Source organism: Janibacter indicus (genome assembly GCF_900176385.1).
GTDB lineage: Bacteria > Actinomycetota > Actinomycetes > Actinomycetales > Dermatophilaceae > Janibacter > Janibacter indicus.
Genome location: NZ_FWXN01000012.1, coordinates 54,970 through 149,620 on the forward strand (window position 1 = coordinate 54,970; position 94,651 = coordinate 149,620).

The 94,651-nt window shown below is 72.2% G+C and carries 95 protein-coding genes and 1 tRNA gene (1 of these 96 cut by a window edge); 35 read left to right on the forward strand and 61 right to left on the reverse strand.

The features are described 5' to 3' along the window. Both B9B60_RS14495 and ku read right to left on the reverse strand, forming a co-directional pair. Positions 1-25 carry the beginning of an Fpg/Nei family DNA glycosylase gene (locus B9B60_RS14495; protein WP_084452489.1) on the reverse strand. The gene continues 800 nt to the left of window position 1, outside the view, so 25 of the gene's 825 nt are visible here — the first part of the coding sequence; the start codon lies at positions 23-25; its stop codon lies off the left edge, out of view. A gap of 12 nt (positions 26-37) precedes the next feature. Beyond that, a complete protein-coding gene (gene ku / locus B9B60_RS14500) occupies positions 38-997 on the reverse strand; it encodes a non-homologous end joining protein Ku (RefSeq protein ID WP_084452491.1) in 960 nt (319 codons plus the stop codon). A gap of 82 nt (positions 998-1,079) precedes the next feature. Between ku and B9B60_RS14505 the strand changes: the two genes are divergently transcribed. Next, positions 1,080-1,973 (forward strand): hypothetical protein, encoded by an 894-nt coding sequence (locus B9B60_RS14505; protein WP_084452493.1) that lies wholly within the window; start codon positions 1,080-1,082, stop codon positions 1,971-1,973. Between the two features lie 62 nt (positions 1,974-2,035). Here B9B60_RS14505 and lhgO read toward each other — a convergent pair whose 3' ends face one another. From lhgO to B9B60_RS14530, 5 genes are read right to left on the reverse strand one after another with little or no spacing between them, the layout of a single operon-like run. Beyond that, entirely contained in the window at positions 2,036-3,247 is a 1,212-nt protein-coding gene (gene lhgO / locus B9B60_RS14510) for an L-2-hydroxyglutarate oxidase (protein ID WP_084452495.1), read from the reverse strand. Beyond that, entirely contained in the window at positions 3,244-4,374 is a 1,131-nt protein-coding gene (locus tag B9B60_RS14515; protein WP_200811242.1) for a CaiB/BaiF CoA transferase family protein, read from the reverse strand. Before B9B60_RS14515 ends, lhgO begins: the two co-directional genes overlap by 4 nt. Continuing rightward, positions 4,371-5,546 carry an acyl-CoA dehydrogenase family protein gene (locus tag B9B60_RS14520; RefSeq protein ID WP_084452497.1) on the reverse strand — a complete coding sequence of 392 codons (1,176 nt, stop codon included), beginning with the start codon at positions 5,544-5,546 and terminating at the stop codon, positions 4,371-4,373. Before B9B60_RS14520 ends, B9B60_RS14515 begins: the two co-directional genes overlap by 4 nt. Beyond that, complete coding sequence (locus B9B60_RS14525) at positions 5,543-6,532, reverse strand: TAXI family TRAP transporter solute-binding subunit (RefSeq protein ID WP_234993887.1); 990 nt, start codon at positions 6,530-6,532, stop codon at positions 5,543-5,545. The genes B9B60_RS14520 and B9B60_RS14525 overlap by 4 nt, the downstream gene beginning before the upstream one ends. Positions 6,533-6,582: 50 nt before the next feature. After that, positions 6,583-8,745 (reverse strand): TRAP transporter permease, encoded by a 2,163-nt coding sequence (locus tag B9B60_RS14530; RefSeq protein ID WP_084452498.1) that lies wholly within the window; start codon positions 8,743-8,745, stop codon positions 6,583-6,585. Between the two features lie 101 nt (positions 8,746-8,846). Here B9B60_RS14530 and B9B60_RS14535 point away from each other — a divergent pair, with 101 nt between their 5' ends. From B9B60_RS14535 to B9B60_RS14545, 3 genes are all read left to right on the forward strand, one after another. Beyond that, positions 8,847-9,506 (forward strand): response regulator transcription factor, encoded by a 660-nt coding sequence (locus B9B60_RS14535; protein ID WP_084452500.1) that lies wholly within the window; start codon positions 8,847-8,849, stop codon positions 9,504-9,506. 2 nt (positions 9,507-9,508) lie between these two features. Beyond that, positions 9,509-10,894 carry a HAMP domain-containing sensor histidine kinase gene (locus B9B60_RS14540; RefSeq protein ID WP_084452502.1) on the forward strand — a complete coding sequence of 462 codons (1,386 nt, stop codon included), beginning with the start codon at positions 9,509-9,511 and terminating at the stop codon, positions 10,892-10,894. A 93-nt stretch (positions 10,895-10,987) separates the two neighbouring features. Continuing rightward, positions 10,988-11,885, forward strand: a protein-coding gene (locus B9B60_RS14545) for an IS5 family transposase (RefSeq protein ID WP_200811243.1) whose coding sequence is annotated in 2 segments (ribosomal slippage) — positions 10,988-11,338 and positions 11,340-11,885 — 897 coding nt in all. Because the reading frame shifts where the segments join, the coding sequence is not laid out codon by codon here. Between the two features lie 40 nt (positions 11,886-11,925). Here B9B60_RS14545 and B9B60_RS14550 read toward each other — a convergent pair. Then, positions 11,926-12,258: a glyoxalase superfamily protein gene (locus tag B9B60_RS14550; protein WP_084452504.1), complete on the reverse strand. Its 333-nt coding sequence runs from the start codon at positions 12,256-12,258 to the stop codon at positions 11,926-11,928. Positions 12,259-12,389: 131 nt separating this feature from the next. Continuing rightward, complete coding sequence (locus tag B9B60_RS14555) at positions 12,390-13,349, reverse strand: TAXI family TRAP transporter solute-binding subunit (RefSeq protein WP_084452647.1); 960 nt, start codon at positions 13,347-13,349, stop codon at positions 12,390-12,392. Positions 13,350-13,392: 43 nt separating this feature from the next. On the opposite strand from B9B60_RS14555, the gene ligD (B9B60_RS14560) reads away from it, so the two are divergent. Both ligD (B9B60_RS14560) and ligD (B9B60_RS14565) read left to right on the forward strand, forming a co-directional pair. Continuing rightward, positions 13,393-14,328: a non-homologous end-joining DNA ligase gene (gene ligD, locus B9B60_RS14560; RefSeq protein WP_084452506.1), complete on the forward strand. Its 936-nt coding sequence runs from the start codon at positions 13,393-13,395 to the stop codon at positions 14,326-14,328. Next, positions 14,321-15,208 (forward strand): non-homologous end-joining DNA ligase, encoded by an 888-nt coding sequence (ligD, locus tag B9B60_RS14565; RefSeq protein ID WP_084452508.1) that lies wholly within the window; start codon positions 14,321-14,323, stop codon positions 15,206-15,208. The genes ligD (B9B60_RS14560) and ligD (B9B60_RS14565) overlap by 8 nt, the downstream gene beginning before the upstream one ends. Here the strand turns inward: ligD (B9B60_RS14565) and B9B60_RS14570 are convergent. The 15 genes from B9B60_RS14570 to B9B60_RS14635 all read right to left on the reverse strand — a co-directional run bounded on the left by B9B60_RS14570 (position 15,205) and on the right by B9B60_RS14635 (position 28,253). After that, positions 15,205-15,879: a GntR family transcriptional regulator gene (locus B9B60_RS14570; RefSeq protein ID WP_084452511.1), complete on the reverse strand. Its 675-nt coding sequence runs from the start codon at positions 15,877-15,879 to the stop codon at positions 15,205-15,207. The genes ligD (B9B60_RS14565) and B9B60_RS14570 overlap by 4 nt on opposite strands. 1 nt (position 15,880) lies before the next feature. Further along, positions 15,881-16,807, reverse strand: coding sequence for a dihydrodipicolinate synthase family protein (locus tag B9B60_RS14575; RefSeq protein ID WP_084452513.1), 927 nt, complete (start codon positions 16,805-16,807; stop codon positions 15,881-15,883). Between the two features lie 13 nt (positions 16,808-16,820). Further along, positions 16,821-17,609: an SDR family oxidoreductase gene (locus B9B60_RS14580; protein ID WP_072625439.1), complete on the reverse strand. Its 789-nt coding sequence runs from the start codon at positions 17,607-17,609 to the stop codon at positions 16,821-16,823. A gap of 23 nt (positions 17,610-17,632) precedes the next feature. Next, the gene (locus B9B60_RS14585) at positions 17,633-18,421 is read right to left on the reverse strand and encodes an NAD(P)-binding domain-containing protein (RefSeq protein WP_159451221.1); all 789 of its coding nucleotides are present in this window, start codon (positions 18,419-18,421) and stop codon (positions 17,633-17,635) included. A gap of 125 nt (positions 18,422-18,546) precedes the next feature. After that, entirely contained in the window at positions 18,547-19,140 is a 594-nt protein-coding gene (locus tag B9B60_RS16975; protein ID WP_143445601.1) for a (2Fe-2S)-binding protein, read from the reverse strand. 32 nt (positions 19,141-19,172) lie between these two features. After that, the gene (locus B9B60_RS14590; protein ID WP_084452517.1) at positions 19,173-19,502 is read right to left on the reverse strand and encodes a histone-like nucleoid-structuring protein Lsr2; all 330 of its coding nucleotides are present in this window, start codon (positions 19,500-19,502) and stop codon (positions 19,173-19,175) included. A 44-nt stretch (positions 19,503-19,546) separates the two neighbouring features. Continuing rightward, on the reverse strand, positions 19,547-19,756 hold the full coding sequence (locus B9B60_RS14595; RefSeq protein WP_084452519.1) for a hypothetical protein: 210 nt from the start codon (positions 19,754-19,756) through the stop codon (positions 19,547-19,549). A gap of 1 nt (position 19,757) precedes the next feature. Beyond that, a complete protein-coding gene (gene lysS / locus B9B60_RS14600; protein ID WP_143445612.1) occupies positions 19,758-21,209 on the reverse strand; it encodes a lysine--tRNA ligase in 1,452 nt (483 codons plus the stop codon). Positions 21,210-21,308: 99 nt separating this feature from the next. Next, positions 21,309-22,664 carry a DUF6297 family protein gene (locus B9B60_RS17230; RefSeq protein ID WP_084452522.1) on the reverse strand — a complete coding sequence of 452 codons (1,356 nt, stop codon included), beginning with the start codon at positions 22,662-22,664 and terminating at the stop codon, positions 21,309-21,311. Beyond that, entirely contained in the window at positions 22,657-23,280 is a 624-nt protein-coding gene (locus tag B9B60_RS14610) for an ABC transporter ATP-binding protein (RefSeq protein WP_084452524.1), read from the reverse strand. Before B9B60_RS14610 ends, B9B60_RS17230 begins: the two co-directional genes overlap by 8 nt. A gap of 1 nt (position 23,281) precedes the next feature. Further along, positions 23,282-24,166 carry a carboxylating nicotinate-nucleotide diphosphorylase gene (gene nadC, locus B9B60_RS14615; RefSeq protein ID WP_084452526.1) on the reverse strand — a complete coding sequence of 295 codons (885 nt, stop codon included), beginning with the start codon at positions 24,164-24,166 and terminating at the stop codon, positions 23,282-23,284. Continuing rightward, positions 24,163-25,905 (reverse strand): L-aspartate oxidase, encoded by a 1,743-nt coding sequence (locus tag B9B60_RS14620; protein ID WP_084452528.1) that lies wholly within the window; start codon positions 25,903-25,905, stop codon positions 24,163-24,165. Before B9B60_RS14620 ends, nadC begins: the two co-directional genes overlap by 4 nt. Positions 25,906-25,930: 25 nt before the next feature. Continuing rightward, complete coding sequence (panD, locus tag B9B60_RS14625; RefSeq protein ID WP_072625447.1) at positions 25,931-26,371, reverse strand: aspartate 1-decarboxylase; 441 nt, start codon at positions 26,369-26,371, stop codon at positions 25,931-25,933. A gap of 86 nt (positions 26,372-26,457) precedes the next feature. Next, positions 26,458-27,342 carry a pantoate--beta-alanine ligase gene (gene panC, locus B9B60_RS14630; protein WP_084452530.1) on the reverse strand — a complete coding sequence of 295 codons (885 nt, stop codon included), beginning with the start codon at positions 27,340-27,342 and terminating at the stop codon, positions 26,458-26,460. Further along, on the reverse strand, positions 27,339-28,253 hold the full coding sequence (locus B9B60_RS14635) for a Rossmann-like and DUF2520 domain-containing protein (RefSeq protein ID WP_084452532.1): 915 nt from the start codon (positions 28,251-28,253) through the stop codon (positions 27,339-27,341). Before B9B60_RS14635 ends, panC begins: the two co-directional genes overlap by 4 nt. Positions 28,254-28,310: 57 nt before the next feature. Here B9B60_RS14635 and B9B60_RS14640 point away from each other — a divergent pair, with 57 nt between their 5' ends. Continuing rightward, entirely contained in the window at positions 28,311-29,249 is a 939-nt protein-coding gene (locus B9B60_RS14640; RefSeq protein ID WP_143445602.1) for an SAM-dependent methyltransferase, read from the forward strand. Here B9B60_RS14640 and B9B60_RS14645 read toward each other — a convergent pair. Next, positions 29,202-30,476 (reverse strand): SGNH/GDSL hydrolase family protein, encoded by a 1,275-nt coding sequence (locus tag B9B60_RS14645; protein ID WP_143445603.1) that lies wholly within the window; start codon positions 30,474-30,476, stop codon positions 29,202-29,204. The genes B9B60_RS14640 and B9B60_RS14645 overlap by 48 nt on opposite strands. Positions 30,477-30,538: 62 nt before the next feature. On the opposite strand from B9B60_RS14645, the gene B9B60_RS14650 reads away from it, so the two are divergent. The 4 genes from B9B60_RS14650 to B9B60_RS14665 all read left to right on the forward strand — a co-directional run bounded on the left by B9B60_RS14650 (position 30,539) and on the right by B9B60_RS14665 (position 35,370). Next, positions 30,539-31,720, forward strand: coding sequence for an NADH-quinone oxidoreductase subunit D (locus B9B60_RS14650; protein WP_084452536.1), 1,182 nt, complete (start codon positions 30,539-30,541; stop codon positions 31,718-31,720). A gap of 156 nt (positions 31,721-31,876) precedes the next feature. Further along, on the forward strand, positions 31,877-32,785 hold the full coding sequence (locus tag B9B60_RS14655) for a DUF6801 domain-containing protein (protein WP_143445604.1): 909 nt from the start codon (positions 31,877-31,879) through the stop codon (positions 32,783-32,785). A 230-nt stretch (positions 32,786-33,015) separates the two neighbouring features. After that, on the forward strand, positions 33,016-34,422 hold the full coding sequence (locus B9B60_RS17235; RefSeq protein WP_159451222.1) for a hypothetical protein: 1,407 nt from the start codon (positions 33,016-33,018) through the stop codon (positions 34,420-34,422). A gap of 156 nt (positions 34,423-34,578) precedes the next feature. After that, entirely contained in the window at positions 34,579-35,370 is a 792-nt protein-coding gene (locus B9B60_RS14665) for a class F sortase (RefSeq protein WP_159451223.1), read from the forward strand. Here the strand turns inward: B9B60_RS14665 and B9B60_RS14670 are convergent. The 9 genes from B9B60_RS14670 to dacB all read right to left on the reverse strand — a co-directional run bounded on the left by B9B60_RS14670 (position 35,363) and on the right by dacB (position 44,657). After that, positions 35,363-35,836 carry a DUF3180 domain-containing protein gene (locus B9B60_RS14670; RefSeq protein WP_084452542.1) on the reverse strand — a complete coding sequence of 158 codons (474 nt, stop codon included), beginning with the start codon at positions 35,834-35,836 and terminating at the stop codon, positions 35,363-35,365. The two genes, B9B60_RS14665 and B9B60_RS14670, sit on opposite strands and share 8 nt — an antisense overlap. After that, positions 35,836-36,690 (reverse strand): 2-amino-4-hydroxy-6-hydroxymethyldihydropteridine diphosphokinase, encoded by an 855-nt coding sequence (folK, locus tag B9B60_RS14675; protein WP_084452544.1) that lies wholly within the window; start codon positions 36,688-36,690, stop codon positions 35,836-35,838. The genes B9B60_RS14670 and folK overlap by 1 nt, the downstream gene beginning before the upstream one ends. Further along, positions 36,687-37,631, reverse strand: a complete 945-nt coding sequence (gene folP, locus B9B60_RS14680; protein WP_234993888.1) for a dihydropteroate synthase — start codon at positions 37,629-37,631, stop codon at positions 36,687-36,689. The genes folK and folP overlap by 4 nt, the downstream gene beginning before the upstream one ends. After that, complete coding sequence (folE, locus tag B9B60_RS14685; RefSeq protein WP_084452546.1) at positions 37,628-38,203, reverse strand: GTP cyclohydrolase I FolE; 576 nt, start codon at positions 38,201-38,203, stop codon at positions 37,628-37,630. The genes folP and folE overlap by 4 nt, the downstream gene beginning before the upstream one ends. 3 nt (positions 38,204-38,206) lie before the next feature. Further along, positions 38,207-40,351, reverse strand: coding sequence for an ATP-dependent zinc metalloprotease FtsH (gene ftsH / locus B9B60_RS14690; RefSeq protein ID WP_072625459.1), 2,145 nt, complete (start codon positions 40,349-40,351; stop codon positions 38,207-38,209). 270 nt (positions 40,352-40,621) lie between these two features. Continuing rightward, positions 40,622-41,173: a hypoxanthine phosphoribosyltransferase gene (gene hpt / locus B9B60_RS14695; protein ID WP_084452548.1), complete on the reverse strand. Its 552-nt coding sequence runs from the start codon at positions 41,171-41,173 to the stop codon at positions 40,622-40,624. A 28-nt stretch (positions 41,174-41,201) separates the two neighbouring features. After that, positions 41,202-42,206, reverse strand: coding sequence for a tRNA lysidine(34) synthetase TilS (tilS, locus tag B9B60_RS14700; protein ID WP_084452550.1), 1,005 nt, complete (start codon positions 42,204-42,206; stop codon positions 41,202-41,204). Between the two features lies 1 nt (position 42,207). Next, a complete protein-coding gene (locus B9B60_RS14705; RefSeq protein ID WP_084452552.1) occupies positions 42,208-43,251 on the reverse strand; it encodes a zinc-dependent metalloprotease in 1,044 nt (347 codons plus the stop codon). A gap of 32 nt (positions 43,252-43,283) precedes the next feature. Beyond that, positions 43,284-44,657, reverse strand: a complete 1,374-nt coding sequence (gene dacB, locus B9B60_RS14710; RefSeq protein WP_143445607.1) for a D-alanyl-D-alanine carboxypeptidase/D-alanyl-D-alanine endopeptidase — start codon at positions 44,655-44,657, stop codon at positions 43,284-43,286. Between the two features lie 106 nt (positions 44,658-44,763). Between dacB and B9B60_RS14715 the strand changes: the two genes are divergently transcribed. Further along, the gene (locus tag B9B60_RS14715; protein ID WP_084452555.1) at positions 44,764-45,396 is read left to right on the forward strand and encodes an inorganic diphosphatase; all 633 of its coding nucleotides are present in this window, start codon (positions 44,764-44,766) and stop codon (positions 45,394-45,396) included. Here B9B60_RS14715 and B9B60_RS14720 read toward each other — a convergent pair. Beyond that, positions 45,380-45,829: an SRPBCC family protein gene (locus B9B60_RS14720; RefSeq protein WP_084452653.1), complete on the reverse strand. Its 450-nt coding sequence runs from the start codon at positions 45,827-45,829 to the stop codon at positions 45,380-45,382. The two genes, B9B60_RS14715 and B9B60_RS14720, sit on opposite strands and share 17 nt — an antisense overlap. Before the next feature lie 150 nt (positions 45,830-45,979). On the opposite strand from B9B60_RS14720, the gene B9B60_RS14725 reads away from it, so the two are divergent. From B9B60_RS14725 to B9B60_RS14735, 3 genes are all read left to right on the forward strand, one after another. Continuing rightward, a complete protein-coding gene (locus B9B60_RS14725) occupies positions 45,980-46,873 on the forward strand; it encodes an alpha/beta fold hydrolase (RefSeq protein WP_084452557.1) in 894 nt (297 codons plus the stop codon). After that, positions 46,873-47,292: a hypothetical protein gene (locus B9B60_RS14730; RefSeq protein ID WP_084452559.1), complete on the forward strand. Its 420-nt coding sequence runs from the start codon at positions 46,873-46,875 to the stop codon at positions 47,290-47,292. The genes B9B60_RS14725 and B9B60_RS14730 overlap by 1 nt, the downstream gene beginning before the upstream one ends. A gap of 80 nt (positions 47,293-47,372) precedes the next feature. After that, positions 47,373-47,449: transfer RNA gene (locus B9B60_RS14735), tRNA-Thr, on the forward strand. A 386-nt stretch (positions 47,450-47,835) separates the two neighbouring features. Here B9B60_RS14735 and B9B60_RS14740 read toward each other — a convergent pair. Continuing rightward, entirely contained in the window at positions 47,836-48,498 is a 663-nt protein-coding gene (locus B9B60_RS14740) for a lysophospholipid acyltransferase family protein (RefSeq protein WP_084452560.1), read from the reverse strand. A gap of 206 nt (positions 48,499-48,704) precedes the next feature. On the opposite strand from B9B60_RS14740, the gene B9B60_RS14745 reads away from it, so the two are divergent. Beyond that, entirely contained in the window at positions 48,705-50,144 is a 1,440-nt protein-coding gene (locus B9B60_RS14745; protein ID WP_084452562.1) for a peptidoglycan recognition protein family protein, read from the forward strand. Positions 50,145-50,147: 3 nt separating this feature from the next. Here B9B60_RS14745 and B9B60_RS14750 read toward each other — a convergent pair whose 3' ends face one another. From B9B60_RS14750 to tmk, 3 genes are read right to left on the reverse strand one after another with little or no spacing between them, the layout of a single operon-like run. After that, positions 50,148-51,677, reverse strand: a complete 1,530-nt coding sequence (locus tag B9B60_RS14750; protein WP_084452564.1) for an alpha/beta hydrolase — start codon at positions 51,675-51,677, stop codon at positions 50,148-50,150. A gap of 31 nt (positions 51,678-51,708) precedes the next feature. Further along, positions 51,709-52,878 (reverse strand): DNA polymerase III subunit delta', encoded by a 1,170-nt coding sequence (locus B9B60_RS14755; RefSeq protein WP_084452566.1) that lies wholly within the window; start codon positions 52,876-52,878, stop codon positions 51,709-51,711. Further along, the gene (tmk, locus tag B9B60_RS14760) at positions 52,875-53,492 is read right to left on the reverse strand and encodes a dTMP kinase (RefSeq protein WP_072625471.1); all 618 of its coding nucleotides are present in this window, start codon (positions 53,490-53,492) and stop codon (positions 52,875-52,877) included. Before tmk ends, B9B60_RS14755 begins: the two co-directional genes overlap by 4 nt. 166 nt (positions 53,493-53,658) lie before the next feature. Between tmk and B9B60_RS14765 the strand changes: the two genes are divergently transcribed. The 5 genes from B9B60_RS14765 to B9B60_RS14785 are packed head-to-tail and all read left to right on the forward strand — an operon-like array spanning position 53,659 to position 58,657. Then, positions 53,659-54,300: an ABC transporter permease gene (locus tag B9B60_RS14765; RefSeq protein ID WP_084452568.1), complete on the forward strand. Its 642-nt coding sequence runs from the start codon at positions 53,659-53,661 to the stop codon at positions 54,298-54,300. After that, on the forward strand, positions 54,300-55,499 hold the full coding sequence (locus tag B9B60_RS14770; RefSeq protein WP_084452570.1) for an ABC transporter ATP-binding protein: 1,200 nt from the start codon (positions 54,300-54,302) through the stop codon (positions 55,497-55,499). The genes B9B60_RS14765 and B9B60_RS14770 overlap by 1 nt, the downstream gene beginning before the upstream one ends. Next, the gene (locus tag B9B60_RS14775; protein WP_084452572.1) at positions 55,496-56,275 is read left to right on the forward strand and encodes an ABC transporter permease; all 780 of its coding nucleotides are present in this window, start codon (positions 55,496-55,498) and stop codon (positions 56,273-56,275) included. Before B9B60_RS14770 ends, B9B60_RS14775 begins: the two co-directional genes overlap by 4 nt. Further along, positions 56,272-57,279: a glycine betaine ABC transporter substrate-binding protein gene (locus tag B9B60_RS14780; protein WP_084452573.1), complete on the forward strand. Its 1,008-nt coding sequence runs from the start codon at positions 56,272-56,274 to the stop codon at positions 57,277-57,279. The genes B9B60_RS14775 and B9B60_RS14780 overlap by 4 nt, the downstream gene beginning before the upstream one ends. Positions 57,280-57,316: 37 nt before the next feature. Further along, a complete protein-coding gene (locus tag B9B60_RS14785; RefSeq protein ID WP_084452574.1) occupies positions 57,317-58,657 on the forward strand; it encodes a serine hydrolase domain-containing protein in 1,341 nt (446 codons plus the stop codon). Positions 58,658-58,805: 148 nt separating this feature from the next. Here B9B60_RS14785 and B9B60_RS14790 read toward each other — a convergent pair whose 3' ends face one another. From B9B60_RS14790 to topA, 3 genes are all read right to left on the reverse strand, one after another. Then, positions 58,806-60,374 (reverse strand): AMP-binding protein, encoded by a 1,569-nt coding sequence (locus tag B9B60_RS14790; RefSeq protein ID WP_084452576.1) that lies wholly within the window; start codon positions 60,372-60,374, stop codon positions 58,806-58,808. A 7-nt stretch (positions 60,375-60,381) separates the two neighbouring features. Then, a complete protein-coding gene (locus tag B9B60_RS14795) occupies positions 60,382-60,834 on the reverse strand; it encodes an SCP2 sterol-binding domain-containing protein (protein ID WP_084452578.1) in 453 nt (150 codons plus the stop codon). 86 nt (positions 60,835-60,920) lie between these two features. Next, positions 60,921-63,698: a type I DNA topoisomerase gene (gene topA / locus B9B60_RS14800; protein ID WP_084452580.1), complete on the reverse strand. Its 2,778-nt coding sequence runs from the start codon at positions 63,696-63,698 to the stop codon at positions 60,921-60,923. Between the two features lie 154 nt (positions 63,699-63,852). On the opposite strand from topA, the gene B9B60_RS14805 reads away from it, so the two are divergent. Both B9B60_RS14805 and B9B60_RS14810 read left to right on the forward strand, forming a co-directional pair. Then, positions 63,853-64,638 carry a dioxygenase family protein gene (locus B9B60_RS14805; RefSeq protein WP_084452582.1) on the forward strand — a complete coding sequence of 262 codons (786 nt, stop codon included), beginning with the start codon at positions 63,853-63,855 and terminating at the stop codon, positions 64,636-64,638. A gap of 102 nt (positions 64,639-64,740) precedes the next feature. Beyond that, positions 64,741-65,133, forward strand: a complete 393-nt coding sequence (locus tag B9B60_RS14810) for a DUF4878 domain-containing protein (protein ID WP_072625478.1) — start codon at positions 64,741-64,743, stop codon at positions 65,131-65,133. Between the two features lie 294 nt (positions 65,134-65,427). Here the strand turns inward: B9B60_RS14810 and B9B60_RS14815 are convergent, their stop codons facing one another. From B9B60_RS14815 to B9B60_RS14835, 5 genes are all read right to left on the reverse strand, one after another. Continuing rightward, on the reverse strand, positions 65,428-66,939 hold the full coding sequence (locus B9B60_RS14815; RefSeq protein WP_084452584.1) for a DUF7059 domain-containing protein: 1,512 nt from the start codon (positions 66,937-66,939) through the stop codon (positions 65,428-65,430). A 77-nt stretch (positions 66,940-67,016) separates the two neighbouring features. Further along, a complete protein-coding gene (locus B9B60_RS14820) occupies positions 67,017-69,359 on the reverse strand; it encodes a sodium-translocating pyrophosphatase (RefSeq protein WP_084452586.1) in 2,343 nt (780 codons plus the stop codon). A gap of 98 nt (positions 69,360-69,457) precedes the next feature. Next, positions 69,458-70,213 carry a hypothetical protein gene (locus B9B60_RS14825; RefSeq protein WP_143445608.1) on the reverse strand — a complete coding sequence of 252 codons (756 nt, stop codon included), beginning with the start codon at positions 70,211-70,213 and terminating at the stop codon, positions 69,458-69,460. Continuing rightward, positions 70,210-71,205, reverse strand: coding sequence for an NAD(P)-dependent oxidoreductase (locus B9B60_RS14830; RefSeq protein ID WP_159451224.1), 996 nt, complete (start codon positions 71,203-71,205; stop codon positions 70,210-70,212). Before B9B60_RS14830 ends, B9B60_RS14825 begins: the two co-directional genes overlap by 4 nt. Before the next feature lie 121 nt (positions 71,206-71,326). Continuing rightward, positions 71,327-71,680 (reverse strand): STAS domain-containing protein, encoded by a 354-nt coding sequence (locus tag B9B60_RS14835; RefSeq protein ID WP_084452592.1) that lies wholly within the window; start codon positions 71,678-71,680, stop codon positions 71,327-71,329. An 18-nt stretch (positions 71,681-71,698) separates the two neighbouring features. On the opposite strand from B9B60_RS14835, the gene B9B60_RS14840 reads away from it, so the two are divergent. The 3 genes from B9B60_RS14840 to B9B60_RS14850 are packed head-to-tail and all read left to right on the forward strand — an operon-like array spanning position 71,699 to position 74,987. Then, positions 71,699-74,020: a DEAD/DEAH box helicase gene (locus B9B60_RS14840; protein ID WP_084452594.1), complete on the forward strand. Its 2,322-nt coding sequence runs from the start codon at positions 71,699-71,701 to the stop codon at positions 74,018-74,020. A gap of 19 nt (positions 74,021-74,039) precedes the next feature. Then, positions 74,040-74,594 carry a hypothetical protein gene (locus B9B60_RS14845; RefSeq protein ID WP_084452596.1) on the forward strand — a complete coding sequence of 185 codons (555 nt, stop codon included), beginning with the start codon at positions 74,040-74,042 and terminating at the stop codon, positions 74,592-74,594. A 9-nt stretch (positions 74,595-74,603) separates the two neighbouring features. Next, a complete protein-coding gene (locus B9B60_RS14850) occupies positions 74,604-74,987 on the forward strand; it encodes a DUF1304 domain-containing protein (protein WP_072625485.1) in 384 nt (127 codons plus the stop codon). A gap of 50 nt (positions 74,988-75,037) precedes the next feature. Here B9B60_RS14850 and B9B60_RS14855 read toward each other — a convergent pair whose 3' ends face one another. Genes B9B60_RS14855 through B9B60_RS14865 form a run of 3 tightly spaced genes read right to left on the reverse strand, consistent with a single transcriptional unit; the run spans position 75,038 to position 75,948 of the window. Further along, positions 75,038-75,418 carry an Rv3654c family TadE-like protein gene (locus tag B9B60_RS14855; protein WP_084452598.1) on the reverse strand — a complete coding sequence of 127 codons (381 nt, stop codon included), beginning with the start codon at positions 75,416-75,418 and terminating at the stop codon, positions 75,038-75,040. After that, positions 75,405-75,737: a TadE family type IV pilus minor pilin gene (locus tag B9B60_RS14860; protein WP_084452600.1), complete on the reverse strand. Its 333-nt coding sequence runs from the start codon at positions 75,735-75,737 to the stop codon at positions 75,405-75,407. Before B9B60_RS14860 ends, B9B60_RS14855 begins: the two co-directional genes overlap by 14 nt. 19 nt (positions 75,738-75,756) lie before the next feature. Continuing rightward, on the reverse strand, positions 75,757-75,948 hold the full coding sequence (locus B9B60_RS14865; RefSeq protein WP_072625488.1) for a DUF4244 domain-containing protein: 192 nt from the start codon (positions 75,946-75,948) through the stop codon (positions 75,757-75,759). Positions 75,949-76,169: 221 nt separating this feature from the next. Here B9B60_RS14865 and B9B60_RS14870 point away from each other — a divergent pair, with 221 nt between their 5' ends. After that, entirely contained in the window at positions 76,170-76,724 is a 555-nt protein-coding gene (locus B9B60_RS14870; protein WP_143445609.1) for a hypothetical protein, read from the forward strand. Between the two features lie 7 nt (positions 76,725-76,731). On the opposite strand, the gene B9B60_RS14875 is transcribed toward B9B60_RS14870, so the two are convergent. The 5 genes from B9B60_RS14875 to B9B60_RS14895 form a co-directional block, all read right to left on the reverse strand. Further along, positions 76,732-77,286: a type II secretion system F family protein gene (locus B9B60_RS14875; RefSeq protein WP_084452602.1), complete on the reverse strand. Its 555-nt coding sequence runs from the start codon at positions 77,284-77,286 to the stop codon at positions 76,732-76,734. After that, complete coding sequence (locus tag B9B60_RS14880) at positions 77,283-77,984, reverse strand: type II secretion system F family protein (RefSeq protein ID WP_084452603.1); 702 nt, start codon at positions 77,982-77,984, stop codon at positions 77,283-77,285. The genes B9B60_RS14875 and B9B60_RS14880 overlap by 4 nt, the downstream gene beginning before the upstream one ends. After that, positions 77,981-79,018: a TadA family conjugal transfer-associated ATPase gene (locus B9B60_RS14885; protein WP_084452604.1), complete on the reverse strand. Its 1,038-nt coding sequence runs from the start codon at positions 79,016-79,018 to the stop codon at positions 77,981-77,983. The genes B9B60_RS14880 and B9B60_RS14885 overlap by 4 nt, the downstream gene beginning before the upstream one ends. Continuing rightward, positions 79,015-79,731, reverse strand: a complete 717-nt coding sequence (locus tag B9B60_RS14890; RefSeq protein WP_084452605.1) for a CpaE-like family protein — start codon at positions 79,729-79,731, stop codon at positions 79,015-79,017. Before B9B60_RS14890 ends, B9B60_RS14885 begins: the two co-directional genes overlap by 4 nt. Positions 79,732-80,005: 274 nt before the next feature. Beyond that, positions 80,006-80,863: a Fic family protein gene (locus B9B60_RS14895; protein WP_084452606.1), complete on the reverse strand. Its 858-nt coding sequence runs from the start codon at positions 80,861-80,863 to the stop codon at positions 80,006-80,008. 32 nt (positions 80,864-80,895) lie between these two features. Between B9B60_RS14895 and B9B60_RS14900 the strand changes: the two genes are divergently transcribed. From B9B60_RS14900 to B9B60_RS14925, 6 genes are all read left to right on the forward strand, one after another. Beyond that, entirely contained in the window at positions 80,896-82,095 is a 1,200-nt protein-coding gene (locus B9B60_RS14900; protein ID WP_084452607.1) for a sensor histidine kinase, read from the forward strand. 10 nt (positions 82,096-82,105) lie between these two features. Further along, positions 82,106-82,870: a LytR/AlgR family response regulator transcription factor gene (locus B9B60_RS14905; RefSeq protein WP_072626333.1), complete on the forward strand. Its 765-nt coding sequence runs from the start codon at positions 82,106-82,108 to the stop codon at positions 82,868-82,870. Beyond that, positions 82,867-83,238: a hypothetical protein gene (locus B9B60_RS14910; protein ID WP_084452609.1), complete on the forward strand. Its 372-nt coding sequence runs from the start codon at positions 82,867-82,869 to the stop codon at positions 83,236-83,238. Before B9B60_RS14905 ends, B9B60_RS14910 begins: the two co-directional genes overlap by 4 nt. Next, positions 83,235-84,749: a sodium/solute symporter gene (locus B9B60_RS14915; RefSeq protein ID WP_084452611.1), complete on the forward strand. Its 1,515-nt coding sequence runs from the start codon at positions 83,235-83,237 to the stop codon at positions 84,747-84,749. Before B9B60_RS14910 ends, B9B60_RS14915 begins: the two co-directional genes overlap by 4 nt. Positions 84,750-84,923: 174 nt before the next feature. Further along, positions 84,924-85,271, forward strand: a complete 348-nt coding sequence (locus B9B60_RS14920) for a DUF485 domain-containing protein (RefSeq protein ID WP_072625497.1) — start codon at positions 84,924-84,926, stop codon at positions 85,269-85,271. Then, on the forward strand, positions 85,268-86,878 hold the full coding sequence (locus B9B60_RS14925; RefSeq protein ID WP_084452613.1) for a solute symporter family protein: 1,611 nt from the start codon (positions 85,268-85,270) through the stop codon (positions 86,876-86,878). Before B9B60_RS14920 ends, B9B60_RS14925 begins: the two co-directional genes overlap by 4 nt. Before the next feature lie 68 nt (positions 86,879-86,946). Here B9B60_RS14925 and bioB read toward each other — a convergent pair whose 3' ends face one another. The 4 genes from bioB to B9B60_RS14945 are packed head-to-tail and all read right to left on the reverse strand — an operon-like array spanning position 86,947 to position 89,915. After that, positions 86,947-88,008 (reverse strand): biotin synthase BioB, encoded by a 1,062-nt coding sequence (gene bioB / locus B9B60_RS14930; RefSeq protein WP_084452615.1) that lies wholly within the window; start codon positions 88,006-88,008, stop codon positions 86,947-86,949. A 10-nt stretch (positions 88,009-88,018) separates the two neighbouring features. Continuing rightward, positions 88,019-88,639 carry a CbiQ family ECF transporter T component gene (locus tag B9B60_RS14935; RefSeq protein WP_084452616.1) on the reverse strand — a complete coding sequence of 207 codons (621 nt, stop codon included), beginning with the start codon at positions 88,637-88,639 and terminating at the stop codon, positions 88,019-88,021. Then, entirely contained in the window at positions 88,630-89,331 is a 702-nt protein-coding gene (locus B9B60_RS14940) for an energy-coupling factor ABC transporter ATP-binding protein (protein ID WP_084452619.1), read from the reverse strand. The genes B9B60_RS14935 and B9B60_RS14940 overlap by 10 nt, the downstream gene beginning before the upstream one ends. After that, complete coding sequence (locus B9B60_RS14945) at positions 89,331-89,915, reverse strand: biotin transporter BioY (protein WP_084452621.1); 585 nt, start codon at positions 89,913-89,915, stop codon at positions 89,331-89,333. Before B9B60_RS14945 ends, B9B60_RS14940 begins: the two co-directional genes overlap by 1 nt. 122 nt (positions 89,916-90,037) lie before the next feature. On the opposite strand from B9B60_RS14945, the gene B9B60_RS14950 reads away from it, so the two are divergent. Then, positions 90,038-90,619, forward strand: coding sequence for a TetR/AcrR family transcriptional regulator C-terminal domain-containing protein (locus B9B60_RS14950; protein WP_084452623.1), 582 nt, complete (start codon positions 90,038-90,040; stop codon positions 90,617-90,619). A 55-nt stretch (positions 90,620-90,674) separates the two neighbouring features. On the opposite strand, the gene B9B60_RS14955 is transcribed toward B9B60_RS14950, so the two are convergent. Together B9B60_RS14955 and B9B60_RS14960 are read right to left on the reverse strand one after the other, a co-directional pair. Further along, positions 90,675-91,094, reverse strand: a complete 420-nt coding sequence (locus tag B9B60_RS14955) for a hypothetical protein (RefSeq protein ID WP_084452625.1) — start codon at positions 91,092-91,094, stop codon at positions 90,675-90,677. 224 nt (positions 91,095-91,318) lie between these two features. Then, on the reverse strand, positions 91,319-92,245 hold the full coding sequence (locus tag B9B60_RS14960; protein WP_084452626.1) for a phenylalanine 4-monooxygenase: 927 nt from the start codon (positions 92,243-92,245) through the stop codon (positions 91,319-91,321). 280 nt (positions 92,246-92,525) lie between these two features. Between B9B60_RS14960 and acs the strand changes: the two genes are divergently transcribed. Further along, a complete protein-coding gene (acs, locus tag B9B60_RS14965) occupies positions 92,526-94,457 on the forward strand; it encodes an acetate--CoA ligase (protein WP_084452628.1) in 1,932 nt (643 codons plus the stop codon). The last annotated feature ends 194 nt before the right edge of the window (positions 94,458-94,651 follow it).

The window sequence follows — 94,651 nt, forward strand, 5'->3', positions numbered from 1 at the left end:
GGTGGAGGGTGTGGCCTTCGGGCATGACGAAGGGGGGTCAGCTCGCCTTCTTCTTCGCGGCCGTCTTCTTCGCAGCAGACTTCTTGGCCGTGGACTTCTTGGCCGTGGACTTCTTTGCGGCGGTCTTCTTCGTCGCCGCCTTCTTCGCGGGGGCCTTCGTGGCGGTCGACTTCTTCGCGGGGGTCTTCGTGGCCACCGGCGCCGACGTCGAGGAGCTCTCGCCCCGGGCGGTCTTGGCCTTCTCGACCGAGCGGGCGAGGGCAGCGAGCAGGTCGACGACCTCGCCGGACTCCTCCTCGTCGGCCGCGACCTGCTGGACCTCTCCCCCGTCGACCTTGGCCTTGACGAGAGCCTCGACGGCGAGCGCGTAGTCGTCCTCGAACTCGTCGGGGTCGTAGTCGCCGGCGAGTTCGTCGATGAGCATTCGCGCCATCGACATCTCCTTGTCCGACAGCTCCTGGTCCTCGACGCTCGCGAAGTCGGCCGCGCGGATCTCGTCGGGCCACAGCATCGTCTGCATGACGATGACCCCGTCGCGCACGCGCAGCACGGCCATCGTCATCCGGCTGCGGATCGAGACGGTGACGACCGCCATGCGCCCCTGCGCCTCGAGCGCCTCACGGAGCAGGACGTAGGGCTTGGTCGCGGTCTTGTCCGGCTCGAGGTAGTAGCTCTTGTCGAGGAGCATCGGGTCGATCTGGTCCTCGGGCACGAATTTTTCGACGCTGATCTCCTTGTTGCTGCGCGTCGGCAGGTCGGCCATGTCCTCGTCGGTGAGGATGATCATCTGACCGTCCTCGGTCTCGTAGCCCTTGGCGATGTCGTCGTAGGCGACCTCGTCGCCGTCGATGCTGCAGAAGCGCTTGTAGCGGATACGGCCACCGTCGGTGCGGTGCACCTGCCGGAACTGCACGTCGTGGTTTTCGGTCGCGGAGTACAGCCGGACCGGGACGTTGACCAGGCCGAAGGAGACGGCACCCTTCCAGATCGCGCGCATGCCGCCAGCCTACGCGGGTGACCCCCATAGGATCAGCCTCGTGGCCCAGGGGGGCACCTCGCCACCGGACGAAGGTCCGACCATGCCTCGTCGCGTCACCACCATCGCCTCGCTCGCCACCGCGGCCCTCGCCGGGGTCGCCCTGACCTCCGCCCCGGCCACGGCGGCACCCACCGCCACCACTGGAGTGCCCGGCGTGCCCTACAGCTGCCAGGCGAGCCTGCGCGCCTACAGCAGCACCGGCTCCCTCGCCTGGTACGAGTACTCCAAGGGGACCGCCAAGAGCCTGCGCGTCGGCAAGAACAGCCTCGGCTGGCAGCCGACCGCGGCCCAGCAGGTGGGCGCCGGCGGCGACCCGACGAGCTTCTTCAGCACCGAGGTCGCCACGTCCAAGGGCGGCAAGCTCATGCAGATCAAGCAGAACGGCAAGCTCAGCAACGGAGCATGGTCGGTGACCCAGTCCGCGACCACGCTGCGGTCCAGCGGCTGGACCGGTACCCGGGCCCTGGTCGCGAGCTACGGCGGGTACCTCTACCGCCTCCACGGCAGCACCCTCACCCGCTACAAGCAGGGCGCCTGGGTCGACGGCAAGCTGACCCTCTCCGGCGGGTCGCGTGTGGGCACCAACTGGGGCGGCGTGCGCTCCATGGTCTACGAGCGCACCGGTGTCGTCTCCGGTCGCACCATCGACGTCTTCCTCGCCAACGACACCTCGGGCCGGCTCGTCGAGTACCGGATCCCGCGCACCGAGCCCGCGAAGTGGACCCGCACGGTGCTGCGCTCCACCGGCTTCAAGAGCGTGCGTGCCCTGACGACCTCACCGTGCGGGAGCAGCGGCCGGGCGATCGGTGCGATCACCGACACCGACACGATGTACGTCTGGTACGACCCCAAGGTCTCCGACCTCAAGGGTGGGGACATCCGTGGAGGCTGGACCGGCAAGCGCGGCTTCTCGCGCGCCGCCTTCGGCCAGTGACCGACCGCACCTGATCGCCGCCCTCGCGCCACCCGGCGCGGGGGCGGCGTGCGTGCGCGGCCCTATGACGCGCGTCGGGCGAGCGCCTCCGCCACCACGTGCTCGGCGATCGCCAGCGCCGAGGTCGCCCCGGGCGAGGGCGCGTTGCGCACGAGCACGACCCGGTCGGTGCCGGTTATGACGAAGTCGTCGACGAGCCGACCGTCGGCACCCATCGCCTGGGCGCGCACCCCACGGGTGCCCCGCACCGCGCCGGAGGTGTCGAGCGCCGGCACGTACCTGCGGGCCTCGGCGACGAACTGCCGCCAGCTGAGCGCGGTGCGCGACTCCCGCACCGCGGCCGCGAGGTTGCCCGCGGCGAAGCGCCAGAAGCCGCTGAAGCCCACGACGTCGAGCACGTCGGCGGGCACCGGGAGGGTGCGCCGGTAGGACTCCCGCCCCAGCGACAGAAAGGCATTGGGCCCCAGCGTCAGCACCCCGTCGACGCGCGGCGTGACGTGCACACCGAGGAAGGGGTAGCGCGGGTCCGGCACCGGGTAGACCATGCCGCGCACGACGTCACGCTGTTCGCGCGGCAGGACGAAGTAGTCCCCGTAGAAGGGCACGATGCGCGGGGTTCGGTCCTCGCCGAGCAGACCCGCCAGGCGGTCGCTCTGCAGGCCGCCGCACACGACGACCAGGTCGTACTCGTTGCCGTCTCGTGCCCCCTTCGCCGTCGTCGTCACCCGCACGCCGGTGCCGGTGTCGGCCAGCCCGACGACCTCGTGGCCCAGGCGCAGCCGACCACCGGCGGCAGTGAGCTCGGCCGCGAGCGCCCGGGTGACGGCCGGGTAGTCGACGATCGCCGTCTGCGGCGAGTGCAGCGCGCGCACACCGGTGGCGGCCGGCTCGATCTCGCGCAGCCCGTCGGCGTCGACGAGGCGCGCGCCGGGCACGCCGTTGGCCACGGCGCGGGCGTGCAGGTCGTCGAGCCGGGCCGCCTGCACCGCGTCGAGGGCGACGACGACCTTGCCGCACTCGTCGTAGGCGATGTCGTGCCGCTGCACGAAGTCCTGCAGCAGACCCACCCCGCGCCGGCACAGCGTCGCCTTGAGGCTGCCCGGCTCGTAGTACAGACCCGCGTGGACGACCCCGCTGTTGTGCCCGGTCTGGTGGGCGGCGAGGTGCTCCTCCTTGTCGAGCAGGGTCACCTCGGCGTCGTGCTCGGTGGCCAGGTGCCGCGCGACGGCGGTGCCGATGATCCCGCCGCCGACGACGGCCGCGCGCAGGGTCACGACTCGCTCCGCGGGACGAAGGGGGGCGGCGCCGTCCGGTAGGCCGCAGGCGTGCGCGAGAGGCTGATCGGGTTGGCGATCGTCGCGACGGATCCGCCTGCGGCGGAAGGGACTTCGCGCACCGGGTCGAGGTCGAGCCGCCGGGCGAGGTCGAAGGCCTGACCGAGGTCGTTGATCGGCCCGCAGGGCACCCCCTGCGCCGAGAGCACGTCGAACCAGTGGTCCGCGCCGTGCCCGGCGAGGGCGTCCTCGAGCTCCGCCGCGAGCACCGCCCGGTGGGCCACCCGGTCGGCATTGCTCCCGAAGCGCGGGTCGTCGGCGAGCTCGGGCCGACCGACGGCCTGCGCGAGCAGACGGAAGAGCTTGTCGTTGGCCGCCGCGATCGCCACCGGGCGATCGGCCGTCGCGAGCACCTCGTAGGGCGCGATGCTCGGGTGCAGGTTGCCCATGGCCTGCGGCACCGCGCCGGTGACTGCGTGGGTCGAGGCCTGGTTGGACATCGCGGACAGGACCGACGACAGCAGGTTGACCTCGACCCGCTGCCCCTCCCCCGTGCGGTCACGGTGACGCAGCGCGGCGAGGACCCCGATCGTCGCGTGCAGGCCGGTGACGATGTCGACGAGGGCGACGCCGGACTTCATCGGACCCGAGTCCGCCGACCCGGTCACCGACATCAGCCCGCCGACCGCCTGGGCGACGAGGTCGTAGCCGGGCAGGTCTGCACCGGCACCGGAACCGAAGCCGGTCACCGAGCAGTAGACGAGCCCGGGGTGCCGGGCGGACAGCTCGTCGTAGCCGAGGCCGAGCCGCTCCATCGTGCCGCTGCGGAAGTTTTCCACGACGACATCACACCCGGTGACGAGCTCGAGCGCCACCTCGCGGTCCTGCGGCGACCGCAGGTCGAGCACCCGGGAGGTCTTGTTGCGGTTGACCGAGAGGAAGTACGTCGACTCCCCCTCGTCCGACCAGGGCGGCCCCCACGCCCTGGTCTCGTCACCGCCGTCCGGGCGCTCGACCTTGATCACCTCCGCCCCGAGGTCGGCCATGAGCATGGTCGCGTAGGGCGCCGCCAGCACGCGGCTGAAGTCGGCGATCCGCACGCCCTCGAGGGCACCGGGGGTGATCAACGGAAGGCGGCCTCTCCGGTCAGGGCCCGTCCGATGACGAGCTGGTGGACCTCGCTCGTGCCCTCGTAGGTGAGGACCGACTCGAGGTTGTTGGCGTGCCGCATGATCGGGTGCTCCAGCGTGATGCCGGCGGCGCCGAGGATCGTGCGGGACTCGCGGGCGATGGCGATGGCCTCGCGCACGTTGTTGAGCTTGCCGAGCGAGACCTGCTCGGGAGCGATCCTCCCTTCGTCCTTGAGCCGGGCGATCTGCAGGGCCAGCAGCATGCCCTTGCCGAGCTCCAGCGACATGTCCGCCAGCTTCGCCTGGGTCAGCTGGTAGGCCGCCAGCGGCTTGTCGAAGATCTCCCGCTCGCGCGAGTAGCGGATCGCCGTCTCGAGGCAGTCGCGGGCCGCACCGAGCGCACCGAAGACGATCCCGAAGCGCGCCTCGTTGAGGCACGAGAGCGGACCCGAGAGCCCAGCCACCTCCGGCAGCACCGCCTCCGCGGGCAGCCGCACGTCGTCGAGGACGAGCTCACTCGTCACCGACGCCCGCAGCGACACCTTGCGCTTGATCTCCGGGGCGGAGAACCCCGGCGTGTCCGTCGGCACGACGAACCCGCGGACCTTGTCCTCGGTCTGCGCCCACACGACGGCCACGTCGGCGACCGACCCGTTGGTGATCCACATCTTGCTGCCGTTGAGCACCCAGTCGTCGCCATCTCGGCGCGCGCGCGTGCGCATGCCCGCCGGGTTGGACCCGAAGTCCGGCTCGGTGAGCCCGAAGCAGCCGATCGCCTCACCGGCGGCCATCCGCGGCAGCCACTCCTGCTTCTGCTCCTCGCTGCCGTGCTTCCAGATGGCAAACATCGCGAGCGACCCCTGCACCGACACGAGCGAGCGCAGACCGGAGTCACCGGCCTCGAGCTCCATGCACGCCAGCCCGTAGGCCGTCGCGGAGGTCCCGGAGCAGCCGTATCCCTCCAGGTGCATCCCGAGGACACCGAGGCGGCCTAGCTCCGGCGCGAGCTCCCGGACGGGGAAGGAGCCCTGCTCGTACCAGTCGGCGATCCCCGGGCGGATCCGGTCATCCACGAAGCGCTTGACCGTGTCCCGGATCGCCCGGTCCTCCTCCCCGATCAGGTCGTCGGTCGCGAAGAGCCCGAGCGGGCTCTGGGCGGTGGTGCTCACTTGGCCTCCTCGAGGGCGCGCTCCGAGCCGTCGTGCAGCGGGACCGGGCCGGTCTCGGTCATCGTCTCGGCGTCGATCTCCTCGGCGGCCGGGTGCACCTGCACCAGGGCCTCCTTCTCGTCGATCATCAGGGTGGTGAGGGCGCAGGCGACGTTGTCCTCCATGTCCTCGCGCACGACGATGACGTTGGGGACGGAGATCGTCGGGACGTCCTCCGACAGGTCGTAGGTGTCGGCCGGGATCGAGGCCTCCTCGTAGACCTCGTTGACCTTCTGCATGTCCTTCAGCTGACCGGTGATGTCGATGAACTCGACGTCGTCACCCATCGAGGTGAAGAGGTCGGTGATGGCCGGCGTGGGCAGACCACCGGACCAGACGAGGCCGTCGATCGAGCCGTCCTTCATCCCGTCGACGGTCTTGGTCAGGTCGAGCCGCTGGCGCTTGACGTCCTTGAGGTCGAGGCCGGCGGTCTCGATGAGCCGGTTGGCGATGACCTCGGTGCCGGACTTCGGCGAGCCGGTCGAGATCGTCTTGCCCTTGAAGTCCTTGACGCTGTCGATGTCGGCGCCCTTGCGCACGACGACCTGGGTGTAGTTGTCGTAGACGCGGCCGAGGGTGCGGATGTCCTGCTTCTCGGTGAAGGAGCCGGTGCCGTTGACGGCGTCGGCGGCGGTGTCGGCGAGCGAGAAGCCGGCGTCGTAGTCACCGGCGACGACCTGCTGGATGTTCTGCACCGACGCGCCGGTCTCGGCGGACGAGGCCTGCAGGTCGGTCTTGTCGTTGACGAGCTTGGCCAGCCCGCCCCCGATGACGTAGTAGACGCCGGTGGAGTTGCCGGTCGCGATGTTGAGCCGGCCCTGGCCGGTCTCGCAGCTCTCGGCGTCAGCGCCGGAGTCGCCGCTGCGGTCCTGCTGGCCGCCGCAGGCGGACAGGGCGAGGGCGGCGGCCATGGTCAGTCCGGTGAGGGTGGTGGTACGGCGCATCATCGAGCCTTTCGTGGTGGTGGTGTGGCGGTGCCCGGACGGGCGAAGGGAGATCACGTTGCGGGGGTCGGGTGGGAGCCCCGGACCATCCGTCGCCGCACGAGGTGCAGCACGACGGCGACCGCGAAGACGGCATAGCCCAGGGCGATGGACGTGGGGACGAGGTAGAGCAGGAGGAAGGCCGCGGGTACGCACAGGGCGCGCTCGAGCAGGCTGGTCGGCCCGAACATCCAGCCGGTCGTCGCGACCGCGAGGGCCGCAACCGCGCTCCCGGCGACGAGGAAGGTCCACAGGATGTCGACGAGGCTGCCCTGCGACAGCAGGTGCGAGCCGCTGTCGGTGACGACGAAGGCCATCGGGGCGAGGAAGGCCGGCAGCGTGTACTTGCAGGCCTGGATCATCGTCGGGATGACCTTGCCCCCGGTGATCGCCGCCGAGGCGACCGCGGCGAGGGCGGTCGGCGGCGAGACCTCGGACAGGACGGCGTAGTAGAAGATGAACATCGCGACCGGAGCCGGCTCCACGCCGAGCGCGATCAGCGCAGGCCCGATGATCACCCAGCTGAGGATGAAGGACGCGGTGACCGGGACCGCGAGGCCCAGGATGAGGATCGCGATGGCGGAGAAGAGCGCCGACAGCACGATGAGCGAGGCGTCGTTGAAGGCGATCGCGTCGGCCGCCTGGACGAGGACGTCGGAGAGGATCTGGCCCAGTCCGGTCTTGGCGATCACCGAGGTGATGACGCCGGCCGCGGCGCAGACCGCGATGACCGGCAGCGCGGAGCGGATGCCCGAGCTCAGCGCGCCGTAGAGGCGCCTGCCGTAGTCCTTGAGCGAGTCCGACAGCTCGAGTCGCTCGAGGTCCACGTCGTGGTCGTCGAAGCCGCTCACGACCCGGCGCCGCGACAGGAGCGACTCGGCCAGGCCGAAGAGCGCAGCCACCGCCGTCGCGTAGACGACCGCCTTGAAGGGCGGGACGTCGATGGCGAGGAAGAAGACGATGACGCCGAGGCTGATGAAGTGGTAGCCGGACCGGGCGAGGAGGCGAAGGGGGTTGACGATCGCCAGCTCGACGCGGCTGGCCCCGAAGCGGCGGGCGTCGATCTCGACGGCGAAGAAGATGCCGAGGTAGTACAGCAGCGTCGGGACGATCGCCCAGATGAGCACCTCGACGTAGGAGACGCCCAGGTACTCGGCGATGATGAAGGCCGCGGCGCCCATCGTCGGCGGCGAGAGGATCGCGCCGATGCCGGCCGCAGCGAGCATGCCACCGGCGGCCTCCTTGGGGTAGCCGGCACGCTTGAGGATCGGCCAGGCGAAGGAACCGAGCGTCACCGCGGTCGCGGTGCCCGACCCGGAGACGGTGCCGAGCAGGAAGCCGGAGAGGGCGGTCGTGCGCCCCGGGGCGGAGGCGGACTTGCGGAAGAGCGAGAAGCTGAACTCGACGAAGAAGCGTCCGGCGCCCATCCGGTCGAGGACCGCGCCGTACATCGTGAAGAGCACGATGTACGTCGCCGCGACGTCGAGGGGGACGCCGAAGAATCCGGAGGCCTCGTTGAACAGGGCGTTGATGATCTGCTCGATGTTCAGGCCGAGGTGGCTGATCGACCAGCTGACCGGCAGGAACCCGCCGTAGTAGGCGTAGGCGAAGAAGACGAGGCAGACGACGGGCAGCACGAGGCCGGTCGTGCGGCGGGTGGCCTCGAGGACGAGGACCATGAGGATCATGCCGGCGACGATGTCCATCATCAGCAGCGAGCCCTGACGGTCGAGGAAGCCCTCGTAGCCGCCGAAGCCGAGGTCGCTCAGCGGGATCGGCAGGATCGGGTAGAGCCCGACGAGCATCGCCAGACCGGCGAGCACCCAGTCGAGGATCCCGGGGTTGTCCGTCGCGGCACGGCGACCGACGGTGTCGGTGCCGGGGTCGATGTCGGCGGCCCGCTCCCTTCGCCCGCGCATCCGGTAGGTGAGGAAGACGAGCGGCAGGGTCACCGCGAGGAAGATCACGAGGTAGTACTGGCTGCCCTGCTCGACGGGGTCGAAGACCTGCTTGAGCACGAAGAGCGCGACGAGGAAGCACCAGGCCCCCACCAAGAGCTCGAGGCGCGGCGAGAGGTGGCGCGAGGGCTTCTCCTCGTCGTAGTCGGCGACGATGTCGTCGACGTCGACGGGCTCGGGGGTGAGCTGCTGCTCACGGGCGACGCTGTCCGTTGGCATGCCGGGTAACGTAGGTGCGATTCAGGTCACACACAGCCGAGGCCCGGCGGACTTTACATACATCTGACCTTGGGCCCGGACCGAGCGCCGATCGAGGAGACATGCGAGTCCTGCTCGTCGAGGACGACGACCGGGTGGTGGCGGCACTCACCCCCGCCCTGCGCCGCGCGCACCTCACCGTGATCCGCGCGGGCACCGCGGCCGAGGCGGTCGAGGCCGCTCCCGGGGCCGACCTGGTCCTGCTCGACATGGGGCTGCCCGACCAGGACGGCCTGACCGTCTGCCGGCGCATCCGCGAGCGCGACGGGGTGCCGATCATCGCCGTCACCGCGCGCCGCGACGAGGCCTCCGTCGTCTCGGCACTGCGCGCCGGTGTCGACGACTACGTCACCAAGCCCTACCGGCTGGCCGAGCTCATGGCCCGCATCGACGCGGTGATGCGCCGCTCCGGTCACGGGGTGCCCGAGTCGATCGACCACGTCGCCGACGTGCGGCTCGACCTCGGCGCGCGCCGGGTGTGGGCGGGCGAGACCGAGGTGGCCCTGACGCGCAAGGAGTTCGACCTGTTGTCGACGCTCGTCGACGCCGACGGTGACGCGGTGAGCCGGGAGTCGCTCATGGAGTCGATCTGGGACACCTCCTGGGTCGGCGCCTCACGCACCCTCGACGTGCACGTGTCGGCGCTGCGCACCAAGCTCGGGCGGCCGCAGCTCATCGAGACCGTGCGGGGCATCGGCTACCGGATCAACCCCGGGGGATAGCCGTGCGTCGTCGGATACTCGTCATCGCGCTGCCGCTGCTGACGATGCTGCTGCTCGCGCTCATGGTGCCGCTGCTCGCCGCCTACGCGGCCGACCGCACGCAGGACCAGTTCGTGGGCCGTCTCGGGGACGTCGCGCGCTTCGCCGTGCTCGCCGAGGACGCGATCGAGACCGACGAGACGGCGACGCTGTCGAGCGAGCTGCGCCGCTACACCGAGGTCTACGGCGGGTCGGTGATCGTCGTCGACGCCAACCGCGAGCCGGTGCTCGTCGCGGGCGAGCGGGTCGACGGGGCTGCGGCCGAGGCGGCCGTGACCCGCGCCCTGACCGGAGCCACGACCGAGGCGCCCGACACGGCGTGGCCGTGGCGCCGCCACGACATGCTCGTCGGCTCGCCCGTCGGCCGGGACGCCCAGGTCCTCGGCGCGGTGGTCGTCGTCGCCCCGACCGACTCGGCCCGCGCCGACGTCGCCCTCCGGCTGGGGCTCATGGCGGCCGTGGCCCTCGCCACGCTCCTGCTCACGGCCTACGGCGTCATCCGGCCGCTCGTCGGCTGGGTGCTGCGCCCGGTGCACGCCCTCGACCGCACCGCGACCCGGCTGAGCTCGGGCGACATGACCGCCCGGGCCAGCGAGACCGGGCCGAGCGAGCTGCGTGACCTGGCCCGCTCCTTCAACGACATGGCCGACAGCGTCGAGGCCTCCCAGGCCCAGCAGCGCGAGCTCGTCGCCGACGCCGCGCACCAGCTCGGCAACCCCCTCACCGCGCTGCGCCTACGGGTCGAGAACCTCGCCTCCGACGGCGTCGACCACGACGACCTCGAGCCCGTGCTCGACGAGACCGACCGGCTGAGCGCCACCGTCGAGTCACTGCTCCACCTCAGCCAGGTCGGCGCGGTCCAGGCGCATCCCGAGCCGGTCGACGTCGCCGCCCTCGTGCGCCACCGCTGCCAGATGTGGGCCCCGGTCTTCGCCGACCTCGAGGTGAGCTCGCCCCCTTCGGTCATGGCCCTGGCGAGCGCCGAGGTCATCGACACGGCGATGGACGCGCTCCTGGACAATGCCGCCAAGTTCGCGCCCAGCTCCCCCGTCTCCGTCACCGTGGAGCGGGCACCCCATGACACCACCGGCGAAGGGGGCCCCGGCACCGTCCGCGTCCGCGTCGCCGACCGCGGTCCCGGCCTGCACCCCGACGACGTGGCCAAGGTCGGCGCGCGGTTCTTCCGCGGCCGCGCCCACCAGAACGTGCCGGGCACCGGTCTCGGCCTGGCCATCGTCCGCGCGCGTCTGGCCGACTGCGGTGGCGAGCTCGAGGTGGGCCCGGCCTCGTCACCCGGCGCGGACCCGACCGGCGGGCTCGCCGTGACGCTCGTCCTCCCGGCGGCGTAGGCCGGGCAGGGCCCGCCGAGAGCACGACCAGGGCCCTCGCCGACCTAGGGCGTGTCTCCCAAATCCGCAGTCTGCGTCGGCAAGGGTGATCGCATGTCGCGGTTGCAGACGCTCTCGGACGCCGAGTGGGACTTGATCGAGGACTTCATGCCGTCTTCGGACGGGCGGCGGGGTCGTCGGTTCTCGGATCACCGGTTGGTGGTCGAGGGGATCATCTACCGCTACCGGACCGGCGTTGCGTGGCGGGACCTGCCTGCGGAGTTCGGTCCGTGGCAGACGGTGTGGAAGCGGCACCGCCGCTTCGCAGGCGACGGGACCTGGGACAAGGTCCTGACGGCCTTGTTGACCAGGGCAGACACCATGGGCGTGATCGATTGGGATGTTGCGGTCGATTCGACCATCGCGCGTGCCCACCAGCACGCGACGAACACCAGGCGCCTCGCGGGGGGCTCCATCGAATTACATGATGCAGATGCCCGAGCCGGTCGATCATGCGATCGGGCGATCGCGTGGCGGTCTGTCGACGAAGGTCCATCAGCTGTGCGACGGCAAGGGACGTCCCATGGTCATCGCCGTCGGGCCGGGCCAAGGCAGCGACTCGAAGATGCTCCCGCACCTGCTCGCTGCGGTTCGGGTCCCGCGCGACGGGGTGGGGCGGCCTCGCACCACCCCTGACGCGGTGTTGGCAGACAAGGCGTACTCCTCGCGGGCTCACCGCACCCTGCTGCGCAGTCGAGGGATCACGGCTGTGATCGCTGAACCTCGGGACCAGCAGTCGAACCGGAAACGCCGTGGTTCGCGTGGTGGACGCCCGCCGCTGACCGATCCGGGCAGGTACGTCAAGCGGCACGTCATCGAGAACAGCTTCGAGCGGTTCAAGCAGTGGCGCGGCCTGGCGACCAGATACGACAAGCTCGCCTCGACCTACCGCGCCGCTGTCCTGCTGCGGGCGATCCTTCTATGGCTCCCCGCCCTCACCGAGCGGCCGTGACCACGGGCGTGGGTTCACGCTCATGCCGATGAGCGCGCACCTAGCCCGGAACAGTTGTCGCGACACGCACGCGGTTGCCATCGGGGTCACTAATTTCGCAGTCCCGCGCCCATGGCATGTCCTCGACGGCTGCGCCGAACTCGGCTGCAACTGCGTCGACATCGCTGACCCACAGATAGATCAGGCCTGGCCCCGACGCATCACCTTGGTGCTCCGAGAGGTAGATCTGGCACCCGTCCCGCTCGATCCCGACGAATCGGGGGAAGTCAGTCTCAAACTGGTGCCGGAAGCTCTCGACGAACCCCAGGCGCCGCCACCACGACAAAGCGTTGTCCGCGTCAGCTACAGGCAATATCGGTACGACGGTGGTCATGAGAGCAACGCTATCGAGCGACCCGTCTCCTGGCACTCATTTCGCCGCCCTGACGGCAAGGCGCGCAAGACCGCTCATGCCGCGAAGCGCGCGTCGTGAGCGAGACGTCGCATGGAATTGGGAGACACGCCCTAGTCGCGCTGCTCGCGGTAGTAGCGCAGCGCGCCGGGGTGCAGGGGCAGCGGCGAGGTGTAGATCGCCGTGCCGATGTTGGGTTGGCGCACTCCTCCGGCGAGCTCGTCGACGCGCGGCTGCTCCTCGAAGAGCACCCGGGTCAGGGCCTGGACGAGGTCGAGCTGAAGCGCACGGCGCACGAGCAGGTAGTTCTGCACGCTCACGGTGTCGACGGCGCGCTCCTGGCCGTAGGTCGACGCCGGGATCGACGATCGGGAGAACTCGCTGCCGTGGTCGCGCACGAGCCGTGGCACGAGGTGCCCGAGCGGCACGAGCCGGACCTCCATGCCCTGCGACAGGTGCAGCACCGCCGTGTTGGGCAGACCGCTGACGAAGAAGAAGGCGTCGAGGTCACCTGAGGCGAGCCCGTCCGCGGAGCGCTGCAGCGTCTCGGCCACCGACTCGACGTCGTCCGCGCCCAGCCCGGCCGCGCGCATGCACCGCCAGGCGATGCCCCGCGTGCCGGACCCGCTCGCGCCGAGGCTCACCCGCAGCCCGCGCAGGTCGGTCACCGCCCGCACCTGCGAGTCGGCCCGCGCGACGAGGTGGACGAAGCTGTCGTAGGCCCGCGCCAGGGCCCACAGGTCGACCGGTTCGCCCCAGGTGCCCCGCCCCCTTCGGGCGTCCGCCGCCGTGTCGGCGAGGCTGAAGCCGATGTCGCTCACCCCCTCCGACACCTCACGCACGTTGTCGACCGAGGCATTGGTCCCCCGAGTGCGCACCGTGATGCCGTCGAGCCGCTCCTGCCACACCTTCGCGAGGGCCTCGCCGTAGCGGTGGAAGACGCCGCCCGGGTTGCCGGTGGCGAGCGTCAGCTCGGTCGGCTCGAGGTCGTCGCCCGACCCTCGCCCGCACGCGCCGAGCAGCGGCACGCTCGCCGCCGCCAGGAGCGCGCGTCGCGTGGGCTGGATCGGCATGCGCGTCAGCATCCCATGCCCGTCGGTGCTGCAGGATGGACGCATGCGTCCGATGCTCGCCACCCTCGCCGAGGCCGTCCCGCCCGGCCCCGACTGGGTGCACGAGGTCAAGTGGGACGGCATGCGCGTGCTCGCCGACGTCCGCGGTGGGGGCCTGACGCTCACGAGCCGGTCGGGCCGCGACGTCACCGTCTCCTTCCCCGAGCTCGTCCCGCTCGCCGACCTCTACGACGACATGCTCCTCGACGGCGAGGTGGTCTCCCTCGTCGACGGACGGCCGAGCTTCGGCGCCCTCGCCGAGCGGATGCACGTCGGCGACGCCCGCCGCGCTGCCCGGGCCGCGGTCGCCCACCCGGTGACCTTCGTCGTCTTCGACGTCGTGCGACTGCTCGGCCAGGACCTCACCGGCCAGCGGTGGTCGGCCCGCCGAGCCCTCCTCGAGCAGCTCGAGCTCGACGGCCCGCGCGTGCAGGTCCCCCCCGTCCACGACGACGGCGAGGGGCTGCTCGCGGCCACCGCCGAGCAGGGGCTCGAGGGCATCGTGTCCAAGCGCCGCAGCTCGACCTATGCTCCCGGCCGCCGCTCCCCCGACTGGCTCAAGCTCCCCCACCGCGACGGCATCTCGGTCGTCGTCGGTGGGTGGCGTCCCGAGGTCGGCGGCTCACGTCTCGGCGCCGTGCTCGTCGGCCTGCCGGGCCCCGCGGGGTGGGAGTTCGTCGGGCGGGTCGGCTCCGGGCTCGCCGGCCGGGCCGGCGCCGGCCTGCTGGCACGGCTGCGGCCGCTCGAGGTGACGGGATCCCCCTTCGTCGGGGAGGTGCCGCGCGAGGACGCGACCGGCACGACCTGGGTGGAGCCACAGGTCGTCATCGACGTCGCGAGCCTGGGCCGCAGCTCCGGGGGCCGGCTGCGGCAGCCCTCCTTCCAGCGGGTGCGCACCGACCTGACCGCCACCGACCTGCAGGAGACGAGCGATGGCTGAGCCCCAGGGCACGGTGACCCGCGTCGAGGTCGGCGGTCGCACCCTGCGGCTGACCTCCCTCGACAAGGTCATGTACCCCGCGACCGAGACGACGAAGGGCGAGATCCTCAGCTACTACGCCCGAGCCGGTGAGACGGTGCTCGCGCACCTCGCCGGCCGCCCGGTGACCCGCGTGCGGTGGCCGCACGGGACGGGTGGGGAGAGCTTCTTCGAGAAGAACCTGCCCTCCGGCGCACCCAGCTGGCTGCCGCGGGTGCAGGTCCACGACGTCACCTACCCGCTCGTCGACGACCTCGCCCAGCTGACCTACCTCGTCAACCTCAACAGCATCGAGCTGCACGTGCCGCAGTGGCGCGTCGACGACGAGGGCACTCCGCGCAACCCCGATCGACTCGTCATCGACCTCGACCCCGGCAAGCCCGCCGGACTGCACGAGTGCGCCCGGGTTGCCCTGCTGCTGCGCGAGCGGCTCGGCGGGCTCGGGCTCGACCTGCACCCCGTGACGTCGGGGAGCAAGGGCATGCAGCTCTATGCCCGGCTCGGCGGTGACCTCACGAGCGACCAGGTGCGCGACCTGACCCAGCAGCTCGCCCAGGAGATGACCCGCAAGCACCCCGACCTCGTGCTGTGGAAGATGACCAAGACGCTGCGGCCGGGCAAGGTCTTCCTCGACTGGAGCCAGAATGTCGCGGCCAAGACGACGGTCTGCCCCTACTCGATGCGCGGGCGCGACGACCCGTGGGTCGCGGCGCCCCGCACCTGGGACGAGGTCGAGGCCGGCGCCGAGGACCCCGACGAGCTCGAGCAGCTCGACATCGAGCAGGTGCTCGACCGCCTCGACGAGCACGGTGACCTGCTCGCCCCGCTGCTCGAGCCCTAGGCCGAGCCGTCGGCCGAGCCGCCACGCGACACCGCGAAGCGCCGCGCCACGAAGCTCTCGTGCGCCAAGCCGATGTGCGCGGCCATGAGGTCCCCGGCCAGCTCGCCCTGCCCCTGCTCGATCGCCCGGGTGATGAGCCGGTGGAAGTCGACGCTGCGGGCGATGTCCTCGTCGTCGTAGTCGAAGAAGGTCCCCGGCGTCGGCGACGAGCTCGCCAGCCCCGTCGCGATGCGGTACTGCCGCGGCGACGCCGCTGCCGTGAGGACGAGCTCGTGGAAGTCACGGTTGTTGTGGTGCAGCTCGTCCCGCTGCCGCTCCCCCGGCGCCGCGGCGAGGGCCGCCATCTCGTCGACGAGCCGACCCAGCCGGCCGACCTGCTCGGCCGTGCGGTGGGTCGCCGCGCGCTGCGCCGCCCGTCGCTCGAGCAGCGTGCGCAGCTCGAAGACCTCGTCGACGTCGGCGCGGGTGAACTCCGCGACGAAGGCGCCCCGGCGCGCCCGCACCTCGACCAGCCCCTCGTCGGCCAGCCGCTGCAGGGCCGCACGCACCGGCGTGCGACTCACGCCGAGCGCCTGCGTCAGCGATTCCTCCGGCACGTGGCTGCCGGGCGCCCGCTCGCCGGAGAGGATCTGGGAGCGTAGCGTCTCGTAGACGTGGTCGCTGCGGGTCATCTCAGAGCGCCGCGCGGGCGTCGTGCCGGGCCAGCCGCTGGAGCAGGTGGTCGACCTCGGCGCGGGCCGTCGCCGACAGTCCCCGAGCCGGGGTGCGCTGCGCGTCGTGCGCGAGGATCCCGCGGCGCTGCAGCACGTGCTTGCGCACCGCCAGCCCGACCCCGGGCTGCTGCTCGTAGCGGATGAGTGGCAGGTGGGCGTCGAAGAGGTCGTGGGCCGCCTCGCGCTCTCCCGCCCGCGACATCCGCACGACGTCGACGAGCAGGTCGGGGAAGCAGTAGCCGGTCATCGCGCCGTCCGCGCCGCGCTCCATCTCGTAGTCGAGGAAGAGCCCGCCGTTGCCGGTGAGGATCGACAGCCGCGGCATCTCCCCCTTCGCCTCCAGCTCGCGCAGGGCGGTGATCTTGTCCAGCCCGGGCCAGTCCTCGTGCTTGAGCATGACGGCGCCCGGGGTGTCGCGGGCGATGCGCGCGATGACGCCCGGGGTCATCTGGACGTCGAAGGTCAGCGGGTAGTCCTGGACGACGAAGGGGACGTCCGTCCCGATGGCCTGCGCGGCCCCGGAGTAGTAGCCGACGACCTGGTCGTCGGTGCGCAGGGTGCGCGGCGGCGCGATCATCACGCCCGCGGCGCCGGCGTCCATGACGGCTGCGGTGAGCGAGCGCATCGCGGCAAAGCCGGGCGCGCTCACCCCGACGACGACCGGCACGTCGGTGCGGGCGATCACCCGTCGGGCGATGTCGAGGGCTTCGTCCTGGTCGAGCTTGGGCGCCTCGCCGAGCTGGCCGAGGACGGTCAGCCCGTCGACGCCGACCTCGCCGTAGAAGTCGACGAGCCGGTCGAGGCTGGTGACGTCGATGCTGCCGTCGGGCTCGAAGGGGGTCGGCGCGATGGCGTAGACGCCGCTGGTGCCGCGGGTGATGGTCATGAGGGGCTCCTGGTCAGATCGCGGGGACGAGGCCGCCGTCGACCCGCACGACCGAGCCGTTGACGTAGGCGGCGGGCTGGCTGGCGAGGAAGGCGACGGTCTGGCCGTACTCGTGCGGCTCGCCGTAGCGGCCGGCCGGGATGCTCGCGCGGCTGGCCGCGGCGACCTGCTCGGGCGTGCTGCCCTCGCGCTGCGCCTTGCTCTCGTCGAGGAAGGCGACGCGGTCGGTCGCGATCCGCCCGGGCACGACGACATTGGCGGTGATCCCCTCGCCGCCGACCTCACCGGCGAGGGTCTTGGACCACCCGACCAGGGTGCTGCGCAGCGCATTGGACAGGCCGAGCCCGGGGATCGGGGCGACGACGCCCGAGCTGGTCGAGGTGATGATCCGGCCCCACCTGCGCTCGCGCATGCCGGGCAGCACCCGGTCGGTGATCGCGATGACGGACAGGACCATCGAGCGGAAGTGCGACTCCCACACCTGCAGGTCGTGCCCGACGACGCCACCGGGCGGCGGGCCTCCGGTGTTGCCGACGAGGATGTCGATGCCGCCACCCGCGAGGGTCTCCGCCTCGCGGACGCGTGCGTCGACCGCGTCGACCTCGGCGAGGTCCCAGGCGAGCGCGTGCGCGGTGCCGCCCGCGGCGGTGATGTCGGCGGACGTCGCCTCGACCTTGGCGAGGGTGCGCCCCGCCGCGACGACGGTTACGCCCTCGGCGGCGAGGGCGTGGGCGATCGCGGCGCCGAGCCCGCTGCCGGCGCCGAGGACGAGCGCGGTCCGTCCGGTGATTCCGAGGTCCATGGGTGCTCCTGTCGGTGGTGGGGTCAGGTGGTGGCGACGGTCGCCGCGAACCGCGCCTCGACCGCGTCGACGAGCGCGGAGGGGCGCCCGAGCGCAGCGAGCTGCTGCCCGGCGCGGTGCACCTCGTGGCGTCGCCGCTCGGCGTGCAGCGGGTGGGTCCCGACGACCGCCTCGACGAAGGGGGTCAGCCCCCCACTGTCGATGTCGGCGAGGACGACGGGCAGCTGCTCGCGCACCCCGAGAGCCTCGGCGGCCGCCAGGCAGTCGACGCCGAGCGCCTCGATGCCCTTGGTGAGGATGCTGCGCAGCAGCTTGAGCGCCGCCGCGTCACCGGGGCCGGCCTCTGGCAGCACCTGCACGGGCGCACCGATCGCGGCGAGCTCGGCGGTGGCAGCCGCGGCGTCGGGCCCGGCGGCGAGCAGGGGGGTGGCGGCCCCACCCATGGCGATCGCGCCCATGATGACCACGTCCACATAGGTGCCGGCGCCGGCGAGGAGCGCCGCCGAGCGGCGCTTGTCGTCGGGCGAGGCGGTCGTCAGGTCGAGGACCTGCACGCCCTCCGGCAGCGACCCACACGCGTCGGCGAGGACCTCGTGCGCGATGTCGCCGGCGACGCACAGCCAGGCCGCGTCGACGTCGTGCAGCCAGGGGCCGGGGCCGGCGTGGACGCTCAGGTGGTGCTCGGCGGCCAGGTCGGCGAGCACGGCTCGTGGTGCCGGGTCGACGAGCACGAGGTCGGGCCCGCCGGCCTCGAGGAGGGCCCGGGCATAGGTCGTCCCGACCTCACCGCAGCCGACGATCGCGGTGCGCACAGCAGCCTCCAGAAATACATTCTTACGTGCACGAGCAGCGGCTAATCCGCGACGATGCTCGTCATTGGTGCAGAACAGTATCCGCGATCGTACTTCTTGGCCACGGCCGTCCGAACCGCGGCAGGTCAGCGCAGCCGCGGGCACCCGGCGCAGGGCACGCAGCCGGGCAGCGAGTAGATCAGGCAGCACGAGCGCCGGTCGGGCGGCGGGTCTCCGGCGACCTTGGCCAGAGCGATCCGCCACATGTCCTCGACCATGCCGAGGCGCTGCCGACTGCTCATCCGTGTGGGCGTCGGCAGCTCGGTCGCGATCCGACCGGCGGTCGCGACATAGCCCTCACGGGCCTGTGCGAGGCGCTCGGCGGGATCGTCGACGCGACGGTGGTCGCCGGGGCGCACCTGCACCGCGACCGGGTAGAGATAGGTCGGGTCGAGACCGATCGACCAGAGCCTGGCCTCCGCCGTCAGGACGAAGGGGGTGACCGCTGCGGCGGTCGCGATGACCGAAGCGAGCGGGTCGATCAGGTACTGCAGGACGAAGGCCCCCGGCATCCCCGGTGGGGCGGTCCCGGACTGGGTGATCGTCAGGTCGCGGTAGGTGTCGATCCAGCCCGGCGCGATCCGCAGCGCATCGGCCAGGGGAACACCGAGGTCCGGGTCACCGTCGTCGGCAACCCGGACCTCGAGGACGGCGAGATGCCGGGAGAGCTGCGCCACCACCGCGCGCAGCTCGTCGGGTGCGAGTGTCGCGCTCAGCCGTTGGCCTTGGCGTAGGCGTCGCGCACCTTCTGGCTGATGCGACCGCGGTCGGAGACGTCGTGGCCGTTGGCCCGGGCCCACTCACGGATCTTGGCCAGCTCGTTGCTGCTGGAGCGCGAGGAGGAGCCCGACGAGGTCGAGCGGCGACCGGCGACGCGACGGCCGGCGCCGACATAGCCGGCGAGGGCGTCACGCAGGGCCTGGGCGTTGGAGTCGTTGAGGTCGATCTCGTAGGTCACGCCGTCGAGACCGAAGGTGACCGTCTCGGTGGCGTCACCGCCGTCGATGTCATCTTCGAGGATGACCTGAACGCGCTGTGCCATGGATGCCTCCATTCGTGAGAAATAACTGTCATTTCCCACAATAGTCATTCATGGGACGAAGAATCCATTTCGGAGGAGGAATTCGTCGATGCTCCGTCATTCTTCTGGTGCTCCGCCTTCCAGTCGGCGAGCGCCTTTCGTTCACGCCGATCTGCTTCCATCATGTAGCGAATGATCCAGTAGAAGAGGAATGCGACGCCGACGGTGGGCAACAATGCGGCCGCATAGGGCCAGTACTCGGTGATGAATTCCATGTCAGGCCTCGGGCTTGAGGTGCGGGAAGAGAATGGTCTCGCGGATGCCGACACCGGTGAAGAACATGACCATCCGGTCGATACCGATGCCGATACCGCCCATCGGCGGGGCGCCGTACTCGAGCGCCCGCAGGAAGTCCTCGTCGAGCTGCATGGCCTCGGGGTCGCCGGCCGCCGCGGCGAGCGACTGCTGGGTGAGCACCTCGCGCTGGACAACCGGGTCGACGAGCTCGGTGAAGCCGGTCGCCCGCTCGACGCCGGCGATGATGAGGTCCCAGGCGTCGATGAGGCGCGGGTCCTCGTCCTTGCGCCGGGCCAGAGGCTGGGCCTCGGCCGGGTAGTCGCACACGAAGGTGGGCTGGAGGATCGTCGGCTCGACGAGCTCCTCGAAGAGCTCCATGACGACCTTGCCCTGGGGCAGAGCGGGGTCGATCTCGAGGTCGCGCTCGGCCGCGAGCGCGAGCAGCTCCTCGACCGGGGTGTCCGGCGTGATCTCCCGACCGAGGGCCTCGGACAGCCCCGGGTAGACCGACAGCCACCGCCACTCGCCGTCGAGGTCGACCGTGCCCTGCGGGGTCTCGACGGTGCGCGAGCCGATGGCATCGGCGACCGCGAGGTAGATGCGGCGGGTCAGCTCGGCCATGGTGCGCTGGTCGCCATAGGCCTCATAGGCCTCGAGCATCGTGAACTCGGGACTGTGCGTGGAGTCGACGCCCTCGTTACGGAAGATGCGGCCCATCTCGTAGACCTTGTCGATGCCACCGACGACCGCCTTCTTGAGATTGAGCTCGAGGGCGATCCGCAGTGACATGTCCTGCGAAAAGGCATTCATGTGGGTGCCGAAGGGGCGTGCCGCGGCACCGCCGTGGACCAGCTGCAGCACCGGGGTCTCGACCTCGATGAAGCCCTCGCCGTCGAGCGTGGAGCGCACCGCACGCAGCGCGGCGGCCTTGGTCCGCACCATGTCGCGCGCCTCTTGGCGCACGACGAGGTCGGCATAGCGCTGACGCACCCGGCTCTCCTCGGAGAGCTCCTTGTGCAGGACGGGCAGGGGCCGCAGCGCCTTGGACGCCAGCTCCCAGCTCGTCGCCATGACCGACAGCTCGCCGCGACGGGAACGGATGACCCGGCCCGTGACGGTGACGTGGTCACCGAGGTCGACGTCGGACTTCCACGCCGCGAGCGACTCCTCGCCGACCTCGGCGAGCGAGAGCATGACCTGCAGCCGGGTGCCGATGCCCTCCTGGAGCGCGGCGAAGGCGAGCTTGCCGGTGTTGCGAACGAACATCACCCGGCCGGCGACGGTGACGACGTCCTGCGTCTCCTCGCCGGTCTCGAGGTGCTGCCAGGTCTCGTTGACCGCGGCCAGGGTGTGGGTGCGGGCGACGCCGGCGGGGTAGGCCTGCTTGCCGTCGGCGAGGATGCGGTCGCGCTTGTCGCGCCGGATGCGCATCTGCTCCGGCAGCTCGTCGTCGGCAGGGGTCTCGATGGGGTCGTCGCTCACGGGGCACCACGATATCCGCGCTCCCCTCCCCTCCCCGAATCCCGCCCGTCAGTCCCTCGACCGCAGCAACTGCCAGCCGAGCAGGCCCGCTGCCGCGGCGAGGGCGAGCGGCCCGACCCCCTGGGCGTGCGCGGCGAGGACGAGCAGCCCGACGGCCAGCGCCAGATCCGTACCGTGGACGACCGAGCGCACGAGCCCGGTGGACAGCGGCCCCGCCGGGGTGGCGAGCACCAGCCCGAGCTCGGCCGGCGGCGGCTCGGCGGCGCGGACCGCGGCGGCGGTCGCCCCGAGCCCCACCGCGAGCGGCGCCCACCACGGCAGGCCGAGCGGCAGCAGGGCCACGGCGGCACCCACCCCCGCCACGACGAAGGGGGGCACCGCCAGTGCCGCAGCCACGGCCGCGGGGTGGGCCGGGACGGCCCGCCGCAGCCCCGGAGTCGACACCCAGGCCATCAGGCCCCCGCCGCCGACCCGGGCGAGGACGAGCCCGACGACCGAGGTGACGAGCATCCCCGCGAGATGACCGAGGAGCAGGCCGACGACGAGGGCGACGCCGCACCCGAGAAGGGCACCGAGCACCCGCGACCAGCGACGCCGCAGCGCGCGGACCTCGACGACGAGCCATCCGGTGACCGCTCCCCCGGTGCCCGGCCTGCTGGGGTGGCGCCCGCGACGCCCCATCCGGCGTCGGGAGGAGAGCACCTCGAGGGCGGTGGGGTCGAGCATGAGCGTCGAGGCACCGACCGCACCGGTGACCTCGCCCGCCCGCAGCAGCTCGGCGTCCGGCACGGCCCGAGCGGCCCGCCCCGGCAGCACCGCGCCGCCCTGGCGCCACAGCGCCAGCGCGGTGAGGAGCACGGCCACCACGGCACCCGCGAGCGCGCACGCAGCGATCGGTGCCACCGGGGCGGACTCCCGCCCCAGCCCGACGACGAGGGCAAAGCCGGCGAGCACTCCCCAGGCCGCGGCGGCGACGACGGCGACGAAGCCCACCCGAAGGATCCCTCCGCGCAGCAGCACGCCCCGGTCGGCGGGCGTCGACAGCAGCCAGGTCGCCTGCCCCCGATCGGCCCAGGCGGGTCCGGCCGCCCGCAGACCGAGCATCGCGGCGATGCTGCCCAGCAGGGCCATCCCGCTCGCGAGCCACAGGTGGTGCGCGCCGGTCAGGCAGGTCGCGGTGGCGCAGTCGGGACGCAGGATCGACGGTCCGGTGGCGGCGAAGAGCATGACGAGCAGGGTCGCCGTGACGAAGAGCCCGACGTACCAGTCCTGCAGGACCTGCCCCCAGCCCGCGGCATGCACGCCTCCGCGTGCCGCGCGCAGCGCCTCCCGGGCGCCGGCGCGGTCCTCCGCCGGCGCCGCGCCCTTCGCCGCCCACTGGTCAGCGGCCGCCCGCTCAGGCATCGCCCTCGATCTGCACGACCCGGGCCCCGCTGCGCGCCACGACGTCGGGGTCGTGCGAGGCCACGAGGACCGCCCGGCCGGTCGCCGCGTGGGCTCCGAGCCAGTCCCCCAGCCACGCGCGTCCGGCGTCGTCGAGCCGCTGCTCGGGCTCGTCGGCGACGAGCAGCGCCCAGGGCCGCACCATCGCCGAGGCCAGCGCGAAGCGCTGCGCCTGCCCGGAGGACAGGGTCGTCGGCAGCTGGTCGGCGACGTGCTCGATGCGGGCCTCATCGAGGGCGCCGGCGACGACCTCGGCCACGCCCTCGACCCCGTGGGCGCGGGCCAGCAGGTCGAGGTGCTCGGCGACGGTGAGGTCGGGCAGCAGGCCGAGATCCCCGAGGACCGTGCACAGCGCCCGTCTGGTCTGCGGCACTCGCGTGTCCAGCCGGGCCTCGCCGAGGTGCACCTCGCCCGCGTCGGGCGTCTCGCGGCCGACCAGGCACCGCAGCACCGTCGACTTGCCGACGCCGTTGGGCCCGACGAGGGAGACGACCTCACCGGCGGCGACGTCGAGGTCGAGGTCCTCGACGACGACGCGGCCGCCGTAGGCCTTGGTCAGTCCCCGGACGCTCAGCACGTCAGACGAGGTCCAGCGCGAGGTCGACGATCGGCGAGGAGTGGGTCAGCCCGCCGACGCTCATCCAGTCGATGCCGGTGGCGCCGTAGTCGGCGGCGACCTCGAGCGTCAGCCCCCCGGTCGCCTCGATCTCGACGCTCTCGCCGCGCTCCGCGCCCCAGGCCCGCGCGGCGGCCACCGTCTCGCGGAGCAGGTCGACGGACATGTTGTCGCACATGAGGAAGCGCGACCCGGCCTCGAGCGCCTCGATCGCCTCGGCCGTCGTGGTCACCTCGACCTCGACGGTCACGTCGGGGAAGCGCTCCCGGATCGCGGCATAGGCCGCCCCCACTCCCCCGGCCGCGATCTTGTGGTTGTCCTTGACCATCGCGACGTCGAAGAGCCCCATGCGCTTGTTGGTCCCTCCGCCGCAGCGGACCGCGTACTTCTCCAGCGCGCGCAGACCCGGCGTCGTCTTGCGGGTGTCGAGCACGGTGCAACCGGTGCCCGCGAGCGCATCGGACCACCGCCGCGTGTGGGTCGCCACCCCCGACAGGCGCGACAGGATGTTGAGCACGGTCCGCTCGGCCATGAGCACCTGCCGCAGCGGCCCCCGCAGCTCGGCCACGACGTCGCCACGCTCCAGCGCCGTCCCGTCGGCGATCCGCACGTCGAGCGAAGGGGGAACCCCTCCCGTCCGCGCAGCCACCTCGTCGAGGGCGAGGGCGATGACCGGCCCACCGGCGAGGACGCCGGGAGCGCGGGCGACGACCTGGCCGATGCCCACCTGGTCGGCCGGGATCGTCGCGGTGCTCGTCACGTCGAGCGACTGCGGCCCGAGGTCCTCGTCCAGGGCGAGGGCGACGACGCGTCGCGCGTCCGGCTCGGGGAAGTGCTCGGTGCTCACTGCTCGGCCTCCTGCGGCTCGTCGGTCTCGTCCTCGTCGTCCGCGGGCCACGCCAGGTCGACGTCGAGCTTGATGACGGCGAGCTCGCCGTCATCGGGGTCGCGCACGTGGAGCAGGTGCGCGGCCCAGGTCTGGTCGTCGTGGTGCGGGTGGTCGCGGCGCACGTGCCCACCGCGGGTCTCCTCGCGCAGGTGGGCGGCAGTCGCCAGCGCCTGGCCCAGGTGGAGCAGGTTGGTCGTCTCCCAGGTCTGCGGCCCGGGCTCGGCGTCGGTCGTCGATCGGGCCGCCAGGTCCGCGAGCTCGGCCAGCGCACCGGCCGTCGAGTCAGCCGAGCGCAGCGGGCCGACCCCGCGGGTCATCACCTGCTGCACCTCGCGGCGGTGCGCGGCATCGAGGAGGGCGGTCCCCCCTTCGGTCGTCGGCTCCTGGAGCGGCAGCTCGCCGGCTGCCAGCCGGGCGGTGAGGTCCTCGGCGATGCGGTGGGCGAAGACCAGGCCCTCGAGCAGCGAGTTGCTCGCGAGCCGGTTGGCGCCGTGCACACCGGTGCACGAGGTCTCGCCGCACGCGTAGAGACCGGGCAGGTTGGCGCGGCCGCGCAGGTCGGCGCGCACCCCACCGGAGGCGTAGTGCTGGGCGGGGGCCACGGGGATCGGCTCGGTCGCCGGGTCGATGCCCAGCTCACGGCAGCGCGCGACGATCGTCGGGAAGCGCTGCTCGAGGAAGTCGCCACCGAGGTGCCGCGCGTCGAGGAAGACGTGGTCGGTGCCGGTGGCCTCCATGCGCTCGAGGATCGCCCGGGCGACGACGTCTCGCGGGGCGAGGTCGGCCATCGGGTGCAGGCCGGCCATGAAGGCCTCGCCCGCCGCGTCGACGAGCCGGGCACCCTCGCCGCGGACGGCCTCCGAGACGAGCGGCTGCTGACCGGTCGCGCCCTCGCCGAGGTGCATGACCGTCGGGTGGAACTGCACGAACTCGAGATCGGCGAGGGCCGCCCCGGCACGCAGCGCGGCCGCCATGCCGTCACCGGTGGCGACCGAGGGGTTGGTCGTCGCGGAGTAGATCTGGCCGAGGCCGCCGGTCGCCAGGACGACCGCCCGGGCACGGGCCGCACCGACGCCGTCGATCTCGCCCTCGCCGATCACGTGCACGGTGGCACCGCACACGCTGCCGTCCGCCGAGGTGAGCAGGTCGACGACGAGCGCGTGCTCGATGACCTCGATGCCGGGGTCGGCCCGCACGGCCTCGAGCTGGGCGATGAGCGCCCGGGAGATCTCGGCGCCGGTGGCGTCACCGCCGGCGTGGGCGATCCGATCGCGGTGGTGCCCCCCTTCGCGGGTCAGGGTGATCTCGCCGGTGGCGTCGCGGTCGAACTGCGCCCCGAGACCGATGAGCTCGTGCACCCGGGCCGGACCCTCGGTGACGAGCACCTCGACGGCGTCCTCGTCGCACAGACCGACCCCGGCGACGAGGGTGTCGTCGAGGTGCTCGGCCGGGGAGTCCTCCGGCGCCAGGGCGGCGGCGATCCCGCCCTGGGCCCACGCGGTCGACCCCTCCGACAGCCGGGTCTTGGTGACGAGCAGGACGCGGTCGACCTGCTCGCGCAGGCGCAGGGCACAGGTGAGGCCGGCGATGCCGGAGCCGACGACGAGGACGTCCGCCTCGCTCGTCCACCCCGGCGCGGGCGAGCCGAGGTACCGCGGCAGGGTGACCGCCGCCGGCTCGGGCCCAGGTGCCTGCATTGCCCCGGGGGAATGCAGAGTCGGGTCAGGCACCGAGGGCGCCGTCCGGGCCACGGTGGGTCACCGCGGAGGTCTTCAGGCCGAAGCCCTCGGGCACGTCACCGGCGTCGTGGTACTGCTCGACGATCTTGTTGTCGCCGTCGACGAAGACGACGTTGGGCTCGAAGGTGCGCGCCTCCTCGTCGTCCATCGCGGCGTAGGCGATGATGATGACGAGGTCGCCGGGCGAGACGAGCCGGGCGGCCGCGCCGTTGATGCACACGATGCCGCTGCCGCGCTCGCCCTCGATCGCATAGGTCGTCAGGCGGTTGCCGTTGTCGATGTCGACGACGTCGACCTGCTGGCCGGGCAGCATGCCGGCGGCGTCCATGAGGTCCATGTCGATGGTCAGCGACCCGACGTAGTGCAGGTCGGCCTGGGTGACCGTGGCCCGGTGGATCTTGCTGTGGAGCATGAAGCGCTGCACGCGAGTGTCCTTATGTCGTGAGGCGAGGTGAGCGCCCACCAGTCTCGCAGAATCCGCCTCGTGCCCATGGCGCGGTGCGCGCAGGCTCACTCGGCGAAGGTCTCGCGCGCACCTCCCCCGGGCGCCAGGAGCACCGGGATGTTGTCGATGAGCCGGGTCGTGCCGACCCGGGCCGCGACGGCGAGCAGGGCCTCGCCCTGGTACCACTCAGGCACGTCCTCGAGCGTCGTCGGGTGGACGAGCACGAGGTAGTCGACGAGCGCGAGCGGCTCCTCGATGAGCACCTCGCGGGCGGCCCGCCGGATCGCCGAGGGGCCCTCGACGGCGCGGGCGGCGCCGGCACGCAGGGCGCGGGAGAGCGCGAGCGCGGTCTCCCGGTCGCTGGGCGAGAGATAGGTGTTGCGGCTGCTCATCGCCAGACCGTCCTCCTCGCGGACGGTCGGCACGGCGACGACGCTGCCGGGGAAGTCGATGTCGCGGACCATCCGCTTGATGAGCAGCAGCTGCTGGGCGTCCTTCTGCCCGTAATAGAAGAGGTCACCGCGGGTGAGGTGCATGAGCTTGGCGACGACCGTGAGCATCCCGTCGAAGTGCCCCGGGCGCGACTGCCCCTCGAGGACGTCGCCGAGCGGCCCGGCCGAGATGCGCACTCCCGGGTCACCGTCGGGGTAGATGACATCGGGTGTCGGCGCGAAGACGAGGTCGACGCCCTCGCGGGTGCAGATCTCCAGGTCGGAGTCGAAGGTGCGCGGGTAGCGCGAGAGGTCCTCCTTGGGACCGAACTGCAGCGGGTTGAGGAAGATCGTGACGACGACGTGCCGCGCCCGCTCGCGGGCGGTGCGGATGAGTCGCGCGTGCCCCTCGTGGAGGGCACCCATGGTCATGACGACGGCGACGTCGCCGTCGGTGAGGGCGGCCCGGGCCGGTGCGAGCTCGTCGCGGGTGCGGGCGACGACGGGGGCGGTGGTCATCGGGTCTCCTCGTCGAGGGTGGTCAGGATCGTGGCGGCGTCGTCCCCGCGGAGTCGGCCGCTGCGCTGCGCACGAAGGGCGGTGGCCCGGGCCTGCGCGCGGTAGGCGGTGGCGACGTCCTCCGGCAGATCGGCGAGCTCCGCGAGGTGCGCGGCCACGGTACCGGCATCACCGCGGGCGACCGGTCCGGTGAGGGCGGCGTCACCCGACGACAGGGCGTTGTCGAGGCTCGCCTGCAGGAGCGGGCGCAGCACGCGGTCCGCGGGGTCGATCCCGGCCGAGCGCAGCACCTCCATGGCCTGGGCGACGAGGGTGACGAGATGGTTGCTGCCGTGCGCGAGAGCGGCGTGGTAGCGGCCGCGGGCCTCCTCGGGCACCCACACCGGCTCGCCACCCATCTCGACGACGAGCGCCTCGGCGACCGGCCGCAGCGCCTCCGGCGTCGTGATGCCGAAGCAGCACTCGGCCAGCCGCGCCAGGTCGAGGCTGGTCCCGGTGAAGGTCATCGCGGGATGGATCGCCATCGGCAGCAGCGCGTCGGCGACCGGCGCGAAGGGAGCCAGACCGTGCCGGCCCGAGGTGTGGGCCACGAGCTGCCCCGGCACCCAGGTCCCGGTCGAGTGCAGGCCGGCGACGAGGTCGGTCAGGGCGTCGTCGGGGACGGCGAGCAGCACGAGCTGCGCGGACTGCACCACCTCGGGGACGGGCCGCACGGGCACGCCCGGCAGCAGGGCCTCGGCCCGCTCCCGGGAGTCGTCGGAGACCGCCGAGATCGCGACGACCTCGTGGCCGGCGGCGCGCAGCGCAGCCCCGAGCACGGCGCCGACGCGACCGGCTCCGACGACGCCGACCCGCAGGGTCGGCCGGGCAGGGGCTGGCGGTCGTCCGCCGCTCGGGTCTGGCTCGCTCACGGCCCCGACGCTACCCGCGGACCCATCCCCCCTTCGCCCTTGCCTAGGGTCGTGCGGGTGGAGCGGACGTGGGAGCAGGCATGGCACGAGGCCCTGTACGGCGAAGGGGGGTTCTACCGGCGGCCGGAGGGACCGGCCGGCCACTTCGCGACGTCGGCGCAGGGCGGAGCCGCCGAGCTGCTCGCCGGCGCCCTGCTCGAGCTGGCCCGAAGGGAGTCGCTCACCACGATCGTCGACGTCGCCTGCGGTCGCGGCGAGCTGCTCGAAGCCCTTGCCGCACAGGCCGATCCGGCCATCCGCCTCGTGGGCACCGATGTCGTGGACCGTCCGGCCGGCCTGGCCCAGCGCGTCGAGTGGGTCCGCTCCCCCGGCGGCCGCCACCTGCCGGACCTCGGTGACCTCGGCGAGGCCCTCGTCCTCGCCCACGAGTGGCTCGACGTCGTCCCCTGCCCGGTGGCCGAGGTTGATGACGACGGCACGCTGCGCGAGGTGCATGTCGGGCCGGACGGCACCGAGCGCCTCGGGCAGCCGCTCGCCGGCGCCGACCTCGAGTGGGCCGACGCGTGGTGGCCCGGGCCCCGCGACCCCGGTGACCGCGTCGAGGTGGGCCACCCGCGGGACGCCGCCTTCGCCGGGCTCGTCGAGCGAGTGCGCTCCGGCCTCGTCGTCGCAGTCGACTACGGGCACACCCGCGACGACCGACCGCCTGCCGGCTCGCTCGTCGGCTACGCCGACGGCGCGGTCTGCGCGCCCGTGCCGGACGGTCGGTGCGACCTGACCGCCCACGTGGCGATGGACTCCCTTCGCCCCGACCGGCTGCTCACCCAGCGGGAGGCGCTGCGCGAGCTGGGGCTCGACGGCGCCCGGCCACCGCTCGACCTGGCCCGCAGCGACCCGGCCGGCTACCTGGCAGCACTCTCCCGCGCGTCGCAGGCGAGCGCGCTGACGTCAGGGGGTCCCGGAGGGTTCCTGTGGGCGCTGCGACGGGTCGGGTGACGTGTCGCTCGTCGCCGCGGACGACGGCGAGGTCGGCGTCCCGTCCGGCGGCGGGGTGAGCACGTCGGCGAGGGCCTCGGCCATGAGCGGCTGCGCCCGCGCCGAGGGGTGCAGCCCGTCGAGGAAGTAGCTCGACTCCGGGTCGGCCGCCGGCAGCACCGGCGAGAGGTCGATGAAGCTCACGCCCTCGTGCCGGGTGCGTCCCCGCATCGCCGACAGGTAGTTACCCCAGTCGGCCTGACCGGCCACCGGGTCCGGCGGGAACCACCCGACGACGAGGATCGGCCCCTCGTAGCCCATCGCGCGGCTCTGCCGGATGATCCCGTCGAGGCTCTCGCCGAACTGCCTCGCGGAGTGCCCGGCCCGCTGGTCGTTGAACCCGAGCGGCACGAGAAGCAGGTCGGGGTCCAGCGACAGCGCGTCGCGCAGGTAGGCCGGGGTCTGCGCGACCGTCGAGGCCCGCACGCCGGCCCGCGACGAGTCGAGCACGTGCACGCACCGGTCGCGGTCGCCGCGATAGGGCATGAGGTCGGTGATGACGGCCCGACGCCCCGTGCGGCGCGGCTGGTCATTGACGACGGTGACCGTGTGCGTGCCCGGACCGAGGTCGCCCGAGGACCAGGTACGTCGCTCGGCTCCCCCGTCGGCGTCGCTCGGCACGGCGAGACCCTCGAGCGGGATCTCGCCGTCGATGCGCACCTGGAAGGGCCCACCGCTGAAGCGGGTGCGGTAGCCGATGTCCACCGACTCCGCCTCGACCCGCCACGAGACGCTCGCGCCCGGCTCGAGCCCGACGCCCCGGCCGCCGGGGCCCAGCGTCGGGGTCAGGGTCGCGCGGCCCCGCACCACGGGGTCGGGCAGCGTGCCGGCGCGATAGGTCGCGGGCACGAGCGAGGTGGTCCCGTGCCAGCCGCCCGGGCCGGTCGGGCAGTCCGCGGTGCCCGAGCGCTGGCGCAGCTTCGCCTGGAGCCGATCGACCCAGCGACGCTCGAGATCGGTGCTCATGCCAGCGCCCTCGCTCACGGAGTCGCCGAGGACCACGATGTCGGCCGCGTCGTCACCGTCTCCCTTGACCGCCTCGAACCACGGGTCGAGCACCGCCGTGCCCTCGACCGCGGCCGTCCCCTCGGCGCGGTAGGGCGCCTCGTCGGTGCAGGCGCCGAGGGTCGCCGCAGCGAGCGCGAGGACGGTCAGCCCCGCGCCCAGGCGTCGCGCTCGTCGGGACATCGGCACCCGCCCATGGTGCCAAAACCGCACGGCATCACCGCACCTGACGCATACTGGCGGGCATGACGAGCACCCCGGGCACCTCCGGCACCCGGACCCTCGACGTCGGGGTCGGCGACGGGTCGCTCGGCAGTGCCGACATGGTGCTCAACATCGGCCCCCAGCACCCGGCCACCCACGGGGTGCTGCGGCTGCGGGTCGCCCTCGACGGCGAGCGCATCATCTCCGCCGACCCGGTCGTCGGCTACATGCACCGCGGCGCCGAAAAGCTCTTCGAGGTGCGCGACTACCGCCAGATCACCGTCCTGGCCAACCGGCACGACTGGCTCTCCGCCTTCGGCAACGAGCTCGGCGTCGTCCTCGGCGTCGAGGCGATGCTCGGCATGGAGGTCCCCGAGCGCGCGACGTGGACCCGGACCCTCCTCGCCGAGCTCAACCGCGTGCTCAACCACCTGATGTTCCTCGGCTCCTACCCGCTCGAGCTCGGGGCGATGACCCCGATCTTCTACTCCTTCCGCGAGCGCGAGGAGATCCAGGCGGTCATGGAGGAGATCTCCGGCGGCCGGATGCACTTCATGTTCAACCGCGTCGGCGGCCTCAAGGAGGACCTGCCCGCCGGGTGGCTCGACCGCGTCACCGCCGCCGTCGCGGCGGTCCGCGCGCGCATGCCGCAGCTCGAGGCGATGCTCGTCGGCAACGAGATCCTCGAGGCCCGCACCCGCGGGATCGGGGTGCTCCCCCCTTCGCTCGCCGAGGCCTACGGGGTCTCCGGGCCGATCGCCCGGGCCAGCGGCGTCGACCTCGACCTGAGACGCGACGCCCCCTACCTCGCCTACGGCGAGCTCTTCGGCGGCGGCGGGCCCGGCCGGGTCGTCACGCGGACCGCCGGCGACTCGCTCGCCCGACTCGAGGTCCTGCTCGAGCAGACGCACGTCAGCCTCGACCTGGCCGACGCCTGCGTCGAGCGACTCCGGTCCCTGCCGCGCGGCCCGATCAACCAGCGCCTGCCCAAGGTGCTCAAGGTGCCCGAGGGCGAGCGCTACACCGCCACCGAAAATCCGTTGGGCCTCAACGGCTACCACCTCGTCTCCCGCGGGGAGAAGACGCCGTGGCGGCTCAAGCTGCGCTCGGCCTCCTTCAACAACGTCCAGGTGCTCGCCGAGTTGCTCCCGGGCTGCCTCGTCGCCGACATGGTCTCGGTGCTCGGCTCGATGTTCTTCGTCGTCGGCGACGTCGACAAGTAGCCCCGCCGCGGGCGATGCGGCGCCGTCCGCGCCCGGAACGTGACCCCACCCACACCCCTCCCCACTCCGGTGGCACCCTTTGCTACCCGCGGGTAGGTTGCCGGGACGACCGCGCCCCCGGTCTCGGGGGCGTGACCACCGAAGATGGGGAACTCCATGACCAACTTCACCACCCGCGCCTCCGCGGGCGCCGCCCTCGTCACCGGGCTCGGCCTGATGGGGGTCGCCACCGCGGCGCCCGCCTCGGCGGAGGTCACCGGCAGCCTCGAGTACACCTGCGAGGAGGTCGGGCAGAACATCCAGTTCACCGACCCGTGGACCGTCGACCTGACCCTCGACGTGCCGGAGGCCGTCGAGCAGGGCGAGACGATCCCGGCCGGCGCCGTCACCGCGACCGTCACCCCCGGCGCCGACGCAACGGAGACGATGCAGGGCCTGGGCGTGACCTCCCTCGAGGGCACGGCCGAGACGACCTACACCTTCGGCGAAGGGGGGACCGCCCGCGACGTGGCCCTCACCGTCCCGAAGACGGACGTGCCCGCCACCGGCACCGTCTCGGTGGACGCCACCGGCGAGAGCACGGAGGAGACCGCCCCGGCCGAGGACGTCAACGTCCCGATCACGGCCGGCGACTTCACCGCCCAGCTCGAGAACCAGGACGGCTTCATCTTCCAGATCGAGTGCACCGCTCCCGAGGACGCGACGGTCGGCACCGTCGCCGTCGGCGACGCGGAGCCGCCCGCCGAGGAGCCCGAGGAGCCGGCCGAGCCGGAGGAGCCGAGCGACCCGCCGGCCGAGCCGGAGGAGCCGAGCGACCCGCCGGCCGACGACACCGAGGAGCCGCCCGCCGACGACACCGGCTCCGGTGACGACGCCGGCGACGACGCGGGCGCCGGGTCCGGCGACGCCGGTGAGCCCGAGGTGCCCGGTGTGGTGCAGACCGACGGCGTCACCGCCGGGTCGGCACTGACGAGCCCCACGGCCATCGCTCTCGGCGGGCTCCTGCTCGCCGGTGCCGGCGCCTCGACCGTGGTCGTCGCGCGCCGCAAGGCCGCGCAGCACTGACCGCGCTCCACGCGTCTGACGCAGCGCCCCGGGGAGGCTCCCCGGGGCGCTTCGCCGTCGTCCGAGGACCTCGACTCCGCCCCTCGCGCCCGCCTTTCTGGCCGCCCCTGCCCTGTGACCGGTCGGTGATACGTGGCTGGGAAAGGGTTGTGAGGGCTCTCAGCGGCCGGTAAGTTTCGGCGGGAAGGTGCCTCGCACCGGGGGCATCACGACTAGGGGAGAGAACTCACATGGCCAAGCGCCTCACCGCCCGCCTGTCCGCGGGTGCCGCACTCGTCACGGGACTGGGGTTGGCCGGCATCGCCGTCAGCGTCCCGGCCAATGCCGACGTCACAGGGGAGCTCGCATACAGCTGCGCAGTCTCGGACCTGGGGATCCAGTTCGAGGACCCGTGGAAGGTCGCCTTCACCCTCGGCGTCGACGAGACCTACGAGCAGGGAGCCGCTGTCACGGCGCCAAGCATCACGGCCGAAGTTACCCCGGGTGCCGATGCGCACGAGCGCATGCGCAGCCTCAACATCAAGTCCCTGGAGGGCACCGCCGACGCCAAGTACGCCTTCGGCGACACCGAGCGCAACTCCACGTTGAGTGTCGCCAAGGTTGACGTGCCGACCACGGGTGACGTCACGGTCGTCGCCACCGGCGCAGGTGCTGACGAGGTCGCCCCCATGGAGGACACCGAGCTCGACATCACCGCCGGCGACTTCACCGCGGCGCTCACGACCGACACAGGCTTCGTCCTCAATCTCGCGTGCACCGCTCCCGCTGACGCAACCGTCGGCACGATCACCGTCGGCGACGCCACCTCCGAGCCCACCACCTCCGAGCCCACCACCTCCGAGCCGACGACCTCGGAGCCGACGACCTCGGAGCCGACGACCTCCGAGCCCACCACCTCGGAGCCGACGACCTCCGAGCCGACCACGACGTCCGAGCCGACCTCGACCTCCACCACGACGTCCGAGCCGACCTCGACGACCACGTCCGAGCCGACCTCGACGACCACGTCCGAGCCGTCCGCCACCTCCACGACGTCGGCGCCCTCGTCCACCTCGTCCTCCACGACGGCGGCCCCCGAGGTCAACGACTGGTTCATCGAGCCCGACAGCCTCCCGATCACCGAGGACGGCAAGAGCTTCACGGTCGAGGGCACCGCTGACCAGGACGGCGTGATCAGCGTCCTCCTGCTCGACGGCGACAAGAACGTCCTGCGCACCATCGAGTGGAATGTCTCCGAGGGGTCCAACACCCGCGACTTCCCCTTCGCCGAGGGCACTGACTACGTCCGCCTCGTCTCCGAGGACTGCATCGACGCCAACGGCAACGACGGCTCGGTCGCCGGCGGCTGCAATGTCGAGTACTACGCCCCGTGGGTCAACCCCGACGACAACGGCGGCTCCACCACGAGCCCCGGTGACGACAAGGGCGACGGCAAGGGCAACAACGACGGCAAGGGTGACGACAACGGCTCAAAGGGTCCCGAGACCCCGGGCGTCGTCCAGACCGACGGCTTCCAGCGAGTCCAGGAGCCGGCCGGCACCAACAGCGCCGCGTTCCTCCTCGGTGGGGCCCTCCTCGCCGGCGCCGGCGCCGGCACGCTCGTCCTGGCGCGTCGCCGCCAGAGCGCCCAGCACTGAGGCACCATCACTGACCTGAGTCAGTGACAGACGGCACGGGCCGTCGGGTCGGGATCCACTTCCCACCCGGCGGCCCGTACCGTTGTCCCCAGGGGGAACTCCGTGTGCCCCCCGGACGTTGACCTCGACAGCCGACACATGACATGGGAGGACCGTGTGACGACTCCGCCGACGCGACGACAGAAGTGGCGCGAACGCAAGCAGTACCGGCGCACGACGTGGCTCATCGCCGCCGCCGTGGCGCTCTTCATCGGGGGTGGCGCAGCCGCTGGTGCCTGGTGGACGCAACGCGACGACGATCCGTCCGCGCTGCCGGTCGGCACCTATGTCCCGCCGAGCGAGATCACCGAGCCCTCACGCCAGCCGGAGAGCTCGTCCTCGACGAGCCAGCGCTCGAGCTCCTCGTCCTCCTCGTCGAGCCCCTCCGCCGCAGCACAGCGCAGCGACGCCTCACCCTCGAGCGAGCAGGGCTCTGTGGAGGCGCCGGCCGGCAGCCCCACACGCGTGCAGGTTCGCTCCGGCGGTCGCGACATCGTCGACGCCAGCCTCGAGGCGACGCTGCTCGACTCCGAAAAGGTGCTGGCTCCCCCCTTCGGCACCGCGGGCTGGTACGCCGAGCCGGGCTGGCCCAAACCGGGCTATCAGGGCGCGAGCATCCTCGTCGGCCACATCAACCACGGCAGCAACCCCGACGTCTTCTGGAACCTGCCCCGAGTCAAGATCGGCGACGTCGTCACCGTCACCTACGGGTCGGGTCGGACCGTGAAGTTCAAGATCACCAAGTCGGAGCCCGCCTCGAAGAAGGGCGTGCCGCAGGACGACTCGATCTGGGACTGGGACAACCCCAACCCTGTGCTGCGCCTGATCACCTGTGACCCGGAGACCCCGATCAACCAGGGCCACTACGAGGGCAACTGGGTGGTGTGGGCCGACCAGATGGTCAGCTGAGCGAAGAGCCCTCCGACTCCTCGTCGTCATCGTCGTCGACGCGACACCACCACTGCACGACCATGCCGGCTGCGAGGAGGGCGATCGCCCCGAGGCCCGCCACCGACCAGGCCAGCGCGAGCTCACCGCGCCCCGCATAGCCGATGTCCGGTGCCAGGGCGAGGGCCTGACCGAGGTAGAGACCGGCGACGACGGCGCCCGTGATGGCGCTGGCCTGGGCCAGCCGCAGGATCCGCTCGGCGACGATCGGGCCGACGTGGGCGCGACCGTGGCGCATCCGCCACATGCGGCGCCCCGTCACGACGACGACGGCGGCCATGCCGAGCAGCAGCACACCGGTGAACCACCCGACCCGCAGCGGGGAGTGGCCACCGGAGATCCACCAGCGGCCGAAGCCCCAGCTGAGGACGCCGGCGACCGCGAGGACCCCCAGGACGGTCGGCAGGCGCAGTCCGCGATCGAGCATCACAGGTCCTCGATGTCGTCGGTGTCGACCTCGGCGAGCAGGTCGGCGACCCGACGGGTCGCGCCGCCGACGCGCAGGACAGCCTCCGGGTCGACGCGCGACCACGGCTGCAGGACGAAGCCCCGCTCGTGCGCGCGCGGGTGCGGCAGGGTCAGCTCGGGAGCATCGCTCACGACGTCGCTGCCGTCGCGGGGGTCGCCGTACTGCACGAGGTCGAGGTCGAGCGTGCGCGCGCCCCACCGGACCTCGCGGACCCGCCCGTGCCGGGCCTCGACGGCATGGAGTCGCGCGAGCAGCTTGCCCGGCGACAACGACGTCGTGGCGACGAGCACGGAGTTGGTGTAGCGCGGCTGGTCCGGGCCCCCGACCGGCTCCGTCGTGACGAAGGGAGCCCGCCGCACCCCGTGCACGGCGTCGCCGAGGTCGTCGACGGCGGCCTGCAGGGTGCGGGCGGCGTCGCCGAGGTTGGCGCCCAGGGCGATGACGACCGGCACCTCGCGACGACGGTGGACGCTCACGCTGACGTCCCCGAAGGGCACTCCGACCGGCGCGGACGGCTTGTGGACGGTGACGTCGACGGCCCGCACGACCGGGCGTGCGAGCGCGTCACCGGCGATCTGCTCGGCCAGGGACTCGATGAGGTCGAGCGAGGGACCCTCGATCCGGGCGACGACGTCGGCACCGACCTCGGCGTAGCTGACCGTGCGGTCGAGGTCATCACTGGCGCCGGCCGGCGCGAGGTCGAGGTGGAGCACGACGTCGACCACGAAGTCCTGCCCGTCGCGCTTCTCGTCAGGCAGGACGCCGTGGAAGCCGCGGGCGCGCACTCCGAGCAGGCTGATCCGGTCCCTCACTGGTCGCTCCCTGAGGTGCGAGGCCGCCCGCGGCCGAGCCCATCCCCTTCGCTCCCTGAGGTGCGAGGCCGCCCGCGGCCGAGCCTCGAAGGGACCTCACCCAGAGCAGCCGCGACGTCGATCGCGTCGACCGTCGCGGTGACGTCGTGGACCCGCACGCACCACACCCCGGCGCGGGCGGCACGGGCGCTCGTGGCGGCGGTGACGACGGCACGGGCGTCGAGGGGGCGTTCGTCGCCCTCGGCCCGCCCGACCTTGCCGAGGAATCCCTTGCGCGAGGTGCCGAGCAGCACCGGCAGCCCGAGGTCGACGACCCGCTCGAGCCCGGCGAGGAGCGCCCAGTTGTGCTCGGCCGTCTTGGCGAAGCCGATCCCGGGGTCGAGGACGAGCTGCCCGCGCTGCGCCCCCGCGGCGAGCAGCACGTCGACCCGCTCGAGGAGCTCGGCGCACACCTCGGCGACGACGTCGTCGTAGTGCGCCCGCGTCTGCATGTCGTGGGCGTGCCCGCGCCAGTGCATGACGACGAAGGGAGCCCCGCTCTCGGCGACGAGGGCCGGCATCTGGGGGTCGGCCAGTCCGCCGCTCACGTCGTTGATGATCGCGCCACCGACGGCGAGGGCCTCCCGGGCCACCTCGGCACGCATCGTGTCGACGGAGACGACGACACCCTCGGCGGCCAGGGCCTCGACGACCGGCACCACGCGGCGCAGCTCCTCGTCGAGGGAGGGGCGGGTCGCGCCGGGGCGGGTGGACTCACCACCGACGTCGACGACGAGCGCCCCCTCGGCGACGAGTGCCCGGGCGTGGGCCAGGGCCGCATCGGTCTCGATCCACCGGCCGCCGTCGCTGAAGGAGTCGGGCGTGACGTTGACGACGCCCATGACGACCGGGCCCGGCCGGTCAGCGGCCGCCGCGAGGTGCGCGAGGACCGGGTGGGTCACCGGGCGGCCCCGGTGAGCAGAGCCATCGCCTCGGCGCGGGTCGTCGCGTCGCGCAGCTGGCCGCGCACGGCGGAGGTGATGGTCGTCGCGCCGGGCTTGCGCACCCCACGCATCGACATGCACAGGTGCTCGGCCTCGACGACGACGATGACGCCACCGACGTCGAGGTGCTCGACGAGTGCGTCGGCGACCTGCGTGGTGAGTCGCTCCTGCACCTGGGGCCGCTTGGCGAAGAGGTCGACGAGACGCGCGATCTTCGACAGGCCGGTCACCTTGCCGCTGCTGCCGGGCAGGTAGCCCACGTGGGCGACGCCGTGGAAGGGCACGAGATGGTGCTCGCAGGTCGAGTACAGCGGGATGTCACGGACGATCACGAGCTCGCCGTGGTCGATGTCGAAGGTCGTCGCGAGCAGCTCGGCGGGGTCCACGTGCAGCCCGGAGAAGACCTCGGCGTAGGCGCGCGCCACCCGACCCGGGGTGTCGACGAGACCGTCGCGGTCGGGGTCCTCTCCCACCGCGAGCAGGATCTCGCGGACGGCTGCCTCGATGCGCGGCAGGTCGACGTCGGTCATGGCTCAGGCGGGCCCGTCGCCGTCCGCGCGGTCGGCCGGCGGCGCCTGACGGATCTCGGTCGTCGGGTCCTCGGCATAGGGGCTCGCGCCCTCCTGGGCCGCCCGGTCGATCGCGTCGGTCACCCGAGCGTCACCCTGGCTCGCCTCACCGTGCGCTGCCTCGCGCTCGACGCTCGAGGGCACCGTCACCGGGGCGCCCTGCTCGGCCTCGCGCTTGCGCACGGCCTCCTGCTCCGCGGGGGTGAGCACCGGCGGGATCGTCGAGATCGTGCGGTGCTCGCTGCTCAGCCACGTCGGGCGGACCGGGCGCTTGCGCACGTCGGCGAAGATCTCGGCGAGCTCCTTGGCGTTGAGCGTCTCGTGCTCGAGCAGCTCGAGGACGAGGCGGTCGAGGATGTCGCGGTTGTCGTTGAGCGCGTGCCAGGCCTCGTCGTGGGCGTCCTCGATGAAGCGGCGCACCTCCTCGTCGACGATGGCGGCGATGTTCTCGGAGTAGTCGCGCTGGTGGCCCATGTCGCGGCCGAGGAAGACCTCGCCCTGGGACTGGCCGAGCTTGACCGCGCCGATGCGCTCGCTCATGCCGAACTCGGTGACCATCTTGCGGGCCATCGACGTCGCCTTCTCGATGTCGTTGGACGCACCGGTCGACGGGTCGTGGAAGATGATCTCCTCCGCGACGCGGCCACCGAGGGCGTAGGCGAGCTGGTCGAGGATCTCGTTGCGGGTCGTCGAGTACTTGTCGTCGACGGGCAGCACCATCGTGTAGCCGAGGGCCCGGCCACGCGGCAGGATCGTGATCTTGGTGACCGGGTCGGTGTGGTTCATCGCCGCGGCGACGAGCGCGTGCCCGCCCTCGTGGTAGGCGGTGATCTTGCGCTCCTGCGCGCTCATGATCCGGGTGCGCTTCTGCGGGCCGGCGATGACCCGGTCGATGGCCTCGTCGAGGATCGCGTCGTCGATGAACTGCTTGTCCGAGCGCGCGGTGAGCAGCGCCGCCTCGTTGAGCACGTTGGCCAGGTCGGCACCGGTCATGCCCGGGGTACGGCGGGCGACGGCGAGCAGGTCGACACCGGGAGCCATCGGCTTGCCGGCGGCGTGCACCTCGAGGATGCGGTGCCGGCCGAGCATGTCGGGATTCTCGACGGCGATCTGGCGGTCGAAGCGGCCCGGGCGCAGCAGCGCCGGGTCGAGGATGTCGGGGCGGTTGGTCGCCGCGATGAGGATGACATTGGTCTTGACGTCGAAGCCGTCCATCTCGACGAGCAGCTGGTTGAGCGTCTGCTCGCGCTCGTCGTGACCACCGCCGAGACCGGCGCCACGGTGACGACCGACGGCGTCGATCTCGTCGACGAAGATGATCGCCGGCTGGTTGGCCTTGGCCTGCTCGAAGAGGTCGCGCACCCGGCTGGCACCGACACCGACGAACATCTCGACGAAGTCCGAGCCGGAGATCGAGTAGAAGGGCACGCCCGCCTCGCCGGCCACGGCGCGCGCGAGCAGCGTCTTACCGGTACCGGGCTGGCCGTAGAGCAGCACGCCCTTGGGGATCTTGGCGCCGACGGCGAGGAACTTGCCGGAGTCGCGCAGGAACTCGACGATCTCGTGCAGCTCCTCGACCGCCTCGTCGGCACCGGCGACGTCGGCGAAGGTCACCTTGGGGGTGTCCTTGGTCGCGAGCTTGGCCTTGGACTTGCCGAACTGCATGACCTTGGAGCCGCCGCCCTGGGCCTGGCTGATGATGAACCAGAAGAGGGCGACGAGCAGCAGGAGCGGCAGGAGCGAGAGCAGCAGGCTCGACCACACGCTCGGGGTCTCGACGGTGTCGTTCTGCACGCCGTCGACGTTGTCCTCGACGATGTCGAGCATGTGCGAGGCGCGGGCGTCGATGAACTCGGTCTCGACCTTGTCGGCGTCCTTGACCGCCTCGCCGTCGGAGTAGGTCTCGCCCTCCTTGAGGTCGAGCTGCAGCAGGTTGTCGGTCGTGAAGTGGGCCTTGTCCACCTTGCCGTCGGTGACGAGCTTTTCGGCGGCGGAGGTGTCCACCCGCGCGTAGTCCCCGCCACCACGGGTGGTGAACATCAGGACGAAGACTGCGATGAGCAGCAGCGCCCAGAAGGCGGGGGCACGGAAGATCTTCTTGGCGTTCATACGGGTACGGGGGCTTCCCGGACTTCCTGACTCGACGACGTGGCGGCCACCGGCAGGGCCGGGGCAATCAGGACGAAACTACCTGACCGCCGCCCACCAGCGGCTATCTGGCCAACGACCACCCATCCCCCGGTGTTCCCGGCCCCTCCCGGTGGTCGAGCTTCGAGGAGCGCAGCGACGCATCGGTGGTCGAGCTGCGAGGAGCGCAGCGACACATCGGTGGTCGAGGTGCGAGGAGCGCAGCGACGAGCCTCGAGACCCCGCGCCCCGCTACGAGTAGACGTGCGGCGCGAGCGTCGCGACGTCGCGCAGGTTGCGGTAGCCCTCGGCGAAGTCGAGGCCGTAGCCGACGACGAACTCGTTGGCGATGTCGAAGCCGACCCAGCGGGTGTCGATCTCGACCTTGGCGGCGTCGGGCTTGCGCAGCAGGGTGAGGATCTCGACGGAGGCCGGCGAGCGGGACTCGAGGTTGGCGCGGATCCACGACAGCGTCAGGCCGGAGTCGATGATGTCCTCGACGATGAGCACGTGCTTGTCGGTGATGTCGGCGTCGAGGTCCTTGAGGATGCGCACGACGCCCGAGGACTTGGTGCCGGAGCCGTAGGAGCTGACCGCCATCCAGTCCATCGGGGCGGAGCCGGGCAGGTGGCGCATGAAGTCGGCCATGACCATGACCGCGCCCTTGAGCACGCCGACGAGGAGCACGTCCTTGTCCTGGTAGTACTCCCACACCTCGGCGGCGAGCTTGCCGAGTCGGGTCTGGATCTGCTCTTCGGTGAGGAGCACCTCGACGAGGTCGTCCTGGATGTCCTTGGAGTCCACAGCTCTCCTTGCTCGGGTCGGGCGGCTCTCATTGTCCACCAGGTGCACGTGCGATGTGCACCCGGTCGCGGTCTCGGCGCACCCTCAGGTCGCCGGGCAGGTGGAGTGGTCCCTGGCCGTGCCAGTCGGTGACGAGCCAGTCGCAGGCGGCGACGTGACCGGCCGTCAGGTCTCCTGCCGGCGCCCCGGAGCGCAGCAGCAGGCGCCGCCAGACCCGGGAGCGAAGGGCGGGGGCCAGCTCCGCGAGCTCCCCCACCGGCACCCCGGCCGGGTCGTCGTCGGGCGTGGCCCGCTCAGCGAGGTCGTCGAGCAGGTCGGCGTCGTCGCGCAGCAGGTCGGCGCTGCGGACCAGCGCCTCGGCGATGCCGGGCCCGAGGTCGCCCTCGAGGTCGGCGAGCGCCTGCCGCGCGCGCACCCGGGCGTAGGCGCGGTCGGAGTTCATCGGGTCCTCCCACGGCGTGAGGCCCCACTCCTGACAGGCCTGCCGGGTCGTGGCGCGCGGCAGGTGCAGCAGCGGCCGGGCGAAGGGAGTCCCCTCCCGGACCACGAGCACGGCCATGCCGGCCAGGGACCGCGCACCGGAGCCGCGGGCGAGCCCGAGCAGCACCTGCTCGGCCTGGTCGTCGCGGGTGTGCCCGAGGAGCACGAGGTGGGCGGGGTGGTCCTCACCCATCGCGGCCGCGGTCTCGGCGAGAGCCGCGTAGCGCGCCTCGCGCGCGGCCGCCTCGAGGCCCTCGCCGCTCGCGGTGACGAGTGTCGGGACCACGGCGACCGGCCCGAGCCCGAGGTCGGCGCAGTGCTGGGCCGCGAGGAGCGCGACGTCGGCGGACTCCTCCTGCAGCTGGTGGTCGACGATGATCGCGCCCGCGGTGACGTCGTGCGCCGGCGCCTCGGCCGCCAGAGCGGCGGCGAGCGCGAGGGAGTCGGCTCCCCCGCTCACCGCGGCGAGCGCCAGCGAGCCCGCGGGCAGTCCCGCGAGAGCCGCGCGGACCCCCCTTCGGCACTCGGCCTGGGAGGGGTGACCGGCGCCCACGTCAGCCGTGGACCCGCTGCACCCAGGCGGCGGGTTCGGTGATCTCGCGTGCGGTGGGCAGCGTCTCGGGCGAGGTCCACACGGCGTTGAAGCCGTCGACGCCGACGGCGTCCTGGACCGTGCGGACAAAGGTGGCGCCGTCGCGGTACTGACGCATCTTGGCCTCGAGGCCGAGGAGGCGACGCAGCAGACGGTCGACGGCACCGGCGCCCTTGCGGCGCTTGGTGAAGCGGGCCCGGATCGTCGCCACGGTCGGGACGTGCTCGGGGCCGACGTCGTCCATGACGACGTCGGCGTGGCCCTCGAGCAGCGACATCACGGCGGTGACCTGGGCCATCCGCTCGCGCTGCTCGGGCATGATGACGAGCTCGGCCAGGCCCTGGCTGTCGCCGGAGAACACCCGCGGCAGCTGGGTGGTCACCTGCTCGAGGCGGGTGCGCAGGGCCTCGGAGTCGGGCATGAGGTCGCCGGCGAGGCTGCGGGCGCTGGTAACGAGGTGGTCGCGCAGCCACGGCACCGCGGTGAACTGCACCCGGTGGGTCTCCTCGTGGAGGCAGACCCACAGGCGGAAGTCGCGGGGCACGGCGTCGATGTCGCGCTCTGTCGCGACGATGTTGGGCGCGACGAGGAGCAGCGCCGGGTCTCCCTCGGGCGCCAGGTCGTACTGGCCCAGCACCTTGGTCGAGAGGAAGGCGAGCATTCCGCCGGCCTCGGCCCCGGTGATCTTGGAGCCGACGGCCTGGGCGGCCGCGGAGGGCTCCTTGGTCTTGCGACGCGACGCGGCCTCGAAGGCAGGGTCGAGCATGCCCGACATCGACGCGGCGTTGACCTCGATCCACGTGCGGCGATCGATGACAAGCGGAGCGGGCGCGTCACCGGGAGCGCGCAGCCGGGAGGTCGCGGCGACCGGCTCGACGGCCTGCCCCGCCAGCGCCCGGATCTCCTCGACGGCCTCGACCGCCTCCTCGGGGCTGACGTCGGGGCCGGGCGGCACGAGCCGCGTGCCCGCGGAGGTGGCGAACTTCCAGTCCACGTAGTTGGTCACGGTGCCACCCTACGGAGCCGGTCCACGTCGAGTCAGCGGCAGCCGCAGTCGGTGAGGTCGGCGACGACCTCGTCGAGGGCCGCGCGGGCGCCGAGCGTGCCCGTCGTCGAGGGCACCCGGTCGGCGACCAGCACATAGGTGAGCAGCCGGCCGTCGGCGGTCGTCGTCGTCCCGGCGAGGGCGGAGGTGCCGGTGAGGGTGCCGGTCTTGGCGCGGGCGATGCCGGCGGCCCCACGGGACTCCTCGACGAGGAAGCGGTCGTGGAGCGTGCCGGTGAGGCCCGCGATCGGCAGGTCGGACAGCACCCGGGTCATGCTCGTGGCGCTGCCGGTGATGCCCAGCTGCATGACATCGGAGATCACCCGCGCAGGCACGACCTGGCCCGAGCTGAGGCCGCTGTTGTCCCTGAGCTTGGCCCCGGTCATGTCGACCCCGGCGTCCTCCAGCGTCGTGCGGACCCAGCGGGTCACCTCGGCGAAGCTCGCCCCGGCGCCGTCGGCGACCGCGGCCTGGCGCGCGACGTTTTCGGTGAGGGCGTTGTCGGAGTGGTCGAGGGCGAGCGCGAGGACGTCGCCGAGCGGGGCCGACTCGACGGACCCGAGCTCCTCGGCCCCCTGGGGGGCCGGGGTGCGCCACGTGCGGGAGGAGTCGTCGACGCTGACGGACACGCCCGCCTTCTTCAGCTGGGCAGCGAAGGCCTTGAGGACGACGCGCTCGGGCACCTTGGGTGAGGGCTTGAAGGGCTCGGGCCGGTCGCCGGCGAGCCCGACCATCGACACGCCCTGCGTGTAGCCGGCGGCGACGTCGGCCATGGACCAGCCCGGCGCGTAGCGCTGCCCCGCCGCGTACGTCGCGTCGAGGCGAAGGGAGTAGCGCGTCCCTCCCTTCGTCTGCAGCGAGGCGGCCACCTCCTCGGCGAGGTCGGCCAGGCCCGCCCGGCCCTCGACCGCGGTCGGGTCACCGGCACCCTTGGCCAGCATCGTGTCGCCGGAGGCGACGAGGACCAGCTCGTCGCCCTCGCCCTGCACGACCGTGGTCTTCATCGTCGTCGTCAGGTCGGTGCGCTCGGCGACCGCGGCCGCCGTGAGGAGCTTGGCCGTCGAGGCGGGCGTCTGCGCGCGGTCCTCGTCCTGGGCCCACAGGGTGTCGCCGGTGAGCGCGTCGCGGACGACGACGCCGACGCGCGGCCCGAGGGCGGAGGCCCCGACGTCACCACGCAGCTCACGGGCCAGCCCCTGCTCGGTCGGGACCGGTGCCGTGGTCGACGCGGCGGGCAGGACCGACTCGGCCGGCTGGTACTCGGGGGCCTGCTCGGCGACCGCCTCGTCGATGGTGAGGACGCCCGGGACGCGGTCGTGGGCGTCGGCGAAGCCGTAGCCGACGGCGAGGGCTGCGACAGAGGTCACGGCGATCAGAGTGCGGCGCACGCGCGGCCCCCTGCGGTGAATTGGCGGTGGTGGTGGAACACTGGGCCCGAGAATAGTTCACCCGTCACAGACAAGAGGTACGACTGTGGAGTTCGACGTCACCATCGAGATCCCGAAGGGCCAGAAGAACAAGTACGAGGTCGACCACGAGACCGGTCGCATCCGCCTCGACCGCATGCTCTTCACCTCCATGGCCTACCCGAGCGACTACGGCTACGTCGAGGACAGCCTCGGCGAGGACGGCGACCCGCTCGACGCGCTGGTGCTGCTCGACGAGCCGACCTGGCCCGGCTGCCTCGTGCGGGCGCGGCCGATCGGCATGTTCCACATGCGCGACGAGGCCGGCGGCGACGACAAGGTCCTGTGCGTCCCGGCCGGCGACCCACGCAAGGAGGGCATCAAGGAGCTCGAGGACATCAGCGAGTTCTGGCGCCTGGAGATCCAGCACTTCTTCGAGACCTACAAGGACCTCGAGCCCGGCAAGTCCGTCGAGGGTGCCCACTGGGTCGGCCGCGAGGAGGCGGAGCGCACCGTCACCGAGGCCATCGAGCGCGCCAAGGCCGCCGGCATGAGCACCGCCCGCTGGACGATGCCGACCTCGGCCCACTCGCAGGCCCACCCCGACGCCTCCCACTCGCCGGAGGACATCGAGGCCGCTTCCGCGCGCGCCCACGAGGAGCTCGCGACGAAGGACAAGCCGCTCAGCGACGACGAGTGATCTCGCGCGCCAACCCGCGGCGGCCCTGCCGCATCATCCACGCGTGGTTGGCCCGCAGCACCGCAGGCGAGAGGGTCGCCGCCCGGGACCACCGGGCGGCGACCCTCACGTCTTGGTCGAAGACCGCGCTCGTCCCGCCCCGCGGGTCGCTGCCGATCGTCCACCCGGCCCACCCCGCAAGGTCACCGTCGAGGCGCACCCGCAGGTGGCCCCCTTCGCGGTCCTCGATCTCGCGGGTGAGGACCAGGTGCAGGGTCAGGGGCAGGGCGCTGCGGATCCGCCCGCGGCCGGACGTCTGGTCGATCCGCTCGAGCGAGCGGATCTGTGGCCACCACCGCGGGTAGCCCTCGATGTCGGCGAGCGCCGCGACGACCGCGTCCCGCGGAGCGTCGAGCACCCACTCGTGGTGGAAGACGAAGCGCGGCCCTGGCACCTGCCCATCCTGCTCCCCTCCGTTGGTCGAGGTGCGAGCGCCAGCGAGCCTCGAGACCACCGGCCCTTCCGCGGTCCACCACGTGGGTCGAGGTGCGAGCGCCAGCGAGCCTCGAGACCACCGGCCCAGAGCGTCAACTACGTTGGCCTCGTGCGCTACTACTCCCGCGACGGACTGACCTTCGACCTCGACGACCTCGGCCCGCAGGAGGGTGACGTCGTCGTCCTGCTGCACGGCTGGCCGCAGGACCGTACGTCGTGGCACTCGGTGGCGCCGCGGCTGGCCGAGGCCGGGCTGCGGGTCCTCGCGCCCGACCTGCGCGGCTACTCCCCCGGCGCCCGCCCGGGCAACCACCTCGACTACGTCATCACCGAGATCGTCGGCGACGTGACCGCGCTCCTCGACGAGGTCGGCGCGGAACGGGCGCACGTCGTCGGCCACGACTGGGGCGGGGCGCTGGCCTGGGCGATCGCCGCCCGCGAGCCCGACCGAGTCGAGACCCTCACGGTGCTGTCCACGCCGAGCCCCGCCGGGATGGCCGCCGGCATGCGATCCGGTGACCAGCTCAAGCACTCCTGGTACATGGCCCTCTTCGCCCTGCCGGTGCTGCCGGTCCTCTTCTTCCGACTCTTCGCCCAGCAGGTCCTCGAGCGGATCGGCATGCCCCGCGAGCGCGCCGCCCACGACGCCCGCCGGCTGAAGACCCCGGGCGCCGCCGAGGGGACCTTCGCCTGGTACCGGGCCGCCCTCTCCCCCACCCTCATGTGGCGCAAGCGCCGGTCGAAGGGCGGTCCCCGCCGCAGCGTGCACCGTCGCGTCATCCCGACGGCCTACGTCTGGGGGACGAAGGACCCCGCCTTCGGCGAGGTCGCGACCCAACGCACGGTCGAGCAGCTGCGCCGTCGCGCCGGCGACCAGCCCGAGCTGGCGATCATCCGTCCCCTCGACACCGGGCACTGGCTCATGGAGACCCACCCCGAGGTCGTCGCCGACGTCGTCCTCGAGCGGATCGGCACTCGGCGCGACGAGGCCCTCGCGGGCTGATGCGCGCCACACGTCGGGCGGTCCTGCTGGGCGGGCTCGCCCTGTCGGTCGGGGCGTGCGGCCGACGCAGCGACGCAAGAGCGGTCCAGGAGGCGCTGCAGTCCGCCGTCAGCGCCCTGCCGGTGTACGTCGACGGCCGGGTCCAGTACCAGGACTCGGCCTCGGCGGGCACGACGATCAGCGGGGTGCTGACCCTGCAGGGCGCCGACCGCACGGCCGTCGCCGCCGCTCTCGGGTCCGTCCTCGAGGCGGTCGCCCGGACCTACCGGGAGCAGCCGCACGTCCGCACGGCGTTCGTGCGGCTGGAAGCCCACCCGACGGGCAACCCGGCTGAGCGGGTGCCCACAGCCGGCGTCGTTCCGCCGTCGACGGGGAGCAACACGACCACCGAGGACCTCGAGGAGCACTTCGACCTCTGAGGTGCGCGCAGCGGCCGTCGACCCGATTACGCGCCACGGGCACTCATCCGTATACTCGTGCCTCGCGTCCACGGGCGCATGCCGCCTTAGCTCAGTCGGCTAGAGCGTCTCACTCGTAATGAGAAGGTCGTCGGTTCGATTCCGACAGGCGGCTCCACGCGAAACCCTCGAGAAATCGGGGGTTTTCGTCATTTCCGGGGCCCGTCCGGTCACGACTGCTCGCGCGCTGGTACCCCTCTGGTACCCCACCTCTCGACAGCGCAGGGGTGCCGGGCTGGGAGCCCGGCGTCGTTGGTGTCACCTGGTGTCGTTGGTGTCACCTGGTCCCCCTTCTCCGGGCAGCCGGGCGGCATCAACGCCGTCAGGCGACCCCGGGACCGCGATGACGCGCGGCCACACCAGCAGGTCCCCGACTCCGGTCGGGGGCCTGCTGTCGTTGGCGTGTCGGACTGCAGTTCGCTGCCTGACCAGAGCGAAACCCGTGAGTTTCCGGGCCTTCCAGACAGCTTGGCCACCGAACTGCCGCGCGACATGCCGCGAGGGTCAGCGGGACTCCCACATCTGCCGGGCGTGCCCGATCTCCTCGCGGATCGCGGCCATGATCGCGTCGGTGACCTCGCGGGCGGCGGCATCGTCGGTCCGCCCGGCCCACGCCGACAGGTCCACCGGGTCGCCGACCGACAGGCAGGCCGTGTGGCGGTGCCACAGGTGGCGGTGGCCCTGCTGCGGGCCCCACGTCCCGACTGGGATGACCGGCGCCTCGGGATGACGAAGGGCGAGCCGCGCGGCTCCCGTACGGGCGGGCCCGGGCATCCTGTCGGGCTCGGTCGTGAGGCGCCCCTCCGGGTAGAGCGCGACAAGCTGCCCCTGCTCGAGCCGCTCCGACGCCGCGTCGAGGGCATCGGCCGCCGCGGCCGAGCCTCGCGCGACGGGGATCTGGCCGGTGGCCCGGGCGAGCGCACCGACGACCGGCCACCCGAAGACCTCCTTCATCGCGAGGAAGTGCGGGAAGCGCCGGTGGCCGATCGTCACCCGCGCCACGGCCAGCGGGTCGGACATCGTGAGGTGGTTGGCCACGAGGATCACCGGCCCTCGTCGAGGGATGGCACCGGCGGTGCGGAAGCGCACCCGGTGCGCCAGCTTGGCCACGGCCCAGACCAGCACGAAGCCGGCGGCGTTCTTCAGGTGCTGTCGTGGAGTGGTCACCTCCGCATTGTGGCCCCGGCCCCACCCACCCTCACGGAGTAGTCGTACCCAGGCTCCCCCCTTCGCCTGATCTCGACGTACTGCGGCACGGACGAAGGGGGCACACCCCCTGTGCCGCAAGGGATGCGACTCGTCCTGCAGGGCCGTCCACCCGCAGCTAGCGTGGGCCGGGCCCATCGGACCCAAACCCCCTGCGAGGTGTCCACGTGAGCTCCCTTCGTCGTGCTCTCTCCCGCCTGACCGTCACCGCCCTGGCCACGTCCCTGGACACCGTCATCCCGGCTTCAGGCGGCAGCGCCGCGCCCAGTCCGGTTGCCGCACAACGCGACTCGATCCCCATCCCCGGCGTCGACCAGGCCGCGCTGTCGAAGGCCCCCAAAGTGCCCACGGCCGGCCGCTCCGGCGACCGGGTCGTCGGCATGACGGACACCCTGGCCACGAAGGACTTCCGCGTCGCGGGCCTGACGTGGGACGGCTCGCGCACCGACGTCGAGGCCTTCGTCCGCACCCGCGACGCGCAGACCGGCCGGTGGTCGGGCTGGAGCCTGCTCGAGGCCGAAGGGGGACCCGACGCCGGCTCTGCCGAGGCGGCCGCCACCCGGGGCGGCACCCAGCCGCTCGTCACCGCGCCCTCCGACGGCATCCAGGTGCGCGTGGAGTCTGCCGGCGCCCGGCCGCAGGGCCTCAAGGTCGACGTCATCGACCCGGGCACCTCGACCGCCGACGCCACCGCCGGCAGCGACACCACCTCCCTCTCCACGGCGGTCGAGACCAACCCCCAGAAGCGGCCGACGATCCACAGCCGGGCCGAGTGGGGGGCCGACGAGTCGATCCGCAAGGGCGACCCCGACTACGGCGAGGTGCGCGGCGCGGTCGTGCACCACACCGCGGGGGTCAACGGCTACTCCCGCGAGGAGGTGCCGGCGATCATGCGCGGCATCTACGAGTTCCACGTCAACGGCCGCGGGTGGAACGACATCGGCTACAACGTCCTCGTCGACCGCTTCGGGCGGCTGTGGGAGGGCCGCGCCGGCGGCGTCGACAAGGCCGTCGTCGGCGCCCACGCCCAGGGCGTCAACAGCCAGACCTTCGGCATCTCGGCGATGGGCGACTACGACCAGACCGCGGCGCCCGACGCCATGACGACGAGCATCGAGCGGCTCATGGCGTGGAAGCTCGCCCGCCACCACGTCGACCCGACGGCCAAGGCGACGATCGGCGGCGAGTGGCTCCCCACCGTCGTCGGCCACCGCTCCGTCGGCCAGACGACCTGCCCCGGCCAGTACTTCACGGCACGTCTGCCCGAGATCCGCACCGACGCCCGGGCCCGGCAGGGCACCGCCTTCTACACGCCGAGCACGAGCCCGCGTCGGGTCGCCTACGGCACGGGCGGGTCGGCGCTCCAGGTGCGCACGACCGGCGACGTCACCTGGCGCGTGCGCATCTCCAGCGACAAGCACGGGGTCATCTCCGACCGGTCGAGCACCCGGACCGGCGACACCGACCTCACGGTGACGTGGAAAGGCCGTCTCGCCGACGGCAGCTGGGCCCCGCCGGGTGAGTACGAGGTCCTGCTGAGCGGCAAGGACACCAGCTCCGGCGCCTGGATCCCCAGCTGGCGCGACACGGTCACCGTCACGTCCTGACGCTCACTCCTCGCAGGTCAGCTCGCCACCGTCGGGCGTCGTGCCGGTGAGCCAGAACTCGTCGACCGCCTCGTCGACGCAGGAGTTCTGGCGCATGTAGGCGGTGTGCCCGTCGCCCTCGTGGGTGATCAGGGCGGAGTCGGCGAGCTGCTCGTGCAGGCGCTGCGCCCACTCGTAGGGCGTGGCGGGGTCGCGGGTCGTGCCGACGACGAGGATCGGGTCGGCCCCCTCGGCGTCGACCTCGTGCGGCGTGTTGGTGGGGTCGATCGGCCACTGGGCACAGGGTGACTCCGAGGCGAGCGCGCGGCCCCAGATCGGGGCCTCCTTCTCGGCGCGGGCGACGAGGTCGTCGGGATCGCCGGGGCCGTCCGGGGTGTCGAGGCAGGAGACGGCCGGCAGGGCCTCGAGCATGTTGTTCTGGTAGGTCCCGCCGGAGTCGCGGCCGGCATAGGCGCGGCCGAGCTCGCTGAGCGGGCCCCCGTCACCGTCGTCCGCGGCGACGAGTGCGTCGGTCAGCTGCGACCACATGCCCTGGTCGTACATCGCCTGCGCGATGCCCCACGTCGCCCAACCCTCGGTGAGCTCGATGCCCGCGCTGGCGGGCAGCGGCTGCTCGTCAAGCTCCTCGAGCTGGCTCTGCACGTGCTCGACGACCTCGTCGACGCTCGAGCCGAGCGGGCAGTCGTCATCGACACAGTCCTGCGCCCACGCCCGGGTCGCGGTGTCGAAGCCCTTGGCCTGACCGATCGCGACCTCCTCGGAGGTCGCGTCGGGAGGCAGCACTCCGTCGAGGACCATGCGCCCGGAACGGTCGGGGAAGAGGTCGGCATAGGTCGCGCCGAGGTAGGTGCCGTAGGACTTGCCGAGGTAGGTCAGCTTGCCGTCGCCGAGGGCGGCCCGCAGCACGTCCATGTCGCGCGCGGCGTCGGCGGTGGAGACGTGACCGAGCAGCTCGCCCGTCTTGTCCTTGCACCCGTCGGCGAACTCCTTCTGCGCGCGCTCCCCCGCCGACTTTTCCTCCGGGGTGTCGGGCGTCGGGTCCTTGGCCAGGTAATCGTCCATGTCGGCATCGCTCAGGCAGTCGACCGGGTGCGAGCGCCCCACGCCCCGCGGGTCGAAGCCCACGACGTCGAAGTGGCGCCGGATCTGGTCGCTGACGATGAAGTCCGCCGCCGCCGCGTAGTCCACGCCGGAGCCGCCCGGGCCACCGGGGTTGACGACGAGCGAGCCCGCGGCCTCCCCCTTCGCCTGGACTCGCAGGACGGCGATCTCGATGGTCTGGCCGTCGGGCTGCTCGTAGTCCATCGGAACCTCGAGCGTGGCGCACTCGCCGTCGCTGCCCTGGCAGCCGCCCCACTCGAGGTCCTGCGCGTAGAAGCGCTCGAGCCCCGTGGTCCCCGCCGGCGGCGCGGTGTTGCCGGGGCCGAGCCCGGTGGGCTGGGTGTCGGGCTCGAGCAGCGAGCAGCCGGCCACCGGCAGGAGCAGCGCCGCCGCGGCGGCCAGAACACGGACGGTGCGACGGGCACGACTCATGGCGCAGACGCTACCTGTCGCCTGATGTCGATCAGCGCGATGGCAGCTGCAGCGAGACCGCCATCGCCTCGAGCGCCAGCAACGGCGCGACGTTGGCGGCGATCCGCTCGCGGGCGGTCGCGATGGCCTCCATCGCGCCGAGCAGCCCCTCGCCGCCGAAGGCCCGCGCGACCTCCTCGACGACCGGTCGGGCGTCCTCGTTGACCAGGGCGACGGGCGAGCCCGCGTGCAGCACGAGCGCGTCGCGGTAGACCGAGAGCAGGTCGACGAGCGCCCGGTCGACCATGTCGCGGGTGAAGCGGGTGGCGCGCGTCTTGTGCTCACGCTCGAGGGCGTTCACCTGAGCCCGGACGTGCGGTGGCTGGGTCCGCGCGCTCGGGTCGGCACCGAGGGTCTCGAGGAGACGTTCCTTCTCCGCCGCGGCGCGGGCCTCGAGCGTGCGGTCGCGCTCCTGCTCGGCGATCTGCAGCAGGTCGGCGGCGGCGCCCACCGCGTCGGACACACCCCGGATGCGGCCGGCCATGGCGATGGTGTCGCGGCGGCGGATGCGCGCGCCCTCGTCGGTCGCCAGCCGCTTGGCCAGGCCGATGTGGCTCTGCGCGGCCCGGGCGGCATAGGTCGCCATGCCGATGTCGATGCCGTCGCGGCGGTGGAGCAGCTGGGCGACCTCGGGCACGGGCGGGGTGCGCAGCCGAACGTGCCGCGAGCGCGAGCGGACGGTGATGAGCACGTCCTCGAGGCTCGGCGCGCAGAGCAGCCAGACGGTGCGCGGCGTGGGCTCCTCGAGTGCCTTGAGCAGGGCATTGCCCGACTGCTCGGTCAGCCGGTCGGCGTCCTCGACGAGGATGATCCGGTAGCGCCCGACGCTCGGCGAGCGGCCGGCGAGCTGGACGAGGTCGCGGGTCGCGGCGACGCCGATGGACAGGGCCTCGGTCGCGAGGACGTCGACGTCGGCGTGCGTCCCGTCGAGCGCGGTGCGGCACTCACGGCACTCGCCGCAGCCACCGCTCGGGCACAGCAGCGCCCCGGCGAAGGCCCGCGCTGCCGTCGACCGCCCGGACCCCGGCGGCCCGGTGAAGAGCCAGGCGTGAGTCATGGCGGCCGGGTCGGCGACCGCCCGGGTCAGCGTCGTCACCGTCTCGGCCTGGCCGACGACGTCGCGCCAGATCGGGGCCGGCCCCTCACCCGCCACGGCGGTCACAGGACGCCCTCGCGCTGCAGGCGGGAGCGGACGCGGTCGGCGACGGCCAGCGCGTGGGCGGCCCCGTCGACGACGAGGTAGCGCTCGGGCGCGGCCTCGGCCATCGCGAGGAAGTGCTCACGCACCGCCGTGTGGAAGGCGTCGGCCTCGGACTCCATCCGGTCGTGGGTGCCGCCGCGGCGGCGGCGCCCGGTGGCCGGGTCGACGTCGACGAGGACGGTGAGGTCGGGGGTGAGTCCACCGACGGCCCAGGACTGCAGGTCGGCGACCTCCTGCGCCCCGAGGGAGCGGCCGGCGCCCTGATAGGCGACGGAGGAGTCGGTGTAGCGGTCGGTGACGACGACCGCTCCGCGGGCGAGCGAAGGGAGGATGACCTCCTCGACGTGCTGGGCCTTGTCGGCGGCGAAGACCAGGGCCTCCGCCCGGGGCGTGATCGCCTCGCCGTGGAGGACGAGGTCGCGCAGCGCGGCACCGAGGGCGGTGCCCCCCGGCTGGCGGGTCACGACGACCTCGCGGCCCGCCGCCTCGAGGGCCTCGACGAGGTGCCTGACCTGCGTCGACTTGCCGGCGCCGTCGCCCCCCTCGAAGGCGATGAAGTATCCGCGATCCGTCACGTCGTCGACCCTAAGGCACCGTGCCGACACGCGAGTCCGGTGCCGAGCAGGTGCTGCGCAAAGGTCACAAGTCGGTCGCGATGGACGGCTGAGCGGCGGGTCCGGCTCCCCCGCGGGGTTGAGTGGACGACTGGTCCCGAGAGCCGGGGTCGAGGAGAGGATGCCCGTGGGTGATTTCGTCGCAGACAAGTGGCAGGACATCCTCTTCCGGTCCTTCCAGCACCTCTCGCTGGTGGCTCAGTCAGTCCTCCTCGCGACGATCATCGCCATCGCGCTCGCGGTGCTCGTCACCCGGGTGCCGCAGCTGAAGCCCGCGGCCAACATGCTCAGTGCCATCGGCCTGACGATCCCCTCCTTCGCCCTGCTCGGCCTCCTCCTGCCCCTCGTCGGCATCGGCGCGCTGCCCTCGGTGATAGCGGTGACCTTCTACGCGACCCTGCCGATCCTGCGCAATGCCGTCGTCGGCCTTTCGGGCGTCAGCCCGACCCTGCTCGAGTCGGCGAAGGGGATGGGCATGGGTTCGACGGCCCGCTTCCTACGGGTGCAGCTGCCGATGGCCTGGCCGGTGATCATGGCCGGCCTGCGGGTGTCCGCCCAGATGTCGATGGGCGTCGCCGCGATCGCCGCCTACGCCCTCGGGCCTGGCCTCGGCCCCTACATCTTCACCGGGCTCGCCCAGATCGGCGGGGCCAATGCCCTCAACTACGCCCTCGTCGGGACCCTCGGGGTGGTCGTCCTCGCCCTGCTCCTCGACGCCGCCCTGCTGCTCGTCAGCCGACTCACCACCTCGAAGGGGATCCGCGCCTGATGTCCACCACCGCAGACCAGCAGCCCGCACCCGAGCACCCCGCAGCCGACCGGGAGGTGAGCGGCGCCGAGATCGTCTTCGACAACGTCACCAAGACCTACTCCGGGCAAAAGGTGCCGGCCGTCGACGGGCTGTCCCTCACCGTGCCGGCCGGCGAGATCGTCATGTTCATCGGCCCCTCGGGCTGCGGCAAGACGACGACGCTGAAGATGATCAACCGCCTCCACGAGCCGACCTCGGGGACGATCACCATCGACGGCGAGGACATCCGCAGCAAGAATGCGACCGAGCTGCGCCGCACCATCGGCTACGTCATCCAGGGCGGCTCGCTCTTCCCCCACATGACGGTCGGCGACAACATCGCCCTCGTCCCGGGCCTGCTCAAGTGGGACAAGCGCCGCATCAGCGAGCGTGTCGACGACCTGCTCGAGCTCGTCGGCCTCGACCCCAAGCGCTACCGCGACCGCTACCCCAAGGAGCTCTCCGGCGGGCAGCAACAGCGCGTCGGCGTCGCCCGCGGCCTCGCGGCCGACCCGCCGGTGCTGCTCATGGACGAGCCCTTCGGCGCGGTCGACCCGATCACCCGGCAGCGGCTCCAGGACGAGCTGATGAGCATCCAGGAGGAGCTGCAGAAGACGATCGTCTGCGTCACCCACGACATCGACGAGGCGGTCAAGCTCGGCGACCGGATCCTCCTGCTGCGCGAGGGCGCCCAGATCGCCCAGTACGACACCCCGACCACCCTCCTGGCCAACCCCGCCGACGAGTTCGTCGAGGACTTCATCGGGGCTGGGTCCTCGCTCAAGCAGCTGAGCCTCTCGCGCGTCGACGAGCTCGAGCTGCAGAGCCCGGTCCTCGCCACGGTCGGTGACGACGGCAAGGCCGCCGCCGAGGCCGCCCGCGCCGGCGGCCAGAACGACGTCATCGTGCTCGACTCCCGACGTCGCCCGGTCGGGTGGTACAGCCTCAAGGAGGCCGCCCGGATGCCTCGTCTGCCCGACCACACCGAGGAGGACATCTCGGTGATCGACCGGCGCTCGACGATCAACGACGCCCTCGACTCGATGCTCGCGAGCACCCACGGCGGCGTCCTCGTCACCGGCCGCCGCGACGAGTTCCTCGGCGTCGTGACCTTCGAGGCGGTCACCGACCACATCCGCGCCGCGTCCGACCCGGATGCGCAGGAGGCCACGTCATGACCGAGGTGAGGACTTCCCCTTCGACCGCCGACACCGGTGTCGAGGACCGCCGCACGACGATCGGGCTGCTCGTCGGCCTGCCGCTGCTCTGCGCGGCGATCCTCGGCGGCTGGGCGATCTGGCGGCAGACCGCCGACCTCGACGACATCGAGGCCCGTCAGCTCGCGTGGGGCACGATCCTCACGCTGACCCGCGAGCACATCACGCTCACCCTCATCACGACCGCCGTCGTGCTCGTCACCGCGATCCCCATCGGCATCCTGCTCACCCGCGGCCCGGCCCGCCGCTTCTCCGGACCGATCACGGCGATCGCCAACGCCGGCCAGGCCGCGCCGGTCATCGGTCTCATCGTGCTCTTGGCGATGTGGCTCGGCTTCGGCGTGCGCACCGCCGTCATCTCGCTGGCGATCTACGGCTTCCTGCCGGTGCTGCGCAACACGATCGTCGGCCTCCAGCAGGTCGACCAGACCCTCGTCGAGGCCGCGCGCGGCATGGGCATGTCCCCCGTCGACGTCCTGCGCCGGGTCGAGCTGCCGCTCGCCATGCCGGTGATCATGGCCGGTGTGCGCACCGCGCTCGTGCTCGTCGTCGGTGCGGCGAGCTTCGCGACGTTCGTCAACGCCGGCGGGCTGGGCGCGCTCATCGTCACCGGCATCACGCTCTTCCGCTACCCCATCCTCGTCAGCGGCGCCGTGATCATCGCGGTCGTCGCGCTGCTCATCGACTGGGCGGGCCGGGTGCTCGAGCTCGTCCTCACTCCCAAGGGGACCTCATGACGACGCGACGTGCCCTCCCTTCGGCCGAGCTGACCCGACGCACCCTGCTCCTGGGCGGAGCCGGCACGCTCGGCCTCGCCCTCGCCGGATGCGGTCTGGGCACGAGCGGCGGCTTCGTGCCCTCCGGGGAGGCTGCCGGGCCGATCGCCGACGTCGACCTGTCGGGTGCCTCGATCGGGGTGGGGTCGAAGAACTTCACCGAGCAGCTCATCCTGGGCAAGATGGCCGTCATCCTGCTGCGCGCGGCCGGCGCCGACGCGGCCGACCTGACCAACATCCCCGGCTCGTCCAGCGCCCGCCAGGCGATGATCGAGGACCAGGTCCAGATGCAGTGGGAGTACACGGGCACCGCGTGGATCGCCTACCTCGGCGAGACCACCCCGATCCCCGACGAGCGCAAGCAGTACGAAGCCGTCCGCGACCGCGATCTCGAGGAGCACCAGCTCGTCTGGCTCGACCCGGCGCCGATGAACAACACCTACGGCTTCGCCGGGCCGACCGAGACGATCAAGAAGCTCGGCATCACCAAGCTCTCCGAGCTGGCGAAGGTGCCCAAGGCCGAGCTGACCTTCTGCGTCGAGTCCGAGTTCAACAACCGCAACGACGGCTTCGACCCGATGCTCGAGAAGTACGGGCTGAAGCGCGGCAGCGACTTCCCCGCGAAGAACGTCAAGGTGCTCGACACCGGGGCGATCTACCAGGCCACCGACGAGGGCACGTGCACCTTCGGCGAGGTCTTCACGACCGACGGTCGGATCAAGGCGCTCGACCTGACCGTGCTCGAGGACGACAAGGCCTTCTTCCCGAAGTACAACGTCGCGCCCGTGCTCACCCAGGCGGTCGTCGAGGAGCACCCGGCGGTCAAGGAGCTCTTCGCGCCGGTCGTCGAAAAGCTCACCGACGACGTGCTCATCGACCTCAACGCCCGGGTCGACGTCGACGGCGAGGACCCGGCGGACGTCGCGATCGCGTGGCTGCGGGAGGCCGGCTTCATCAAGGCCTGACCGCCCCTCGCCCGTCGCATCTCCTTAAGGTCGTGCCATGACCTTCACCGACGAGACCGCCCGTGCCCTCACCTCCCGCGCCCTCACCGCGCAGACCGAAGGGAGGGTCCCGGGCCTCGTCGCCGGCGTCGCCCGGGCGGGCCGGCTCGAGTGGTCCACCGGCATCGGGGCGATCGACCTCGCGACGCCCGGCGAGGCACCCGACGCCGACACCCAGTACCCGGTGGCGAGCAACTCCAAGACCTTCACCGCGGTGGCCGTCATGGCGCTGCGGGACGAGGGCCGGCTCGACCTCGACGACACGGTCGAGCAGCACCTCGCGGACTCCGCCCACGCCCGCGTGACGATCCGGCAGCTGCTCTCGCACACCTCCGGGATGCAGCGCGAGCCGGTCGGCGACGTCTTCGACACGATGGTCATGCCCTCGCGGGAGGACCTGCTCGCCGGCTGGTCGCAGGCCGAGCGTGTGGGCCGACCGCACGACCGCTGGCACTATTCCAACCTCGCCTACTCCGTCCTCGGCGAGATCATCGCCCGCCTCGACGAGTGCACCTGGGAGGAGTCGATCCGACGCCGCATCCTCGACCCGCTCGAGATGACCCGCACCGGCACCGCGCCCTCCGGCCGCCGGGCGAAGGGGTACTACGTGCCTCCCTTCGCCGACGTCCCCGTGGAGGAGCCGGTCTTCGACGCGGCGGCCCTCGATCCGGCCGGTGGGCTGCGGTCGACGGCCACCGACATGGCGCGCTGGGGCGGCTTCGTGGCCGCCCCGGTCGACGAGGTCCTCTCCCCCGACACGCTCGAGGAGATGTGCCAGCCGCAGGTCATGGCCGACATGACGGGGTGGACCTCAGCCTGGGGTCTGGGCTTCCAGCTGGTCCGGCACGAGGGTCGCACCTGGGTGGGGCACACCGGCGGCTGGCCCGGCTCGATCACCGGCGTCTTCACCGAGCGCTCCTCTGCGACAACGGGTCTGATCCTGATGAACAACTCCGCCCCCGTCCCGCCCGCGGCCGCGGCCATCGAGCTCGGGACGATCGCGATCGAGCGCGAGCCGGTGCAGCCCGAGCCCTGGCAGCCCGGGACGCAGCTGCCCGACGAGCTCGTCCCGCTGCTCGGGCACTGGTACTCCGAGGGGACCCACTTCGTGCTGTCGGTGCGCGAGGGCCGGCTCGAGGCCAAGGTCGCCGGACAGGCGAAGGAGCTGCCGCCCTCGGTCTTCGAGGCCGAGGCCACCGACCGCTACCGCACGGTGTCGGGCCGCGAGCGCGGCGAGCTGCTGCGGGTCACCCGCGATGCCTCCGGCACCGTCACCCACCTCAACTGGGCCACCTACCGCTTCACCCGCGAGCCCCTGGCCTTCGGCCAGTGGCTCTGACCGCCCCCGACCCTGCATTGCCCTACGGCAATGCAGAGTTCTGGGCCCTGGATCCTGCATTGCCATAGGGCAATGCAGGGTCCTGGGCCCACCGAGCGGGCGAAGGGAGGGGGGACGGTCGCTGCGCGACCTCCTCAGCCAGCGGGGGTCAGGCGAAGTGCTTGCGCAGCTCCCGGTTGAGGATCTTGCCGGTGGCATTGCGCGGCAGCTCGTCCATGAAGACGACCTCGCGCGGGATGCAGTGGCGGGCGCGGTGGGCGCGCACGTGCTCCTTGACCTCGTCGGCGCTCAGCTCGTGGCCCTCGGTGAGCGCGACGAAGGCCGCGAGGCGCTGACCGAAGTCGGGGTCGGGCACGCCGATGACCGACACCTCACGGACCGCGGGGTGCTCGGCAAGCAGCCCCTCGACCTCGATGGGGTACACGTTTTCGCCGCCGCTGACGATCATGTCGTCGTCGCGACCGTCGACGAAGTAGAGGTCACCCTCGACATGGCCCATGTCGCCCGTGGAGACGAGGCCGTCGACGAAGTCCTTGGTCTTGCCGTTGGTGTAGCCGTCGAAGACGAGCTCGTTGCCGCAGAAGATCCGGCCGGTCTCCCCCTTCGGCAGCTCCTTGCCGTCCTCGTCGAGGATCTTGACGACCGTGCCGAGCGGTGGGGTGCCGGCGGCGTTGGGGTGCCGGCGCATGTCGGCAGGCGTGGCGATGCACACCCAGGAGGCCTCGGTCGAGCCGTAGAGGTTGTAGAGCACGTCGCCGTACTCGTCCATGAACTTCGTCGTGAAGCCCGAGGGGTAGGCCGACCCGGAGGTCGCGACCACCCGCAGCTTGCGGCGGCTGCGTGCAGCCGGGTCGCTCGGCAACTCCATCATCCGCTGGAGCATCACGGGGATGGCGAACATCGCGTCCGGCTGCAGCTCCTCGAGCGCCGCCCGGGCTGCCTCGGGCTTGAAGCGACGCTGCAGCACGATCGTCGCGCGCAGCGCCATCGACAGCTGCATCGCCGCGTAGCCCCAGGTGTGGAAGATCGGCGCGGAGATGAGGATCCGGTCGTGTGCCTTGAGCGGGATCCGGTCGATGATCGAGATGAGCGGGCCGAAGCCGCCGGGTGTCTTGCGCGCGGCGCCCTTGGGCGTGCCGGTGGTGCCGGAGGTGAGGATGATCGTGCGGCCGCCCTTGGCGGGCACCGGCAGCGACTCGGGTCGGGCCGTCGCCTCGACCCGCTGGGCCAGCTCGGTCTCGGTGACCCGGGGCAGCTGCGCCGGCAGGTGCGAGACGACCTCGGCGAACTCGTCGTCGTGGATGAGGCCCTTGATCCCCTGCTGCTCGGCGACGACCGCGAACTGCGGCCCGGCGAGACCGGTGTTGCCCAGGACGAGGTCGATGCCGACCGCGGAGGTGGCCGTCATGACCTCGATGGCCTGGACGTGGTTGCGGGCGAGCAGACCGAGGCGGTCGCCCGGGCCGAAGCCCATCTCACGGAGGATGACGGCGATCTTCTCCGAGTTGGCCAGCAGCTCGGCGTAGGTCGTCGCACCCCGGCTCTCGTCGATGACCGCGACCGTCTTGGGCGAGCGGTTGGCCGCCTGGCGCAGCTCGCCCGCGAGACCGAAGCCCCACTTCTTGAGCGCGGTCAGCTGCTTGACCTGGGCGGCGGGCGGCCCCGGGGCCAGCATCCCCCGCTTGGCCATGGTCTTGGCGATGGTCAGAGGGTTCATGTCGGCATCAGGCCTTCGGGATGTCGAAGAGGGAGGGGAACTTCGCGGCCAGGGCGATGTCACCCTTGGCCTTGATCTTGCCGCGCATCACGAGCATGGTCGGGTTGCCCCGGCCGGTCGCCATCTTGACGAACTCCGGCGGCGCCATCATCAGCGAGGCGTCGTAGGTCTCGCCTGCCTCGGGCGAGACGGCGCACGTGCCCTCGTTGATGACGATCTCGTAGGTGTCGTGGGGCTGCTCGTCCGGGCCTCCGGTGATGCGGAACTGGACCGTGCCGGCGACCCCCTTCGCCTTGTCGGGCCGGAAGAGCTCGGGGAAACGACCGAAGACGGCGTCGAGGACGGCGCCACGGTGCTCACCACGCATCGTCTCCGAGATCTCCTTGTCGGACATCTGCTTGACGGTCCGGGCGAACTCCTCAGGTGTCATCGAGTCGAAGGTCGACGGGTCCAGCTCCATGCGGTGCAGCTCCTTCGGTGCGCGGGTTGCTGCGACCATACCCACGGGTAACCACCCCGGCAACGCGTGCGTCGGGGTGGTTCCGCTCACGCCTTCTTGGCCGCCGCCTTCTTCGTGGCCTTCTTCGCCGTCGACTTCGTGGCCTTCTTGGCCGTCTTCTTCGCCGACTTCTTCGCCGACTTCTTGCGAGTCGTCGGCCCCTTGGCGCGCTTCTCCGCGATGAGTTCGTAGGCCCGCTCCGCGGTGAGCGTCTCGGGCTCGTCACCGCGACGGAGGGTGGCATTGGTCTCACCGTCGGTGACGTAGGGGCCGAAGCGCCCGTCCTTGACGACGACCTTCTTGCCGCTCACCGGGTCCTCGCCGAACTCCGCCAGCGGCGGCTTGGCCGCGGCGCGGCCACGCTGCTTGGGCTGGGCGTAGATCGCGACGGCCTCCTCGAGGGTCATCGTGAAGAGCTGCTCCTCGGTCTCGATGGAGCGCGAGTCGGTGCCCTTCTTCAGGTACGGCCCGTAGCGACCGTTCTGCGCGGTGATCGGCACCTCGACGGACGTCTCCGCGCCGTCCTCACCGGTCGTGGTCTCGGTGACCGTGCCGATCGTGCGCGGCAGCGAGAGGAGCTTCAGCGCCTGCTCGAGGTCGACCGTCGAGGGGTCCATGCTCTTGAAGAGCGAGGCCGTGCGCGGCTTGACCTTGGCCTTGCCACGCTTGGGCTTGTCGTCGGCCGACTCCTCGAGCACCTCGGTGACGTAGGGGCCGTAACGACCGTTCTTGACGACGACGTCGCGGCCGGTCTCGGGGTCCTGGCCCAGGACCCGACCGTCGTCGGCGGCCGCGGCGAGGAACTCGCGCGCCATCGCCGGCGTGAGCTCGTCGGGCGCCACATCGTCGGTGATCGTCGCCCGCTTGGGCGCCGGCGTCGTCTGCGTCTCGTCGGTGACCTCACCGGTGGCCGGGTCGACCCCCTTCGGCACGACCTCCTCGACGTAGGGGCCGTAACGACCGACCCGCACGACGATGCCGTCGCCGATCTCGATCGTCGAGATCGCCCGGGCGTCGATGTCGCCGAGGTCGGAGACCAGCCCGGACAGGCCGGGGCCGCTGCCCTCGTCGCCGTAGTAGAAGCGCTGCAGCCAGGCGACGCGGTCGGCGTCGCCGGCGGCGATCTCGTCGAGGTCGACCTCCATCGACGCGGTGAAGTCGTAGTCGACGAGCCGGCTGAAGTGCACCTCCATCAGGCGGGTCACCGCGAAGGCCAACCACGTCGGGACGAGCGCGGTGCCCTTCTTGCGGACGTAGCCGCGGTCCTGGATCGTGCTGATCGTCGAGGCATAGGTGGAGGGGCGGCCGATGCCGAGCTCCTCCATCTTCTTGACCAGCGAGGCCTCGGTGTAGCGCGCCGGCGGCGAGGTCTCGTGACCCGACGCGGTCGCGTCGACGACGTCGAGGCTCGCGCCCTCCTCGACCTTGGGCAGGCGGGCCTCGCCGTCCTTGGCCGGCTGCGCCGGCTCGTCGGTGCCCTCCTCGTAGGCGGCGAGGAAGCCGCGGAAGGTGATGACGGTGCCGGAGGCGGTGTACTCGGCGAGCTCGCCGGCCTCGCAGCCGGTGAGGTCGGCGCGCATGCGGATCGTCGCGGTCGAGCCCTTGGCGTCGGCCATCTGCGAGGCGACCGTGCGCTTCCAGATCAGCTCGTAGAGACGGAACTCGTCGCCCCGCAGCTCACCGGCCACCTGCGCCGGGGTGCGGAAGCGGTCGCCGGCGGGGCGGATCGCCTCGTGCGCCTCCTGCGCGTTCTTGGACTTCTTGCCGTAGACGCGCGGCGACTCGGGCACGAAGTCGGCGCCGTACATGTCGCGGGCCTGGCCGCGGGCGGCGGCCAGCGCCGAGCTCGACAGGTTGGTGCTGTCGGTACGCATGTAGGTGATGTAGCCGTTCTCGTACAGCTTCTGCGCCACGCCCATCGCCGCCTTGGAGCCGAGGCCGAGCTTGCGACCGGCCTCCTGCTGCAGCGTCGACGTGGTGAAGGGGGCGTACGGCCGGCGCGTGTAGGGCTTCTCGGAGACCGAGCTGACGGTCACCGCGGCGGCGATGGTCGCCTCGGCCACCTGGGTGGCGGCACGCTCGTCGAGCGCGCGGGCGTCCTTCTTGACCGCGCCGGTGTCGTCGAAGTCGGAGCCAGTGGCGACCTTGCGTCCGTCGAGGCTCGCCAGGCGCGCGGCGAAGGGGGCCGCACCGGTGCTGAACTTGCCCTCGACACTCCAGTAGGAGGCGACCTTGAAGGCCATCCGCTCGCGCTCGCGCTCGACGACGATGCGGGTGGCAACCGACTGCACCCGGCCGGCGGACAGCCCCGCCTTGACCTTGCGCCACAGCACCGGCGAGACCTCGTAGCCGTAGAGCCGGTCGAGGATGCGGCGCGACTCCTGGGCGTTGACGAGGTCGAGGTCGAGCTCGCGCGTGTCCTCGACGGCGCGCTGGATCGCCTCCTTGGTGATCTCGTGGAAGACCATGCGCTGCACCGGGATCTTCGGCTTGAGCGTCTCGAGCAGGTGCCACGCGATGGCCTCGCCCTCGCGGTCCTCATCGGTGGCGAGGTAGAGGGTGTCGGCGTCCTTGAGCAGACGCTTGAGCTCGGTGACCTTCTTCTTCTTGTCCGGGTCGACGACGTAGAAGGGCTCGAAGCCCTCCTCGATGTTGATCCCGAAGCGGCCGAAGGGCCCCTTCTTCATGTCCGCCGGCATCTCGGACGGGGTCGGGATGTCCCGGATGTGCCCCACCGACGCCTCGACGGCGTAGTCCGGACCGAGGTACCCCGCGATGGTCTTGGCCTTGGCGGGTGACTCGACGATGACGAGCTTGCTGGCCATGTGCGCCTCATCTCTCGACCCCACGTGCAGCGGATTCGTCGCTGCCTCGACGTGGGGTCATCTCGGGGCGACCGTACTACGCCGTGCGGGGCGACCCCCTTCGCCCCGGGATGGGGGCTGGCGTTTTGTTGAAGATACAAGTATTGTGGTCGGCATGACCACTCCTCCCGTCCTCTTCCTCTCGCACGGCGCCCCGCCGCTGGCTGACGACGCCCGGTGGACCGCCGAGCTGGCCCGCTGGTCGGCCGACTTCGACACACCGAAGAACATCCTCATGGTCTCGGCCCACTGGGAGGACGCGCCGGTCACGGTGAGCCCGACCCAGCGCAAGGTGCCGCTCACCTACGACTTCTGGGGCTTCCCCCAGCACTACTACGAGGTGCAGTACGACGCACCTCTCGCACCCGAGCTCGCCTCGGAGGTCTCCGGCCTGCTCAAGGCGAAGGGGGTCGACGTCCAGCGGGACGAGACCCGCGGCCTCGACCACGGCGCCTACGTGCCCCTCGTGGAGATGTACCCCGACGCGGACGTGCCGGTGCTGCAGATGTCGATGCCGACCCTCGACCCGCACCAGCTCGTCGAGCTCGGCCGGGCGCTGGCGCCGCTGCGCGACCAGGGCACCCTCATCGTCGGGTCCGGTTTCACAACCCACAACCTGCGCTGGTTCAACCCCCGCGCCGGCGCGGACGTCACCCCGCCGACCGCGTCCAGCGAGTTCGACCACTGGGCCGCCGAGACCGTCGGTGCCGGCGACATCGATTCGCTCGAGCGGATGCTCGAGCTGGCCCCCGCCGGGCACGAGGCGCACCCGCGCACCGAGCACTGGGCCCCGCTCTACATCGCGATGGGCGCGGCCGAGGCCTCCGGCGCGACGCAGCGCGATGTCGCGGTCGACGGCTTCTGGTTCGGCCTGTCGAAGCGCTCCTGGCAGTTCAGCTGAGCGTCCACGGGCAGTCCTCCCCATCGCACGTGTGAGGTGGCGTCGTTAGTGTCCTGCGTGAGGGGCGACCACACCGCCCGCACCACGAACAGGGAGACCACCATGAAGAAGCTCGTCACACTGGCCATCGCCGGCACCTTCACGCTCGGCCTGACGGCCTGCGGCAGCGGCAACGACGCGGAGCAGGCCGTCGAGGACTTCGCCGCCGCGGCCAAGGACAAGGACTACGCCGCGCTGTGCGAGTCCTTCGACCCCGAGATCGTCAAGACGCTCGAGGAGGCCGACCCGGGCAAGGACTGCGAGACGATCTTCAAGGAGAACGAGAAGGAGCTGCAGATCCCCGACAACGCGGACGTCGACATCCAGAGCTCCGAGATCGCCGAGGACGAGAAGACCGCGACCGTCAAGGTCAAGAACCAGGACGGCGACGAGGAGGAGATCAAGCTCAAGAAGGTCGACGACGAGTGGAAGATCACCTTCGACGGCATGAGCTGATCACCCAGCACGACACGAGGGCGGCCCGGTCACTGGGCCGCCCTTCGTCGTCCCCGCTCCCACGCCCGGTCGAGGGCACCGCTCCCTGAGTGGGTCCCACGTTCCGCGTGGGCGGTCGCCCGCGACCGTCTCGAAGGGACGCGCACGTCGAGAGGATCCGGCGTGGCGTCAAGCCGAAGTCGAGAACGACGACGGGACCACACGAGGACGAAGGACTTCGGCAGCGCGCCGGGTCTTCTCGACGGGAGCACCGCAACCGAACCGGCGCGCTACGACGGACCAGGCGGGGACGGCCTACTCCGGCAGGAGCAGCCCGTCGGCGGCCAGCCGCCGCACGAGGGTCGCGCCGGCGCCGAGGGCCTCGCCCGTGGGGACGTCGAGCAGGGCGCTGATCGCGGTGAGCGACTGACGCGCGGTGAGGTCGCCGTCGCAGACGGACACGAGGGCTGCGTCGAGGGTGTCGAGCCGGACCGAGCGCGCCAGACCGCCGCCCTGCCGCAGGACGATGACATTGGGGTCGCTGGCGCCGGGCGTCGCGTGCGTCTCGGTGGTCACGTCGGGTGCGCAGCGCCACGCGGTGTCGAGCAGGGCGTCGTCGTCGAGCCCGGCGAGCCGGTCGCGGGCGACGAGTCCCGCGGCGACCGTCGGCCCCATCGGGGTCGCCACCGGTCCGGTCGCCTCGACGAGGTCGACGAAGGGAGCCCGCTCCCCCGTCGGCCGGTGCAGGGTGATGATGCCGAAGCCGATCTGCGCGACATCGCGCGAGGCGAAGTCGTCGAGCCACGCGCCGACGAGCGCGTCGTGCTCGCTGGTGCCCGGCAGGTGCCCGCCGTCGCGGGTCCACAGCTCGGCGTACTCCGCCGGGTCCTGGACATCGCGCTGGACGACCCAGGCGTCCAGGCCACTGGCCTCGACCCACGCGCCGACGCGCTCGCGCCAGTCCTGGCCGGCAACCGTCTCCCAGTTGCCGAGCAGCTGGGCGACGCCACCGGGCGCCAGGTGCGCGCCGATGCCCTGGGTGAGCGCGGCGACGACGTGGTCGCCGGCGGCCCCGCCGTCGCGGTACTCGTAGAGCGGCACGTCACCGCTGCGCGGCGTGATGACGAAGGGGGGATTGCTCACGACGAGGTCGAAGGCCTCGCCGACCACCGGCTCGAGGAAGGAACCCTCCCGCAGGTCCCAGTCGACCTGGTTGAGGGCGGCGTTGAAGCGGGCGTAGCCCAGGGCTCGCCGGGACAGGTCGGTGGCGACGACGGAGTCGGCGTGACCCGACAGGTGCAGGGCCTGGACGCCGCACCCGGTGCCGACGTCGAGCGCGCGGGCGACACGGGTGCGCGGGGTCCACGACGCGAGGGTCGTCGAGGCGCCGCCGATGCCCAGGACGTGGTCGACGGGCAGCGGCTCGCTGCGCGCGTGCTCCGTCGGGTCGGAGGCGACCCACCAGGCGTGCCCGGCGTCGTCGCCGTAGGGGCGCAGGTCGCAGGTGGCGACGACGTGCGCGCCGTGGGGCTCGACGACCCCGAGCCGCACGGCCCCGGTGACCCCCGTGCGGGGCAGGGCCCGGGCGAGGTCGTCGGCGGCGGTGGGCAGCCCGAGGCCGAAGCACCCGATCAGCACCCCGAGGGGGTCGGTGGCGCCGGCGACCGCGCGCCGGGCCGGCAGCACCTGCTCGCGACCGAGGGCCGCAGCGGCCAGGTCACCCAGGCGTTCGTGCACCTCGTCGACGCCGAAGGCGGCGTCCGTCAGGTCCGCGCGCAGGTCGTCGAGCAGCTCGGGGTCGGTGCGGGGCGTGGTGCTGGAGGTCACCTGCCGAGCCTAGCCAGCCCGCCCCCTTCGTCGGCACCACCTGGTGCGGCGCCGACGAAGGGGGGCGGGGCGGGCCGTCACGCGCGCTGGACGGCCGGCTCGCTGTCGCTGTCGCTGTCCGCCATCGCGACGTCGTCCCGCTTGGTGATGACGAGCGCGACGACGACGACGAGCAGCGCCGCGGCGGCGATGCCCCAGCGGATCATCTGATCGCCGTCGCTGCCGAGGTAGAGCGTCACGACAGCGGGTGCGATGAGGACGGCGACGAGGTTCATCACCTTGATGAGGGGGTTGATCGCCGGCCCGGCGGTGTCCTTGAAGGGGTCGCCGACGGTGTCGCCGATGACGGCTGCCTCGTGCCCGGGCGAGCCCTTGCCGCCGTGGTGGCCGTCCTCGACGATCTTCTTCGCGTTGTCCCACGCACCACCGGAGTTGGCGAGGAAGACGGCCATCAGCGCACCGCAGGCGATGGCGCCGGCGAGGAACCCGGCGAGGGCACCGATGCCCAGGCCGAAGCCGACGATGATCGGCGTGAGCGCCGCGAGGAGGCCGGGCGTGGCGAGCTTGGCGAGGGAGTCGCGGGTACAGATGTCGACGACCCGGGCGTACTCGGGCTTCTCGGTGCCCTCCATGATCCCGGGGTGGTCGCGGAACTGCCGCCGCACCTCGTGGACGATCGAGCCGGCCGCGACGGTCACGGCGTTGACCGCGAGCCCGGAGAAGAGGAAGACGACCGCGGCGCCGATGAGCACGCCGACGAGGACGCTCGGCGAGACGATCTGGGTGTTGACCATCTGCTCGAAGTCGGCGACCCGGTCGGCGCTGACCGACCCCTCGTCGATGCCCCGCACGGTCGAGGTCCACGCGTCGGTGTAGCTGCCGAAGAGCGCCGTCGCGGCGAGCACCGCCGTCGCGATGGCGATGCCCTTGGTGATCGCCTTGGTCGTGTTGCCGACCGCGTCGAGCTCGGTGAGCACCTGGGCGGCCTCGCCGTCGACGTCACCGGACATCTCGGCGATGCCCTGGGCGTTGTCGGAGACCGGGCCGAAGGTGTCCATGGCGACGATCACCCCGACCGTCGTCAGCAGGCCGCACCCGGCCAGGGCGATGAAGAAGAGGCCGAGGACGACCGATGATCCGCCGAGGAGGAAGGCGAGGTAGATGACGACGGCGATCGTCACCACCTTGTAGACCGCAGACTCCAGGCCGAGCGAGATGCCCGAGAGGATCACCGTCGCCGCACCGGTCTCGGTGGTGCGCGCGACGTCCTTGGTCGGGCGCGAGTCGGTGCCGGTGTAGTAACCGGTCATCCGCAGGATGACCGCGGCGAGCACGATGCCCAGGACGACGGCGAGGAGCGCGGCCCGGCGCGGGTCGCCGACGAGCTGGGCGACGGTCTCGTTGGGCGAGGACAGGTCGCCGTACGAGCCGGGCAGGTAGAGGTAGGCCGCCCCGGCGCACAGCACCGCCGAGATGACCGCGGAGATGTAGAAGCCGCGGTTGATGGCGTCGAGGGCGGACTCTCCCCCCTTCGCCCGGGTGATGAAGATGCCGATCATCGCGGTGACGGCGCCGATCGCGGGGATGAGGAGGGGGAAGACCAGGCCGTAGGAGCCGAAGGCCGCGGACCCGAGGATCAGGGCGGCCACGAGCATGACGGCGTAGGACTCGAAGAGGTCGGCCGCCATGCCGGCGCAGTCACCGACGTTGTCCCCGACGTTGTCGGCGATCGTCGCGGCATTGCGCGGGTCGTCCTCGGGGATGCCGGCCTCGACCTTGCCGACGAGGTCGGCGCCGACGTCGGCGGCCTTGGTGAAGATGCCTCCGCCAACCCGCATGAACATCGCGAGCAGCGCGGCGCCGAAGCCGAATCCCTCGAGCACCTTGGGGGCGTCACCGCGGTAGGCCAGGACGACGATCGCCGCACCGATGAGGCCGAGCCCGACGGTGAACATGCCGACCGTGCCGCCGGTGCGGAAGGCGATGCGCATGCCGTCGTCGCGCCCGGCGGAGCGCGCCGCCTCGGCGACGCGGACATTGGCCTTGACCGCGAGCGACATGCCGAGATAGCCGATGGCCGCCGAGAAGGCGGCGCCGAGGACGAAGAAGCCCGATCGGCCCCATCGCACGCCCGCCGAGTCGGCCGGGAGGAGGAGCAGCAGCGCGAAGACGAGCGCCACGAAGATCACGAGGGTGCGGAACTGGCGTCGGAGGTAGGCGTGCGCGCCCTCCTCGACCGCCCCGGCGATCTCCTGCATGCGATCGGTCCCGGCGCCGGCGGCGATGACCTGCTGCCGCAGGACGACGCCGAGCGCGAGGGCCACGACCCCGATGGCGGCGACGCCACCCACGAGGGCCAGGTTGGTGCTGTCGAGGTCGATCGACGACGCGGTGGACAGGGTCGCGAGCGTGACTGCCATGCCATCCTCCTTGATGAGCGCGGGTCACGGTCGGTCCGCCGTCGAGGCGGGCTCAGCCGTTGGCCCACACTACTGCCGGGTCGACCTCCGTGCCGGACTCACGACACCGGCTCCGGATCGACCTCTCGGGCGGGGCTCCCGATCGGCGCGTCGACGGGCTCGTGCGCCGCCCCGTCACGCGGGGCGCCCACTGCGACAACAGGCTCCGCGGCCGACCGCTGAGCGAGCCGATCGACCAGCCCCAGCAGCCGGAGCGTGACCGCCGCGAGGTAGGACAGCCCCGCCCACAGCTCGACGCACTCCTCGAGGGACTGCTGGACGCGTTCGGCCTGCACCGACCAGGTGCTCGGATCGATGGAGTCGGTGCCCACGGACACCACGGAGAGTCCGATCCCCAGGACGAAGAGCCCACGCACCCAGCGATCCCGTCCCAGCGAGCGCACGACGAGGGGCAGCACGAGCAGCCCGGCCAGGGCCACGAGGATGAGGATGAAGTCGCCGGGCGCCACCCACGTCAAGCCGGGCAGGCGCACGTCGCGTGGTGCGAGGATGCCGTCGCGCACCCGCTCGTGGAGGGCGAAGCGCTCGTCCAGCGCGAGCGCGAGGAAGCCGACGGCCAGCAGGCTGTGACCGAGTCGGGGCCCGCGACCGATGATGCCGGCGACGTACCACGCGAGCAGGCTCATCACCCCGGCAACGACGAGGGTCACCGACTGGAACCACGTCATCGGGACCTGCTCGGGGGCGATCCACACCCACCAGGTCGGGTACTGCGCCGCGGCGAGCAGGACGGGGACCACCATGCCGGCCACCGCGAGCGCCACGACGACCACGCGTCGGCTGCGGCGGCTCATGCGACCGACTCCTCGCTCGTCACCGCGACCCGGTGGGCAGGGCTGACAACGTCGACGTGCCGCCGGTGCACCGCTGCGACGAGCGCCCGTCCGAAGTGCTCCGCCCCGCGGGCGAGGACCTCGTCCCGCCACCAGGCGCTGTGCCCGGTCTGCAGGATGCGGCCCTCGGCGAGCAGGTCCGCGTGGTCCATGCGGTCGAAGGGGGCGTCGTCCACCGCGTAGCCGCGCAGGTGCCGCAGGCGCAGGGCCGCGACGACCGCGTCGGTGTCGACCAGGCAGGGGCGGCCGACGTTGACGAGCAGGGCTCCCGGCTGGAGCATCCCGAGCCGGGCGAGGTCGATGATCGGCCCACCGTGCGGGGTGGTCGAGGCGCAGATGGTGACCGCGCGGGCGCGGTGCAGCAGGTCCTCGGTCGAGGTCGTCTCGATGCCGACGTGCTCGGCGGCCCGCCGCGCGGCCGGGTCCGGGTCGGCGCCGATGACCCGCATGCCGATGCCGGTGGCGATGCGGGCCAGGTGCAGGCCGATGCGACCGATCCCGATGACCCCGAGTGTGCTCCCGCAGAGCTCGACTCCGCGCAGCGAGGTCTGCGCGGGCACGCGACCGCGGGAGCGGTCATTGGCCAGGTGGGAGCGGGTCGCCAGGGACAGCAGCATGCCCAGTGCGTGCTCGGCCACGGCGCCGGTCGCGTAGTCGGGCAGCGTGGTCAGGGTCAGGTCGTGCCGGGCGAGGGCGTCGAGCTGGAGGTGCTCGTAACCGGTGGCGTAGAGGACGATCGAGTGCAGGTGGGGCAGTCGCTCGAGCAGGTTGTCGTCCAGGTGCGGCAGGGTGGCGTTGGTCGTGCCGAGGACGGTGGCGCGGCGCAGCAGGTGCGCCGCTTCGACCGGGCCTGGTGCGTCGTGGCACACGACGAAGTCCAGCGCGGCCTGCTCCTCGATCTGAGCCGTGTGGGTCGGGGTCAGCGACCCGGTCCCCGCACGGCTCAGCACCACGACGTGCTCCCCCACAAGATCTCCTCATCGTCGAGAGGTGATGTGCTGCAGGTCACCCTCCCACACAGGCGCTGTCGTCTCCGGGATCCCGGACCCCATGGCGCGGCGCGGGGAGGGGCGGCTACTGCTGGCTGGCCGCGGCGGCCGTGACGGCGCTCTCGAGGTCGGGGTGGATCTCGAGGAGCTGGTCGAGACCGGTGATGGTGAAGACCCGCACGACCCGCTCGTGCGCGGCGGCGACCGTCATCGTCCCGCCGTGGCGCGCCAGCCGCTTGAGCCGACCGACGACGATGCCCAGGCCGGTGGAGTCCATGAAGGTGACCTCGGTGAGGTCGAGCGTCAGCCGCCTGCGCCCGTCGGCGATGAGGGCCTCGAGCGCGTCGCGCAGGATCGCGGCAGAGGTCACGTCGATCTCCCCGGCCACGTGGACGACGTGGACCGGGCCGGACTCGCTGGTCGTGACGGTGGTGGGCACCGGCCTACCGTAGACGACATGTCACGGCAGATCCCAGACGCTCCCGAGCTGCTCGCGGGGCTCGCCGCGGGTCGCGAGGAGCGCCTGCGGCACGTCGAGCGGATCCCCGCGCGGGCGGCCGACGAGGTCGACCTGCCCGACTGGGTGGCCCCGCCGCTGCGCGGCGCCCTCGCCGGGGCGGGCATCGACCGGCTGTGGTCCCACCAGGCCCGCGCGGCCGAGGCGGCACGAGAGGGGAGGCACGTCGTGCTGGCGACCGGCACGGCCTCGGGCAAGTCACTGGGCTATCTCCTCCCTTCGCTCACGGCGGTGCTCGAGGGCCGCTCGGCAGCCAACGGGCGGGGCGCGACCGCCCTCTACCTCTCCCCCACCAAGGCGCTGGCCGCCGACCAGCTGGCCCGCATCCAGTCGTGGGCGGTGCCGGGGATCCGGGCGGCGACCTATGACGGCGACACCCCGACCGACGAGCGCCGCTGGATCCGCGACCACGCCGACGTGATCCTCACCAACCCCGACCTCGTCCACCACTCCCTGCTGCCAGGGCACGAGCACTGGGCGCACGTGCTGCGGCGGCTGCGCTACGTCGTCGTCGACGAGTGCCACGTCTACCGCGGGGTCTTCGGCTCCCACGTGGCGCTGGTGCTGCGACGTCTGCGGCGTGTCGCGCGGCGCTACGGCGCCGACCCGGTCTTCGTGCTGGCCTCGGCGACGGTGGGCGACCCGGGCACCCACGCCGCCCGCCTCATCGGCGACGACGTGCTCGAGGTGACCGAGGACGGCTCGCCCCGCGGCGCCCTGACCTTCGCCCTGTGGCAGCCGCCGGAGGACGAGGAGGGCAACCGGCGCTCGCCGACGACCGAGGCCGCCGACCTCATGGCCCACCTCGTGGGACGCGACGTGCAGACCCTGGCCTTCGCCCGGTCACGAGCGGGGGTCGAGGCGCTCGCGTCGTCCGCGGCGCGTCAGGTGAGCACCACCGACGAAGGGAGGATCGCCGCCTACCGGGGTGGGTACCTGCCCGAGGAGCGACGGGTCATCGAGCGACGCCTGCGCGAGCGCGACCTGCTCGGGCTGGCCGCGACCAACGCGCTCGAGCTGGGCATCGACATCGCCGGGCTCGACGTCGTGCTCATGGCCGGGTGGCCCGGCCGTCTGGCCTCGGTGTGGCAGCAGGCCGGGCGCGCCGGGCGCGACGGGCAGGACGCCCTCGCCGTGCTGCTCGCCGCCGACGACCCGCTCGACACGTGGGTCGTCGAGCACCCCGAGGCGATCTTCGACGCACCGGTCGAGTCGAGCGTCCTCGACCCGACCAACCTGCGCATCCTCGTCCCGCACGTGGCGTGCGCCGCCGCGGAGATCCCGGTGACGCTCGCCGACGAGCAGTGGTTCGGCGCCGGCCTCGCGGGGGTCCTCGAGGTGCTCGTCGCCCGCGGGCTGCTGCGCAAGCGGCCCGGCGGGTGGTTCTGGACCCGGCCCGACCGACCGGGTGAGCACGTCTCCCTTCGCGGCATCGGTGAGGTGGTGAGCATCGTCGAGGGCAGGTCCGGTCGGGTCATCGGGACCATCGACGCGGAGTCGGCCCACAGCCAGGTGCACACCGGCGCGGTCCACGTGCACCAGGGCCGCACCCATGTCGTCACCGAGCTCGACCTCGAGCAGGCCACGGCCACCGTCGCCGTGGGCGACCCCGGGTGGTCGACCCACGCTCAGTCCGTCTCCTCCTTCGACGTCGTCTCGGAGGAGTCGGGTGTCGACCACGGTCCGGTGCGCATCAGCTTCGGGCGGGTCGACGTGCGCCACCGGGTGACCGGCTTCCTGCGCCGGCTGCCGAGCGGCGAGGTCATCGGTCGGCACGACCTCGACCTGCCCGAGCGCACCCTGTCGACCCACGCCGTCTGGTGGACGATGACGCCGCAGTCCCTGGCGGCTGCGGGCATCGACGAGGCGGACGTGCCGGGTGCCGCCCACGCTGCCGAGCACGCGGCGATCGGCATGCTGCCGCTGCTGGCCACCTGCGACCGGTGGGACATCGGCGGGGTCTCCACGGACCTGCACCCCGACACCGGGCTGCCGACGATCATGGTCTACGACGGGCACCCGGGCGGCGCGGGCTTCGCGGCGACGGCGCACGAGCGCATCGGGCAGTGGCTCCCGATGACCCGCGAGACCATCGCCGGGTGCGGGTGCGGCCAGCGCGGCTGCCCGGCCTGCGTCGTCTCGCCCAAGTGCGGCAACGGCAACGAACCCCTCGACGCGAGAGGCGCGCTCGCCCTGCTTGACCTGCTCCTGGACGCTCTGGGTCATAAGGTGGAGGACCGCATGTCGGCGCCCCCTGGCTGACGCAGACGAAAGGACCACCATGGTCATCCTTGGCCTCATCCTCGTCCTCATCGCCGTCGCCATCGGCGCGGCCCTGCTGCTCGGCACCCAGGCCCCGGAGGTCTCGGGGCAGGAGGTCGACATCCGTCTCTTCGACGCCGTGACGATCAACCTCAACCCGCTGACCCTCGTCATCGCCGGCATGCTGACGATGCTCCTGCTCTGGCTGGGCCTGGTCATGATCAAGGCGGCACTGACCCGCAAGGCCAAGCAGCGCCGCCTGCGCAAGGAGCAGGAGGCCGAGTCCAAGCGCCGGCTCGCGGAGCAGGAGGCGGCGCACCAGCAGGAGCTGCGCGAGCGTGAGCGGGCCATCGAGGACCAGCGCGTCTCCACCGAGATCGCCCGCGAGCGGGCCGAGGTCGCCGAGAGCCACGACCCGGCGCTCGGCCAGCCGACCCAGCGGATCAGCACCCGCGGCGCGGCCCCCGTCGACGACGCCACCCGCCCGATCTCCCGCGAGGGCGGGCCGGTCTCCCGGGACGGCGGTCCGGTCGACGACGCGACGCGCCCCATCCGCCGTGACCCACGCCCCTGAGAGCCGGCGATGATCCTCGCCGGCCTGGTGCTCGCGGCCCTTGCGGCCGCCCTGCACGTCTTCATCTTCTACCTCGAGTCCTTCGCGTGGACGACCCGCGCCCGCGGGGTGTTCGGCACGAGTGCAGAGGAGGCCGAGGCAACGCGCGAGCTCGCCTTCAACCAGGGCTTCTACAACCTCTTCCTCGCGATCGCGGTCTTCGTCGGCATCGCCGCCTTCGCGCTGGGCTCCGACACCGTGGGTGCGACGCTCGTGCTCGTCGGGGCCGGGTCGATGCTCGCCGCCAGCCTCGTCCTGCTGCTGTCGAGCCCCGACAAGGCCGCCGCCGCCGTCAAGCAGGGGACCCTGCCGGCGCTCGCGGTTGCCGCCCTGGTCGTGGGGCTGCTCGTCTGATCTCTCCCGCACCGACGTGCGCCGGGTCGCCGGCAGCCGGCGGTGCCGACTCACTCCTGCGCGCCCGGCCCGGCGCGCGCCCGGCCCTCGGCCTGATCGGGCCCCACCCCCGCCAGGCGAAGGGGGATCTTCGCCGCGACCGTGACGGTCACGTCGCCACCGCCCGCGACCACGCAGGAGAGGACCTCGACGTCGTGCCGACGGGCGACACGGGTGGCCTCGGCGCACGCGCCCGCAGGGTCCGAGACCTGCTGGTACTCGATGGCCCCGGCGAGCGCCGCGACGTCGGCGGCCGAGCGCGCCACGTGCGCGGCCCGCACGGCCGACAGCACCGCGAGCGTGGCGACCGTCGCCGTCAGCAGGACGGCGATCAGCCCGACGGCCAGCACGCTCGACGACCCGGCTTCTCCCCGCAGCTCACGGCCCGACATCGACCGACTCCACCCGCGCGGTCGACGAGCAGCTGCTCTCGGGCGCGACGAAGGAGACCCCGGCCGGCGTCGGGCTGGTCACCGTCACGGTGACGTCCCCGCCGGAGCGGGCGACGTCGATGCGCGCTCCCTCGGGTGCGGTCCGTGCGGCGAGCTCCAGTGCCCGTGCCGGCGCCTCGCCGCGCGCGAGCTCGCGGACCGCCACCCTCGCCGCGTCGACGCAGCGGACCCGGTCGACGCCCCACGAGAGCGCGGACAGGCAGATGACCAGGACGAGCACGACCGCGGGGAGGGTGAGGGCGAGCTCCGCCGTCACCATCCCCGCGTCGTCGGTCGCCCTAGCGGATGCCGAGCGCCTCGAGGATGACATCCGACAACCCGGACTTGATGCCCCCGGACTTCACGACCGCGAGCAGGACGATGGCAAAGGTGCACGCGGCGAGCGTGCCGACTGCGTACTCCGCCGTCGTCATGCCGGCCTCGCACGCCAGCCGGGCCCGGTGGCGCCACCGGACGATGGACCTCTTCATGGGACTCTCCTCCCTCGGCGGCACCCGGTGTGCCGCGGTGAGATCCACCCTTCGCCAGCCGGGACCCGTGTGACAGGTGCCGTCCGAACCTGTGGACAGCTGCCTCTCCCCCGACAGCGGTGGGGATGACCGCCGGACCAGGGCTGGCCGGCTCGCCAGAAGCGCGCGGCTTCGTTCGCAGACGGCTAACCTCGGTCCCCACGAGCACGAAGGGGGGTGCGATGGCGACGAATAGGGGCACGGTGGACCGCCGTGGGACGCGACGGGATCTGTGGGTTGTCGGGGGCGCGGTGTTGCTCGCCGTCCTCGTCACCTTTGGGCTGTCGGTCGTCCGGGACAGCACGCCCGGCGTGGTGTCGAGCGAAGGGGGCAGCACCAGCACCTGCACCGCACCGCCGGGGGCGGGCGCAGCCTTCAGCGACTTCATCCCCACCGAGGACGACGCGGACTTCGAGCTCGTCGAGGTCCGACTGATTGGGGCGAACAACCTCGAGCTCGTCGAGGCGAGGGCGGTCGCGGTCCCGGAGGAGAGGCAGGAACGGACCCCCTTCGGCGCCGCGCACTGGCCGCTCAGCCGCGACGGTCAGTGGTGGTGGGACGAGGCAGGTCGCCAGCAGGGCCCCCTCGCCGGTTGGATCGGGGTGATGCTGCACGTCTCGCGGCCCGACCCGACGAGAGCGGGCACGAGCGACGCGCTCGAGATCGACTACACCTCCCGTGGCCGTCCGGGGACCCTCGAGCGTGCGCATGCGCTGCGGGTGGCCGAGGGGTGCTGAGCCGCGGTCACCCGAGCTGCGTGCCGACGAGGACGACGACGATCGGCACCACGGCCGTGGCGATGAAGGCCGGGAGGAAGCACAAGCCGAGGGGCAGCACGAGAAGCACGGCGGCGCGGCCGCCCGCCTCCTCGAGCCGTCGGGACTCGGTGTCGCGCAGGGTCGACGCAGCCTCGAGCAGCACGGCCGCCGAGGGCGCCCCGACGGTGTCGGCGACAACGAAGGCCGTCGCGGTCGGTCCCCACGCCGATCGCGCGTAGCCCCAGGCACGGTCCATCGAGCGCCCCCAACGCAGCGCAGCGGCCACCTTGCGCAGGTCGGCCGCGGCGCCGGCCGCGGCGACCTCGGCCACCTCGTCGAGCGCCTGCACCAGACCCCGGCCGGACTGGAGGGCCAGGGCGAGCAGCACAGTCGCATCGGCCACGTCGTCGACCGTCAGCGGAGGTGAGGGTGCGCCGTCGGGCGTCGGCTCGACGCCGCGACTCCACCGGCCGAAGGGCGCCGCCCTGCCTGGCCACAGGCCGACGCCGAGCACGACGAGGAGCGTCACCGCCGCACTCATGCCTCCTCCCGTGGGGCGACTGCCCGCCCGAGGACCCACCGGCAGACCAGCCACCCCGCTGCCGTGAGCGCGAGACCGACGACGACGCTGAGCATCGTGAGCGGGCTGTGACCGTAGACCTCCCACGGGGTCAGTCCGAAGGCGAAGCCGGCGAGCAGCCCGGCCAGGGGCAGGAGGGTCAGCAGGTGCATCGTCGCCCGGGCACCCGCGGTCGAGGCGTCGAGCCGACGCCGAGCCTGCACCCGGGCTCGCAGCACCTTGGCGCTCGTGGCCATCGACGGGGCGAGCGCGACCCCGAGGTCCTCGCTGAGCGACCAGGCACCGGCTACCGGAGCCAGGTGCGGGTGGTCGCGGGCATGCAGCTGCCAGACCACGCCCGCTGCTCCCCCTCGAGCCAGCTGTACCCCGACCTCCTCCAGGACCTCTCGCCACGGCCGGGGTGCCTCACGTGCGACGACGTTCACCGCCGAGACCGGGGTCGCCCCGGAGCGCAGCGCCATGGCGAGCAGGTCGGCGACCGTGGCGAGCGACTCGAGGTCCTCGATCGGCGCCCTGCCGGCCCGGACCCGCCGCCACCAGCCGAGGGCTGCTGGCCCCCGGGCGGCGACTGCGTCTGTGCCCCGCAGACCCACCCGACTCGCGCGCCCCGGCCACACCAGCGCGGCTGCCAGGACGAGGCCCACGACGGCGAGGCTCATGAGCGCACCCCCGGCAAGGGGCCGATCGAGTCGACGACCCGCCGGCCACCCACCCGCCGCAGGTGGACCACCACCTCGAGAGCGCTGGCCACCTGAGCACGCACCGCGTCGCGCCCCATGCCGGCGAGCGCCCCCAGCGCCTCGAGCCGGCTGGGGACGTCCTCGGCACGGTTGGCGTGCAGGGTGCCGCAGCCACCCTCGTGCCCGGTGTTGAGGGCGAGCAGCAGGTCGCGGACCTCGGCACCGCGCACCTCTCCGACGACGAGTCGGTCGGGACGCATGCGTAGGGCCTGACGCACGAGGTCGACCATCGTCACCTCACCCGCGCCCTCGGTGTTGGCCGATCTGGCCTGCAGACGCACCACATGGGGGTGACCGACCTGGATCTCCCCGACGTCCTCCACGACGACGAGACGCTCGGCGTCGGGCACCTCGGCGAGGAGCGCCGCGAGCAGGGTCGTCTTGCCGGTGCCGGTGCCGCCCGTGACGACGTAAGCGCGCCGCTCGGCGACGATCTCGCGCAGCGCGTCGGCCTGTGCGCTCGTCGTCATGCCGAGCCGGACGAGGGCGTCGAGACCACCGCCCCGGTGCCGCGGGATGCGCAGGCTGAGGTGCGCTCCCCCGGCGACGAGGGGCGGGAGGACGGCGTGCAGGCGGATGCCGCGTGGCAGCAGGCCGTCGACCCAGGGCTGGGCGTCGTCGAGCCGCCGCCCTGCCGTCGCCGAGAGTCGGGTCGCCAGACGCCGGACGGCATCGGCATCACCCACGTCGAGGTCGACCCGGGTGACGCCCTCCCCGCGGTCGACCCACACCGAACCGTCGCCGTTGACGAGGACGTCGGTGACGCGCTCGTCCTCGACGAGCGGGTCGAGCACACCCAGCCCCATGAGATCGGCTCGCAGCTCACCGGACCGCCGAGCAGCTCCGCCCCGGCCGAGTCGGGCCGCCTCGCTGCGGGCGACCTCGTCGATGACGCCCGGGTCGGGTGCGCGGCCCGCCTCGACCTGCGCGTCGATCGCGCTGGACCACCTCATGACGCCAACCCGAGAACGCGCTCGGCCAGCCCGGAGGTCTGACTCGGCAGCGCATCGGCCACCGACCTGGCCACCTCGCCGACGGGACCGCGGGGGCGCGGAGCTCGCCCGCGGGCCTCCTCCCGCAGCACCCCCGGGTCGTCCGCCAGGTGGTCGAGCAGCGGCAGCCCCAGGTGCTCGGCGGCTCGGTCGGCGACCCGCTCGGAGCGTCGCGGCCCACGCGTGACGAGCAGTGCGTGGTCGCACGCGCCACCCATCACCTCGACGAGGGCCTCGCCGTCACGCAGCCAGCGGGGCCGCAGCCCGACGAGCACCACGACGACGTCAGCCAGCTCGCGCCACACGGGCGGGACCCGCCCGGAGCACGGGAGGTCGACGACGACCGGCCCGGCGGCGGACAACCCGCGCACGACCTCGGTGACGACGGCCGGCGAGGGCCGTGGGCCCCGGGCAGCGAGCACCGGGACCGGCCCCAGCGGCAGGGCACCGCGCAGCCGGCCCACGTCGACCTCGCCCTCGTGCTCGGCCAGGTCGGACCACCTCAGCCCGTCGAGGTGCTCGACCGCGACCGTCGCATCGAGCCCGCCGGCACCGAAGGCGCCGTCGACGAGCACCGGTGAGGTGTCGCGGGCGAGGACGGTCGCGGTGACGGCGGCCAGCGTGGAGACGCCCAGTCCGCCGGATGCTCCGGTGAGGATGACGATCGGGTGCATGCCTCGACCCTGCCGCCGGATCGGCGGCCCGCGGGGGCGAGCGTGGCGCCTGTGGAGACCGCCCGTGCGGAGTGCAGGTCTGGGGACGAAGCGCCTGTGTGATCTCCCCCGGAAAAGGGGACGGCCCCGGCGGGGGAGCGCCGGGGCCGTCAACGCGCGAGCTCCGGGGGGGAGGGAGCCGTGCGTTGGCCGCTCAACCCGAAGGGAGCAGCTGGTACAACTGTAACCCCGAGTCGGGGTCCACGCCTACTCAGCGAGCAGGACTGGTGGTGTCTCACTGACCGAGGCGTCCTGCGCGCACCGAGTCGGCCACCCGCCAGCCCTCCTCCGCGCCCGCCACGAGGGAGTCGCCGCAGTGCGTCAGCCACAGGGTCACCCCCGGCTGGCCGCCGTGGACGTAGCCGTTGAGCGAACCCAAATACGCCGGTCCCCCTTCGTGCCCGTGGCCGGCCTCGGGCACCGCGACACCGGTGGGGTCCAGCCCGGTCGCGGCGATCAGGGCTCGCTCGACGGCGCGGGCGACGATTCCGTTGCCCACGACGAAGGGACGCGCCGCCGCGATCTCGGCGTGGACGATGGAGGCGACGACCAGGGCCGGCGCCTCGCTCGCGTGGCGCATGAGCTCGATGATCCCGTCGAGGCGGGCCCGCAGCTGCGCGCCCGTCGGGGCCGGACCGAGGTCGGCGAACTCCTCGCACCCCTCCCCCTCGACGCGCGGTCGACCGAGCTGGTCGCGGTCGGTGACGAGCTGGGCCGCCGCAGCGGTATGCAACCTGGCGAGCGCCTGGCCCGGCGACCGGGTCACGAGGTCGCGCAGGTGCTCGGTCTCGGCCGTCGCGGCGATGGCACCGTGGATGACCCGCTCGGCCGGGTCCGGGTCGGGGTTGCGCTCGCGGGCGCCCCGCATGAGGTCGCGCACGATCGTCGCGGTCGAGCGGGCGCCGTCGAGCTCCGCGCTGGCCCACGCCCCGCGCACCCGCGACTCCGCGGAGGCCTCGGGGATCCGCCGACGCAGGGCCTCGTGCCACCGCAGGTTGGTGCACACCTCCCGGGCACGATCCGAGGCGGCGGCCACCTCGGGCAGGTCGGCGAGCTGGGTCAGGGCGGTGACGAGAGGGCTGGAGACGGGCACCCGTCCAGCCTAGGCCGCACTAGGGTGCCGCCATGGACGCCGGCCTGCACCTGCCCACTGTGGCAGTCGTCACCGGCGCCTTCCTCGCGCTGGGCCTGGCCGTCGCTCTGGTGCGGTGGCGTCGGGCCCGCCCGGGCTTCATCTCGGTGACCGACCACGCCACCTACGAGACGCTCCATACCGCCTCCGTGGCCGGGCGTCACCTCGCCGACGGCTTCACCGACGACGGCTGCGAGCGCGCCGCGCCCTACCTGCGGGCGATGCTCGCCACCCCGGGGCTGGCCGTCTGCGACACCTCGTCGGTCATCGTGTGGGAGGGCGAAGGGGGACACCACCTGCCTGCCGTCATGGACCACGCTGCACCGGTCCTCACCTCGGGCCAGTCGGTCGTCCTCGGACCCGACGTCGTCACCTGCACCTCCGTCGAGTGCCCGATCCGGGCGGCGGCCATCGCCCCGGTCACGGTCGACGACCGGGTCATCGGGGCGATCGCCGGCTACGGCCCGACCGTGTCGGCGGGCCTGGCGCGCGCCGCCGACGAGGTGGCCTCCTGGGTGGCGACGCAGGTCGAGCTGGCCGACCTGTCCTTCGAGCGCACGCGGGCGATGGAGGCCGAGCTGCGGGCCCTGCGCGCGCAGATCTCCCCGCACTTCATCTACAACTCCCTCGCGGCGATCGCCTCGTTCGTGCGGACCGACCCGGCCCGAGCGCGCGAGCTGCTCCTGGAGTTCGCCGACTTCACCCGCTACGCCCTCCGACGCGACGGCGCCTTCACCACGGTGAGCGAGGAGCTGCGCAATGTCGAGCGCTATCTCGTCCTCGAGCAGGCACGCTTCGGTGAACGCCTGGGCATCACCCTCAAGATCGCCCCTGAGGTCCTGCCCGTGCGAGTCCCCTACCTCGCGATCCAGCCCTTGGTCGAAAATGCGGTTCGCCATGGGCTGGCGCCCAAGGAGGGCCCGGGCCACGTGACGCTGACCGCCTCCGACCACGGCTCCGAGGCCGAGTTCAGCATCGACGACGACGGTGTCGGCGCCCACCCCGAGGCGATCCGCAAGGTGCTCGACGGCCAGTCACGCGCCGACTCGGTCGGTCTGGGCAATGTCGACGCCCGGCTGCGTCAGGTCTACGGCGAGGAGTTCGGGCTCGTCGTCGACACGGCGCCCGGCGCCGGGATGCGGGTCTCCTTCCGGGTACCCAAGTACTCCCCTGCTCTCGAGGATCCGGCCTAGTCTGGTGGCCATGCCGCGCCCGCCACGCACCGCCGCGCTGACCGTCCTCGTCGTCGACGACGAGGCCCCGGCGCGCAACGAGGTGGCGTGGCTGCTCGACCAGGACGAGCGCGTCGGCCGCGTGCTCACCGCCTCGAGCGGTACCTCCGCGCTGGCGGCCCTCGAGCGCGAGCACGTCGACGTCGTCTTCAGCGACATCTCGATGCCCGGGCTCGACGGCATGCAGCTGGCCCGGGTCATCCGCCGCTTCAGCGAGCGGCCCCAGGTCGTCTTCGTCACCGCCCACGACACCCATGCCGTCGACGCCTTCGACCTCGACGCCGTCGACTACCTGATGAAGCCGGTCCGCCCCGAGCGCATCGGCGAGGCGGTGCGCCGGTGCCTGGCGGCCACCGATCGCGACGACGAGCCCGAGGCCACCCCCGAGGACGACGAGACGATCCCCGTCGAGCTCGGGGGCGTCACCCGCTTCGTGCGCCGCAGCGAGATCCGATGGGTGCAGGCCCAGGGCGACTACGCCCGGCTGCACACCCCCACCGGCTCGCACCTCGTGCGCATCCCCCTCGCGACCCTCGAGGAGCGGTGGGCCGAAGCCGGCTTCGTGCGCATCCACCGCTCGACCCTGGTCTCGACGCGGCACATCAGCGAGATCCACAACGACGGCGGTCGCTGCACGGTCCTCGTCGACGGCACCGAGCTGCAGGTGAGCCGCCGGCACACCCGCCACCTGCGCGGCACCCTGCTGCGCCCCCGCGCCACGACGGACGAAGGGTGACCAGCCCACCCCAGCGTGTGCGCGTCACCCGGACCCGACGCCCTTCGCGCACGCCCCGACGCCGCACCGTCCGCGAGGAGATCGTCGACGAGTCACGACTTGGGTCGACCTACGTCAACTCCCTGCGCCGCGCCCAGTTGCAGCTCTCGCTCGGCACCCTCGCTCTCGGGGTCGCCACCCTGGGGGCGCTTCCGATGATCTTCGCCCTCGCCCCGGCCGCTCGGCGGGTCTCCGTGCTCGGCCTGCCCGTCGCCTGGCTCCTCCTCGGGGTCCTCGTCTACCCGGGCGTCGTCCTCGTCGCCCGCTGGTACGTGCGGGCGACCGAGCGGCTCGAGGCGGAGTTCAGCGACCTCGTGAGTCGCCGATGAACCAACCGCTCAGCGTCGTCGCCATCGCCCTCGTCTGCCTGGTGACGCTGACGCTCGGCGCCCTCGGCCTGCGCCTGGCGAAGGGGACGAGCGACTTCTACGTCGCCGGCCGCACCGTCACGCCATGGCGCAATGCCAGCGCCATCGGCGGCGAGTACCTCTCTGCCGCAAGCTATCTCGGCGTCGCCGGGCTGGTCTACGAACGCGGGGTCGACATGCTGTGGATGCCCGTGGGCTACACGGTGGGCTACCTCGTGCTGCTCATCCTCGTCGCCGCCCCCCTTCGACGCTCCGGCGCCTACACCCTGCCCGACTTCGCCGAGAGCCGACTGGAGTCCGCGGCACTGCGCCGCGGCTGCGCCCTCCTCGTCGTCGGCATCGGCTGGCTCTACCTGCTGCCGCAAATGCAGGGCGCCGGGCTCGCGCTGCGCCACGTCAGTGGTGCACCGACCTGGGTCGGCGCCACGGTCCTCACGGTCATCGTCACGCTCAACGTCGTCGCAGGGGGCATGCGCTCGGTGACCCTCGTCCAGTCGGTCCAGTACTGGCTCAAGCTGTCCGCGATCGCGGTCCCCGCCTTCGTCCTGCTGGCGGTCTGGCAGCGCAGCGGCGCACCCACGCCGCAGGCGGACAGCTCGTGGTGGGAGCCGCTCACGTCGGCAGACCAGACCTCGCGGACCCTCTTCACGACCTACAGCACCCTCGCAGCGCTCTGCCTGGGCACGATGGGCCTGCCGCACATCGCCGTGCGCTTCTACACCAACCCCGACGGTGTGGCCGCACGCCGCACGACGGTCTCCGTCCTGGCGCTGCTGTCGCTCTTCTACCTCTTCCCGCCGGTCTACGGCGTGCTCGGTCGCGCCTACCTGGCCCCCTCGGAGATCTCCGACGACCCCAGCCGCACCGTCGTCCTCGCCCTGCCGGCAGCGATGCTTGACGGTCTCGACGGTCAGCTCCTCACCGCCATGGCCGCCGGGGGCGCCTTCGCCGCCTTCCTCGCCACCGCGTCGGGCGTGACGATGTCGGTCGCCGGTGCCATCGACCAGGACGTGCTCCGTCCGCTCACCGCCCGCCTCACCCACGGCGACGCCGGCCCGGCCGCCTCCTTCCGCATCGCCGCGGTGTCAGGGGTCCTCGCCCCCTTCGTCGCGGCCGTCACCGCCGCCCCGGTCGGCATCTCGTCGGCGGTCGGCCACGCCTTCGCCATCGCCGCCGCGACCTTCGCACCGCTGCTGATCCTCGGCGTCTGGTGGCCACGGCTGACGGCGAAGGGAGCCGCCGCGGGCATCACCGTCGGCGGCGTGAGCACCACCCTCGCCGCGCTCGTCTCGGTCACCGACAGCGCGCCCGACGGGTGGGGCGGCGCCCTCGTCGCCGCGCCGACGGCCTGGGCGACACCGCTCGCCTTCGCCGTGACCATGGCGGTCTCCCTCGTGACACCACGGCCGCGGCGGTGGGCGCGGACGATGACCCGACTGCACGCCCCCGAGGACGTCCTCGCCGGCGCCTGACCGCTCGTCGCCCCCACGCCACCGTTCACCGCACGACGCCTGCCCGCACGGCGACGTCAGGCCCCGCCGACCGCGGCACCCGACGCACCTCCCCCACCCGGGGTGTGGGCTGCCCCACTGTGGGTGCGTTCGGCCACCGATGTCCGAACCCACCCACGACCCGGAGGTGAGCCCATGAGCAACGACGCTCAGCCGCTCGGCGAGCGATACATCGCCGTGCAGGAGTCGCAGGAGTTCGGCCAGCTGCGCCGGACCTTCCGCAACTTCGTCTTCCCCGTGACCGCGTTCTTCCTCGCGTGGTACTTCCTCTACGTCCTGCTGTCGATGTTCGCCCCCGGATTCATGGGCACCAAGGTGCTCGGCAACATCAACATCGGCCTGATCCTCGGGCTCGGGCAGTTCGTCACGACCTTCGCCATCACCATCCTGTACATCCGCTGGGCCGGGCGGGTCTTCGACCCCGCGGCCGAGGCACTGGCCGAGCAGGTCGGTGCGCACGAGACCCCGGAGGTGGACGGATGAGCACCCTTGTCCCCGCGGCGACCCAGACGGGGTCCGCCACGCTCAACATCACGATCTTCGTCGTCTTCGTCGTCGTGACCCTGGCGATCGTCGTCAAGGTCGCGGCCGGCCACAAGACCGCGAGCCAGATGTACACCGGAGGCGCGTCCTTCTCCGGCCGCCAGAACGGCCTGGCCATCGCCGGCGACTACCTCTCCGCGGCGAGCTTCCTCGGCATCGCCGGCGCCATCGCCTTGCAGGGCTACGACGGCTTCCTCTATTCGATCGGCTTCCTCGTGGCGTGGCTCGTCGCGCTGCTCCTCGTCGCCGAGCTCTTCCGCAACACCGGCCGCTTCACGCTCGCCGACGTGCTGTCCTACCGGCTGCAGCAGCGGCCGATGCGCATCGCGACGGCCACGTCCGTGCTCGCGGTCTCCTTCTTCTACCTGCTCGCCCAGATGGCCGGCGCCGGCGGCCTCGTCTCGTTGCTCCTCGGCGTCGACGGCGCCTTCGCGCAGAATGCCGTCATCGCGATCGTCGGCATCGTCATGGTCGCCTACGTGATGATCGGCGGCATGAAGGGCACGACCTGGGTCCAGATGATCAAGGCCGTGCTGCTCATCGCCGCGACCGCGATCATGACCGTGTGGGTGCTCGGGATGTTCGGCATGAACTTCTCCTCCCTCATGCAGGAGGCCGTCGACAAGAACCCCGCCGCCGGCGAGAAGCTCCTCGAGCCGGGCCTGAAGTACGGCGTCAACCTCACGACCAAGATCGACTTCATCTCGCTGTCGCTCGCCCTCGTGCTCGGCACCGCCGGCCTGCCCCACGTGCTCCAGCGCTTCTACACGGTCCCGACGAGCAGGCAGGCGCGCAAGTCCGTCGAGTGGGCAATCTGGCTCATCGGCGGCTTCTACCTGCTGACCCTCGTCATCGGCTACGGCGCCGGCGCCCTCGTCGGCCCGGAGGTCATCAACGCCGCGCCGGGCAAGGCCAACGCCGCTGCTCCGCTGCTCGCCTACGAACTTGGTGGCTCCTGGCTGCTCGGCATCGTCTCCGGCATCGCCTTCGCGACGATCCTCGCAGTCGTCGCCGGCCTGACGATCACGGCGAGCGCGAGCTTCGCGCACGACCTGTACAACCAGGTCTTCAAGCACGGCAAGGCCACCCAGGAGGAAGAGGTCAAGGTCTCGCGCTACGCCGCGGTCGGCACCGGTGTCGTCGCCATCCTCGGCGGCATGCTGGCCAAGGACCAGAACATCGCCTTCCTCGTGGCGCTGGCCTTCGCCGTCGCGGCGAGCGCCAACCTGCCGACCATCCTCTACAGCCTCTTCTGGAAGCGCTTCAACACCCGGGGTGCGCTGTGGTCGATGTACGGCGGCCTCGCGTCGGCGCTCATCCTCATCGCCTTCTCCCCCGTCGTCTCCGGGTCCGAGACCGCGATGCTCAAGAACGCCGACTTCGACATCTTCCCGCTGGCCAACCCCGGCCTGATCTCCATCCCGCTGGGCTTCTTCCTCGGCTGGCTGGGCTCGGTGACGAGCCAGGAGTTCAACCGCGCGAAGTACGCGGAGATGGAGGTGCGCAGCCTCACCGGTCACGGCGTCGCCGAGGTCATCGACCACTGACCGATCACCAGCACCACCCCACGGGCGAAAGGGGGGAGAGCCGCGGCTCTCCCCCCTTCGTCATGTCCTCAGGCGTTGGCCGGGACGTTCGTGCCGGCCCCGCGGCGCCGGATGGCCGGCACGGTCCCGGTCGCCCCGTCGCCGGTCGGCTCGTCGGCCCCCAGGACCGTGAACCCGTGGTCCGCGATGAGCGCGAGGTCCTCCTCCGCTGCCTGTCCCTCGGCGGTGAGGTAGTCGCCGAGGAAGATCGAGTTGGCCACCTGCAGCGCCAGCCCCTGCACGCCGCGCAGGTGCATCTCGCGGCCCGCCGCGATCCGCAGCTCGGCGGCCGGCGCGAGCAGTCGCGCGGCGGCGAGGATGCGCAGGCAGCGCAGCGGGGTCAGCTCCCACGTCTGCTGCTTGGGCGTCCCGTCGAAGGGGATGAGGAAGTTGACCGGGATGGAGTCGGACCCCATCTCCCGCAGGGCGACCAGTGCCTCGACGAGCTGTTCGTCGCTCTCCCCGAGGCCGGCGATGAGGCCGCTGCACGCCGACAGCCCGGCTCCCTGGGCCATGGCGACGGTACGCACCCGGTCCTCGTAGGTGTGCGTCGTGACGATGGAGTCGTGGTGCGACTGGGCGGTGTTGATGTTGTGGTTGTAGGCGTCGACACCCGCCTCGCGCAGGCGCTCGGCCTGACCATCGCGCAGCAGCCCGAGGCAGGCACAGACCTCGACCTCGGGGTGCTCCTCCTTGATCGTGCCGACCATCCCCACGACCCGCTCCACGTCACGGTCGGTGGGGCCGCGACCGCTGGCGACCATGCACACACGCGACGCCCCTCCCCGCACCCCGGCCCGCGCCTGGTCGAGCGCCTGGTCCTCCTTGAGCCAGGTGTAGCGCAGGATCTCGCTGGTCGACCCGAGCGCCTGGGAGCAGTAGCCGCAGTCCTCGGGGCACAGCCCGGACTTGAGGTTGACGAGGTAGTTGACCTTGACGCTCATCCCGTAGTGGGCCCGCCGCAGCCGGGCCACTGCGGCGACCGCGTCGAGCACGTCCTCGTCCGGAGCGCGCAGCACCGTCAGTGCCTCCTGCGGCGTCGCCTCGGCGCCGGCGAGGACCCGCGCGACGATCTCGTCGTAGGTGGTCATGGTCTTCCCTTCATCCGTGTCTTCCGGTCTGGTCATCGCCCACACCTCGGGCGTGGAGCGCCTCCCCCCGCAGCCGCGCGTCACGCACGACCCGCACGACGAAGGGGGTCAAGGTCGCCCTGGGGTCGCGCTCCAGCCCGCGTGCCCGCGCCGCGTCCCGCGTCTGCCCGGCCGCCTCGGCGGTGGCCGGCACGGCCCGCAGCACGAGCGAGATCGCCAGGGCGACGCGGTCGGGGCGCACGCCGAATCGGCGGAGCGGGCGCAGGGCCCGCTCGACGGTGTCGAGCATGTCGTCGACCCGGGTCGTCGCCGTGACGAGGTGTGCGAGCAGGACGAGTGCCACGAGGTCACCGACGGTCTCGGCGGCGCGGGGCCAGCCCGCCTGCCAGGTGAGCCAGGCACCGAGCGCGAGCATCACGAGGACGAGTCCGCGCAGGGTGGTCGCAAGCACCCTCACGGGGGTGCCAGCAACGACGAGGAGGGTGAGCGCAGCACCCAGCGCGAGTGCTGCCCACAGCCAGCCGCCAGTGATGGCCAGCCCGACCCCCACGGCGGCGAGCAGGGTGAGCTTGGCACCCGCCGGGACCCGGTGGACGAGCGAGGTCCCGGGACGGTGCACCATCAGGAGCATGCGGCCACCCGGGCGCGATAGTGGTGGACGACGTCGGCCGCGGGTCCGTCGGCCACGACCCGGCCGCCGTCGACGAGGAGTGCCCGGTCGCACCGGCTGGCGAGCTCGAGGTCGTGGGTGACGAGCAGCACCTGCTGCGGCAGCCCCATGAGCAGGTCCCCGACCCGTCGGGAGGCCGCCAGGTCGAGCAGCGTCGTCGGCTCGTCGGCGACGAGGACGTCCGGGCCGGTGGCCAGGACGCTCGTCAGGGCGAGCAGCTGGGCCTGCCCGCCGGAGATCGCGTGGACACTGCGGTCGGCCAGACCGGCCAGGCCGTGCTGCTCGAGCACCTCGGCCACGGCAGCATCGCGGTCACGTCGGTCGGGTCGCGTGGCCCGCAGCGACAGGGCCACGTCCTCGGCGACCGTCGGCATGACGAGCTGTGCGTGCGGGTCGGTGAAGGTGAAGGCCACCCGGCGCCGCACCTCGCGGCCGCGACGTGCCACGTCGACGCCGTCGACGTGCACGGCCCCCGTCGAGGCGGTGACGAGCCCGTTGACGAGACGGGCCAGAGTCGACTTGCCGGCGCCGTTGGGGCCGATGAGCGCCACGCGGGACTCGCTGACGAGCAGGCTCGTCTCGTCGAGCACGAGCAGGTCGCCGGTCGCCGTGGGCCGGCGGACGGTGACCCGGTCGAGCTCGATGCGGGCCATCAGGCGCGGCGACGCAGCAGGTCGGGGAAGGCGCGGTGCACCGCGCCCGCGACGAGCACGGTGGCCGCGAGCTTGACCAGGTCACCGATCCAGAAGGCGCCGTCGACGGTGGCGGCCGCCTGCCACCCGAGCCCCGCCCGCAGGTGCAGGCCGACGATGCCGGCGGCGTGGACGACCAGGAGCGCGAGCAGCCCTCCTGCGGTGAGCACCCACACGGTGCCGCGACCGGCGCGCCGGACCGCGACGGAGGCGACGGCCCCGATGATCGCCGCCCCGACGACGAACCCGAGGATGTATCCCCCGGTCGGGCCGACGAGGACCGGCAGCCCGGCCTTGCCGTTGGCGAAGACGGGCAGCCCGACCGCCCCGACGAGGATCCACAGGAGGACCGCGAGCGCGCCGCGTCGAGCCCCGAGGACCGCGCCGGCGAGGAGGACTCCGAAGGTCTGCAGCGTGATCGGCGCGAAGACCGAGAGGTTGACCGCGGGCAGGACCGAGCAGACCGCGATCAGTGCGGCGAGGGAGGAGACGAGGGCCAGGTCGGTGCTCGCCGTGGCGGCCCGGGCGGCCGGTGCTGTGGTCATGCTGCCGATTCCCCTCATGTGAATGAACGCCGTTCACCCAAGTGAACGGCGTTCAGATTAGGGCCCTCGATCACGTGTGGTCAACTGGACCCCCGATCTCGATCCGCTCGAAGGGAGCGCCCGTGCCGCCGACGCGACGGACCCGCCAGCAGCCGCTCTCCCACGAGCGGATCGTCGCCACCGCCCTCGGCCTGCTCTCCCGGGTCGGCCTGCCCGACCTGACGATGCGCGCCATCGGCACCGAGCTCGGGGTGCAGCAGAGCGCGCTGTACCACCACTTCGCCAACAAGCAGGCGATGCTCGGGGCCGTGGCCGACGAGATCCTCGCGCGCGCCCCGCGCCCGTCGACACCCGACGACGCCCCCTGGCAGGCGCGGGTGCAGGAGCGCTGCACGCAGCTGCACGCAGCAGTCACCGCCTACCCCGACGGCGCGGACCTCGTGATGAGCATGTGGGCCTTCGGGATGGGCGGGCAGACCCCCTTCGACGAGCTGTCCCGCCTGCTGCGCGAGGCCGGCATCTCCCCGGCCGTGGCGCCGACCGCCGCACGCACGCTGCTGCACTTCGTCTACGGGCACGCCTACGACGAGCAGTCGCACGACGTCGCCGCGCGCTCAGGGATCCTCACCGCCGAGCGCGAGCCGAGCGACTTCGGCACCGGCCTGCGCATCCTCGTCTCGGGCATCGAGGCGCTCCTGCCATGACGTGCGAAGGGGGAGGCCGTGGCCTCCCCCTTCGCACGTCAGGCGTGTCGGTGCGTCACTTCGTCCAGACGATCGCGCCATCGTCGGCGTAGTCACCGTCGTAGGGCGAGTACTGCGCGCCGCTGACCTCCTGGCCGCCCTGGACCATCGCGACGTCGCAGGTGGTCTCGGTGTCACCGGGGCCGAAGTCGTCCGGCACCGAGTTGCGGTCGCACTTGGCGAAGGGCGAGGTCCCGATGATGACGAGGGTGGACGCCTTGCGGCCGTCGCTGGTGATCACGTCGACGTCATCGAGGACGTCGCCGCCGAGGTCCGCCGAGGAGTCGGTCCCGGTCATCGTGTACTGCACGTAGACCGGCGTGTAGCCCTTGTACTTGTCGGCGTCCTTGAGCTGCGACAGGTCGGCACTCGCCCCCTTGGTGACCTCGGTGACCGTCAGCTCGAGGGTCGCGCCGTCGTCGCCCTGCGGGATCACCGCGGTCTCGCCGAGCTTGAGCTCGGTCCCGGGCTTGGTGAGCTCCGCCGCCGGAGCGTCGTCGCTGTCCTCGTCCTCCTCGGACTCGGGCGACGTCGTGTCCTCGCTCGTGGTCTCCTGCGCCGGAGTCTCCTCGGCCGAGGTCTCCTCGCTCGGGGACGCGCTCTCGCTCGTCGCCGAGCTGCTCGGCGTCGCGTCCGTGGCCTCGTCGGAGCCACAGGCGGTCAGCCCGTCGCGGTTGACACGGGGAGCAGTCCCCTGCGCACGGCCTCGTGGCGCAGCGCTGCGGCCGCCTCGTCGTCGACGGTCGCGAAGAAGTCTCCGACGACGTCCTCGAGGTGGTCCATCGACCTGGCGGCGAAGAGCACCGGCTGGTAGGCGGTGATGTCGTAGTTGAGGGTGCCCATGTCGGCGAGGTCGAGCTCGCGGATCTCCATCTGCCCGAACTCCTGGATCTCGCCGTAGCTCGAGAGGATCCCGGCTCCGTAGGCCTTGAGGTCGCTCCCGTCGTGCATGACCCCGAACTCGATCGAGAACCAGAAGACGTCGGCCACGAGCTTCATGGCCTCGTCGGTCTGCAGACGCAACGAGGCCCGGCCCGCGGCCTCGGTGATCGCGGCCAGACGGGGGCTGGCGAGCTGGTTGGCGTGCCCGATGACCTCGTGGATGATGTCCGGCTCGGGCGTGTAGAGCGGCTCGCTGCCATGCCTGAGGTACTGCGTGGAGTTGAAGGCGCGGGCCCCCAGGTCGGCGTAGAAGTCGCGCAACGGGACCAGACCGGGCGCACAGACGTAGTTCCAGTCGGTGATCGGCACCAGCCGCTCGCTCACCTCGGCCAGCTGGGGCACGTGATCCGTCGGCAGGTCCAGCCGTGCCTTGGCCTCGAGGTACTCACGGTGGGCGTGGCGCTCGTGCAGCGGAGCGAGCTCGGCACTCACCCGGCGCCAGATGTCGTGCTCGGCGTCGGTGTAGTCGATGGTCGGCACCGGCTCGTGCCCGCGGTCCCAGCCCAGCGCGGCGCCGGCGATCTCGCCGCGTCGGCGCAGGTAGTGCGCGTCGTCGCGCCCCGGGTGCGTGTCCGCAAGATGGACCTCGACGGTCCCGTCCTCGTGCTCGGTGACGGGCGAGTACAGCTGTCCCTCGGTGAACACGGCAACCACCTCCTTGTGATCACCCCACCGTGGCAGATGGCCGCTGAGTGCACCACGGTTCCGCGACACGCTGGGCATTGTGCACACCCGAGGCGAAGGGAGGTCCGCTCACCGCTGCGCACTGTGCCCACCCCCCTTCGTCAGGACCGCTCGTCGTGCGACGGGCCGCGTCCGGCGACGTCGTGGGACCCCGCCGTTGTGCTCCTGACGGGCGCAGGAGAGGCTAGGTGGTGGACACAGGTCCGCGCGACGGAGCGCGGCCACTCGACGAGGAGGACATGTGACGGACTACGCCCCCACCCCCGAGTTCACCGAGCAGGCCGTGGGTCAGGCCTCGCTCTACGACGAGGCTGCCGACCACGAGGCCTTCTGGGCCGCCAGGGCCACGGAGTACGTCACGTGGAGCCAGGACTTCGGCACCACCCTCGACTGGAGTGACGCCCCCTTCGCCAAGTGGTTCGTCGGCGGTGAGCTCAACGCCAGCTACAACTGCGTCGACCGCCATGTCGAGGCCGGCAACGGCGACCGGGTGGCCCTGCACGTCGTCGGCGCCAACGGCGACGACCGCACCATCACCTACGCCGACCTCCTGCGTGAGGTGAGCAAGGCAGCCAATGCCCTCGAGTCCCTCGGCGTGACGAAGGGGGACCGCGTCGCCATCTACATGCCGATGATCCCCGAAGCCGTCATCGCCATGCTCGCCTGCGCCCGCATCGGCGCCCCGCACTCGGTGGTCTTCGGGGGCTTCTCCTCCGACGCGCTCAAGGCGCGCATCGAGGACGGCGAGGCCAAGCTCGTCATCACCTCCGACGGCCAGTTCCGCAAGGGCAAGGCGATGCCGCTCAAGGAGGCCGTCGACCGGGCCGTGCCCGGCACGACCGCCGGCAAGGTGCTCGTCGTCAAGCGCACCGGTATCGACGTCGAGTGGGACGACGAGCGCGACGTGTGGTGGCACGAGGTCGTCGACAGCGCCTCCGACCAGCACGAGGCTCCGGCGCACGACAGCGAGCACCCGCTCTTCATCCTCTACACCTCCGGCACGACCGGGAAGCCCAAGGGGATCCTGCACACGACGGGCGGCTACCTCACCCAGTGCGCCTACACGAATGCCGTCGTCCACGACGTCCACCCCGAGACCGACGTCTACTGGTGCACTGCCGACATCGGGTGGGTGACCGGCCACAGCTACATCGTCTACGGCCCCCTCGCCAACGGCGCGACCCAAGTGCTCTTCGAGGGCACCCCCGACAGCCCGCACCAGGGCGTCTTCTGGGAGATCGTCGAGAAGTACAAGGTGAGCATCCTCTACACAGCTCCCACGGCGATCCGCACCTTCATGAAGTGGGGCGCGGACATCCCCGCCAAGTACGATCTGTCGTCGATCCGCGTCCTCGGGTCCGTCGGGGAGCCGATCAACCCCGAGGCCTGGCGCTGGTACCGCGAGCACATCGGCGGCGGCAGCGCCCCGATCGTCGACACGTGGTGGCAGACGGAGACGGGCGCCATCATGAACTCCCCCCTCCCCGGGGTCACCACCCTCGAGCCGGGCAGCTCCCAGCGACCGATCCCCGGCATCAGCGCCGAGATCCTCGATGACGAGGGGCAGCCGCTCACCGAGCCCGAGCAGGTCGGCTACCTCGTCCTCACCAAGCCCTGGCCCTCGATGCTCCGCGGCATCTGGGGCGACCCGGAGCGCTACAAGGACACCTACTGGAGCCGCTTCGGCCCGGAGTACTACTTCGCGGGCGACGGCGCCAAGTACGACGCCGACGGCAACATCTGGATCCTCGGCCGGGTCGACGACGTCATGAACGTCTCCGGCCACCGGCTCTCGACGGCCGAGATCGAGTCGGCGCTCGTCTCGCACCCCCGGGTCGCCGAGGCGGCCGTCGTCGGTGCCAGTGACGAGACCACCGGTCAGGCGGTCGTGGCCTTTGCCATCCTGCGCCAGGACGGAGAGACCGGAGGAGCCGAGGGCGACGAGCTCATCCAGGAGCTGCGCAACCACGTCGGCCAGCAGATCGGCCCGATCGCCAAGCCACGGCAGATCATGATCGTCGACGAGCTGCCCAAGACCCGCTCGGGCAAGATCATGCGCCGGCTGCTCAAGGACGTCGCCGAGAACCGTGAGGTCGGTGATGTGACGACCCTGGCGGACTCGTCCGTCATGAACCTCATCAAGGACGGCATGGCCAAGCCCTCAGGTGACTGACCGAGGCACAGAGCGACGAAGAGGGCCCCACCGAGTTGGTGGGGCCCTCTTTGTGTGCCTCGAGCTGGGCAATGGCTCCGAGCCATCCCCCATGTGTGCCTGGAATGGCGAAAGCCCCCCAGCGTGGTGGCTGGGGGGCTTTCGTGAATGTTTGTCCGGCTGCGTCCTACTCTCCCACACCGTCACCAGTGCAG

Coding starts and splice junctions, on each gene's coding strand:
- ku (WP_084452491.1), bottom strand. CDS start 997: ATGCGCGCGATCTGGAAGGGTGCCGTCTCCTTCGGCCTGGTCAACGTC.
- B9B60_RS14505 (WP_084452493.1), top strand. CDS start 1,080: ATGCCTCGTCGCGTCACCACCATCGCCTCGCTCGCCACCGCGGCCCTC.
- B9B60_RS14525 (WP_234993887.1), bottom strand. CDS start 6,532: ATGATGCGCCGTACCACCACCCTCACCGGACTGACCATGGCCGCCGCC.
- B9B60_RS14530 (WP_084452498.1), bottom strand. CDS start 8,745: ATGCCAACGGACAGCGTCGCCCGTGAGCAGCAGCTCACCCCCGAGCCC.
- B9B60_RS14535 (WP_084452500.1), top strand. CDS start 8,847: ATGCGAGTCCTGCTCGTCGAGGACGACGACCGGGTGGTGGCGGCACTC.
- B9B60_RS14550 (WP_084452504.1), bottom strand. CDS start 12,258: ATGACCACCGTCGTACCGATATTGCCTGTAGCTGACGCGGACAACGCT.
- B9B60_RS14555 (WP_084452647.1), bottom strand. CDS start 13,349: ATGCCGATCCAGCCCACGCGACGCGCGCTCCTGGCGGCGGCGAGCGTG.
- ligD (WP_084452506.1), top strand. CDS start 13,393: ATGCGTCCGATGCTCGCCACCCTCGCCGAGGCCGTCCCGCCCGGCCCC.
- ligD (WP_084452508.1), top strand. CDS start 14,321: ATGGCTGAGCCCCAGGGCACGGTGACCCGCGTCGAGGTCGGCGGTCGC.
- B9B60_RS14570 (WP_084452511.1), bottom strand. CDS start 15,879: ATGACCCGCAGCGACCACGTCTACGAGACGCTACGCTCCCAGATCCTC.
- B9B60_RS14575 (WP_084452513.1), bottom strand. CDS start 16,807: ATGACCATCACCCGCGGCACCAGCGGCGTCTACGCCATCGCGCCGACC.
- B9B60_RS14580 (WP_072625439.1), bottom strand. CDS start 17,609: ATGGACCTCGGAATCACCGGACGGACCGCGCTCGTCCTCGGCGCCGGC.
- B9B60_RS14590 (WP_084452517.1), bottom strand. CDS start 19,502: ATGGCACAGCGCGTTCAGGTCATCCTCGAAGATGACATCGACGGCGGT.
- B9B60_RS14595 (WP_084452519.1), bottom strand. CDS start 19,756: ATGGAATTCATCACCGAGTACTGGCCCTATGCGGCCGCATTGTTGCCC.
- lysS (WP_143445612.1), bottom strand. CDS start 21,209: ATGCGCATCCGGCGCGACAAGCGCGACCGCATCCTCGCCGACGGCAAG.
- B9B60_RS17230 (WP_084452522.1), bottom strand. CDS start 22,664: ATGCCTGAGCGGGCGGCCGCTGACCAGTGGGCGGCGAAGGGCGCGGCG.
- B9B60_RS14620 (WP_084452528.1), bottom strand. CDS start 25,905: ATGCAGGCACCTGGGCCCGAGCCGGCGGCGGTCACCCTGCCGCGGTAC.
- panC (WP_084452530.1), bottom strand. CDS start 27,342: ATGACCACCGCCCCCGTCGTCGCCCGCACCCGCGACGAGCTCGCACCG.
- B9B60_RS14645 (WP_143445603.1), bottom strand. CDS start 30,476: ATGTCCCGACGAGCGCGACGCCTGGGCGCGGGGCTGACCGTCCTCGCG.
- B9B60_RS14650 (WP_084452536.1), top strand. CDS start 30,539: ATGACGAGCACCCCGGGCACCTCCGGCACCCGGACCCTCGACGTCGGG.
- B9B60_RS14655 (WP_143445604.1), top strand. CDS start 31,877: ATGACCAACTTCACCACCCGCGCCTCCGCGGGCGCCGCCCTCGTCACC.
- B9B60_RS17235 (WP_159451222.1), top strand. CDS start 33,016: ATGGCCAAGCGCCTCACCGCCCGCCTGTCCGCGGGTGCCGCACTCGTC.
- B9B60_RS14670 (WP_084452542.1), bottom strand. CDS start 35,836: ATGCTCGATCGCGGACTGCGCCTGCCGACCGTCCTGGGGGTCCTCGCG.
- folE (WP_084452546.1), bottom strand. CDS start 38,203: ATGACCGACGTCGACCTGCCGCGCATCGAGGCAGCCGTCCGCGAGATC.
- ftsH (WP_072625459.1), bottom strand. CDS start 40,351: ATGAACGCCAAGAAGATCTTCCGTGCCCCCGCCTTCTGGGCGCTGCTG.
- B9B60_RS14730 (WP_084452559.1), top strand. CDS start 46,873: ATGCGCGCCACACGTCGGGCGGTCCTGCTGGGCGGGCTCGCCCTGTCG.
- B9B60_RS14750 (WP_084452564.1), bottom strand. CDS start 51,677: ATGAGTCGTGCCCGTCGCACCGTCCGTGTTCTGGCCGCCGCGGCGGCG.
- B9B60_RS14770 (WP_084452570.1), top strand. CDS start 54,300: ATGTCCACCACCGCAGACCAGCAGCCCGCACCCGAGCACCCCGCAGCC.
- B9B60_RS14775 (WP_084452572.1), top strand. CDS start 55,496: ATGACCGAGGTGAGGACTTCCCCTTCGACCGCCGACACCGGTGTCGAG.
- B9B60_RS14780 (WP_084452573.1), top strand. CDS start 56,272: ATGACGACGCGACGTGCCCTCCCTTCGGCCGAGCTGACCCGACGCACC.
- B9B60_RS14785 (WP_084452574.1), top strand. CDS start 57,317: ATGACCTTCACCGACGAGACCGCCCGTGCCCTCACCTCCCGCGCCCTC.
- B9B60_RS14790 (WP_084452576.1), bottom strand. CDS start 60,374: ATGAACCCTCTGACCATCGCCAAGACCATGGCCAAGCGGGGGATGCTG.
- B9B60_RS14795 (WP_084452578.1), bottom strand. CDS start 60,834: ATGGAGCTGGACCCGTCGACCTTCGACTCGATGACACCTGAGGAGTTC.
- topA (WP_084452580.1), bottom strand. CDS start 63,698: ATGGCCAGCAAGCTCGTCATCGTCGAGTCACCCGCCAAGGCCAAGACC.
- B9B60_RS14805 (WP_084452582.1), top strand. CDS start 63,853: ATGACCACTCCTCCCGTCCTCTTCCTCTCGCACGGCGCCCCGCCGCTG.
- B9B60_RS14810 (WP_072625478.1), top strand. CDS start 64,741: ATGAAGAAGCTCGTCACACTGGCCATCGCCGGCACCTTCACGCTCGGC.
- B9B60_RS14820 (WP_084452586.1), bottom strand. CDS start 69,359: ATGGCAGTCACGCTCGCGACCCTGTCCACCGCGTCGTCGATCGACCTC.
- B9B60_RS14825 (WP_143445608.1), bottom strand. CDS start 70,213: ATGAGCCGCCGCAGCCGACGCGTGGTCGTCGTGGCGCTCGCGGTGGCC.
- B9B60_RS14840 (WP_084452594.1), top strand. CDS start 71,699: ATGTCACGGCAGATCCCAGACGCTCCCGAGCTGCTCGCGGGGCTCGCC.
- B9B60_RS14845 (WP_084452596.1), top strand. CDS start 74,040: ATGGTCATCCTTGGCCTCATCCTCGTCCTCATCGCCGTCGCCATCGGC.
- B9B60_RS14850 (WP_072625485.1), top strand. CDS start 74,604: ATGATCCTCGCCGGCCTGGTGCTCGCGGCCCTTGCGGCCGCCCTGCAC.
- B9B60_RS14855 (WP_084452598.1), bottom strand. CDS start 75,418: ATGTCGGGCCGTGAGCTGCGGGGAGAAGCCGGGTCGTCGAGCGTGCTG.
- B9B60_RS14860 (WP_084452600.1), bottom strand. CDS start 75,737: ATGGTGACGGCGGAGCTCGCCCTCACCCTCCCCGCGGTCGTGCTCGTC.
- B9B60_RS14865 (WP_072625488.1), bottom strand. CDS start 75,948: ATGAAGAGGTCCATCGTCCGGTGGCGCCACCGGGCCCGGCTGGCGTGC.
- B9B60_RS14870 (WP_143445609.1), top strand. CDS start 76,170: ATGGCGACGAATAGGGGCACGGTGGACCGCCGTGGGACGCGACGGGAT.
- B9B60_RS14875 (WP_084452602.1), bottom strand. CDS start 77,286: ATGAGTGCGGCGGTGACGCTCCTCGTCGTGCTCGGCGTCGGCCTGTGG.
- B9B60_RS14880 (WP_084452603.1), bottom strand. CDS start 77,984: ATGAGCCTCGCCGTCGTGGGCCTCGTCCTGGCAGCCGCGCTGGTGTGG.
- B9B60_RS14885 (WP_084452604.1), bottom strand. CDS start 79,018: ATGAGGTGGTCCAGCGCGATCGACGCGCAGGTCGAGGCGGGCCGCGCA.
- B9B60_RS14890 (WP_084452605.1), bottom strand. CDS start 79,731: ATGCACCCGATCGTCATCCTCACCGGAGCATCCGGCGGACTGGGCGTC.
- B9B60_RS14900 (WP_084452607.1), top strand. CDS start 80,896: ATGGACGCCGGCCTGCACCTGCCCACTGTGGCAGTCGTCACCGGCGCC.
- B9B60_RS14905 (WP_072626333.1), top strand. CDS start 82,106: ATGCCGCGCCCGCCACGCACCGCCGCGCTGACCGTCCTCGTCGTCGAC.
- B9B60_RS14915 (WP_084452611.1), top strand. CDS start 83,235: ATGAACCAACCGCTCAGCGTCGTCGCCATCGCCCTCGTCTGCCTGGTG.
- B9B60_RS14920 (WP_072625497.1), top strand. CDS start 84,924: ATGAGCAACGACGCTCAGCCGCTCGGCGAGCGATACATCGCCGTGCAG.
- B9B60_RS14925 (WP_084452613.1), top strand. CDS start 85,268: ATGAGCACCCTTGTCCCCGCGGCGACCCAGACGGGGTCCGCCACGCTC.
- bioB (WP_084452615.1), bottom strand. CDS start 88,008: ATGACCACCTACGACGAGATCGTCGCGCGGGTCCTCGCCGGCGCCGAG.
- B9B60_RS14935 (WP_084452616.1), bottom strand. CDS start 88,639: ATGCTCCTGATGGTGCACCGTCCCGGGACCTCGCTCGTCCACCGGGTC.
- B9B60_RS14940 (WP_084452619.1), bottom strand. CDS start 89,331: ATGGCCCGCATCGAGCTCGACCGGGTCACCGTCCGCCGGCCCACGGCG.
- B9B60_RS14945 (WP_084452621.1), bottom strand. CDS start 89,915: ATGACCACAGCACCGGCCGCCCGGGCCGCCACGGCGAGCACCGACCTG.